This is a genomic window from Providencia sp. PROV150 (assembly GCF_028481025.1).
In the GTDB taxonomy this organism is placed as follows: domain Bacteria; phylum Pseudomonadota; class Gammaproteobacteria; order Enterobacterales; family Enterobacteriaceae; genus Providencia; species Providencia hangzhouensis.
On record NZ_JAMPPJ010000030.1, the window covers coordinates 1 to 111,150 of the forward strand.

Below are 111,150 nucleotides of genomic sequence, written 5' to 3' on the forward strand. Positions count from 1 at the left end.
GAATATCACGAGAGTACTGTGGATTGGATGTTTGCCCATCACGGTGATGAATGACATCGCTTGAGCCAAAGTAGTCAGTAACAACTCACTTGTTGAAGGAGACGATGGCTGTTGGTGAGGGTGGGATAACAGGGGTTAGGAGAAGTAATGGAGGGGGAGCGGTTGTATTGGTGCGCTGAATGGATATTGTGAATGCAAAGTAGTGAGTAACAGCTCACAGATTATTTAGGGGAGCGGAATTTTAATAAAATCAAATAAATATTGTGGATTGGATGTTTGCCCATCACGGTGATGAATGATACCGCTTAGGTGGGGTGCCTAACATACTTATCATTTCAAAGGGAAAAGTAAAAGAAGGTATGGAGCATTACTCCTTAATAGATAGCGCTAATGAAAAACTTAAAGACCCTAGGGTTAAGATGGCAGTTACATTAAATTTGATAAGCTATAACACCTCAAATTTGATATACTACCCACAGTAACTAATCAAAAAGTGTAAGATTTTCATTATTTTTCTGTGATATAGGGACTTCAAATTTGGCGAAAAGAACCTATTCTGTTCGGTATATTGCAGGTGAGCCCGCTAAACGTATTCAGCCCATGCCTGTACATATGTTAGGAGAATCACTTCCAATAGGTTTACCGCTATTTGCTGCGGGTGAAACTCTTGATGTGGTTATATGGAACATTTATAAGCAGCAGCGTCCAAATTGGAAATATACACTTAATGAGTTAGTGAAAGATAGAAAACTTATTTTGTTGCAAGAAGCTCAAATGTCACCTGAGCTAATATCTTTTGCTGCATCACACAAATTAATTGCTGACCAAGTACCTGCATTACCTTTTTCTCCTCATCCCGCTGGTGTGATGACGCTTGCAGCTTCACACCCAATATATTGCTGTCCTTTAAGAGAAAAAGAACCACTTTTACGGTTAGCTAAATCTGCGTTGATTACGGTATATCCCCTACCAAATGGAAAACATTTGATGGTAGCGAATGTTCATGCAATTAATTTCAGTTTTGGAGTAGATGTTTATACTCGGCAACTAAGTAAATTAGGTGTTCATATTGCTAAACATGTAGGGCCAGTAATCCTAGCAGGTGATTTTAATGCATGGAGTAGACAGCGTGTGAATGCGTTGAAACGATTTATTCGCAGTGTAGGCTTGAAAGAAATTGTATTTAGTGATGATTACCGTACTAAGGCTTTTGGTCGTCCTTTGGATTACGTGTTTTATCGTGGATTGAACGTTAAAGATAGCACTGTACTACCGACAGATGCTTCTGATCATAACCCTATTATGACCAAATTTACGCTTTCTAAGTAATTAAGATTATCTCCCTTATTTTCCCTCGTATTTAATTGTAGATTCGATGAACTACTTTTATGGGGAATATCAGATTGAAATCATCGTTTTTATACATTCTTTTCTTTTTTGCACAAATAGCTAATGGGTCTAGCTTATTGTTGGCAAAACATGCTGAACAGTTGCCTCGTTTAGTTATTTATGACTCATCTTATCGACAAATTTCTTATCCAAATGGTGATGTGCCCGAACAATATGGTGTCTGTTCTGATGTAGTTATACGAAGCTACCGAAAAATTGGTATTGATTTACAAAAATTAGTACATGAAGACATGAAAGCAAACTTTAGTCAATATCCCAGCCAACGTATATGGGGATTACGTAAGCCAGATACAAATATTGATCATCGTCGTGTACCTAATTTAGAGGCTTTTTTCTCGCGAAAAGGGAAAAAAAAGCCTATATCAAAGAATGCCAGTGATTATATTCCCGGCGATATTGTCTCTTGGCGTTTAGATAATGGTCGGCCACATATCGGTGTTGTAACTTCGATAAAGTCACCAAGTACACAAAGTTATTTAGTTATGCACAATATTGGATATGGCCAAGTTGCTGAAGATGTTTTATTTCGTTGGGATATTGTTGGACATTATTCTTATTAAGTGAAATGGTTTTTATATAATATAATTTCCTAGATTATAATTTTAAAAATTAACTTACTCAAGAGGTTTTATATATGTAAGTGATTAGTTTTAATTGTTGTTTTTAAAATTATATTCTAATTATTGTATTAGCATTAATTCACTATGAACTATATTTATAACAGGTAGGTGGTATGTCGTATAGAATTTAATTATATATAAATGGTGGTTAATGTTATGAAAAATATAGTTATTGTTGGCGGTGGAACGGGTGGGACGATGCTAGCAAATACACTTGCTAGAAAATTGAGTAGAGAAATTTTTTCGAAGAAAATAAAAATAACATTAATTACTGATAATCCAATCCATTATTATAAACCTGCATTTATGTATGTTGCTTTTAATTTATTTTTTAAGGATGAACTGAGTCGCCCTGAAAGAGAATTGCTAAGACCTGAAATAGAGTTAGCCATTGATAAAATAGAGCATTTTGATTTTAAAAATAAAGCGCTAAACTCTAAGCATGGAAAAAAATATAACTATGATTTTCTTGTGATTGCAACAGGTTGCGTACCTAAACCTGAGCGAATTGAAGGTTTAAAAGATATCGGTAACCACTTTTATGCATATGAAGCATCGAGAAAGCTAGCAGATCAACTTGCTAAGATTGAAAAAGGTCGAATTTTTATTACGGTATCATTCCCTGAAACGCCAAATGTACCCCATCAGTGTGGCATCGCGCCGATGGAAACAACATTAATGATTGATGAATTTTTACGTAAACGTCGAGTTAGGGATAGTATTGAAATCGTTTATACCTATCCAACAGTTTCACAATTATTGCGTAACTGTTTATTCATGCAACAACCTGTTTGTGAAGTTATTCCTGAAGTATTTACTGCTAAAAATATTAAAGCTCAGAGAGGGTTTACTTTAGATAAAGTTGATCCAGATAAAAAAATAGCTTATTCGAAAGAAGGTGATGAGCAAAATTTCGACTTATTGATTAGCACTCCGCCAATTACCGCGGTTGAGGCAGTTATTAATACCGGATTAAGTGAGCATAATAATGGTGAAGGTTGGTTACCTACCGACCATGAAACTATGCAAGTTTATGGTGTTGATGGCGTTTATGTTATAGGTGATACGGTTGATTTACCGATCAGTAAAGCAGGTGGAAGCTGTCATAATCAGGCCGCAATTATAGCTGATAATATTTGCGGAGAATTAATTTATGGTTATCCCGCAGCTATCTATGATGGGCGAGTTCAAGCTGTTGCCCAAATGGGATTAACTGCAGGGATGCCTTTACAATACGATTATAAACACGATGTTATTCCTACGCCTCCGACTAAATTAGGGGGATTACTAAGAAATGGCTTTAATAGAGGTATTTATTGGGCTGCTATTCGTGGCTTAGTTTAAGGAGGAAATCAAAATGTCTAATAATGAAAATCAAAGTAAACTAATTGAACTTCTTAATTCTGAGTCGGGTGATCATTTCGCAGACAAATTAGCACCGCTATTACAATTGAATCGTTTAGATAATATTGTTGATTTACTTTCTCTAATTTCTGACCTTATTGACATTACTGATAATAGCACGGTAGAAAAACTGGCAAACTCATTTGAGGATACTCTAGCGCCAGTCTGGGAATTCGGCACTGCATATAATATGGCTAAAATGGAGGAAATATATAATAGTAAAAATCCAAATTTTCGTTCGGTGTATGCTTTATTAAAAGATCCAAATACATTACGTGGAATTAGTACCGTTTTACGAACCTTGCAAATAATGGGTTCTCGATTGTCTTCCCCCCAAGAGGGATAATATTTCGGAGGTGGTATGATATTAGATAGACTGTATTCTTTTGATACGCGTGTGATACATAATTACTATGATGCAGCCGAAAATTTAGGATCACTAGCTTCTCCTATTTATCAAACGTCAACTTACGTATTTGATAGTGTTGAAGAAGGTGCCGCTTGTTTTAGCGGTGAATCGGATGGGTATATTTATACACGAATAAATAACCCAACATTAAGTTTGTTGGAAAAGCGGCTTGCTGATTTAGAAGAGGGGGATGCCGCAATTGTATTTTCTTCAGGGATGGGGGCAATAACATCGACTCTTTGGACCTTACTAAGCCCAGGAGATGAGCTGTTAGTTGATATGACGGTTTATGGCTGTACATATGCATTCTTTCATCATGGGTTAGCTCGATTTGGTGTCAAAGTTCGTCACATTGATATGAGTGACCCAAATAATGTGGCACAGGAACTCACTGAAAAAACAAAGATGATATTTTTCGAATCACCTGCAAACCCAAATATGCGCTTAGTTGATATTAATGCTGTGAGTAATATCGTTCATCAATATAACCTTGCAAATAACCAAGAAATATTGGTGACAGTAGATAATACCTATTGTACTCCTTACATTCAAAAACCACTTGAGCTTGGAGCGGATATCGTTGTTCATTCATTAACGAAATATATGAATGGGCATGGTGATGTGATGGCTGGCGCTGTTATAACAACTGAGGAATTAGCGAAGCAAATCAGATTGGTTGGGCTGAAGGATATGACTGGAGCATGTTTATCCCCTCATGATGCAAACCTGATATTGCGAGGAATGAAAACACTGCCAATCAGAATGGAAAGAGTGGTTGAGAATGCACAGAAAGTTGCGGAATATTTGGCCTCACTATCTGAAGTTTCTCAAGTGATGTATCCGGGTTTACCGAGTTTTCTTCAATACACATTAGCTCAAAGGCAAATGAAGCTGCCTGGAGGGATGATTGCTTTTGAACTTGGAGGGGGACTTGAGGCGGGTAAGCAGTTTCTGAACCGTTTACAGCTATTTTCTTGTGCGGTTAGCTTAGGTGATTGTGAGTCATTGGCCCAGCACCCTGCAAGTATGACCCATTCTACTTACACTGCTGAGGAACGAAAACAGTATGGGATTAGTGATGGGCTTATTCGTTTGTCAGTTGGGTTAGAAAGCGCTAATGATTTGATTGCCGATATTAAGCAAGCGCTCATTTGATACCAAAATAGGTAACAAAGGGCCCTATATCATATAAATATAGGGCCTAAATTTACTTTACGAATGCTTTAGTCGATTAAGGTTTTTGAAATTTACGCATGACAAAGAAGGTGACGCTCAATATAGCGACCCATGCAAACCCGACGAGAAGGGCAACTTGTGTATCTTTAAAGAAGCCAAGTAGTGCAATAACAAAGACCATAAATGCGATAGTAATTGCAGGGCCAATTGGCCAGAACGGTACTGGGAATTTGAGTTTTTTAATCTCTTCAGGGCTCATTTGGCGACGCATTGCGACATGAGAAAGTAGTATCATTAACCAGACCCAAACGGTCGCAAAGGTTGCGATTGACGCAATAATCACAAAGATTTTTTCTGGAAGTAGGTAGTTTAAATAAACGCCCAGTAACATGACAACAGACATCACCAGTACAGTGACCCAAGGCACCCCACTTTTAGTCAACTTGGTAAAGACTTTTGGTGCTTGTTTGTCTTGTGCCATACCATACATCATGCGACCAGCACCGAAAATATCACTATTGATAGCTGAAATTGCCGCGGTTATCACCACGATATTTAAGATATTTGCCGCTGATTGAATGCCTAAGCTATCAAAAATTTGGACGAATGGACTGCCATTTTGACCAATTTGATTCCACGGGTAGATACACATCAGAATAAAAAGTGTTAACCCATAGAATAATAAAATACGAATGGGTACCGCATTGATTGCTTTAGGAATGGTTTTCTCCGGGTTTTGCGCTTCACTGGCGGTAATACCGATCACTTCGATACCCCCAAAGGCGAACATTACGATAGCTAAGGACGCGATAACGCCTTCAATGCCGTTTGGCATAAAACCACCGTGTTCCCATAGATTTTGGATACCCACCGCATGGTCAGTTTCTTGGCCGAAGCCGTAGAACATTAAGAAGGCTCCACCAACAATCATTGCGATGATTGCAGAGACTTTTACGATAGACAGCCAAAATTCCATTTCACCAAAAATTTTAACGTGGCATAAATTGAGTGCGCTAATAAATAGCACGATACTTAATACCCACACCCATTGGTCGACATGAGGGAACCAAAACCCCATGTACATCCCAAAGGCGGTAATATCAGCCAAGCAAACGACCAACATTTCAAATACGTAGTTCCAGCCAGTTAAAAAACCAGCTAAGGGACCCATGTAATGGCTAGCGTAGTGAGAGAATGAACCGGGTACTGGGTGATGCACAGCCATCTCGCCTAAGGCTCGCATGACCATAAATACAGCGGCACCACCGACCATATAAGCGAGTAGCACAGCAGGCCCTGCCGCTTGAATTGCGGAAGCAGACCCATAAAATAAGCCGGTACCAATCGCTGACCCTAAAGCCATAAAGCGAATGTGCCGAACACTCAGTCCCTTTCTGAGTTGATTTTGTTCACTACTTTGCATGTCTTTTCCTGTCTTTTTCTTCGTTCGATATATTGTTCCGAATAGGCTTTCGGTATTGTTTATTAAGTCGGACGTACTTTATTGAACCTTAAGGTGGCTACATTATCACAAACTTCCTTGTTCGTGAGATAGATATCTGCAATATAATGCGTGCTCAGCTAACTATTTTAGGAGTGATATGAAATACCCAATTAATGAAATCTTCCAAACCATTCAAGGAGAGGGGGTTTTTACTGGTGTTCCAGCCGTATTTATTCGTTTGCAGGGCTGCCCAGTTGGATGTAGCTGGTGTGATACCAAACAAACATGGGAAAAAGAACAAGATAAAGAATCTACCCTAGGGGATATCGCACTTAAAACGATTGATTCAGATGCATGGGCTATGGCAGATAGTGAGGCATTGGTTCAATTAATGAAAGAAAAACACTTCAGCGCACAGCATATTGTTATTACAGGCGGTGAGCCCTGTATTTATGATTTACAGCCACTGACTGGGATATTAGAACAACATGGATATCAATGCCAAATTGAAACTAGCGGCACATACCCTATTCAATGCACTGATAACACATGGGTTACTGTATCACCAAAAGTCGGTATGAAAGGAGGACTGCAGGTGATCAGCCAAGCAGTAAATCGTGCCAATGAAATTAAACATCCTGTTGCTCGCGAGAAAGATATTGAAGCACTTGAGAAAATTTTAGCATTGCGTACTGTCGAAACGCCTCCAGTAGTGGCATTACAGCCAATCAGCCAAAAAGCGGCAGCAACAAAATTGTGTATTGAAACCTGTATTCAACGCAACTGGCGTTTATCAATTCAAACACATAAGTATTTGGATATTCAATAATAAAAAATAGCGATGGTTTTTAGTAACCCCCAAGAGTTGGAAAATACTCATTGGGGGCCTTTAAATTACCTAAATGGTTGGTTTAATGGTACTTCAGGATCTGGCTCATGAGTAATACGGTTACGCAAGTCACGGCGAATAATTTCAATAGACCAAAACCAAATTAAATGGCCAAATATTTCTGAAACATTCTCATACCATGGTAGGTCGAAGAGTGGAGGGGTGAGCCCCATAAGAGGGAAAGAAATCATATGGACAAATAATTGCGCCAGTGCACCCGCTAACAACCCTTGCCATAGCTTAATTTTAGGGAATACTTCAGCAACAATACAATATCCGACAGCAAATACGATAGAAAATATGATGTGAGTAACACCCACAGAGTTAAAAACGTGCCCAGCAAAGGTGTAAACTGCAGAGTTAGGGTCGGCAATTCCTAACCAATCCCTTAAGAAAATATAAGGTGGGTTGAGGAAGTTACGTGAGCAGTCAATTTGTTCTGCTGCACGGATCAGCGTTTCTGGCGAACAAGCTGCGTTGAACATATCCGTTGGGCTTCTTGGTGGTAATGGGACTTCAGCCCCCCATTTGACAAACGAAGAGACGATACCAGCGATTAGACCAATAAATGCGGCCAGTCCATAACGCCTTCTGGATTTTGGTGTTTGTTGAAATAAATGCATTTTCCCTGCCTTATTAAGAGTAAATAATGGTAAATAATAGATCAGGTTATAATTTAATGCACTATGTCAAATTAAAGTTTTTATATCCTTAATTTCAAGGGGGGAATGTCAGCCACTGATTGCTTTTTGCCCCTCATTTATTTTCAAAATCTATTAGGCTTGCCGCCTGAGGTGCTTGTGTCCCTATATTATATTTCTATATTTATGAATGTTATTTTGCCCAGCTATCAAAATGGCTGCGTAAAATAACATTACATTATATTTGTAGCACTTGTACTTTTAAGCTTCTCCGCGATAGACGCAACCTGCATTGCAGGTTTCTTTTACGGTAACCGCACTTAATAAGGGTAGTAAAGGCTTAGTTTGTTGCCAAATCCACTGCGCTAATACCTCACTGGTTGGGTTTTCTAACCCTTCGATATCATTTAAATAATGATGGTCTAAGCGTTCCCAAATAGGTTTAAACGCGGCTTTTACGTCGGAAAAATCAATAATCCAACCACTATGGGAGTCGACTTCACCAGTAATTTCTAAACGCACCATGAAAGAATGCCCATGGAGGCGGCCACACTTATGACCCTCTGGGACATGAGGTAATTTGTGGGCAGCTTCGAAAGTGAAATCTTTATAGATTGTTGTGCTCATATGTGGCTCCTTGTTGTGAATAAACAGCGTATTGTACTGCATTTTTAGGTGAAAATATCTTTAATTACTAAAATAGCGTTAACCGCTTTTATCAATATGATCCATCAGTTAATTGCTTTAGGCTTTTTAGTTATTAATTATGGCTATCGTTTCTTATCCCATTATCTAGGGTTGTTATAACCTAACTGCATACCCTATATGTTTCAGGTACTGCGGTATTTTTTGCTTTATTACCTTAATTATTTGGGGGGAATGAGCAAGTGTTAGGTTGTCGGTCTTTTCTGGGGTAATGACATGGCGTCGTTTTTAAAATCAAAGATGAATAACACTGGGGTTACAAGATAATGACAAAAAAACAGCCGCCATTAGCGGCGCTGCCAATATCTGTTGAGCAATTAGCACGTTTACAGACGGCCGTTGATGATTTTTCATCCCATCAACTCGCATGGCTTTCTGGTTATTTGTGGGGAATAGTAAATCAGAATACGCAAGTTGATGCATCTGTCAGTGCGCCTGTGGTTACCCAAGATACGGTCACAATCATCTCTGCATCACAGACAGGAAATGCACGCCGCCTATCAGAGCAGCTTAGAGAGCGTTTAGTCGGTGAAAAAATTAGTGTGAATTTAGTGAATGCAGGGGATTATAAATTCAAACAAATTAACCAAGAGAAAGTGTTAGTTGTTGTAGCCTCAACGCAGGGTGAAGGGGAGCCAGCTGAAGAAGCGGTTGCATTATACAAATATCTTCATTCTAAAAAAGCGCCAAATTTATCACAAACCAGTTATGCGGTTTTTGCGCTGGGGGATTCATCTTACGAAAAATTCTGTCAAGCAGGTAAAGATTTCGATTCACAGCTTGCATCATTAGGGGCGACGTCATTAACCGAGCGAATTGATGCGGATGTTGAATACCAAGGGATTGCGGATGAGTGGGTTGAAAGCCTCACTCAGATTTTAAAAGCTCGCGTTCCTGCTCAAAGTGATAGCCAATTATTGGTGACTCAAGCAGGAAGTGTGAATGAAATTCATTCATCACCTTATAGTAAAACTGCGCCATTAACTGCGTCACTCCTGAGCAATCAAAAGATCACCAGTCGGGACTCACAAAAAGATGTTCGCCATATTGAAATTGATCTCGGTGACTCTGGTTTACGTTATCAACCTGGTGATGCACTAGGTGTTTGGTTCGATAATGACCCTGCTTTAGTTGATGAGTTGGTGGCTCTGTTGTGGCTGCAAGGTGATGAAGAAGTCTTTATTGGTTCGCAGCGCCACTCATTACGTGATGCGCTGATTTATCAATTAGAACTGACACAAAATACTCCAGTGATTGTCGAAAAATATGCTCAGTTATCAAAAGACGATGCTCTATTGTCATTAATTAGCGATAAAGCCGCTATTTTGCACTACGCACAAAATACGCCAATCGTCGATATGGTACGCCAAGCGGCATCTCAGCCTACTGCCCAAGAATTTGTTGACCTACTGCGTCCGCTAACCCCTCGTTTGTACTCGATTTCTTCTTCCCAATCTGAAGTAGAAAATGAAGTTCATGCAACGGTTGGCGTTGTCCGCTATGAGATTGATGGTAAGGCGCGTACTGGTGGTGCGTCAGGTTTCTTAGCCGATCGCTTAAATGAGGATGATGAACTTCGTATATTCATTGAGCACAATGATAATTTTCGACTGCCACAAGACCCAAATACGCCTGTGATCATGATTGGCCCAGGTACAGGGATAGCGCCATTTCGTGCTTTCTTACAGCAGCGTGACAATGACGGTGCGACAGGAAAAAATTGGTTATTTTTTGGTAATCCACATTTTGTTGATGACTTTCTCTACCAAGTGGAATGGCAGCGTTATGTCAAAGACGGTTTACTAACCCATATTTCATTAGCGTGGTCTCGCGACCAGCAAGAAAAAATTTACGTACAAGATAAACTTCGCGAACAAGGTGAAGAAGTTTGGCAATGGTTACAAGAAGGTGCGCACATCTATGTGTGTGGTGATGCAAACCGCATGGCCAAAGATGTTGAACAGGCATTATTAGATATCGTCAGTCAATATGGGAACATGGACAGTGAAGAAGCTGATGAATTTTTAAGTGAGCTGCGCGTAATGCGCCGTTATCAGAGGGATGTTTATTAATGAGCAATGAACAACAACAAAAGCCCTTAATTGTCGAAGGTAAACTCGCAGACAGTGAACGCATGAAGCAAGACAGTAATTACTTGCGTGGAACCATTAAGGATGACTTAAAAAATGGGTTAACGGGGGGATTTGAGGGTGATAATTTCCTGTTGATTCGCTTTCACGGTATGTACCAACAAGATGACCGTGATATTCGTGCCGAGCGAGCGGAACAAAAACTCGAGCCTCGCCATGCAATGATGCTACGTTGTCGTTTGCCGGGCGGCATTATTACACCCAAGCAATGGCTTGATATTGATAAGTTTGCCACAGAGCACACGCTGTATGGCAGTGTGCGCATTACGAATCGGCAAACATTTCAGTTCCATGGCATTTTAAAAGGGGATGTAAAGCCTGCCCATCAAATGTTAAGTCACGTTGGTTTAGATGCCCTTGCAACGGCGAATGACGTTAACCGTAACGTGTTATGTACCTCTAACCCCGTGCAATCTGAATTGCACCAACAAGCTTATGAATGGGCAAAGAAAATATCTGAACATTTATTACCGCGCACTAGTGCTTACGCGGAAATTTGGTTAGATAAAGAAAAAATAGTGACAACGGATGAAGAGCCAATTTTAGGGCAAACTTATTTGCCAAGAAAATTTAAAACCTCTGTCGTGATCCCGCCATTAAACGATGTGGATTTGCATGCAAATGATATGAACTTTGTTGCGATAGCCCAAAATGGTGAGTTGATCGGTTTTAACGTGCTGGTGGGCGGTGGCCTTGCTATGACTCATGGTGATACGGCGACATTTCCTCGCTTAGCCAGTGAGTTTGGGTTTATTCCATTAGAGAAAACGTTAGCCATTGCAGAAGCGATAGTGACTACCCAACGGGATTGGGGAAATCGTACTGAACGTAAAAATGCGAAAACCAAATATACCCTTGAGCGAGTGGGAGTTGATACTTTCAAAGCTGAAGTCGAAAGGCGCTCAGGCGTAGTTTTCGAACCTATTCGCCCATATGAATTTACTGAACGCGGTGACAAGATTGGCTGGCTTAAAGGCATTGATAACCGTTGGCACCTAACATTGTTTATTGAAAATGGTCGATTAATTGATTTAGAAAATAAACCATTAAAAACCGGCGTGGCTGAAATTGCACGTATTCACCAAGGGGACTTTCGTTTAACGGCAAACCAAAACTTAATTGTTGCGGGTGTGCCCGAAAGTGAAAAAGCGGCAATTGAAGCAATTGCCAGATCTCATGGGTTAATGAGTGATGACATTACGGCACAACGTGAAAATTCCATGGCTTGTGTATCATTTCCAACTTGCCCGCTCGCGATGGCCGAAGCAGAACGTTTTTTACCTGAATTTATTAGTCAAGTGGAAAGTATCATGGCCGCCCATCAAGTTGCCAATGAACATATCGTTTTGCGGGTAACGGGTTGTCCTAATGGCTGTGGGCGAGCCATGCTGGCGGAAGTAGGGCTGGTCGGTAAAGCGATGGATAGATATAACTTACATTTAGGTGGAAATCGCATTGGCACCCGTATTCCACGCATGTACCGTGAAAACATCACTAGTACAGAGATTTTAGCTATTTTGGATGAGTTAATCGGTGATTGGGCGAAAAACCGTCTACCTAATGAAGGATTTGGCGATTTTGTTATTCGCACCAATGTTGTTAAGCCCGTATTGAATTCTGCTGTTGATTTTTATGAGGTTAAGGAGGCAGTATGAGCCGACTTGAACTAGCAACACTCATCGAACTCGATAAGCCCCAACAAATCGCTTATCTCGCTGAGTCTAATTCCCGGTTAGAAGCAATGAATGCATTGCAGCGGGTTGAGTGGGCGGTTGAATACTTACCGACTGAGTTTGTGTTGTCTTCCAGCTTTGGTATTCAAGCGGCACTGACATTGCATATGGTGACGCAAATTGTGCCTAATATCCCAGTTATTTTAACGGATACCGGTTATTTGTTCCCAGAAACCTATCAGTTTATTGAAGTATTAACAGATAAGCTGAATTTAAATTTGCAGGTGTATCGAGCCAAACAGTCACCAGCTTGGCAAGAAGCGCTGTATGGTCAACTTTGGACACAAGGGCTTGATGGTATTGAGCGTTATAACCAATTGAATAAAGTTGAGCCGATGGAGCGCGCGTTACATGAATTACAAGCACAAACCTGGTTTTCTGGTTTACGGCGAGAACAATCAGCAAGCCGTGCAAATTTGTCTGTACTAGGTATCGGGAAAGGGATTTTTAAAGTTTTACCAGTGATTGATTGGAATAATAAGCAAGTTTATGAATATCTAACAAAATATGATTTACCCTACCATCCGTTGTGGGAACAAGGGTATTTATCGGTTGGCGATACCCATACAACTCGCAAATGGGAAGAGGGTATGAATGAAGAAGATACGCGTTTTTTTGGTTTAAAGCGTGAGTGCGGGCTTCATGAAAACTAAATATTCGTCATAATTCAATCTGCAGCGTTGTTGGCTACGTGCACTCGCACTAGTCACATACTGGTGTATGCTCCTAGCGACTCATTTACTTACCGCCTAGCTGCAATTTGAATTATTTAGAATATTGATTAGGTCATAATTCAATCTGCAGCGTTGTTGGCTACGTGCACTCGCACTAGTCACATACTGGTGTATGCTCCTAGCTTTATACTCGTCATACTTCAATCTGCAGCGTTGTTGGCTACGCGCATTCGCACTAGTCGCATACTGGTGTATGCTCCTAGCGACTCATTTACTTGCCGCCTAGCTGCAACTTGAATTATTTAGAGTATTGATTGGTTATACTTCAAATGGCAACTCGAATTATTTAGGGTATTAAATATAAGTAAATAATAACTGAATAAATAAAATATTTGTTTAATTACAAAGGAATGCCTTTTGTTAAAAATAAGTATTTCTTATTTTTTGTTTTTCTCATAATTATTAGAAGTTTGCGTTAAGTCTTGTATTTTTGTTCGGTATTGGCTGGTTTTTAGTGTTTTTGTGCAAGAGCTCAGGCTTATGCTTTTAAGTTACAAGAAAGAGCTTTTTGTCATTTCAAACCTGTTGATTGAAGCCATATAGTCAATTGTCTATTTCTTATAATAAGTTTATATAACGATGGGTGAGCAAGATGGATTATTTACCATTATTTGTCGATGTCCGCACGCGAAAGGTCGTGTTAATTGGCGGCGGTGTGGTCGCAGCACGAAAAGCAGAATTGCTAATAAAAGCACAAGCTGACTTAGTGGTCATCTCACCGACGTTATGTACACAGTTACAAGCTGAACACCAACAAAATAAATTTGTTTGGTTAGCTGAAGATTACCAATCCATTCATTTAGATGATGCTTTTTTAGTTATCGCAGCAACAGATGATGCATTACTGAATGAAACGGTTTTCTATGACGCCAATGAACGAAAAATATTTGTTAACGTGGTTGATGACCAACCATTATGTTCATTTATTGTGCCTTCTATTATCGATCGCTCGCCAGTGATTGTGGCGATCTCTTCAGGGGGGACTGCGCCTGTATTAGCACGTTTACTCAGAGAAAAATTGGAAACGATGTTGCCAACTTCTTTGGGGGAAATGGCGGAAATAGCCGGCCGCTGGCGTCATAAAGTCAAAGAAACACTTACTAATATGCGTGAAAGAAAACGTTTTTGGGAAAAAAGTTTTAGTGGGCGTTTTGCTTCGCTAGTCGAAAAAGGGCAATTCAGTGAAGCGGAACAACAATTGGAACGTCAATTGTATGAGCCTGATAACCATGGCGAGTTAATCTTAGTCGGTGCTGGGCCGGGTGATGCGGGGCTACTCACGTTAAAAGGGTTGCGAGTTTTACAAAGTGCAGAAGTGGTTTTGTATGACCATCTGGTGAGTGAGGAAATCCTCGAGTTAGTTCGCCGCGACGCTGACAAGATTTGTGTTGGGAAACGCGCAGGAAATCACAGTGTTTCCCAAGAAGAAACCAATGCTTTAATCGTGAAATTTGCTCAACAAGGTAAAAAAGTGGTGCGCCTTAAAGGTGGTGATCCTTTTGTTTTCGGGCGAGGAGGGGAAGAGCTACAAGTGGCGGCGCAAGCGGGGATCCCATTTCAAGTGGTTCCGGGTGTGACTGCAGCAATTGGTGCAGCCGCTTACGCAGGAGTTCCGCTGACTCACCGCGAACATTCACAAAGCATTACGTTTATTACGGGTCATTGCCGTGAAAATGGGATGGAACTTGATTGGCAGGCACTTGCTCGAGGAAACCAAACCTTAGCTATCTATATGGGGACCGTGAAAGCTGCGAAAATCAGCGAACAATTGATTCAATTTGGCCGTGCTGAAAATACCCCTGTAGCGGTTATCGGCTGTGGTACAAGGCGTGAACAAAAAGTAGTAACCGGAAAACTCGATGAACTTGAAGTATTAGCACAGCAGGCACCTGCTCCTGCTTTGATAGTGGTTGGTGAAGTCGCTGCATTACACCAACAACTCGCATGGTTTGGTTCTCAAACTGAAGATATAAGATGGCGCAGTGCCGTATTGGAACTGGCTTAAGTAAGGGGCTATCGTGAACGACAAAAAATTGACTCATTTACAGCAGTTAGAGGCAGAAAGTATTCATATCATTCGTGAAGTTGCCGCCGAATTTGCTAACCCAGTCATGCTGTACTCTATTGGTAAAGATTCTTCCGTGATGCTGCATTTAGCACGCAAGGCATTTTATCCGGGAAAACTACCATTTCCTCTTTTACATGTTGATACAGGCTGGAAATTTCGTGAAATGTACGAGTTTCGCGATGCAACTGCAGAAAAATACGGCTTTGAGTTACTTGTTTATCGTAATCCTGAAGGGGAAAAATTAGGGATTAACCCGTTTGTGCACGGCAGCGCTAAGCACACAGATATTATGAAAACCGAGGGCTTAAAGCAGGCTTTAGATAAGTACGGTTTTGATGCTGCATTTGGTGGTGCTCGTCGTGATGAAGAGAAATCACGTGCCAAAGAACGGATCTACTCTTTCCGTGACCGATCTCATCGTTGGGATCCTAAAAACCAACGGCCTGAGTTGTGGCATAACTATAATGGACAGATCAATAAAGGGGAAAGTATTCGAGTTTTCCCGTTATCAAATTGGACTGAGCTCGATATCTGGCAATATATCTATTTGGAAAATATCGATATTGTTCCCCTGTATTTTGCAAAAGAGCGGCCGGTTATTCAGCGGGACGGCACTTTGTTAATGGTGGATGATAACCGTATTGACTTACAAGCTGGTGAAGTCATTAGTCAGCAAAAAGTGCGTTTTAGAACATTAGGTTGTTGGCCACTGACCGGAGCTGTGCCATCAGAAGCACAAACGCTGCCTGAGATTATAGAAGAAATGTTGATTTCCACAACGAGTGAGCGGCAGGGGCGGCTGATTGATAGCGACCAATCCGCTTCTATGGAGTTGAAAAAGCGCCAAGGTTATTTTTAGTGGGCAAGGTGAATACGCAAAGTCAGGAGAAAAATCATGGCACAAGCCGTTTATAATGAATCAATCGCTCATCAAATCGAACAGCAAGGTGGGGTAGAACCTTACTTATTGGCGCAGCAACAAAAAGGATTATTGCGTTTTTTAACCTGTGGGAATGTGGATGATGGTAAAAGTACCTTAATCGGCCGTTTACTGCATGATACCCGCCAAATATACCAAGATCAGCTGTCAACTTTGCAAAGTGACAGTAAGCGGATAGGGACTCAAGGGGAAAAGCTTGACCTTGCTTTGCTGGTGGATGGCCTTGCTGCTGAACGTGAGCAGGGGATCACAATCGATGTGGCTTATCGTTATTTTTCAACAGAAAAACGCAAATTTATTATTGCGGACACCCCCGGTCATGAACAATATACGCGCAATATGGCGACAGGGGCATCAACTTGCTCACTTTCTATTTTGTTGATCGATGCTCGAAAAGGGGTACAGGAGCAAACACGTCGACATAGTTTTATTAGTACATTGCTTGGGATTCGCCATCTTATTGTCGCCGTCAATAAAATGGATCTGGTGGATTACAGTGAAGCCATTTTTGAAAAAATAAAACAAGATTACCAAAAGTTTGCGATGGAATTGCCTGTGGATTTAAAGGTATGGTTTGTACCTATCTCTGCTCTAGATGGCGATAACATTGTAAATTCAAGTGATAATTTTAAATGGTATCAAGGCGATACGCTATTATCGATATTGGAAAATGTTCAAGTGGAACAAAAAGCCTCGGAGCAAGCTTTGCGTTTCCCTGTGCAATATGTGAACCGCCCAAATTTGGACTTTCGCGGATACAGCGGGACATTATCATCAGGTGTCGTGGAAGTGGGGCAAAAGATTAAAGTGTTGCCCTCTGGCGCCATCTCAGCAATCAAAGAAATTGTGACATTTTCAGGGTTACAAGATTTCGCTGTGCCGGGGGAAGCAATTACATTAGTGCTTGAGGATGAAATTGATATCAGTCGTGGCGACTTAATTGTTGCACAAGATGAAACCTTACAAAGCACACAGCATGCATCTGTTGATGTCGTGTGGATGTCTGAGCAGCCGTTAGTTCAAGGCCAACAACTTGATATTAAAATTGCGGGAAAACGCAGTCGGGCAAAAGTAGAAAATATTCAATATCAAGTAGATATCAATAATTTAACGCAGAAAGTGGCGACAGAGCTACCATTGAATGGTATTGGTTTAGTCGAATTTTCCTTTGATGAACCATTGTTACTGGAAAACTATCAACGCAATGCAGACACTGGCGGAATGATTTTTATTGATAGATTAACAAATGTGACCGTCGGAGCGGGTTTAGTCCGCGAAACACAAGCCCCTGTCTTTGAAAAAAATAGTAATTTTAGTGAATTTGAAATAGAGCTAAACAAATTAGTCCGCCGCCATTTCCCACATTGGGGTGCACGTGATGTTTTAGGTGGGAAATAATACGGATGACAAAAGAAAACCATATTGTTTGGCACCAACACGCGGTAACTCGCCAATTACGCGAAAGTAATAATGGCCATAAAGGTGCTGTGTTGTGGTTCACCGGGTTATCAGGTTCTGGGAAATCAACATTAGCGGGGGCAATAGAGAACCAACTTACGTCCATGGGAATGAAAACCTACTTGTTGGATGGCGATAATATTCGCCATGGTTTATGCCGTGATTTAGGATTTAGTGAGGCTGATAGACAAGAAAATATCCGTCGAGTGGGAGAGGTGGCGAAGTTAATGGTCGATGCGGGGTTAATTGTTGCGACTGCCTTTATCTCACCTTTCCAATCGGATAGACAGAAAGTTCGTGACTTGTTTGAACCCGAGCAATTTTTTGAGTTGTATGTGGATACCCCCGTAAATGTTTGTGAACAGAGAGACCCTAAGGGGTTATATCAACAAGCACGAGAAGGGAAAATAAAACAATTTACTGGGATTGATTCCCCTTATGAAGTACCACAACATCCTGAGCTGCATCTGGATGGTCAACAACCTATTTCGGATTCTCTTTCCCAAATCATTGCGCTTTTATTGCGCAATCATGTCATTCAGCTAGATTATTAATACAGCTAAAATACCTCCTTTATTTTATTCGATGGTAAAATAAGGCGGTATTTTGCGTATTCAAACCCGACTTAATCTGACTTTTTATCACAATTTCAGTATCACAGTAGCGTCAATCGTTGAGTTATGGGATGATTAGCAAATCATTTCAGGGGGCAAGATGGGTAAATTAACGCTACTATTAATTGCGATATTAGCTTGGTTACAGTATTCCTTATGGTTAGGCAAAAATGGCATACACGACTACGTACAAGTCAAAGATGATGTCGCCGCTCAGGAAATTGTAAATTCGCGTTTAAAAATGCGTAATGAACAGCTATTCGCTGAAATCAACGACTTAAATGATGGCCAAGATGCGATTGAAGAACGAGCTCGAACTGAGCTTGGGATGATCAAACCAGGGGAATCATTTTATCGGATGGTTAAAGAAAGTAATAACCAGAAATAGACATAATAAAATGATGTCAAAATAGTATACCCATTAGCCTGATAATTTCTGATGTAAGAATTCAACAATGACAAATCCAAATCATGCCCCAGAAAACAATCTCCCTCAAATTGTTGCACTGATTCCTGCTGCTGGGGTAGGTAGCCGTATGAATGCCGAGTGCCCAAAACAATATTTGCAGGTTGCAGGTAAAACGATCATTGAACATACCATAAGCGCATTGCTCGAAAATGATAAAGTGCAAGAGATTGTGGTTGCTTTGAGTGCAGAAGACGATTATTTTCAGCAGCTTGCAATTTCTAATGACCCACGAGTAACGACGGTTATTGGTGGCAAAGAACGTGCTGATTCAGTATTAGCAGGTCTGGATTTTTTAATCACTAACCCCAATTTTTCAGATTGCTGGGTATTAGTGCATGATGCGGCGCGTCCCTGCCTCCATCAATCAGATTTAAATGAAATTATTCAATTAGCAGCGGAAAAAAATTGTTGTGGTGGGATCCTCGCAGCCCCCGTACGCGACACCATGAAACGCAGCTCAATAGCGAGTCAATTAATTGACCACACTGTTGAACGTGAAGCGTTATGGCATGCGCTCACACCACAATTTTTTCCGTTAACATTATTACGGGACTGTCTAAGTAAGGCCTTGAAAGAAAACGCTGTGATCACAGATGAAGCTTCTGCGCTAGAGTATTGCGGCCACCAACCAGTGTTAGTTGCTGGCCGCGCTGATAATTTAAAAGTGACGCGCCCAGAAGACCTCACTTTAGCGGAATTTTATCTTTCAAGAATGAACAATTAAGGAAAAAAAATGAGAATCGGACACGGTTTTGACGTACACAAATTTGGTGGCGAAGGCCCTATTATCATTGGTGGTGTGCGTATCCCTTATGAACAAGGTTTGCTCGCGCACTCTGACGGTGATGTGGTATTGCATGCGTTAACTGATGCAATTCTCGGCGCTGCTGCATTAGGGGATATTGGTAAATTATTCCCTGATACTGACCCAGCATATAAAGGGGCGGATAGCCGAGTCTTATTGAGAGACGCGTTTTGCCATGTGCGTGCCAAAGGGTATCGCATTGGTAACATTGATATTACCATCATGGCACAGGCACCAAAAATGTTGCCACATATCGCGCAAATGCGTGTGAATATTGCCGAAGACCTTGAGTGCCACATGGATGATGTCAATGCGAAAGCGACCACAACCGAGCAATTAGGTTTTGTGGGGCGTAAAGAAGGCATTGCCTGTGCTGCAGTTGTTCTTTTAATAAAAGATAATAGTAATGAAAGTAATGAATGTTCAGTACCTGCATGGTAAGCCATTGTCTTCTGGCACATTAAAAAGTGTCCCAGAAGATTTTATCGTCAAAGAAGATTTAGGCTTTGAGCTAGATGGCGAAGGCGAACATGTTATGGTTCGTGTGGAAAAAACAGGCTGCAATACGGTGTTTGTTGCTGAACAACTAGCAAAATTTGCTAAAATTTCAGCGAGAGCGGTCAGTTACGCAGGTTTAAAAGATAGGCATGCAGTAACGGAGCAGTGGTTTTGCCTGCAAATGCCAGGTAAAGAAACACCTGTTTTTTCGACTTGGCAACTCGAATGCTGCCGAATACTGGCTGTCACTCGGCAAAAACGCAAATTACGTATTGGTTCCTTGAAAGGAAACCAGTTCGAAATAACCTTGCGTGATATTTCAGATGCAAAAGACGTTGAGCAACGTTTACAGAAAGTTGCATTATCAGGGGTGCCTAATTACTTCGGTGAACAACGTTTTGGGCGCGATGGGCAAAATTTAACGCAAGCGTTGCGTTGGGCAAACCAAGAAATCAACGTACGTGAACGCAACAAGCGTAGTTTTTATCTTTCTGCTGCACGTAGTGCAATGTTTAATCATGTGGCAAGTGAACGTATTGCAAATAATACCGCTCAACACGTAATGTTGGGTGATGCGCTGCAATTAACCGGCAGAGGAAGTTGGTTTGTCGCGACACAAGATGAATTTGCTACATTGCAACCTCGCTTGGAGTCCAATGAATTAAGTATTACTGCGCCATTACCAGGTGATGGGGAATTGGGTACTCAGGATGAAGCACTGGCATTTGAAACCCAGTGTTTAGAGGATTATCAACCCTTTATCTCTTTAATGCAGCGCGAACGAGTTTCTTCAGCTAGACGGGCGGTAGTTGTTAAACCACAAAATTTACAGTGGGAATGGTTGGATGACTCGACGGTAAAACTGAATTTTTTCTTAAACTCGGGTTGTTTTGCAACCAGTGTTGTGAGAGAAATTATTAATCAAAATGGGCAGGATAATGTCGATGCTAAAGATTTTATTGAGTAATGACGATGGGGTAAATGCGCCGGGGATTCAAACCCTTGCGGCTGCGCTACGCCAATATTATCATGTTCAAGTGATTGCGCCTGACCGCAATCGGAGTGGGGCTTCGAACGCATTAACATTAGATAAACCACTTAAAATTCAGACGCTAAGTAATGGTGACCTTGCTGTACAAGAAGGCACACCGACAGATTGCGTCTATATTGGGGTGAATAAAGTGGTACGTCCACGCCCTGATATTGTTGTATCTGGTATCAACTGTGGCCCTAATTTAGGGGATGATGTTATTTACTCAGGCACGGTTGCAGCGGCAACGGAAGGCCGCCACTTAGGTTTACCTTCAATTGCGGTATCGCTAGATGGCGAAACGCATTACGAAAGTGCCGCTAAAGTGACATGCGATATTTTAGCGCTCTTACAGAAGAACCCATTGCGAGCAGGCAATATTTTAAATATAAATGTACCTGATATCCCGTACGAAGAGATTAAAGGAATCAAAGTCACTCGTTGTGGCAGCCGTCACGCCGCCTCTGAGGTGTATAGTTTAGAAGACCCGAAAGGGAATACACTGTATTGGTTAGGGCCTGTTGGTGAAATTCGTGATGCCAGCCCTGGAACGGATTTTGAAGCTGTGCAAAATGGCTATGTTTCCATCACCCCATTACAAGTTGATCTAACCGCTTATAAAGCACATTCATTAGTAGAAGAGTGGCTCGAAAAATCAGGAGTGTCAGTAAAATGAAAACAGGGCTCATGAAAGAACTTTTGGCTCAATTACGCCAACAGGGAATTCACGATGAGCGCCTATTAGATGCCATTTCACTCGTTCCTCGGGAACGGTTTGTGGATGAAGCGCTCTCCCATAAAGCCTATGACAATATCCCATTACCTATTGGGCATGGGCAAACTATTTCTCAGCCGTATATTGTTGCTAAAATGACGGCGCTATTGGCTTTAGCTCCGAATGATCACGTTCTTGAGATAGGGACAGGCTCAGGGTATCAAACAGCAGTATTGGCACACTTAGTTAAACATGTTTTTTCTGTTGAGCGGGTGAAGAGCTTGCAATGGGCTGCAAAACGGCGTTTGAAACAGCTTGATTTACATAATGTTTCAACGCGTCATGGAGATGGCTGGGAAGGTTGGCAATCTAAAGGGCCTTTTGATGCTATTATCGTTACTGCGGCACCAACAGAAATACCGGCTCTATTATTAGGGCAATTAAAAGATGGCGGGCGAATGGTTTTACCTGTCGGTGATAAAGAACAAGCATTGAAGCTAATTACTCGACGTGGTAATGATTACCATACTAATGTTATTGAAAAAGTCCGTTTTGTCCCATTGGTTGCCGGTGACCTCCTTTAACCTATTTGTAATGGTATTTAATCAAAGTCTGATTATTTTTATAATTGATTTAAATAAAATATCATTGCAAAGGTTCTATTAACCCAAATAGCAGTAAAACTATTCCAAATATGATATTTTACCCAGCTGAATTTGGGTGAATAGCTTAAAGCGTTAGGTCATACTCTCAAATTGTTATATTTTTAATATATTTAACTTGTTCACTATTTTGTATTTCTGCTTTAATAAGTGAAATATTTTATGATAACTCTATTGCTGACATTGTTTTGAATTGTCGCGTCAGATTTTTCTTCACGGGAGAAGAAGCATGAAAATTGTTAGCCCTATAAGCAGAATTCGATGGGCCGTCATCTTTTCATTTAGCGGAGCGCTATTGGCAGGTTGTTCTACACCGTATCATACAGCGGCACCTATTTCGAGTGTGAATGATAGCCAGTCTAGCCAACAGACGGTGCAAAGGACGACACCGGCCTCGTCATCAAATACGGGTATGAGCACGGCAATGCCGTCGTCTCGTCCAAATTTATCAAGTAATACTAACACTCAGCCTGTAAGCCGTAGTTCAGCGCCAGTAACAACTAATGGTGAAGGGCGCATTGTATACAACCGTGACTATGGCAGTATTCCAAAAGGCAGTTATAGCGGTAATAGTTATACGGTGCAGCGTGGTGACACATTATTCTATATTGCATACTTAACCGGTAATGATTTCCGTGAGTTAGCATCGAGAAACAATATTCCAGAACCTTACAGCCTAAATGTAGGGCAGGTTATTAATATTGGTAACACAAATGTGAACTCGAACACTCAATTAGCGGCAAATTCATCAAATAGTCATCAGCAAGCGGTTGATCTTCGAACAACTAATGAGTATCCTGCAAACAGTGGTGGTCAAACTTCAGGTAAGATGTTGCCTAATAATAAGAAACCTGCAACGCAAGTTTCAACGACAACAACAACCTCGACAGCAACCGCTTCTACCGCAGTCAGCAGTACGAATAATTCGTCAATAAAATGGCGTTGGCCAGCTGAAGGGAAAATGATTGAAGGTTTCTCTGATGCTCAAGGCGGGAACAAAGGGGTAGACATAGCCGGTTCTCGTGGTCAAGCTGTGCTTGCTGCTGCGCCAGGAAAAGTCGTTTACGCAGGTAATGCTTTGCGTGGATACGGAAATCTAATAATTATAAAACATAACGATGACTATCTAAGTGCTTATGCTCACAATGATACGTTACTTGTGCGTGATCAGCAGGATGTCACTGCGGGTCAAAAAATAGCCACTATGGGTAGTACTGGAACTAGTTCGGTTAGACTACACTTTGAAATTCGTTACAAGGGAAAATCAGTAAACCCGTTGCGCTATTTGCCGCAACGATAAACTGGGCAGAGTGCTTTGACATTCTGTCCGCATTATCTAGGGTAGGAGTCACTGATGAGCCAAAGTTCGCTGAAAGTTAACGAGTTATATAATGACCTCGATGAAAGTAATTTAAATGACACTTTTGACGAGAGTCAGTTTAAAGAAGAGGATCTGGTTACTGAGCTAGATGACGAAATGGATTTACTCCAGAACACAAATCAACGTGTTCTGGATGCCACTCAAATTTATCTTAGTGAGATTGGGTTCTCACCACTCCTTACAGCAGAAGAAGAAGTTTTCTATGCAAGACGTGCATTGCGTGGAGATATTGCATCACGACAGCGCATGATAGAAAGCAACCTTCGTCTCGTTGTAAAAATATCACGTCGTTATAATAATCGAGGTCTCGCATTACTCGATTTGATAGAAGAAGGAAATCTTGGGTTGATTCGTGCTGTTGAAAAGTTTGATCCTGAAAAAGGGTTTCGCTTCTCGACGTATGCAACGTGGTGGATCCGTCAAACGATCGAGCGCGCGATTATGAACCAAACTCGAACCATTCGTCTTCCTATTCATATCGTTAAAGAACTCAATATTTACCTTCGTACTGCACGTGAATTAGCCCAGAAGTTGGACCATGAGCCAAGTCCTGAAGAGATCGCTGAGCAGCTAGATAAACCTGTCGAAGATGTCAGTAGGATGTTACGTTTAAATGAACGTATCACATCTGTTGATACGCCAATTGCAGGGGACTCAGAGAAATCTTTGCTTGAGGTATTGTCTGATGATAATGATTCAGGTCCAGAAAATACAATTCAAGATAATGACTTAAAAGAGAATATTGTTAAGTGGTTATATGAATTGAACCCAAAACAAAGGGAGGTTTTAGCACGACGTTTTGGGCTTTTAGGCTATGAAGCTGAAACTCTGGAAGAAGTTGGCCGTGAAATAGGGTTAACAAGAGAACGTGTTCGCCAGATCCAAGTAGAAGGTTTAAAGCGATTAAAAGATATTTTACATGGAGAAGAGCTGACTCTGGAGTCGCTATTTAATATGTAGGGTGTTGATTAGATAGTTAAAGTCCCTATAAGCTAAGGTTTATAGGGACTTTTTATATGTAAATAATAGAGAACAAGCTTAGTTAATGGGGACACCACTATGAAATTTAAAATCATCATCAGGTGTTGAAATTAATTCAGCTTCAATAATACCAAAATAATTAACTCGCTCAGTAATATCTTGTTTGCTAATTAATTGTGCTAAGTGCAAATAATCTTGATAGTGGCGAGCTTCTGAGCGTAATAATGAAATATAAAAATTTGCCAGCTGCTCATCAAGAAATGGGGCGAGTTTAGCAAAACGCTCACAAGAACGTGCTTCGATATAAGCTCCAATAATTAGCTTATCAACTAAGGTTTTTGGATCATGGGGGTCGACATGGCTCAACAACCCTTTAGCATAACGGCCTGCAGTGATGCCATCGTATGGAATATTACGTTCATGCATAATCTCTAGAACTTGGTAAAAATGATGAAGTTCCTCTTTGATTAGCAGGACCATTTTATCAATTAAATCTTGGCTATAAGTTGATTGTTTTTTTGCCAATATCTGTTTAGAAACCTGATTTTTGTTTCTTAATGTATGGATGTCACCAATTCTGTCATAAGCAAATGATTCATAAGGTTTAAACCATTCAAGTAGTACTGCAGCACTGTCTTTATCGACGGCATACTTGCGAATTAAAAACATCGCACTTTGCGCGGCTTTTAATTCGCATAATAAATGGTCTTTTAAGATAATGGGCAAGTTTTCAGGCAAACTCGCTTTTTTTACCCACGCATCAGGCGTTTCACATTGCAGAAACTGCCTGATTGGTGTGAGTAATTGCGCATACTCATCCATGTTAGTTATCCATATCCTTTAACCGATAAATCCAATCTAGGGCTTGGCGCGGAGTGAGTTTATCGGGATCAATTTCAGCGAGAGCAGTTAATACTGGTGATGGTTCGACATCTTCTGTGGTTAAAAAGCTAAGCTGAGCGCTATCCACATGGCTCGCATTGGCATTGTTTGAGATCACTTCGAGTTCTTTAAGCTTTTGTTTCGCTCGTTTAATCACATCTTTTGGCACGCCTGCAAGAGAAGCGACAGCAAGGCCATAGCTTTTGCTGGCGGCGCCGTCTTGAACATTGTGCATAAAGGCAATGGTATCACCGTGCTCAATAGCATCGAGGTGAATATTGACCGCACCTTCGAGTTTTTCAGGTAGTGTTGTTAATTCAAAATAATGCGTAGCAAATAAGGTCATTGCCTTGATTTTATTAACTAAATTTTCAGCGCAAGCCCAAGCAAGGGAAAGACCATCATAGGTTGAAGTCCCGCGACCAATTTCATCCATTAGCACTAAGCTATGTTCTGTCGCATTGTGAAGGATATTGGCGGTTTCTGTCATTTCAACCATAAAGGTGGAACGGCCAGAAGCAAGGTCGTCAGAGGCTCCAACACGAGTAAAAATACGGTCGATTGGCCCTATTACTGCCTTGCTGGCAGGAACAAAACTGCCGATATACGCTAATAAGGTAATCAATGCAGTTTGGCGCATATAGGTACTTTTACCGCCCATATTTGGACCAGTAATAATTAATAGGCGACGTTGTGGTGATAGTGATAATGGGTTAGAAATAAACGGCTCGCTAAGCACTTGTTCTACAACAGGGTGGCGACCCTCGGTTATTTGGATACCCGGTTTTTCAGTCAGTTGTGGGCAAGCATAGCCTAGAGTTTGTGCTCTCTCCGCAAGGTTGGCTAGGACATCTAACTCAGCGAGTGCTTCAGCACTAGTTTGCAGCGCAGCAAGATGAGGCAATAGCATATCAAACAGCTCATCATACAGCGCTTTTTCAATAGCTAATGCTTTTCCTTTTGATGTCAATACCTTATCTTCATATTCTTTGAGTTCAGGAATAATATAGCGTTCGGCATTTTTTAACGTTTGGCGACGGACGTAATGGATAGGCGTTAAATGGCTTTGACCGCGGCTAACTTGAATATAGTAGCCATGAACCGCGTTATAACCGACTTTTAGGGTATCGATCCCCAGTTTTTCCCTTTCACGAATTTCGAGTCTATCGAGGTAGTCGGTTGCCCCATCAGCAAGGGCGCGCCATTCATCGAGTTCACTGTTATAACCCGGGGCAATAACTCCGCCATCACGTACCAATACAGGTGGCGCATCAATAATGGCTTTTTCAAGTAAGTCTTGTAACTCATCAAATTGGCCAATACGATTTTGAAGATCTTGTAAATACGAACAACTTGATTGGCTCAGTATTTGATGAATATCTTGGTATTGCTGGAATGCGTAACGCATACGGGTTAAGTCACGTGGACGAGCGGAACGCAGTGCTAAGCGTGCTAATACCCGTTCTAAATCGCCGATCTGACGCAAAAATGGTTGTAATCCAAAGCCGCATTCTTGCAATGCACTAATAGCTTGTTGGCGGTTATTTAATACTTGAATATTACGCAATGGGGTATGTAGCCAACGTTTTAGCATACGGCTGCCCATTGGGGTTACACACATATCCAAAATGGCGGCAAGTGTGTTTTCTGTACCACCTGCAAGGTTTTGTGTGATTTCTAAATTGCGACGAGTTGCTGCATCCAAAATGACATTATCATTTTGTTTTTCCATCACAATACTGCGAATATGGGGCAGTGAAGTACGTTGTGTGTCTTTTACATATTGTAATAAGCAGCCCGCGGCTCTGAGCGCTTTATGGGCATCTTCAACCCCAAAACCGATTAAATCTTTCGTACCAAACTGTAAACCGAGCTGTTGTTTTGCAGTATCAAGCTCATATTCCCATAATGGGCGGCGACGTAAGCCTTTATTGTGTTCAATTAATGCCATACTGGCGAAGTCTTCAGGGTATAGAAGTTCGGCAGGGCGAGTGCGTTGAAGCTCAGCTTGTAATGCTTCTTCGTCGGCAATTTCACTGATAATAAAACGACCAGAAGTGATATCTAATGTGGCAAACCCGAAGCCTTGTTGGTCTTGCCATACCGCAGCTAATAGGTTGTCTTGCCTTTCATTTAATAGCGCTTCATCGGTGATAGTACCCGGCGTGACAATACGTACTACTTGGCGCTCAACCGGCCCTTTACTGGTAGCAGGGTCGCCAATTTGTTCACAAATGGCGACGGATTCACCCATTTGTACTAATTTGGCTAAGTAGCCCTCGGCAGCATGGTGGGGAACGCCGGCCATAGGGATCGGCTGCCCTGCAGATTGTCCCCGTTTGGTGAGGGAAATATCCAACAATTGAGACGCTTTTTTAGCATCATCAAAAAACAGTTCGTAGAAGTCACCCATGCGATAAAACAGCAGTATGTCTGAATGTTGTGCTTTTAGTTTTAGATACTGCTGCATCATAGGGGTGTGAGATTCGAAACTTTGCTTATCAGTCATAATGTTGTCTGTTTAACGTATTGAGTTAACTAAATTCTGTGAGTGTATTCGACGATTATTTTCAGAGACTAAAATACCACAAATCGCAAGAAATGAGAGTAGGCAAACGTGTTAGCCATGCAATTCTCTATAGTATGACGTGATTATCACAGGGACAATGCATGTTTGGTGATAAATGGTCTGAATTATGTATTAGTGATACAAAGGAAAATCGATGACTAAAAATGAAATTTATGTCGGAATGTTGTTCTGGATTTTACCTCATATTAGGAATATGCAAATTCAAGATAAAAATTTAGACTGCAAGATAAATCTTATTACTATGAGTCTGAACTCGTGCGAGAAATTGATAGTCTAGGCGCTAAGGCTAAAGCGGGCATGTATTATGTGAACTGTCAGCGGCCTATGAGTTTGCAATCGGTCTAGAATATTTCGATGATAGTTTTGCTAACCCTGTATTATTGGCGAAATCTAGCTTGCAGCAAGCCAAGTTTAAACTAGTCAGTACCCGCCATTTAGACGATAACGAACTTAAGAGATTTTTAGCGTAGTTGCCAAGTTCTGCCTATGATTTTGTATCAGAAATGCTGGAACATTGGAAATTAAAAACAATAGAGCTACGCGAAAGCATAAATCAACTCATTGACAAGTATCTAAAAATAGGAAAGAAAAATGGGTATGGGCTTTCTGTCGTGAATGCGGTTGGGCAGCCATTCAATACCACAAAGAGAAAAACAAAAAATGAGGAGTGGAAGGCGTGGCGTCGTGATGTGACGTAAATTACTTGCCCATATGATTCAAGGCTTACAGAGCAGAGCAGTTTATGATTATGTAAGCTCGCATAGCGGTGTTTGTGCGCTAGAACACGATGGATTTGTGAGCTTGCATAAGCTGTCTGATGGTGATTGGCAGTATCCATACTTGGAGATAGTACTGAAGCATGGTTGTTAGTAGTGAATTAAAATTAAAATAGTTTTTTATAGATGAAATAGTAAATCTATCTAATAATAATCTACCTTACAGTTTGATTATTATTTTTATGGGAGTTATTATTTAATTAAATTAATCTAATGTGAGTTAATTTAAACTAAAAATATCAATAAATCAGTTGATAATACATCTAAAAGCTAATGGTTTTTTACTTAAATATCACTATATTATGGAAAATATATGGATGCTAAAATTTTCTCGTTAGAGTCTCAGAAAAACAAAATTTATGATAAAAGAATCAGAAAATATTTTGAAGAAGTTTATAAAAGTTATGCTAACGATTGTTATAGATCAGCAACGGTAATGCTTTGGTCTGTAGTTGTATGCGATATAATATTCAAGCTTCAAGAGCTACAAGATGTTCATAATGATAAAGTTGCAGAGAAAATATTATTAGAAATTAAAGTATTACAGGAAGATGATCCATACTCACCAAAGTGGGAAAAAGAACTTATTAAAAAAGTTTTTGAAAGAACTCAGTTACTAGATACGGCTTCTAACCATAAAATTTTATTGATACAAGAACATAGGCATTTATCAGCTCATCCAGTAATTAGCGATGAAGATACCTTGTTCGAGCCAACACAGGAAATGATAAAGAGTGATATACGAAATGGTATTGAAGTAATATTAAGTAAACCTCCATTTATGTCTCAAAAAATACTCTCTACATTTGTGTCAGATCTTGAAAGGGTAAAAGATTTATTTCCATCTGATATGGCCCTTAAAAAATATTTAGACGCTAAATATTTTAAATCTATGAATAAAAATGTTTTTGTTAAAATATTTAAAGGGTTATGGAAGTTCTCATTTAGATCTGAAGATGCAAAACCTGTAGAGAATAGAGAAATAAATACCAGAGCACTACAACTAATATTTGAAAAGGAAAGGAAAATTATACTGGATTCTATTAAATCAGAACCAATTTATTATTCTAGTCTTTCAACAAATGATGATGCAGTGAAATCACTCATTGAATTTATTTCTATGGAAAAAGAAATATATGATGCTTTAGATGATTCAGCTAAGGAAATCATAAAGCCAGTATTAAAAAATAATTTATCTTATTTTGGTATTGCTTTTTTTATTTCTGATTCACCAGAGGAACATGTAAAACTAGTAACGAAAGTAATTATTGAGAAATATCATAAAGAGTATGGGGATAAAGGTAATTTTCTCAATCCAAAGCACTTTGAAATTTTTAAACGTGTTTGTAATGAACTAGGTTTGGCATCAGAGTTTTTAGATTATGGTATTGCGTGTTTTATAAGTAGTTCTGATTTCGAACGAGCAGACATCTATTTTGATAGAGATATTAATAATAATTTAGAAAAATACTCAGTAGCGCAAATGAAAGTACTTCTGGATGGCACAAATAAGAATAATCAATGTTATTGGCGAAATCGTTCTAGAAATGGAAGTGATTCCATAAAAATATTACAAACAGCTAAAAAAATTATGCCTGATGGATATGATTTTTCTATTTATAGCAACCTTCCTTTTGAAAAAATAGATGATAAGTTAGAAGAGGACTCTGGAGAAAAATAACGATTTGACTTTTTGATGCATACCCTCGGCTCTTATAGCGGGGGAATATAACCCTCAGAGATTCCAGATTATTTAACTTTATTTTGTAAGTTGTTAATATGTTTACGTTGTTAAGTTAAGTCAATCCCACTTGGTCTTATTAACTTATTACTAGTTGGAATAAAACAACGATGACAGAATGCACTACCACCCGTTTGATGTGAGACTACCATGAAAAAGAACGAATTAATTCAAGCAACAAGACCAACTCGTACTCAACTCACTCGTTCGGTAGCAACCTCTACAGCGATTGAAACAGGGCAGGAGTCTCGTCGCTTTGAAGAAGAGATGAAAGCAAAGCGTGAGAAATTTGGGCATTTGAAACTGGCGATTTAGCTTTCTTTTAAGGCTCCATTAATCCAATATTTCATGGGGTCATAGTTAAGGTTTAACCCTGCGTGGATTGCTGCAATGTACTGCTCGGGGTGTTGGATCCAACTTTCATAGTCTAACGGCTGAAACCCTGCTTGTACTGCCATCACATCAGCGAGTAGCCGCGATAAGCGCCCATTTCCTTCCCTAAACGGATGTATCAGAATTAACTCCACATGTACTGTTGCAATCGCTTCTATGACGCGCTTTCTGCTTATATTAGTGCAGGGTGCGTACTTCGCTAGATATTCTTTCTCGAATTGAGCAAGCAACTTTGCAACATGACCCGCAAGGGCAAACATAAAGCCACCCTTGCTAATATTCACCGTACGTAACTGACCAGCCCACTCGTAAACATTCCCTAGCCATTGACGGTGCCAACGCTGAATAAGTGATATGGTAAATTATGTAATATCTCCTCTTTGAACTAATATAAGTCGCCGAGGAGTATTTTAGTTACTGCGCTAATTTTTTCAGTTTTTCAACTTGTTCGGCGGTGACGGGTTTACCTTGTCCTCCCCACTCAGCGCGCGCCCATGAAATTAAATCTGCCATTTCTTGTGGTGTTAAATCATCGGCAAAACTTGGCATTGCATACATACGCTGCCCGTTCGGGAAGGTGGTGGTTGGAATACCGGTTAATACCACACTGATAAAGGTTTCAGGGCTGTCCATGGCTAGGATGGCATTACCTTTTAACGCTGGAATGCCATTTGGTACACCTTCTCCGGTGATCCCGTGGCAACCTGCACACGTAGACATATACATCAAGCGACCAGTTTCCATTATTTGACTGACATCACCCACTTCTGGTGAGCTTGCCTCCGGTAATGGCGCTGGTGGGGCTTTGGCTCCGAGTATTTTTCCTTGTTTATCGGTCATCAAATAAATCGCCATGTCATCAACATCGCTTTTTTTCATCTGACTAGTAGAAAAATGAGTCACTGTGCTCATGTCTGCAAATGCAGAGCCTTGTGGGGCATTGCCCGTCAGTAAAAATTGGCTCAAAGAGGCGGTATCGTAGCCATGTTTGGAAAGCGCTTCTGCTGTGATATCAGGGATCGCTAAGCCCGCTTCTTCACCCCCTTGAAGTGACCGTGAAAACTCGACACCCATCATTAAGTTACGCGGTGAGTGGCAAGCACCGCAGTGTGCCAAACCTTCGACAATATATGCACCACGGTTCCATTCTGCAGAGCGTTGCGGGTCATGGGGTGCATTTTGTTTAGGAAAATTAAGCAAAGTCCAGAAGTTCATAAATGGGCGAACGGGTAGGACAAAGACACCTGTATTTTCTTTGTTTGGCACGGCTATTGGTGGAAGCGACATCACATAAGCATATAGTGCATCAATATCTTCCGATGTGGTCATATGGGTAAATACAAACGGCATCGCAGGGTAGAGATTACCTCTTTCTTTGCCAATTCCGTCTTTCAACGCACGATGGAAATCAGCGCGGGTATAGTTACCAATACCAAATTGTTTATCAGGCGTTATATTCGTGGAGTAAATGGTACCAAAAGGGGTTCCGATAGCACGCCCCCCCGCAGCCAATGGCCCTTCAGGTAATGAGTGGCAACCAAAGCAATCCCCAGCGGTTGCCAGTTCTTGCCCTCTTGGCAATAATTTGGCGACTTCTTCTGAGGTTAGCGGTTTATCTAAATCAGGGCCGATACTGGAGGTACGAAAAGCGCCAAACAGGATCGCAAGCATTAATATTATGAATAATAAGATAATAATATAAATGCTTTTACGTAGAGAGCTGGATTTAGCCATGATGTTTCTCCCTAGTCGATCACGCAGCCAGGAGTGTCGAGAGCGACTTTCCTCACAGCTTCATAATAGCGTACATAACCTGTACAACGGCAGATATGCTCATTGAGAGCCTCTTCAATCGCATGTTCGAGTTGGTCTCGTTTCACTGGATTTTTCTTCAGTTTATCAAGAAACACCGTTGCACCTGTGACAAAACCGGGAGCACAATAACCACATTGGAACGAAAAGTTTTCGATAAAAGCTTGTTGAATTGGCGTTAATTCAACAACTTTGCCTTGTTCATCCAGTTTGGCTTGCCCTTCGATGGTAACAATATTTTTATTGTTGAAATAATGGGCACCAAAGATACAAGTCCGGCTTTCAACCGTTGTGCCATCGGGCTGGATTTCCATAATGGTACAAGCATGGCAAATCCCTTGTCCGCAACCAAAGTGGGTGCCAGTGAGGTCTAGGTATTCATGTAGAAACTCAATCATTGGCATCCCAACAGGGACATCAATAGGACCAATTTTTTGGCCGTTAATGGTCAGTGTTAGTGGCTTGCGCTCAATAATCGGAACGGCATTGTTGATTTTCATGAGAGTGCCTTTTTAATTTTATCTACCGTAATAGGGAATTCATAGAAACGCTTGCCTGTTGCATGGGTTAATGCATTGCTCGTCGCAGGTAAGATTGGGATCATCCCCAGTTCTGCCATGCCTTTGGGTGGCGAAGTTTCTGAAAGTGGTGGTAAGTAATCAATGGTTTGCTGCCAAACGGCAACATCTTTAGCGCGTGGCAGAACATAGCGGTTAAAGTTCCATGTTCCGTTACCTGGACCATCTTCATAGAGTGGTAACTCTTCCATCAAGGCATGGCCGATACCCATTGCTGTACCCCCTTGAATTTGCCCTGAAACCAGTTCAGGAACAATCATTGTGCCCGGGTCCATAATCATATGGTGGCGCATGATATCGACCTCACCCGTCATGGTGTTGACGTTGAGCTCGACTAAACAAGACGCAGGCGTGACCGTTGTTGGGTCCGCTTTGGCGCGTTGTGTTGGTGGGTAGTAGGCAATTTTACGTTTAATAAAATGGTAACCGCCAGTTGTCATTTGTTTTTTCAATTCTTGTGGTGCACCCTCGCCATAACGAACGGATATTGCATCGAGAGGGAGATTTTTCAAACCCACAGTTGGGATATCGAATTCTGCGCGAGCCCACTGCCAGCTGGAATAACCGTGAACAGCAACCCCAGTGATGAGCCCCATCTCATGGGCTCTTCTGGCTAAAATGTCAAAAGGAATGGGCTTCATTCCGCCACCGCCAATACCATCTGGGCCAACGCGAATATCGGCAAATTCAACATTTAAGCCGTTGAACGCACCGCCGCCGGGGCCTTCACTCCAAATGCTTTTAGCCGCAGGCCAGAGGGTATTTTCCAATAAAAAATGGCCAGCTTGGCGCGTACCGAACCCAATGTAGTAAACACCACTTGATGAGCTCATGTCAGGTATTAGAGCGGGTGTCCAATAGGGATCAGTTTTGGATAATTCATCTTGTTTTTTCTGGTCGGCCCAACTGGTTTTAAGCGGTAGTTCTTCAAACTCAGTCACCCCAAACTCAACGACATCAGGGGCTTTGCTGAGTGCTTGCCATACCATCACTTGCTGTGCGGTTGTGCCACCGGTGCCAATCTCTTGCATACAATGGCGCATTGTTAGCTTGCCATTGGCATCAAATTCAAGAGAAAGAATCGTTGGAACACCGCTAGACCCATAAACTTGCTGCACCTGTGCAAAGCCAACGCCGTATAACTTACCGGGGTTTTTCGCTTCATAATCGGCTTTATTTTTCTCACGATCGACCCAAATCGGGTGTTTTTCCGCAAGATTTAACATTTCAACGTTGCGCGGGTCACCGGCTATTACACCACCTTGTGTATTTGGATAACCTTCTAAAATGGCATTACGGCGGCGCAGTTCAATCGGGTCAATATTAAGATTATGAGCGATTTCATCCACCATCAATTCAGTGATTGCCATCGACTGCAAGGAACCAAAACCACGCATTGACCCCGCTTCGACAGCCGGAGTGGCCATGGCGAGAGCAGTGAGGTCAGATTTAGGGAAGTAATAAATAGACTGAGCACCGCGCACTGCTACGTGAGATACGGCAACGGAGAGGTTTTCACGACCGCCGCCATTACAGTTATAAGTGCCTTTTAATACATCAAACTTACCCGTTTTTTTATCACCAATAATGGTGACATCCATCTCAATGGAGTGGCGTTTCATTCCCATTTGGAATTGTTCATAGCGGTCATTTGCCATGCGAACAGGTAAGCCATCAGCATAGAAACTAGCGACCATCGAATAAAAAGGAAAAACCGAATAGTCTTTTGAGCCGTAACCAACAGTAGAACCGGTTAATAACACAATGTTTTCGACGGAAAAATGTTTGTTGTGTTTAGATAGCTCAGCAGCAGCATTAACTACACCAGCAGGAGACTGTGTCGCGGTTAAGATATGCAGTGTTTTGGTTTGCGCGTCATACCAAGTATTACAGTTATCTGGCTCCATCGCGCAAGGGTCAATGGATTGTGAAAAACCATGGCGCTCAATCACAAACTTATCAGGGTTTTCGCGAGCCGCTGCGATTTCTTGCTCAATTTGCCGCGCGTAATCCATCGCTTTTTCTTGTTTATCAGGGCTTTTTTCTGCCTGATGAAGGGCTTGAATAAAGCCACCGCCACGATCTTTACGGATCACTGGGGGAATAGAAATGGCGTGCTTGGGGTCATAAGGTGGCCAAATAGGCGTATTGCCATCGAACCCGCCTTTAATACCTGAATCTTGATAAGGGGAAAAAATAGAAGGCGAAAGTGGTGTGTCACCACCGATACGCACGTACCGTGCTGCACCGTAGTTAGCGGGCGGTTTTGGCCCTGTCACCGTTCCGTATTTTACGGTGTTTGTGGCAAAGCGTAACATCCGCTGTGCTGCACTATATTTATCGAAATCATGATAAATCAAGATAGCAACTGGGTGGCCAATAATCGGCGGTGTGTCCCCTAAAGGAACTAAAATATTGGTGCCATAGAAGCCTTTCCCCATACTGGTATCTTGGGGAATATTTAAGCCATCACGGATAAGGTCTTCTTGTAAAACAACTTTATCAGGTTGTAGATTTGGCCCTAACATTGAAATATCAATGCCTTCAAAGGTTTTATCTGCCTCTGTCGCTTTTAACATAAAGGCATAACTTTGTTTTTTTGGCCAGCCGGGGATGTCTTTAGCGCGGTAATCACGAGCAAAATTTTTACGGCCAGTGACTTTTTCAACGCCATCCCAACGAAAACGTGCTTTACCGTTTTGACCAATCCAATCCGTTGATGGGGCGTCAGAATCGAGCTCCATTGCTATTGCAAAAGGGAGTTTGCCGACCATAACAGCAATGCCCGCAATAGTGCCTAGTTTGATGAAATTGCGTCTAGAAATATGTCCCGACATGTTGTGCTCCCTGATTATATTTTTAGGGTTTTTATTATGAGCAATGGAAGTAAATAATATTTTTTAGTCATTCATTATAAGATCGTTTTATTTCGCTTAAATTTGCTCACAATTTGATGACTAATATCAGATAGCTCAGTAAGTTACATAAATAGTATGGGTATCTGTAATGATATATCAAGAACGAGTAAAGGGATTTAGACAAGAAAGTGAATAATACTGTTGAAGTCATCTTAATATGACAGTATTGAATAAAATAACTGAGCTTTATTAGAATACAATTTATTTAAATGATACTAATTCTTATTAATAAATGATTAAATCAATATGCATTTAATTATGTAAAGTATATTTGTATTCGGTTATTAAATAGAAAACTATTGGGCTCGTTAAATACGAACAAGCCCGATAGTTCATTTTTTGTCATTATTGACGTAAGGATTTAACATGCTCCGGGGTGACATCAGCTGGTTGTCCTCCCCACTGAACACGAAGGAAGTTCACTAAGTCACTAATTTGTTGGTCATTTAGCTTATTGGCAAACCCTGGCATGCTTTGCATATATTGGTTATTTGGGAACGCTTGCTCAGGCAAACCATCTAGAATCGCATTAATTAGGTTAGTGCTATCCACATCACGCAATGTTGAATTTCCTTTCATTGCCACCGCCACATTCGGTTTACCGCTACCGTCATAGGAGTGGCAACCTGAGCAGGTTTCTAAATAAATTTGGCGGCCTTGTGTATTACCTTCCCCCACCCTTAATGGCGAAGTTGCTAGCGGGTTATCGCCCATTAAATAGGTGGCTATGGCACTATTATCTTCTGGCGTTAAATGTTGTGAACTCAGATAAATTACAGGGTGCATATCACTGTAGGCGGAACCTTGTGGTGTGAGTCCAGTCATGAAAAACTGCTGTAAATCTTCTTTTGTCCATCCTCGTTCTGCAAGCGCTTGCGGGGTAATATCTGGAGCAACAAAACGACCTAAAGCACCCCCTTTCATAAAGTTATCTAAATCCATTTCTCCCAGTTTTCCTCTTGGCGTATGGCATTCAGCACAGTGCTCTAATACGTTAACTAAATACTTACCACGTAGCCATTCAGGGGAGCTACCTTGTGAGCTATCGGGGAGTGGTTTATCGTTAAAAAACAATAAATTCCAGCCAATCATTGCCATGCGTTGGTTCAGTGGGAATGGCAATGAATTTTCAGGTGGCGCGACATCAATAGCTGGCTGGCTCATCAAATAACTGTAAATAGCGTCAGAATCTTCCCGAGTGATCCCTTTATAGGATGTATAAGGCATTGCCGGATAAAGATTTTTACTCGGTGGAGAGATACCTTGGGTCAGTGCTTTATAAAAATCATCTTTTGTCCAGCGGCCGATACCAAAATCGGCTGAGGGCGTTAAGTTACTGCTGTAGATGGTACCAAATGGGGTATCGAGTGGAAAACCACCGGCTAATGGTGCACCATCAGCACTGGTGTGACACGCAGCGCAGTCACCGGCAAGAGTGAGGTAACGGCCTCGCTCAATTTCTTGAGGCGTCGCAGTTACTTTTTGTACTGGACCATCTAAGGTACGGCTTTCATACCAATACAGTACCGCCCAAACGATGATAGCGATGGCTATCAACCATAAAATAATTCGTTTGATCATTTTACTGCCTCCTTGATAAGACCAGGAGTCGCAAGAACCACATCGCGTACTGCTTCATAATAGCGTACATAACCAGTACAACGGCAAATATGGTTATTTAGAGCTTGTTTGATAGCCTCTTCTAAGTCTGCTTCTGCAATCGGGTTTCGCTGAAGTTCTTCAATAAATACAGTCGCTGCATTTACAAAACCTGGGGTACAGTAGCCACACTGAAAACTGAAATTTTCAACAAAAGCTTGTTGAACCGGAGATAGTTTTACCTCCCCGTTTTCTTCTTTGGTGGCAGCCCCTTCGATAGTTCGGATGCTTTTATTATTGAAAAAATGTGCACCAGTAATACAGGTGCGGATTTCTTCGCTGGTACCAGATGGATTATCTAATATAACAACGCAAGCATGGCAAATGCCTTGGCCACAACCTAGGCGAGAACCTGTTAGGTCAACATATTCATGAAGAAAGTCTATCATCATGAGGCCTTCAGGCACGTCCATTGGTCCATACTGTTGGCCATTAATGGTTAAGGTGAGGGGAAGGAAATTTAGGCTCATGATATTACCTCTAAAATGTCTTTTGCGCGTACAGGCAAATGCAAGAAATGATGACCAGTTGCATCTGCAATGGCATTGACGATGGATGAAACTACCGGGATCATAACAACCTCAGCAACGCCTTTCGGCGGGTCAGTATCTGAAAGTCCTGGTAGGACTTCATTGGTTTGTTGCCAAACTGCAACATCACTGGCAAGCGGGAGATGATAACGGTTGAAGTTCCACGTCCCATTACCGGGACCATCTTCGTAGAGAGGTAAATATTCATGGAGTGCATGGCCGATACCCATTGCTAATCCACCTTGAATTTGTCCTGAAACCAGTTGTGGGACGATAAGATTACCGCATTCCACCACACTATGGTGATTCAGCAATTCGACTTGCCCAGTCGCTTTATCAATGGATAGCTCGCTAACGGTAGCGACGGCACTGTAGTAAGTGACTCCGGCATTATTTCTTTGTGTATCAGGGTAATAAGCTTTTTCGCGGTGGCAAACTTGGTATTCTTTATCGGCAAATCGTAGTGATAGCCCATCAATCGGTAAACGGCGAGTTTCACCCTGAATAGGGAAATCGGCTTCAGCCCATTGCCAGCGGTTAAATACGTGGCACACTGCGCCAGTTACCCCGCCCATTGCAAAAGTGCGTTCAATTAAGCGCGGCAAGCTAAGCACCTCAAGCCCATCAGCAGTTAAGCCTTCAGCAACCCAACGAGCATCTTCACGGCGAACAACTAGAGGGGCCGCTTGTCCGCCGCCAATCCCTTCTTGCCAAATTGACATGGCAGCTGGCCATAACCCATGTTCGAATATAAGGCGTGCGGCTGCTTCTGTGCTGTGGGTGAAATAATAGGCTGAATTACTCGCACTCGCAGGTGAGCAGTAGTTCGGTGTCCATAATGGGTTTTGTGCTAAGTGGTTTTGCTCATCTTGTGACATAGCAAATGGGTTACCTGTTGAGATCATCGGTAAAATTGACCAATCAACAACAGAAAAATGAGCTTGTTCCGCAGGCTTTCCTAACCATTTAGCGCAAACCACCGATTGGGACGTTGACATACCTGTACCAATTTCTGCGCCACTATGATAAATGGCTATTTTACCCTCGGGGGTAAGTTCTACGCGAGCAAAGGAGGATTCCGCACCTGTCCCAAAGTCTTTTTGCACACAAGAAATCCCTGTACCGAATAGTTTACCGCTATGTTTCGCTTCAAAGTCGGCTTTACGTTTGGCTCTGTCAGTCCACATTGGGTGAGCAGCACAGCGGGTTAACACTTCATCGGCACGAATTGCGCCGCCAGGAATTGCCCCTTGGGTATTTTTCATCCCAGATTTGATGATATTTTTAAGACGGAACTCGATGGGGTCTACTTTTAGGAGTTTTGCGGCTTCTTCCATTAACATATCGGTTGCTGCCATGGCTTGTAAAGTACCATAACCGCGAGCTGAACCCGCATCGACAGCTCTTGATGCAATACCGATCGCAGATAAATCACTACGGGGAATATAATAGATAGCTTGGGCCCCAGTAGCCCCGACCATGACAACGGAAGGCGTAAAATTACAGCGACCACCGCCGTCACCGATAAAAGAAGCTGAAAGGGCTTCAATTTTATGCGTTTTTTTATTAACCGCTAAGGTGTAATCCATATCGAAAGCATGGCGTTTGATGGTAGATTGAAATTGTTCATAACGGTCATTAGCTAGACGAATAGGGACTCCGTCTCCATATAATGTTGCCATCGCACCATAATAGGGGAATGGAGTGTGGTCTTTAGAACCATAACCAACGGTAAAACAAGGGTGTAGGAAAATTTGTTTAATTGGAAAATGCGATTTTGCCAACATCTCTGGTAATGATTCCGCAACTTCCTGAGGGGACTGTGTCGGAATAACAAGATGGAATGACTGTGTTTTGGCGTCGTACCAACCGTTAGCATTATCAGGCTCTAAGGCAGCAGTATCAATGGATTGAGAAAAGTATTTTCGCTTGAGCACTAACCAGTCTTCCGGTGGGTTTTCCAGTTGTTTAGCGAGCTCATCAGCATATAGCATGCCTTGTTGATCTAATTTTCCGCCTTCGCGACCTTCAGGCCAAACGGGTAAGTGCTTTTTCATGCCAATAGGGGAGATTGGCATATCTTTTAGGCTTGAATAAATATCTGGCTCATAAGGATTTTCATTGCCAATTCGCACGCCACGGTAGGTTCCCCATGGGTCTCGTTCTAATGGGCCAGTTACTGCGCCGTATTGGATAACATCGTCACGGAATTTTAAGGTTTCTTTGGCAAAACGGAATTTAGCAAAATCATGATAAATCAATAATGCGACGGCTTGGCCAAGGTAAGCGGGAGTTTTCCCTTCTGGAAGCAATAAATCATCACCATAAAATTCAGGGAAAGCAACGCCATCTTTTTCTAAGTCACTTGCAGTTACGATGCGGTCAGGCATCAGGCCATCTTTTAGCAGATCAAGGTTAAAGCCTTGGTAAATTTTATCGGCTTGAGTCACGCGGAGTAAAAATGCATGACCTTGCTGTTTTGGCCAGTGAGGGATATCACGTGCACGAATGTCTCTGGCGAAGACTTTTTCCCCTTGGACTTTGGCAAACCCATCAATACGAAATTTGATTTGTTTGTCGACCGGGTTCCAGTCAGGAGATTGAAGGATTTTTTCTTCGAATAGCACATCAAAAGCACGGCTATACAAAGGGGCTAAATAAACAGATATTCCCGCTATAACGGCACATTTTAGAAAGTGTCTGCGGGAGAGTTCGACATTGCTTTTGCTCATAATACACCCTTACACTTATTATTATTACATCGGTATTTTTATTTTTATAGTCACATCGAAAAAATTACTTGTATCACATTTATATTATACTTCTCTTAATAAATTTCAAATTAATGATAAGTAGTTCTTGTGATCTTACTGAATATACTTTATTTATGAGATACGCAATCAGTATATCGATTTAAAATAAAAACTATGAATATTGGTATTTTAATATTGGCAGCAGGAAAAAGTGAACGTTTTCAAAATGCTGGAGGTAAAGGAAGTAAATTAAATTTTATGCTTGAAAAAAATACAGTTTTTGAAAAAACACTATTAAATTCAATCGATAGTGAGCTTCCTGTACATGTAGTGACACGGCCTGAGAATGAAGGTGTTATTAATAATTGTTTACAATTTAATATTCCATACTCGTTGATAAACAGTAATGGGTTAGGTGAATCAATCGCATTTGGTGTTAAAAATACGTCTAATTTAGATGGGTGGATAATTCATTTAGCGGATATGCCATACATCAATAGTCATTTATTTATCCGTGTAGCGAATAAATTAAAACACCATACATTAGTCAGGCCAGTATATAATGGTTTACCAGGCCATCCGGTAGGAATATCTGCGAAGTATTATACGGAATTAATTAATCTAGTAGGTGATGATGGTGCGAAATCAATATTACGTCGCAATCTTGTTTATCAATTAAACATAAATGACGAAAATGTTGTAAAAGATATTGATTATCCGAGTGTTGATAACGATTAAGGAACGAATATGTTGCGTGAAGATGTTTTTGTTATCTCTCAAGCCCTTTCTTGGATAAAAAAAGAGCCTATATGGTTGTGTACGGTGCTAAGTACATATGGTTCTTCCCCTCGTAGCCCGGGTTCACTTCTTGTTGCAAAGGCAGATGGTCAGTATGTTGGTTCTTTATCAGGCGGTTGTATTGAAGAAGATTTTATTCAACGAATACAGCATGCTGAATACATTAAGAGCAGCCAAATTGTTCGCTATGGTCGCGGTGGTTTAGAAGCGAAAGTGAATTTACCTTGTGATGGTAGTTTAGATGTTTTAATTGAATATTTACCGAATAGTCAGGAAAGTGTTAGTTACCTTACGGAGATACATCAAGCGTTACTGGGATATACTGCAATCAGTAAAAAAATCACGTTGCCACAAAGAGGTGAGGTAAGCACGGTTAATAATCAACAAACCCCAACCCAAATAGAGCGGGAAGGGGAGAACATTCAATTATATATTGCCGCGCCGCCACGGTTAATTATTGCTGGGATCTCAAATGTAGGTATTTACTGTGCTAGTTTTGCAGCAACATTAGGGTTTGAGGTTATAATTTGTGAACACCGTGAAGATGAGCTATCGCGTTTTTCTGGGCAACTTTCTAGTCAATTTGAAGTCATTAAATTATTTCCAGCTCGCTATTTGGAATCCCAAAGCTGTACACCGAATACCGCTATTGTTTCTTTAACCCATGATCCTCGTATTGATGACCTGACACTAATGGAAGCAGTGAATACCCCAGCGTTTTATATTGGTGCAATGGGCTCAGTAAGAACGAGTGCTCGTCGTCGTGAACGTCTTATAGCATCTGGTGGGATGACGGAGGCGGAAATAGAACGCATCCATGCTCCCATTGGTATTCCTATCGGTAGCAAAACACCACCCGAAATAGCATTAGCGATAATGGCGGATATTGTAGCTCATAAAAATGGCGTAGTTTCATCTAGTTATGTTAGTGAAACGAAAAAAGTAATGGTTACAAATTCAATGTATTGTGATGTTTAAAGTTAAATTCCCACGCCTTATAAAGTTAAATGACCTTTATAAGGCGAAAGGACCTAAAACTAGTTTAGTTGGTATAAATAGAAGAAATAATTTCTCTCATTTTTATTAAATATTTTGAAGCATCATATCGGTCAGTGACTATTTCTATATAAGCTGCAGTGTCGAGTGTTTCGATAGCCTGTAAAGCCTCATCTAATTCATCGCAGGTTGTCACTTTTTTGCAATACCAATCGTCACATCCCAGTGCTAAAGGAAGTTGTGCGTAATTCCATTGCGCAACATCATTATAATAATATTCAGGTTCTTTACAGAATAGTCGTTCAATAAGATAGCCATCATTATTTAATATAAAGATAATGGGTTTTAATCCAAATCGTGCAAATTGACTAATTTCTTGCATAGTTAATTGATGAGCGCCTTCCCCTGTCGCTAAGATGACTCGACGTGACGGGGATGCTAAAGCGGCGCCCAGTGCAGCAGGTGTTGCCCAGCCAATAGATCCCCATAATGATTGGGAATGAAAAGATGCACCTTTAGGTAATAGTGAAAATGCTAAGCCCATTGAAAAGGTTCCAGTATCTGTAAATATTATATCATTAGGTCTAAACATTTTTTCTAAGCGAGGATATAGGTATGATTCAGTTATTTCGTTTGTTTCTACGGCTATCGGTTGACCTAGTGATTGGGCCTTAGGACTTTTGTGTTGATTAAAAGAAGAGGTTGGCAGTGATAGCAATCTATTCTGCAAGGCTAAAACAACGTCTTTCATGGAAATATTATTGTAGCATTGGCCATCAATAATGACTTTATCTTCCATAATATGGATTATATTTTCGATTTTAATATTAGAGGTATAACAACCTGAATTAAAGTCAGACAGAATAGTGCCTATATTTATAACACAATCACTGCTTTCGACAAATGAAGTGACTTGAGGAGTTAATATTTGCCCTGTATACATTCCGATATATTGCGTATTAGTTTCATCTAATACACTTTTATCCATAAATAACGTGGTATAAGGAATTTTGGTTTTTTCAATGATTGTTTGTAAGGTATTTGCTACGCCTAAGCGCAAAGACATTGAGCCTGCTAATATGCAGGGTTGTTGGCTATTTATTAATTTATTTAAGATTAAAGGAATAATATTTTTTAGTGTTTCTGAGCAACTGTTTGGTATTAATGGAACAACATGATGAAATGGTTTAATTACAGTCTTTACAGCATAATCAGCAGGTAAGCCAAAATAAACTGGACGGCGTTCATGTAAGGCGCATGCGATTAACCGCTCAGTCTCTTCAATACAGTTTTCAGGGGTAATAATGGCATGAGCACAGACAATATGTTGGCTCATTTTATAAAAAACGTCATAGCTTCCATCCCCTAATGTGTGATGAGAAATACGTTGTTTCTTTTGTGTTAGGCTAGGAGGCATTCCAACAAGGTGAAATATAGGGACTCTTTCAGCATAAGAACCTGCTATTGCATTGAGAGCGCTTAATTCGCCAACGCCAAAGGTTGTTGATAATGCAGCAACACCTTTAATTCTTGCATATCCGTCTGCAGCATACGCTGCGTTTAATTCGTTGCAATTGCCAACCCAACGTTGATGGGAGTTTGCACAAACACTATCATTTACAGGAAATGAATAATCACCAGGAACACCAAATATATCTTCAATGCCTAATTGATAGAGCTTAGATAAAATATATTCAACAACAGTTTCTTTCATTTAACTTCTCCAGTTAATAATTGTTTTTTACTTGATTTGTAATTATTTATATTAGCTATTTATTCTTATTGAAATCAATTCCATGATAGCTAATAAGGGAAGTAGTGAAAGTGTTATATTTTATAATGAGATTAATGGGGGTTATTAAATATATTATTTAATAAATTAATATAAATTAGTAGAGTAATAAAAAACAGTAGATCTTTTTAGACCTCACTGTTTTTTAGATTTAGAATATAGTTAAATAGGGTCAAGCCTGAGCGGCAATCACCATAATTTCTACTAGTACTTGTTCCCGAGCCATATTGGCTTCAACAGCTGCACGGGCAGGGCTATTTTCTATAGGCATCCAACTTTCCCATACCGCATTAAAGTCAGCAAAATCCCGTTTGATATCTTTAATCCAAACTTGGGCGGATAAAATACGTGTTTTATCACTGTTGCTTGCAGCAAGTAATGAATCAATCTTGGCAAAAACGTCTTTGGTTTGTTGTGTGATATCACCCGTTAGATCATTAGGTACTTGCCCTGATAAGTAAACTAAACCTGAATATTCAACGCTATCAGCTAAGCGTGGTTTTGGGTTGTTACGTTTTATGGACATGATTACCTCGTTAATCCAGTTAAAGAAATAGGGGGTTTTTGTTCAGTTATTAATTGGCTCAGTATTTCCGCGCTGCCTGCGGCAAGTGTAAACCCTAAACTGCCATGCCCAATATTAAGCCATAAATTTTTATAGGCAGTTTTTCCTAGTATCGGTGGGCCTTTCGGTGTTGAAGGGCGTAACCCAAACCAACTTTCAGCATCGTCAATTTTAGGTAATTCAGGGAAGGTATTTTTAATAATATTCTTGAGTGCTTGTATTCTATTTTCACGCAAGCCTTGCTTGTCATAACCAATATCAACCATCGCAGCAATGCGTAATTGATCATTAAGTTTGGCATAGACAATTTTATTGCCGTAATCAGTCACGTTAATTTTCGGAACAATATGTTCTACCTGCGGGTATTCTACGCTTAAGCTATAGCCTTTTAACCCTAAAATTGGGACATTAATATTTAGTGGTTTTAACAATTCGCGGCTACCATTGCCGGCACAAACAATAAAATCATCAGCTTGGATAGTTCCCTGGTGAGTGGCTACTCCTGTAATGCAGTCATCTTGTTTAATGAAAGATTGAACATTATGTTGTAAGCAAAGATTAAATTGAGGCTGCGTGAGTAAATATTGCAGTAGGTTCTTACAGAATAAATAGCAATCTGCACTCTCATCATCAGGGGCATATATTGCACCTACCAGCTGAGACTGTATGTCTTTTAAAGAAGGCTCTAGCTCAACAATTTCAGTGGGTGTTAATATTTTTTGAAATTGTTTATCAACCGTTTCACTGGCTTTTTGAAAACTTTTATTATCACGGTGGATAATTAATTTCCCTGATTTTTCCCAAGCAAAATCAGAAATATCACCATTGTTACGCCATTTATTCATTATTTCTTGGCTAAAAAGTGATAAACGTAAAAGATGGGCACCATTAATTTTATTCGTTTTACGGTTACAAGCTAATGTAAATTGTGCAAGCCAAGACCATTGTTGTATTGAAGGCGTTATTTTTAGATTTAAAGGAGAATCATTTTTCCCCATCCAACGTAGGCCTTGCAAAGGAACACCGGCGTCTGCAAGAGGAGATACATAGCGATAGCTGAGTTGCCCACCGTTAGCAAAACTGGTCTGCATGCCAACATCGGTATCTGATTCAACTAATGTTACGGTTTGGCCTGCTTTAATTAATGCATAGGCGGTGCTTAAACCAATTACACCAGCTCCAATAACCACCACATGTTTAGTCATAATAATCCGTAACCCATAATAACCAAGATGTTATTATTTAACGGTGAATAAGCTAACTAAACAATTGAGTTTTCATTACTAGAGTATAACTTTTGGTTAACTACTTTATTTCTTTTTTCAAGTGTGGATGCCAAAGTATTAACATAATTTTGTGCAGCTTTGGTTAATGGTTTGTCTGCGCGATGAAAAACAGATACGGCAAGATGTAAACCTTCTTTTAGTGGGTAAATCATCGACTCAGGTAGCGTATGTTCGGCTGAAAAAATATCCGTAATACTACAGCCTAAACCCGCTTGAACAAATTCTGCTGCCATATGGTAGGTATGAACACTAATATTTGATTCTGCAAACTCATGGCGCTTTTGTAATAGCTGAGATAAGGAGTCAGACCCAGGATGGATCCAACGCTCTTGGTCTATATCGGTGAGTGATACAGGGGAGTGCAATGGTAATTTGCTATCCACATAGACTAATGGGATATCAGCAATGGGAAGAACAGTAATGCCCCCTTCAATTTCAAGATTAAAGCCAATACCAATGTCGAGATCTTGTTGGGTTAATAACTGCAGAATATCCGTTGTATGATGTGTACCGATCGTGAGTTTGATATTGGGGTGTTTTTTAATAAATTGCGCGGTCACTTCAGGTACTAAGTTTAGCCCTAAGCTAGGTAGACAACCAATGGCTAGTTTACCTTGCGGATCACGTGATAAATTTTGCGCTAAAATTCTTAGTTTATCTAGATTTTGATAAACTTCTTTGGCTTCTTCAAATAGCAGGTTTGCCTCAGCCGTGGGAATTAACTTTCCTCTTATTCGCTGGAACAAGACTAAGCCAAGTTGTTGTTCTGCATGTTTTAAGGACTTACTTGCCGCGGGTTGTGAGATATGTAAAACCTCCGCTGCACGAGTTAAAGAGCCACATGTCATGACTGCATAAAAAATATCGAGATGCCTTAATTTCATTTTCAGAAACCTACTATTTGCTTTGACTCACCGAAACCGACTATTTGTATTAATTCGCATATTCTACCGAATTAATACAAATTAATCTGAACAACTATTTATTTGGTACTGAAAATGATGAAAGGTAATTAGGCGGTTTAAATTCAATGGTGATAAAAAAGAGAAGGCCAGATGATATACATAGGTTATAGCCTGGCCTTTATGATTGCGTACTAGGTAAAATATGTGCCTATTTCAATAAAGATTTTAATTAAGATACTATTTGAAATATCGACAATAAATGCCCCTACCATTGGCACCACTAAAAATGCTTTATGAGAAGGACTGAATGCTTTAGTGACGGTCTGCATGTTAGCGATAGCGGTTGGTGTAGCCCCCATTCCAAAGCCACAGTGCCCAGCACTAATAACAACTGCGTCATAGTCTTTGCCCATCATTTTAAAGGTAACAAATGTTGCAAATAGAACCATAACTACCGTTTGGACAGCAATAATTATCAGAACAGGGCCTGCCATACTGGCGAGTTGACCGAATTTTAAGGACATTAGCGCCATTGCTAAGAATAATGACAAGGCAACACTACCTAAAACATCAACAGTTGGTTCAAAAACTTCATGCTTAAATACATGGGTTAAGACGTTACGAATAATAATACCGACAAATAAGCACCAAACAAAGGTTGGTAATTGCATGACAGTATCTTTAAAAAACTCACTAATATAGCCACCGACAACAATACAGATAATCAGCATTGAGATGGTTTCAATAACATTATTAGCATTAATTTTTCGTTTGACACTAGGTTGTTCGAAGGCTTCAACGATCGTTTCTTTCTCGAGTTCAGTGCTTTTAGGGATTGAAACTTTTTTCAATAAATGGCGAGCAACAGGGCCGCCAATTAACCCACCTAATACTAAACCTAGGGTTGCACATGCCATAGCTAATTCAACAGCACCAGTCACGCCATACTTATCAGCCAGTATTGGTCCCCAAGCTCCTGCGTTGCCGTGGCCACCCGTAAGTGTGATTGAGCCTGCAATTAAGCCAATAAATGGACTTTCATTAAGCATGACAGCCATTCCCATACCAACGGTATTTTGAATAGCAATTAAGATAGTCACTGCGATAGTTAATAAAATAAGCGGCTTACCACCTTTTATTAAACGCGAAAAATCTGAGCTCAATCCAATTGATGAAAAGAACGTAATCATTAAAATGCTTTGTAGTGAAGCATCAAAAGTAAATGAGTATCCAGCTGTTTTATCGACAATTAATAGAATGATAGCAACAATAAAACCGCCAACAACGGCTTCAGGAATATGGTTTTTTTGTAGAAAAGGAGTGTATTTTACAACAAACATACCAATCAATAGCGCCAAACAAGCGACTAATAAAGTGTAGCTGGCATCTAGGATCATTATTTTACCTCAAGTTAGTTTACCAGAACTTTCACCGTTGTTATTTAACATTAGCGATAAATTAACTTACTTTGCGTAACTTTTGTTTAACAATGAGTTTTGTTTGGGTATCTATAACTTTTAGTTAACTGCGACATTCTTATTTTTTCATTTGTCGAATCATCAAATCCCGTAGTAAATTATTTATTTTCAACTTAACTAGTTGTTAATTATGGTTTTTTATGTTTTGTGTGTATTTGGGTATCATTTATGTGGTGATTAATATTTGCACTGATTTTATCGCGTGGTTATAAAGCCGTATTCAATATGAATGATGAGAAGTGTGATGTACCGCATGTAAGATGCTTAGCAAATGTAGGAGAAGAGGGGGAATGCTACATGATGTCGAATGCGCTTAATAATTCAAATGAAAATTGATGTCTTGGACATGTCATTTGGGCTCAGTATCTGAACGATTAATTGCTTTTAACCTCAGTGAAATGAATGCGAATATTATTCATTAAAATAATAGTGTAATTCTATTTAAATATTATAGCTTAGTTTTTAACCATTTCATTTATGTCATAAAAATAAGCCAGTGATTTAGTTATTGATTTTATTAAAGTTATTATTTTAATTACTATTTATAATAGTATTAGTATCATTAAATATGATAGGAGCGATATGATGGTGACTCCCCCCCAAGCAGAACAAGCATTGGTTATTCTACGAAAACATTTTTCTGATTCATTAATTGCAGTTTATCTACACGGTTCCTCTGTTTCTAGTGGGTTACGGCCAATGAGTGATATTGATTTACTTGTGGTGATTGATAGCCCCGTGACTGATATTTGCCGTGAACAACTTGTACGAGATTTAATGGATATTTCTGGCTTATATCCGGTTGATCCAAAAGGCCGGCGACCACTGGAAATTGTTGTATTCTTAACAAGTGAATTAAACATGCTTTCTTATCCTGCAAAATGTGAATTAATTTATGGAGAGTGGTTACGTACAGAGTACGAGCAAGGGGTATTTGAAGGACAAACTCAAGACCCTGAATTCACACTAATGTTAGCCCAAGCGTCACAAGAAGCAGTAAGTTTATGGCACAAGGAAATATACGGCTTACCTATTGTTGGCCTGCACGATATTCGCCGAGCTATGTTAGATTCACTCCCTAATTTAGAGTTATCTCTAAAAGGTGATGAGCGTAATGTTTTACTGACATTATCACGCATGTGGTACACCATGGAAACGGGACTATTTATATCAAAGGATGAGGCTGCCATTTGGGCAATAGAACTCATGCCAGTGGAATTGGCCTCGGTGCTACTGGTAGCGAAAAAGGCCTATTTAACTGGTGTTTCTGTTGATTGGGAAAATCAACAGGTGGGAGTCACCTTGTGTGCGAGCTATTTAGCTGAGCGTATTCGTGCTTATTCTTAGATGCACATAAGCCAGTGTGTCTTTTGATGCTTTTTTAATACAAATCAAATAACGTTTGCTTGATATTTAATGAATTGAAAAGTAAAAGTCTTATACTGCCTTACTGTTTTATTAACGATGGAACAAAAATGGCTAAAAAATCGATAAATCCAGCGTCTGTCTTTAATTCTTTGCAGTATGGCTTTAGCCAAGCCGTAGAAACAACGGGAACCCGACAATTATTTTTATCGGGTCAGGTTGGTGTGAATGCTGCGGAAGAAACTGTTGCTGGGGGAATTTACGAACAAACCGTGCAATCATTAATTAATATTGAACATGTATTGCATGAGGCCGGTGGCGATTTATCTCATGTGGCTATGCTACGTATTTATATTAAAGAGGGCTTTAATAGCCATGAGGAACAAGCTGATATTGCGCGAGCATTAAAAGAAAAATTTCCAAATATGCCACCTGCATCTTCTTGGGTTATTGTTTCAGGGCTTTCCTTACCGGAATGGTTAATAGAAATAGAAGCTCATGCAGTTTTGAACTAAATTTATTAGAATAGAAAAGCCGACAGTGGAAAAATCGGCTTTTCTGGCACTCGTGGTATTAGTGTTTTACTAATGTTGAGAAATAATAAACAAGAGGTACTGCAAGGATCCACAAGCTAATTGGAATTTCTCTCCACTTGCCAGCAACGGCTTTAATTAAGATATAGAATAGCAACCCACCGGCGATACCCGTACCAAAGCTATTAGCGATTAGCGTAATCATCACCATCATTAATACTGGTAAGCCATCAGTAAAATTGCCTAAGTCCACTTTTCGTAAACCGCTGAACATATTTAGTCCAATTAAAATTAGAGCTGGAGCTGTGGCTTGGGCTGGGATCATCAATGCGATAGGCGTAAATAACAGCATTAATAAAAACATAAAGGCAGCAGCAAGGGCGGTCATACCTGTTTTACCCCCAGCTTCTGCGGCAGCGGAGGACTCAATGAGTGCGGTTGCCGCTGGAATACCTACCCACGGGCCTAATGCAGCAGCAATTGAGTCAACGATAAAGGGGCGGTTAATATTTGGCATATTACCTTCTTTATCTAATAAGCCAGCCTCTCCGCCAACGGCTAAAGTTGTTCCCATGGTTGAGAAAAACTCAGCAGCAAAAAAGACAAATAAGAAAGGTAGGAAAGCGATATTTAATGCGCCAATTAAGTCTACATGCCCTAGTACAGGTGCCACAGAATGTGGAATACCAATAAAACTTTCAGGCAATTTTGTGACGCCAAAAGGAATGCCTAAGAGGGTTGCAAATAAAATTGCCCATAAAATTCCGCCTGGTATTTTGCGAGCTTGTAGTGCAATCGCAACGAAAAAGCCTGCGAGTGCAACTAATGCACCAGGAGAAAGGAAATCCCCAAGCATTAGTGCATTTGTTTTTGGGTTAGCAAGTACTAGCCCTGCATTTCGAAAACCTAAAACGGCCACGAACAGACCAATTGATGCAGTTAATCCGAGTTTAATTGATTGGGGAACAGAGCGTGTAACAACCTCACGCAAGCCAAATTTAGTTAATAGGAAAAATAAAATTCCAGACCAACAAGCAATGCCGAGCCCTATTTGCCAGTCAATACCTTCACTACCTGCGAGAGTAATACCGACAAGAACAGAGCCTCCGATACCGGGGCCAACAATAAATGGTAAATTCGCATAGAATGCCATTAATAAACTGGCAATGACGAAGACAATAATTGTTCCAGTGGTTGCTGCGCCTTTATCCATTCCTCCTGCGGCAAGTAAACCGGGGATCACGACTAGCAGGTAAGCTGCGGCTAAAAAACCAGTAACTCCGGCTAAACACTCTGTTTTCACTGAACTCCCACGTTCACGTAAAGCAAAGCGTTTTTCCAGCCAACTCCCTGATGTTGGCGTATTTATTGAACTGTCAGCCATTAATAGGCTCTCCTATCATTATTTTTGATATTTTTAATTTTCTAAGCGTGCTTAACCGTATGGATAACAGCGTCAACGATTTGACGTGTTGTTCCATCCGTTAATCCTAAATCGGTTAAATGTGGCCCTGCATTGCAGGCAAGACAAGTTCCCTCAATGGCTTTAAATACGCGGTAAGGTGGTTCCCAATCTGCAATTTCACTGCTTAATTCACGTAATTGACGAAACTGAGCGGCTAATTCAGGCGCAGGTAAATCAGATAACATCCCCGCTATTGGCATCGCAACATGGGCTAAAATTTGGCCATTTTGCACTAACGCCATACCTCCACCACTCTCGATTAATAAATTAGCAGCGATAGCCATATCATCGGGGTCACGTCCAAGAACAACGAGGTTATGTGAATCGTGTGAATAGCTTGTCGCAATGGCTCCGCGTAATTCACCCCAGCCCTCAAGTAAGGCTATTTGAGGTAAAGCATCGTGACGGCCGTGACGGTGTTGAACTCGAATAAGACTGAAATTATTCGGCAGTTGTACCACGCTATTTTTGATTTGTACGTCAACTTCTCCCCATTGGGTAAAGCGCGCCCCACGAATATGACGTAAACGCGCACTACCATTATTTATTTCATCAATTTTTAATGTGCAATCATTTGGGGTAATAGGTGAAAGTCGCATGGTATCGCGTGGAGGTAAAATGTCATTAGGCACATTTAATGCATTGATAAGCTGATTATTTTCAGCAATTTTTCGTCCAGACACATACACAGCTTTCGCTTTCAAAACTTCCAATGAATCGAAGATAACTAAATTTGCTTTTCTACCTGCGGCAATCAGGCCAAGGTCATGGCGTTGCAAGCGTATTGCAGCATTAAATGTAGCAAAGCGTAGTACGTCCGTTGCCGGCATTCCATGCTCAATTAAAAGGTTAAGTAACGCAATAATGCCACCTTTTTCAATTAACATATCGGGCGGAACATCATCCGTACATACTGTAATTTGCGATGATAAATGTGGTAAGGATTTTAATGCGGCAACAATATCGGGAAGAAGGTAAGGATGAGAGCCACGAATTTGTAATGTAAGGCCCGCACGCAGTTTTTCAAGGGCATCTTCAGCCGAGGTTAATTCGTGATCAGATGTGACTCCGGCAGCCAGATAAGCTTGGAGATCAGCCCCATTTAAGCCTCTTGCATGGCCTTCTATAAGTTTACCTGATGTAATTCCTGCATTTAGAATTTCTTCCATTCTATCACTGCCATGGAGCACGCCAAACATATCCATAACTTCAGCCACACCACGAACTTCCGGCCAACTCAGCATGGTTGACATTTCATCCCCAGCAAAGTCTGCACCAGACATTTCTAGGCCAGGTGTTGATGGTACAGATGAAGGGGCTGCAACCATAATATCTAGCGGCAAATTTCGGCTAGAATCAATGGCATAACGTACACCTTCTAGGCCTAGCACATTGGCGAGTTCATGGGGGTCCCAAAATACAGCTGTTGTTCCTTGAGCTAGAACTATCTCGGCATAGCGAACAGGAGGTAAGTGTGAGCTTTCTAAATGAACGTGAGTGTCTATTAAGCCGGGTGAAATGAAATAGCCTGATAAATCATGGGTTTCATTTGCATCAGTACGGGTTCCAGTAGGGTGAACGCTAGCAATTAGGTTGCCGGTGATCCCGATATCTGCAAGGCGAACTTCACCTGTGACCATATCGACAATATTGGCATTAGCGAGTAAAAGGTCAAAAGGCTTTTCACCTTTAGCGGATTGAATGACATGACGCCTGTTTTGTTCTGTTATGCTCATAAAAATACCATTCCTTCAATTTAATGACTGTTACTTTATGAGCAACGCAAACGTTTGCCAAGATGATAAAATTTATCATGCGATAAGAAATGGTTATAATGAACAGATATATTGGCTAACCCAATAAAAATAAAAGTACATTATTATGATAGAACCTTGGCAGAGACTGCCAGCACTTACGCTCAAACAACTACAGTATTTTGTGACATTAGCAAAACTGCGCCATTTTACCGAGACAGCAAATCGTCTAGCGGTGAGCCAACCTGCTTTGAGTAGTGCTTTGCGGCAAATAGAAACGGTTATTGGAGGAAAACTAATTAATCGTACCGCTTCATCCGTAACATTAACGGAGCTAGGCGCAGCAATTTTGCCACATGCACAGCAAATACTGAGTGTTTCTCACCGTGCATTTAGTGAAATTCAAAAAATAATCGTGGAAGGTGGGGATGGAACATTACGTATTGGGCTAGTTCCTTCCGTAAGTTCTTTGTTATTTCCTGCTGTACCTGAATTATTAACTCAATATTTTCCGAGGCTTAATATTGAGTTTTATGACCAAACGAATGACGCTTTGATTGATAAACTTATCAATCATGAAATTGATTTTGGCATTGGTGTGTTAGATAGCTCAGTGCCTCAAAATTTAAATATCTTTCCCTTGCAGGATGACCCTTTTGTTGCTGTTATTCATCATGATGATACCGTGTCTACCAATGAATTTCACTTGCCGTGGAAATTGCTAAATAATCGTGATATTGCCGTATTTTCGAAAGGTAATATTCAACGTTTAGTTGCTGCTACGGTGGAAAGTCACCGACTAAAATTAAATATTCGTTATCAAGTAGATTATATTGAAACCTTATATGGCTTAGTTCGTTCAAAATTAGCGATTGCTATTTTACCACTGCTTTATACTGTACATTTACGAGACCCGGAATTGAAAGTTTTGCAATTACAACAACCGGAGTTAACGCGCACAGTCGCTTTAATTCGTAATAGCGAGCAAGCGACGCCACTAATGGACGAGGTTTTTCAGGTATTGTTAAAAGTATTGCGTGATAACAACGTATGAGATTTATCAACTAAGACAGATTACTACCGCATTTATCGTAAAGTTATTTTATTTGAATAACTGAATAATGGTTTCAATATCGATAATAATATCTTAAAGAGCGTTACAGATAGCGCTCACTTTTTATTTAATAAATTGATTTTAAAAAGCTTTGGAATAACTTTATGAATACTATACTAAAATATAGCTGTTTTATCGCCGCGGTTATATTACTTTCCGCTTGTGATGATATGGAGCTTTTAAGTGGTAAAGGTAAATTTTATTATAGTAACCCAAGCGCAAACACGATTAGGTTTAAGCTAGATGGTAAAGATTATGATGTTTTACCAGAAGATAAAGGTGTTGTTTTACTTTCTAGCGGGTTACACCAGTTAGAAAGCGATGAGGGTAACGTGACGGATTTTTTTGTCTTTGAAAATAACTCTGGCGGTATTATTAACCCAAATCATTTTGTTTATTACACATTGTCTGAAGTTTATGCCGTTGATGGCAAAGAAGAGAGGTTTAAACCTGCGAGTTACCCCATTACGATTAATGGGCACGAGCTTGAACTGCCAGTTCGCAGTTCTAATGCAACGCTTATTGATGGAAATATATTTAGGTGTAGCTACCCGGTTGGTGAAAATTTTCCAGATTCAATCACACTTTATGATGATAAGTTAGATGGAAATATTAAATCCAAGTGCTTTGATAAACATGAATTAATTGCCTATTTAGATAATGAATACGGACAAAATTTATTACCGGATCCTGCTAATCATGAAGCTGCGGATTCTATCAATGTGGTATTTATGTATGGAGTCCCAACTGTTACTTTTGATAATGAGGATGTACAGGCAAAGGCCGAAAAATTAATTCAGTTAGTTACGCGGTTAAAAAGTACCGATGATGTGAATATCCATGAAGAATTAAACCAAGAATTTCATCAGGCTATCACAGAATTAGTCCAGGAGCAGGCTCGAAGTGCTTCATCAAATTCTGTTGCGGAAAATATTAAATATAATCATTTCATTCAAGAAATTAATGTAGTAAGAGAAAATGGTATTTGGTTAAAATAGTAATCATTTAAGTAGATTTACTCTTTACATATTTACTCAAAAAACTATTTCGAGTAATAATTTTTTTGAAATTAATTAAGAAAATGCTTATTAATTATACAGAGTAATCTTATTTGAAATAATTGGCGAAAAAGCGAGATTGGGGTAGTTATATTTTTATTAACCTCACCAAGGAACTCGGCGATGAATTTATCCATACAATCTGTTTTCACCGTCATATCAGCTGTATTTTTGTTTTTATTTTCTTCTGTCGCTAGCAGTACAACTATTATTGATACCAAAAAGGAACCCGATGTTTTAGATTTAGTATTCATTCTTGATAAAAGTGGCTCTATGTCAGGTTTCGAGACTGATACAATTGGTGGATATAATAGTGTATTAACTGAAAATAAAGGAAAAAAAGCAAAAACCTACATTACAACTATTTTATTTAATGACAAAACAAGTTTACTCCATAATAGAGAACCCATTGCAAAAGTTTCTAATCTAACACTTGATGATTATCCTGTTGGTGGCTATACCGCATTGTTAGACGCAATAGGAGAAGGCATTGAAAAAATGCAAGAAAATAGAAAGGTTACTAAAAATAATAATGTCCTTTTTGTAATAATTACAGATGGGCAAGAAAATAGTAGCCGTAAATATTCCCAGGCGAAAATTAAAGCTATGATTAAGTCTGCTGAAACAGAAGATAAATGGGATTTTATTTTCTTAGGAGCCAATATTGATGCCATTTCTGAAGCGGAAAATATTGGGATTAAAAGTTCAAATGCCACTGGTTATGTGCAAGATGGGACAGGTTACGATAAAGCTTATCGTGCTGTAAATAAAGCGGTGGAAGCTAAACAAATGTCTGCGCCAATATCAGAGGACTGGAAACAGGAAGTCGAAGCGGATGTGAAGGAACGTAAAAAATAATAATGTGTTCAATTAAAAAGAGATGATATCGCTTCGAATAAAGCCCTTACGGCAAATGTAATAAGGGCTTTCATTTTATAAATATAATTAGCTAGTTTGTTTTAAGGCTGTAAACATTTTTTCAGCAAGTGTGTCTTGTGCCGATTGGACTCCAGGTAATACAAAATAGTACCCTCCACCAAAAGGCTTGATATAACGTTCAAGTGGTTCACCATTGAGCCGTTTTTGAGTGTCAATAAAGCCTGTCTTTAAATTTTGTTGAAAAGAGACAAAAACTAAGCCCATATCGAGAGTTCCTGTTTCTGTTAACCCCAGTGAATAGCTATAACTTCTTCGCCTTAGTTTTGCGGTATAACGTTCAGGGTTACGAGGCTCTGCACGGCGCATATGGGAATCAAATAAAATACGGTCACCATGAGGATCTTTTTCAAACTCAGGATCATCATGCTCATTTTTCATGCCGATTGGTGCTCCTGAGTCTTTATGTCGGCCAAAATCATTTTCTTGATCTTCTAATGGTGTTCTATCCCAAAACTCTAAATTAAAACGAATGAGACGTACTGCTTGGTATGTCCCTCCGTCGCACCAAGACGGTTCTTGGCTGCCTTTTGTTATCCATATTAATTCGTTCATTAACGAATTGTCATCGGCAGGCGCATTTCCTGTTCCATCCTTAAAACCAAAAAGGTTGATAGGCGTTGAGTGGTTATCAATATCTCTTGCAGGTAAGAAACCATCTATTTTCCAGAGAGGAAAACTGTATGGCGAAATATGACGTAGGATGTCACGTAATGCATAGATAACGCTTTCTTGGCTATTCGCACATATTTGCAGAAGAAGATCACCACCACACCATTTTTGTTCTAGTCGATCGTTAGGAAAACTGGTCATTTCACTAAGATGTTTAGGCTTAATTTTATTTAAGCCGAACCGATTATCAAAAAGAGAATTTCCTAAAGCAACGGTGATAGTTAGTGAGTCGGGTTGTTGTTGTGTCCCAAGAATACCTGATTCTGCCGGAGGCATCTTATCGTTATTGATTGACGGCTCTATTTGGGGTTGAGTTAAGTGAGCAATACGCTGAGTCAGTAAAGTAAAAACAGTTTGTAATTGTTCGACAGAATTCGCTGTAGTATTAAATGCAATAAAAGTGGCATTTTTGGGTTCAGGCGTTAAAACACCGGCTTGGTGTAGCCCAAGATAATTGATTGCTTTGTTATAGGTGAGCTGGCAATTAGCAATTTTCCCTTGCGCTTTTAATGTTGGAGCCGCTAAAACTGCGCTACTAACTGCGAGCATTTTTAGGGCATTACGCCGAGACATTCCGTTGGTTTGCAATATACTACTAAGTTTAGCTTGCATAAATATATGCCTTAATATTTATAGTAAACATCGACATCAAGCTCAGCACGTAATTTGGCTAAGGTTTCAGCTTGCTGAGTGAGTAATGAATAAAGTGCCATTTTGTCTTTTAATTGTAATTGGCTATAGGGTTGATATGTGGTATTTGACAGTTGATATGTCTGCATTATTTGGTTAATCAGCTGTTCATTTTGCTGTATTTTATCCAGTGTTTCTGGCTTGATAAAAGGTTTAAGAACCCCAATTATTTTTTGTGCTCCCTTTAAATTAGCGGCAATATCAGTTAAATCAGACAAACTGTAGATATTTTCTTTACCCCCCAATTTCGTTTCTAAGATCATTTCAATAAAATCAGCCGAGGCTTGCACGAGCTTGGGTATTTCGATGGTTTCAGTTGCTACTCGTTTATGCAAATCACGCCCTTTGAGTAATAGCTCTTGGTTTGCCGCTAACGCAAGTTTGGCATCCTTTTGCATAAATAGCTGGTACTCAACAAGATGAAACCCCGTAAAGCGGTAATCTGTTTCTTTATCGAGGAAATAATCGGCTCTTGGGTTAATTGTCCTATCCGTATTACCAAATAAAATAATAATCGGGCGCACTGTTTCATAGTACTGGTGAGCTTGAATATATGCTGTTTGAGCTTGTTGCAGCTTCCCTTGCTGTAAATTCTGTTGCAACAATTCCAATTGTGTGACCATTTCTGCCAATTGATTAGTGGCAAAGGTTAAATAGGTTTGGATTGCATGTTGATATTTTTCTGGAGTGGGTATATCACCTTTAGCAATAATGATGTTGTCCCCTGTTTGCACAGGGGATCTTAGTGCTTTACTTTGAACCAAAGTAGGAATGGCAACACTGAGTATTAAGCTAAAAGACATCCATTTGATATTCCGCCTCAGTGAGCTAGACATTTTTTTTGCTCCGAGCAAACAATGGGATCACAATAGCCCAATAAAGGACAAAGGTAATGACGCTGAGCCAAATCGGTTGTGAACGGTAGGCAAAGAAAGAAGAGATAAAATTGCCAGCAATACCAGAATCATCGAGAAATGCAGTTGTATCCCAAGCGGGGTAAATTAAAAATTCAGGGATAGCGAAATCATATTCAATCAATAAGTTAGCACTTTCTTCTACACCTTTAAGTAAGAGAGATAATGCGAGGAATAATAAAATAACCCCAGTAACTTTAAAGAAGATAGACCACGAAATTAAGCGATTTGTTAGTAGGAAAACATAAAGTGTAAGACCTGCAATCGCAATTCCACCACCGACCTCGATAAAGAAAGTCGAGGCATTAGATGTGGTTAGCGACATAATAAAGCTAGATAGGAAGACGACGATTTCACTCCCTTCGCGGGCAATGGCAATAGCAATAATCAATGCGGCTCCCCACCAGTTATGGTGGGCGGCATTACGGCTTATTCCTGACTCAATTTCGGATTTCATTGAACTTCCATGTTTGTTCATCCAATACACCATTTGGACAATCAGGACACAGGCGAGTAACTCCATAAAAATCATAAATAGTGATTGCCCAGTGTCATTGAGGACATTGAATACACCATAAATGAGAAGAGCCAATAAGATTGAGGTTATAACCCCGATAGCGACACCAGCCCAAAGGTATTTCATACCATTATGTGCGTCAGGATGACGTTTAATCCACGCATAAATAATGCCAATGACAAGTAGCGCTTCAAAGCTTTCACGCCAAACAACAAACAGAACTTGTCCCATGCTAAATCCTTTTATTTCGCAATGATCTCGCCTTTGGGGTGAGAAAGGTGGAAGTCATCAAAAAAAGTGTACGTGCCAGGTTTCAGTGGTGCGATTACCACTACTGAGCTTGCACCCGGCGCTAAAACTTTTTCTTTTCTTAATTGAATGCTTTCAAACTCTGCGGGTTCAGTACCTGTGTTGGTAATTTTAATGCGGATAATCGTTTTTGCAGGAACTTCAAGAACTCGCGGGATGAGATCACCATTTTTCATTTCTAATTCGACAGTATATTTTTCTGCAGCAAATGAAGATAAGGGAACTATTGTACAAGTGATAACCAGTAAAAAACTCAGTAATGTTTTCATTTTGGCTTGGTTTATCCTTTAATAACGACAAACAAAAAAGGGCTTACGCAAGATAACTCCCTTGGTTAAGCCCTTAACTAATTTTAATAAAAAAATTAGTAACTACCTTTACGGCCAACACCTGCGTAGTCAAAGTCCCAAGAGACTTCGAACGGTTGGAACCAAGGGGCTACACCTGTTTCTTTATCAATATGTCGGCCAAAGGCAACTTCTTTATTGTGTGATGGCGGGTAAATTTTATAGGTGACGCGGTATTTACCATTGCCATCTAATTTTATGTTTTCCCCATAATGAGGGCCATCACTCGCCACCATAGGCATAAATGTGCCTGTTTGAGTTTGTGGTTTATCACCGAGTTTAGTAACTGAATACTCAATGGTCAGGTAAGGGATCCAATCGCCTTCTGCAAAGCCATTTGGGTTATCTTCAACAGCGTGAATATCTGCTTCTAAGTGGACATCTGCTTTATCTGCAGCTAAGTGAGACATCGCATGATGGCCTTCTTCGGTATCCATTGTAATGGGCTGTAAATAAACACCTTGGATTTCCATTCCGTTTTTGATCACAGGGTGACCGAGAGGGTACTCTTGAGCGAATGCTGAGATTGAAAACAACGCGAGACCTGAAACAGCAGCTTTATAGGCGAGTTTCATTATTTTTGTCCTTACCATAAGTGATATAGAGTAGTAATGATAATCATTACTATTAATAAAAAACAAGTGATAATTTCTGATAAGTTGACAACGCGTTGCTGAGAATGATTATTTTTATATAAAAATCTATGTGTTAGAAAAAGTTATTATTCTTCAAAAAATAACTTGCTAATAGTGTGCTCTATTAGGCAGTTTATTATTATCTACGTGATATATTTTGAATGTAGATATTCATGACAAATGAGTTTTTCATCAATTTTGTTGAAACTAAAGGTATAGCCATGCAACGACGTTATCTTGATTGTTCAGCTTCAGAAATCGTAAAATTCAATAAAAAGAATCTATTAGAATCAATTAAAGCCAGTGAAGGGCGAATATTGGTTTCTGAAACCATTGGTACAATTCAGCCTGTATTAATGACGGTAACGAATGCTGAATTAGCTGCAAGCCAAGGTGCCGATATCCTGTTGCTGAATGTTTTTGATGTTAATCAACCGATTATGCAAGGTCTGCCCGAAGGGACTGAACCCGAAGAAATCATTCGAACGCTTAAGCGTTTAACGGGGAGAGCAATAGGCGTTAATTTAGAGCCCGTACCTGAGGGATTTAATAATCCAACACAGGATGCGCAGTGGAAAATGTCAGAAGGGCGGTTAGCAACAGTAAAAAATGCCCTTAAATTAAAAGAAATGGGTGCTGACATTATTGTTTTAACGGGAAACCCTGGAAATGGAGTCACTAATCAGGAAATTAACCAGAGTCTTAAAGAGCTTAAAGCTGTTGTTGGCGAAGATATTGTGCTTATTACAGGGAAAATGCATGCCGCAGGGGTTTTGAATGCCTCGGCTGAGCAACTCATAACAGAAGATGATATTCGTACCTTTATTAACAGTGGCGCAGATATCATTTTGCTTCCGGCTCCAGGAACGGTTCCCGGGATCTCGTTAGAATTTGTGCAAAAAATGGTGGGTTATTGCCATTCCCAAGGTGTGATGACAATGACAGCGATTGGGACTTCTCAAGAAGGCGCAGATTTACAAACTATTCGGCAAATAGCATTAATGTGTAAAATGGCCGGGACAGATTTACATCATATTGGTGATTCAGGGTATAACGGAATTGCATTACCTGAGAATATTTTAAATTATAGTATTGTGATCCGAGGGGTTAGGCACACTTACTCACGTATTGCTCGTTCAATTAATCGCTGATTGGTATTCTTAGGTGGTTTTTACAAAATAATTTGTGAAAATCACCGACTAAAAGCAAGATTTGTTTCTATCTATTCTAGTTTTAAATTCATATTATTTTCGATAAAAATTTATACAATTCCCTCAATTCTTCAGGTAAAATTTTGCCCATTTTTCTAAAACAATATTTATAACACAATAAAAGAAGTGAGTTATGTCGCAAAATACTAATCCGGTACCAAAAATTGGTTTCGTTTCTCTCGGCTGCCCGAAAAACCTAGTTGATTCAGAACGTATTTTAACTGAATTACGCACTGATGGTTATCAAGTGGTTCCAAGCTATGATAATGCTGATTTAGTCATTGTGAATACTTGTGGATTTATCGACAGTGCAGTGCAGGAATCATTAGAAGCGATTGGGGAAGCACTGAATGAAAATGGTAAAGTGATTGTGACAGGATGCCTTGGTGCGAAAGAAAACCAAATTCGTGAAGTACATCCAAAAGTTTTAGAAATCACTGGCCCACATAGCTATGAGCAGGTACTTAACCATGTTCACCACTATGTTCCGAAGCCTGAACATGACCCTTTCTTGAGTTTAGTCCCTGAACAAGGGGTAAAACTGACACCAAAGCATTATGCGTATTTAAAAATTTCCGAAGGGTGTAATCATCGTTGTACTTTCTGCATTATTCCTTCAATGCGAGGGGACTTAGATAGCCGTCCAATCGGGGATGTGTTAAATGAAGCTAAGCGTCTGGTCGCTTCAGGAGTCAAAGAGTTACTGGTTATTTCCCAAGATACTTCTGCATATGGTGTTGATGTTAAAAATAAAACGGGTTTTTGGGATGGTCAGCCTGTAAAAACTAGCATGGTGGGGTTATGCGAACAACTTGCTTCAATGGGCGTATGGGTGCGTTTACATTATGTTTACCCTTATCCACATGTTGATGATGTTATCCCGTTGATGGCAGAAGGTAAAATTTTACCTTACTTAGATATTCCATTACAGCATGCAAGTCCGAAAATTTTAAAATTAATGAAACGCCCCGGTGCCGTTGAAAGAACACTTGAGCGGATTAAACGTTGGCGTGAAATTTGCCCTGAACTCACCTTACGTTCAACATTTATTGTTGGATTTCCCGGTGAGACAGAAGAAGATTTCCAAATGCTATTAGATTTCTTATTGGAAGCTAAGTTGGACCGAGTCGGCTGTTTTAAATATAGCCCTGTCGAGGGAGCGAAAGCGAATGAACTAGCAGATCAAGTTCCTGAGGAAATAAAAGAAGATCGTTATCATCGTTTTATGCAATTACAACAGCAAATTTCTACACAGCGATTACAAGATAAAATTGGTAAAGAAATTTTAGTCATTATTGATGAAGTTGATGATGAAGGTGCTATTGGTCGTAGTATGGCTGATGCACCAGAAATTGATGGTATGGTTTATCTCAATGGTGAATTTGAGGTTAGCGTTGGGGATATAGTGAAAGTATTAGTTGAGCATGCAGATGAATATGATCTGTGGGGAAATATTGTTACTGCTTAATTTAATAAAAGCGTTCTAGAAGTGTATATGGCTAACTTAGATAGATTCAGTTAGCCATTTTCTTTTTTACCACATTGATTTACTACTTTTAATTATAAAAAATTGATGTTGATCAATGGTTGTAAACCTATCAATTAATAACTTGATCTAGAATATAATAATTAAATGGCAAATTGACATAATCAGATAACTCTTATCGAAGAATAAGGATAACTATGTCAACTCATTTAATATTTCCAACTACAACACCTGTAAAAGAAAGTATTTATAATTCAGGTAATTATGAATATATCGTAGAGCTTGCTCATACAACCATTGAGAGCGGATTAGCCTCATTACATGATAATAATATTCGCAGTTCTCTACTGAGCACTGATGGGAAAACGCTGTGGCTCAGTCATGAGCTTGATGGTAATTTTGAGATAGCAAATTTACTATCTGATAATTTAACTTATGGGGCACAGCTTAGGTTGTATGCAGAGCCAATTGAATTACATGGAATTTTTTATTACTTAGCACCAGTGTATTCACATACTGGTGAGCCTGTACTCGTTGTTGTTTTATCTACAACTAAGAATAGTTGCAATATTTTGTTTGCACTTACGCAATCCTTAGCAAGGGAAGTGAGTGAAAAATTGAAATTTCACTATTACGAACAAGGTATTTTTAAGGTAGATAAGGACGAACAACGGTTCGCTAACTTAGATATTCATTCAGTTGAGAAAGCTTTGATTATTGAAGTTGCACAAGCTTGCAAAGGTAAAATTCAAAAAATGCATAAAGTCCTTGATATGGGACGGACAACATTATGGCGCAAGCTAAAGCAGTACGAAATTAACATTAAGGACTACAAATAGCTTTCCTATATGCTCTGAATGGTAAAAAATAGCGCTTTCGCGTGTTTTTTGAACAACTACAAAGCATAAAAACAGCGAAGCGCGAAATATTTACCAACATTTTGAACGATAGCCGATAGATAAATAAAGCGTAATCTATCTACTTGTATCGTTACTTGATGTATCGAGAAAAGAAAATGAAAACGATGCTTATTATGCTTGGATACGGTAAGGAGGTATGTCGTTTGTAGCCTTATTTTTTTAGTTTTATGAGAGAGAAAGTTCGTTGATAAAGGTTATTGTTTTACTAAAAAAGTAGTGAGATATGGGGAGGGTAAATAATACTTTAATAACTAAAAAAAATGTAATTTTATTTTGTGATTATTAGTGGTTATTATTACCATCTGAATTATTAATTTACTTAGGTTTTTAATCCATAACAGAGTGGTGTTGTTTTGATCACTTATAAAAATAAGTTATTATTTCAAAATTAACAGAATATTAATCTATATTTATCTAAATTATAGTACCTTTAGGTATTTTTCATATAGTTAATTTCTGATGGCTTAGAATCAAGCCATCAGAAATAATAACGCTATAAGAAGGTAAACATAGCATATAGATTAAATATATCTAGGATAGGTATTAATATATTCGTATTCTTGAATAAGTTGTGGTAGTGATTTTATTCCTAATTTTGTATAAATATTAGAGCGATGTACCTCTACAGTTCTTGGTGATAATGACAGTTTTTCTGCGGTTTCTTTACTGGTATTACCTTCTAATATCATATCCATAATTTCTCTTTCTCTAACCGAAAGACGATTAAATTTATCAGAGAGATGAGTATATTTTTTATGCTTCTCATGCATACTTAAAAATAATTCCATCGCGTTACTAATGGAATTTGATATTTCGATATCCTTGAAAGGAAAGGGAAAAAAATCAAAAGCTCCAGATTTAAAGCTTTCTCGACATAGACTGATAGAAGGCTCTTCGGCAAGCACAATGAATGGAACAATACCAAATGAATTATTTATATTGTTTAATCGATTAATACGATTTTCATCATTGTTTAAGAATAATAAAATACATTCCTTTACATTACCCTCATTAGGATAAGTATAATTACTCATAAACACTTCTTCGTTATTATAAAATCTAAAGATAAAACCAAAAGATTCCATCATTAATTTCAGTTTATTCTTAAAGACATTATCACTTTCTACGATTACGTGAATGGTGTTATTCATCACCATACTCCTGTTGAACTGATTTGATATTCATACTAATCTGATAAAATACGTAGATAAATAAAGTGAAATTTAAATTCCACAATAATATTTTCTACTGATCGTTGTTTTTTTTATTAATGTAATACTGACCTTAATTTATATTAAAAACATCATCTAGTTAAATTTAATATAAAAATAGAAACAATAGTTAAAGTTTGTGTCATTGGGTAATATTCGATTAATGACGTGTAACATTTTAGGTGATTTTACTTATTAAATGTGTTTTTATCATAAAGTGATAGACAGAAATATTGCTAAAGCTAATCAATAATATCTTAAATCATTAGTCATAAAAAGTCTTAGATGTACACTTATGTTGTTTTTTGAGGTGATAGCTCTTAACTTGTGAATTGACGAAGATTAAGTACTTTTTATATCTAACATGTTAAAATTAATACTTACCTAGTTTTGATGAGTGAATATACTTAATGGCTTCTTTAAAAGACGTAGCTCGACTTGCAAATGTTTCATTGATGACTGTATCAAGGGCAATTAATAGCCCTGAATTACTAAAGCCTGAAACCTTGAAACAAGTCCAACAAGCTATTGAGTCACTCAATTATGTCCCTGATTTTTCAGCGCGAAAGATCAGAGGGAAAAGCTCTAGGGTTTCGACAGTTGGTGTTTTGGCCCTCGATACAGCAACTACCCCTTTTTCTGTAGAAATCATTCTTTCAATAGAACAAACTGCGAGACAATTCGGCTGGAGTAGCTTTGTAGTTAATATTACATCTAGCGAAGATAGTGAAAGAGCTGTCCGACAATTATTATCTCAGCGGCCTGATGGTATTATTTATACTACGATGGGGCTTCGAGAAGTAGCGATTCCAGAAACATTACATAATAATCGTTTGGTTCTTGCTAATTGCATAGATAAAAATGGGCAGTTCCCTGCTTATGTGCCAGATGATTTTAATGGTCAATTTAATGCAGTAAAACGCTTAATAGAGAAAGGGTATCGAAATCCTCTTTGTCTTTATATTCCGCAAGAGACACTTGCTGGAAAAATGCGCCGTGAAGCAGTGGAGTCTGCGTGGGCAAGTGCTGACTTACCGCTAGCATCACTTCAGCAACACCATTTAGAGTTAGGCGATGAGCATTATTTAGATGTTATAGCTTTAATTAATAGTCATTTTAAGAATAAAAAACCGAATTTTGATGTCATTATTTGTGGAAATGACCGTATAGCATTTTTAGCTTACCAAGTACTACTTAGCCGTGGCTTACGTATTCCACAAGATATCGCAGTACTTGGCTATGATAATATGATAGGTGTCGGGGAACTATTTTATCCTCCATTAAGTACGGTTGTGTTACCGCACTATCAATTAGGCCAACAAGCCGCTTTACACATCATAGAAGAACGGCAGCAAAATAGTGTTGAATATGTTGCTTGCGACTTGTTAGAACGTAATTCTTTTTAACCTTGCAGAGAAAAGCAAATCTAGTAGCTTGCTATTCAATGGATTTTTTGATCTCCCAATAAATCGCTTTTTCGAGCTTTGCTTGCTGATTTATTGCAAATAATCTTAAGTCCCGCTCACTTTGATGGGGGTAGATTCGACAACTAAAGTTGAGTTCACCATCATTAATAAATACTTCCAAGCTAGAGTGATCGATAAAAGCATTTATTTTAAGTTGATGACCTTCAGGTATTGGCGCACAACGACTATCACTAATTGTATATTCAGGGTAATGACGCATTAAGGTTAATTGCTGACTTTGGTTATCAATGTAAAACTGTACGCCGTATCCTACCCAAAAGCCGAATTTTTCAGCAGGGCTTTGCTGTAAGTCCCAGATAAGTTCTATTTCACAACTTGTCGCATTCTCATTCAGTATGATTGTGCTGTTTTTAGCTAGTGTTGTTGCGGGAAAATGGCTTGCGGACTGACGTAATGTTTTCAATTCCTCTATAGGTTTAGCGATAATTTTACCTTGTTCATTCAGTGTTAGCTCTCTAGGTAAAGTAAAACATCCTGACCACCCATGTTTTTGTGTGGGCATATGGCTTTCCCACATATCCATCCAAGCGATAGCGATACGGCGGCCATCTTTAGCTAAAAAGGTTTGAGGTGCGTAAAAGTCTTGGCCGAAATCAAGTTCTGTAAATGCATGTGAAATTTTATAAGATGAATTAGGAGACCAATTACCAACCAAATAACCATTTTGAAATAGATTTCGATACTGATAATTTTTTGCCTTTTTTCCTTGAGGTGAAAAGAGGGCAACAAATTGTTCACCTAATGGAAAGAAATCAGGACATTCCCACATATAAACATTATCGTCGTCAGTTTTTGCCAGAACTTGGTAGTTTTGATCCCAATTTAATAAGTCTGTACTCTTAAATAAAAGTATTTGTCCTTGATCTTGGGAGTCTCTTGCGCCGACGACCATCCACCATTTTCCATCTTGTCGCCAAACTTTAGGATCTCGAAAGTGCATATAACCATCGGGTGCAGACAGCACAACACCTTTCTTTTCGAAATGAATACCATCTTCACTGATTGCAACACATTGTGATTGGATGATTTGACTATCATCACCTGGATTTGCTAACCAGATGTGGCCCGTGTAGAACAGATATAATTTATTATCGTAACTAATTGCAGATCCTGAGAAACAACCATCTCGGTCATAGTCTTCACTAGGTGCTAATGCAATTGCCTGATGTTCCCAATGTACCATATCTGTACTTGTTGCATGCCCCCAATGCATGGGGCCCCAAATCGCACTAAATGGATGATGTTGATAAAATGCATGGTATTGGCCTTGATGATAGATCAAACCATTAGGGTCATTCATCCAGCCTGCATAAGGGGCAAGGTGGTATTGTGGGTAAAACTGCAAGTCCATATTTTTCCTTGCTGTTTTGATGGCTTCGTTGGCTAGTTCAAGTTGTTTTTTCATTATGGCTTCCTGAATGTTTTTCGATCGCAATAACAAAATAAGCACATGAAATTCAATAATAGGTGCGTTTATTTGCTGGTTTCTTTATACTCAATGTTAACGTTAACAGTTTGCGTTTACTAGTTTTATTTTTATGAGCTGGTAATGTGCTAGCTATGAATAAGAATGAAGGTTAAAAATATAAAACTCGCAAAGGAGACATAATGAAAGTTTGGGCATTAGGGGATGCTGTCATTGATTTAATCCCCCTTCAAAACATGCAATATGAAGCTTGTGCTGGTGGAGCACCTGTGAATGTTGCCGCGGGTGTTGCACGCTTAGGGCAAAACAGTGGTTTTATTGGGCGAGTCGGCGAAGAAGCTTTTGGGCATTTTATGCAGAAAACCCTATTTGATATAGGGGTTGATACTAGTGCGATGGAGTTTGATGAAAAGTATAAAACAAGTACTGTTCTCGTCTCGTTACACGAAAATGGAGAACGTGAATTTTCTTTTTTAGTTTCTCCTTCGGCCGACCAATTTTTAACGATAAATAATTTACCGCAATTTGGTAATGATATTTTGCATTTTTGCTCATTAGCTCTGGTGCACCATCAATGCAGAGCATCACTATCGACAGCTATCGAACAACTCAAGCTCGCTGGCGGGTTACTGAGCTTTGATATTAACATTCGTCCGCAAATGTGGTCAGATCCCGACAAAATGCACCAAATTGTTGATAATTTTGCAAAACAAGCAGATATTTTAAAACTTTCGGATGATGAATTGCTGTGGTTAACGCAAGAAAGTCGTTTTGAGAATGCCATAGCTAAATTGCAAAATTACCCTGCTCAATTAAAAATTGTGACTCAAGGTGCTAAAGGTTGTCAGGTGTTCACCCCCTCAGTTCAAATAGCCGTAAGTGCTTATTTAGTTGAAAGTATTGATACTACTGGTGCAGGTGACGCATTTATGGCAGGGTTATTGGCGGCCATCTCACAATATGGGCTAGTCAACGAAAAAGAGGGATTGATGAAGGTCATCTCGCAAGCTACGGCTTGTGGTGCATTAGCGACAACTAAAAAAGGCGCTATCGCTGCGGCTCCGACACAACAGGAATTATTTGTATTTATGCAGCAGCAACCGCCATTACATCAACGCGATGTTTTTTGATGAGAATATATGTGTATTGAGCAACTAAAAGGTAGCGATATAGTTACCTTTTAGTTTAAGAATACTTGATATAATTCAAATTATATTATGGTGGTGGCAAGTTTTATTTTTTGCATTTTGGCGTATGATAAGTAGCTAATATTATTTAATCAGATTTTATTGTGGATAAATCATGTTGCTTCGCTCGGGAGTAGCTCTTGCTATTTTTTCCTATATCCTATGGGGAATAACACCATTATTTTATCGTTTACTTCCCGGTGCGGAACCTTTAGAGCTACTTGCAGAACGTCTTATCTGGTCTGTGCCTATACTTTTTCTTGTTCGCTTAATTATCAAAAATAAATCTTTATGGCGTGAGGTATGGTCTGACAAACAGTCGATAATCCTGTGTTTATTTAGTTCGTCGGTTATGGCGATATCTTGGACTACATTTACTTATGCATTAACCCACGGGCAGGTGTTAGCTGCTAGTCTTGGCTATTTTATTAACCCATTATTTTCTATTTTACTTGGTGTTTTGTTCCTTCGCGAACGGCTTGTTTTTGCAGAAAAAATGGCTGTTATTTTTATTTGTGCGGGGGTCGGTTACCAAATTTGGCAGTATGGTGAATTACCTATTTTAGCGTTAGTAATGGGGAGTGCTTTTGCAGTCTATGGGTTAATCCGTAAATTTATTCGATTTGATGTGATTACGTCTTTATTTCTAGAAGCACTTTGGCTGCTTCCCATTGCAATAGCGATCACTTGGTGGTTAGCATCTCATGGTCTAAGTGCCGTGACGCAAGGGGATTGGCAAATTAAAGTTCTTTATATGTTAGCGGCGCCTGTCACGATAATTCCTTTGCTTTTTTTTACCGCAGCGATTAAACGGACATCATTAACGGTGATTGGTTTAGCGCAATATATAGAACCAACAATTCAATTTTTATTGGCCGTATTTTTATTTAATGAGCTCTTTGATTGGGTCAAAGGTATTAGTTTTTCACTTATTTGGATTGGTTTAATGTTTTGTGTATTAGCTATTTTACGCAAACAGTATATTAAATTTTCTCACAAAGAACCCTTTATTACTGGGCGCGATAAAACACCATTAGATTAAATAATAATTATTATTATCAATCGATTATGAAATTTTTTTTTATAGTGTTTTTTCCTTGATAGTAAAAGCAAACGATTGCGTATATAATTGGTATCAACTTTTTGTCGGTAAGGTCATCAATCATGAATCAATTAGGTACTGCGCTGTGTAAATCTGCAACAAAAGTCATGCTGTTAGGTGCTGGAGAGTTAGGCAAAGAAGTTGCGATTGAATGTCAACGATTGGGCATCGAAGTTATTGCGGTTGATCGCTATGATAATGCGCCAGCGATGCATATTGCACACCGCAGTTATACGATAAACATGCTTGATGGCGAAGCGCTGAAACAAATAGTCTCACGGGAAAAACCTGATATTATCGTGCCTGAAATTGAAGCAATTGCGACACAGGTATTGATGGAGCTTGAACAGCAAGGACAAAAAGTGGTTCCGTCTGCGAAAGCCATTGTACTTACTATGGATAGAGAAGGGATCCGTCGTTTAGCGGCAGAAGAGTTGAAATTGCCAACATCAGAGTATCAATTTGTAGACAGTAACCCCGATTTTATTGCAGCGGCAGAAAAAATTGGGTTTCCCTGTATTGTTAAGCCTGTGATGAGTTCATCAGGAAAGGGACAAAGTGTGATCCGCTCTCGAGCAGAATTAGATCAGGCTTGGGATTATTCCCAGCAAGGTGGGCGAGCAGGGCAGGGGCGTGTAATTGTTGAAAAAATGGTTAATTTTGATTTTGAAATTACATTGTTAACAGTCAGTGCAGTGGATGGTATTCACTTTTGTGCGCCTATAGGTCACCGACAAGAAAAAGGGGATTACCGTGAGTCTTGGCAGCCGCAGTACATGAGTGAGGCTGCGTTGAAAAAAGCGCAAGACATTGCCAAGAAAATTGTAACCTCTCTAGGAGGTTATGGAATATTTGGTGTTGAATTATTCGTATGTGGTGACGATATCATTTTTAATGAGGTTTCGCCTCGTCCCCATGATACGGGGATGGTGACGCTTATTTCGCAGAGTTTATCTGAATTTGCATTACATGTTCGTGCATTTCTTGGTTTCCCAATTGGCGTGATCCGTCAATATGGGCCGAGTGCTTCAGCGGTTATTTTACCTAATTTACAAAGCCAAAATGTGGTTTTTTCAAATATTGGTGCTGCTTTGGGGTCTGACACCCAATTACGGTTATTTGGTAAACCTGAAATTGCAGGAACTCGTCGGTTAGGTGTGGCTTTGGCGATTGCGGATTCTATTGAAAATGCATTAGATATGGCTAAGAAAACCGCGAATACAGTGTGTGTTTCTGGTTGATCTTGATGAATTTTGCGCTCAATGACTCTAAGTGAGTGAGCGCTTGTATACTTTAATTTTAACTTTGAGATTATCTTCATATAAGACTTTATTTACCTTTATTCCTAGTTTCACTGAAATAGATATCCGCTATCTTTAATTAAGCGAGTATTTAATAGAGCAAAGTTGATGAGCTTAGCGTCTTATCACTTAGTAGGCATAAAAGTAGAATAAGGAAAGTTATGATGATTCATTATGTAGTTGGTTTAATGTCATTAGGATTAATATCTTTTTTATCAACAGCGCAAAATCTTGAACAACAATTCAGTTTATGGGTAGAGAACGAAAAAGATAAAATCGAGTGTTTTGAGCAACAATCTTCATTTAAGTATTGCTTAGGTAAATCATCGAATAAAGGCTTAGCTGTTTTTGACCAAAAAGGACAAGAGATTTATCAACTTTACTATTTTGATAATTGGCCTGATGAAGCGCAAGACGGGGTATATCGAATTCGCAAAGAAAATAAAATTGGTTTTGCAGACGCAATTACTGGGGAAATCGTGGTTGATGCAATTTATGATTGCGCGTATCCCTTTGAAGCAGGGAAAGCGAAAGTCGGTATCGGATGTGAAACGCAAACAGATGGTGAACACAGTTGGTGGGTTGGTGGTAAATGGACAACAATTACACGCCAATAGCACATAGATATTATAAAGCTTTAGATAACCTAACTTTGAGATTTCACGTTATTAGTGAAATTTGTTTACAATAAACTTCATTTTATTCATATGAGTTGCATTTTTTAACTTATTGAAAACAAATCAGAATCGTTATGTGGATCACATTTTTGACCTCATATTCCCTTCCTAAAAACCATTTAAAGTAAAAAACAAACCGCTTAATTCTATATGGCACCACTTAGCATAACTTTAGTCATTTGCTGAGTGTAATTTCATACCATATACACCATGGCAGAGCTCAATTTTTTAATTCAATACAGTTCAACCACTGCCAATTAAAAAACCATCAACGATAAATGATAAGCAACGAAAACACAGCGATATCGTTTTTTAAGATGGTTAATACAAAATCAATGGCATGTTCGTTTTACCTCAGAAGGGTGTTCTATGAACAAAAATGGTATTTTAAAGCACATTCCGTGGATGATCCTCGGGATAATCGGTGCAGTCTGTTTAGGGGTTGTTGCACTCAGACGCGGTGAGCACATTAGTGCGCTGTGGATTGTCGTCGCTTCTGTGGCGGTGTATCTCATCGCATATCGTTATTACAGCTTATATATTGCTAAGAAAGTGATGAAGCTGGACGAAACACGTGCGACCCCAGCCGTCATTAATAATGATGGTTTAAACTATGTTCCGACAAATAAAAATGTTCTATTTGGTCACCACTTTGCCGCTATTGCAGGGGCTGGGCCATTAGTCGGACCTGTTCTTGCGGCGCAAGTAGGCTATTTACCCGGTACCTTATGGTTACTAGCTGGGGTTGTGTTAGCCGGTGCGGTGCAAGATTTCATGGTGTTATTTATTTCATCACGCCGTAATGGTGCATCATTAGGGGAAATTGTTAAAGAGGAGCTTGGCCCGATTCCGGGAACGCTGGCGCTCTTTGGGTGCTTCCTAATCATGATCATTATCCTTGCTGTATTAGCATTGATTGTGGTGAAAGCCTTGGCAGAAAGCCCATGGGGTGTCTTTACCGTTGTTTCAACAGTGCCTATCGCATTGTTTATGGGGATATATATGCGATATATCCGGCCGGGGCGCGTAGGTGAAGTTTCTGTTATCGGTATTGTTCTGTTAGTTGCTTCCATTTGGTTTGGTGGTGTGATTGCTCATGACCCATACTGGGGCCCAGCACTGACATTCAAAGACACGACGATCACTTATGCGTTAGTCGGTTATGCGTTTGTTTCAGCATTATTACCTGTATGGTTAATTTTAGCGCCTCGTGACTATTTAGCGACCTTCCTGAAAATTGGGGTTATTGTTGGTTTAGCGATTGGTATCGTTATTCTAAACCCTGAATTAAAAATGCCAGCTGTCACCCAATTTGTTGATGGCTCCGGTCCTGTTTGGAAAGGTACTCTATTCCCATTCTTATTTATTACCATCGCTTGTGGTGCGGTATCCGGCTTCCATGCGCTTATTTCTTCAGGGACAACACCTAAGTTATTAGCAAACGAAAAAGATGCGCGTTACATCGGTTATGGTGCAATGTTAATGGAGTCATTTGTTGCGATTATGGCACTGGTAGCGGCTTCTATTATCGAACCAGGCTTGTATTTTGCAATGAATACACCACCTGCGGCGTTAGGTATTACTATGCCTAACTTACATGAACTGGGTGGTCCAGATGGCGCAGCTATCATGGCTCAGCTCAAAGATGTGTCTGTTCATGCAGCCGCTACAGTGAGTTCATGGGGCTTTGTGATTTCACCTGAACAAATCATGCAAACAGCGAAAGATATTGGTGAGCCGTCGGTGTTAAACCGTGCAGGTGGTGCGCCAACATTAGCGGTAGGTATTGCGTATGTTTTCCATGAAATCATGCCTGCGGCAAATATGGGCTTCTGGTATCACTTTGGTATTCTGTTTGAAGCGCTGTTTATCTTAACCGCATTGGATGCAGGAACCCGTTCTGGCCGCTTTATGCTGCAAGATTTATTAGGTAACTTTGTTCCGTTCTTGAAGAAAACCGATTCACTGGTTGCGGGTATCATCGGTACAGCAGGCTGTGTTGGGTTATGGGGTTACTTATTGTATCAAGGAGTTGTTGACCCACTGGGCGGTGTTAAGAGCTTATGGCCTCTGTTCGGTATCTCGAACCAAATGTTAGCAGCGGTTGCTTTAGTCTTAAGTACAGTTGTATTGATTAAGATGAAACGCAGTAAATACATTATGGTGACTGTCTTACCTGCAGTATGGCTATTAATATGTACAACTTGGGCATTAGGACTGAAATTATTCAGTGATAACCCACAACTGGAAGGGTTCCTATACTTAGCGAAATCTTATAAAGATAAGATTGCGGCAGGTGGTGCAGAGTTAACTGCACAAGAAATTACTAATATGAATCACATTATTATTAATAACTACACCAACGCTGGGCTGAGTATTCTATTCTTAGTGGTTGTTTACGGTATCATTTTCTACGGTATCCGCGTTGGGATGAAAGCACACAAAAACCCAGAGCGTACAGACAAAGAAACACCTTATGTTCCTGTACCTAAAGAGGGCGTGAAAGTTTCATCTTCACATTAAGTCACCCTTCAACGGATTTGAACATCGAAAGGTGTTCAATAAATGAAAGGTCGCCCTACATTATGTGCTCATGATGTAGGGCATTTGTATTGGAGAGGCTGATGTTTGGAAATCTCGGCAAAACAGGAAAATACCTCGGGCAAGCCGCACGTATGTTAATTGGTATTCCTGATTATGATACTTATGTGCAGCATATGAGTGATAACCATCCAGACAAACCTGTGATGACATATAAAGAATTTTTTCGCGAAAGACAAGATGCACGGTATGGTGGTAGTGGTAAAGGCGGATTTCGCTGCTGTTAATCAATGAAGTGTGAGGGCAATAATGAAACCTATTAGCGTAACAATTTTAACCGGTTTTCTCGGTGCAGGTAAAACGACTCTCCTTAGCCATATTCTTCATGCTGAGCATGGTCATAAAATCGCAGTGATTGAAAATGAGTTCGGTGAAGTCCCCATTGATAACGCAATAATTGGTGATCGTGCGACACAAATTACTACATTAAGTAATGGGTGTATTTGTTGTAGCCGTTCGAATGAATTAGAAAATGCCTTATTAGATCTATTAGATGGCCTTGATAGTGGAAAATTAGACTTTGACCGTCTGCTCATTGAATGCACTGGCATGGCAGATCCCGGGCCGATCACTCAAACCTTTTTTTCCCATGAAGTCCTCTGCGAACGTTATGTATTAGATGGGATTATTACCTTAGTGGATGCTGTTCACGCTGATAAACAATTAAATGATTTCGCCATTGCTCAAGCGCAAATTGGCTATGCAGACCGTATTTTATTGACCAAAACCGATATTGAGCCAAATAATGAAGCTTTAATTGAACGTTTACAACGAATTAATGCAAGGGCGCCGATTTACCCCGTCATTCACGGTGATATTGACCTGAGTATGTTATTAGATATCGACGGTTTTTTATTGGATTCACAATTAAATGTTAAACAACCGACATTCCGTTTCGCCCCTAAACAACAAAATGAAGTAGGCTCGATTGTTCTCGAATTTAATTACCCTGTTGAACTGATGGCGGTTTCTCAGGTAATGGAAGAATTATTACTTGGCTTTGCAGATAATTTACTGCGCTATAAAGGGATCCTTTCCATTGTGAATGAGCCAAAACGCTTATTATTCCAAGGTGTTCAGCGCCTTTATAGTGCGGATTGGGATAGAGACTGGGAAGTTGATGAACAACGCCGCAGTGTATTAGTGTTTATTGGTATTGACCTACCAGAAGAGATGATCCGCGAAAAATTCGCAGCCCTAGAAGTTAATTCAAAATAGAACAATTCAAAAAAAAGAATTTCAAAAAAAAGAATTTCAAGAAAAGAAATTCAAAGTCATTAGCGGCGTAGCAAGGCGGCAAAAGAGCCAATCCCTAGGAGCATACACAAGTATGTGACTAGGGTTGGCGAATGCAGCCAACAACGCTACGGCGTTAAGGGCGTGCTTTAGCGGCCATAATTTCAATAATCTGCACGTCAGTATGTCTCATAGAACCCGCAGCTAAAGAACATAAATTGGCAATGGACTGGTCGACATCATCAGAAACAATACCATCCGACCCTCTGACACAGCTATTATCTAATGCCATTAGCACGGCTTTATAAGCGGCACTCGCACTGGTTGACACCTTCATTGCACAACTGTTTGATGCACCATCACAAATCATACCACTAACATCACCAATCATACTGGAAATTGCCATTGCGACGACTTCATAGCGGGATTCTAGTAACCAAGCGATGCCTGCAGCAGCCCCCATAGCTGCTGTTGTCGCAGCACATAGTGCCGATAACGCAGGAAGCTGGTTGTGAATATAAATAGCCATTAAGTGTGACAACATTAAGGCTCGAGCCAGTTGCTCTTCAGAAGATTGCAAATAATCTGCAGTGACAACCACCGGCATGGTTGCTGCAATACCTTGGTTACCTGACCCTGAATTACTCATTGCGGGCAACACAGCCCCTCCCATGCGTGCATCAGAAGCCGCGGAGGTACGGATCATAATTTCTGACATTAAGTCTTTTGAAAGCAAACCACGGTCTCGCTGGGTTTGTAATGTTTTGCCGATATGTAAGCCATAAACATTGCGTAAACCTTCTTGAGATAAGGCTTCGTTTAAATGCGCGGCTTCAAGAATAAAACGAATATCCTCTAAAGGCGCTTCGGTGGCAAATTGATAAACAGATTTAGCAGTGACTGGCGGTAGTGGGATGTCAGCTGCACAGTCAACTGGAGATTCATGGTGAGGTTGAGCCGTTGTGGCATCAAATACGGTGTGATTGTTATGAATAATTTTAACAATATTCGTATGTGACCCCGCAATGATGACGGTTGCGGATTCTGTTTGGGTATATACCGTGGCTTCGGAGTAGATAACATCGTCGCAAGGGTGCTTAATATCAACGGTAATAGCCCCTTGTGCTAACATGGTTTTACTTAATGCAATGGCATCCTCAGATGCTGATTTTAATACTTCTAAACCTGCTTCAGCATCACCGCCAACTGCACCAAGGGCTGCAGCAATGGGTAGACCAACCATTCCTGTTCCGGGTACGGTTACGCCCATACCATTTTTCATGAGGTTAGGGGAAACGAAAGCACAGACTCGGGTCACTTTGCCATTAAGAAATGAAGCCGCTTTGGCGGCAGCATATGCCAATGAAATTGGCTCAGTACAACCTAAGGCAGGCTTTACTTCTTGCTTTACTGCGTTGATAAAATATTGCCAAAGTAGTGGTTGTGATTGAGCATGCATGGCAAGTCCCCTTAATAAAATCTTTTTTGATTTTATTATTTTAAACAACAGTCTGGAGAAAAACTTCACTAAGTTAGGGGATTTAAAGAGAGTGGAGAGAAATATTATCTCTAATTTGAATTATAAAAATGAAAAATTTCTAACTTTGAGCTTAGTCACAAAAGTCCTGCCTATAATATTCGGCAGGACTGAGTGATAACTGAACAGATTAGCTTTCTACATCAAGACGCTTACTTTGCCACTTACGTGAACGCCAGCGCCATGCATTGGTTAAGCCGCGCAACCATTCATCAGCAAAGAAACCTAACCAAATACCTAAGAGGCCCATCTCCATTTTTATGCCTAAGAAGTAGCCTAATGGGATAGCGACGCCCCACATAAAAATAATAGCGGTACACAGAGGAAAGCGAGCATCGCCAGAGGCACGCAAGGCATTTACCATCACGATATTAATTGTTCTGCCGGGCTCTAAGAACACCGAAAGTAAAAATAATGGCAGCAGTACCTTAATAATACCTTGGTCATCAGTAATATTATTTAAGATAGGATCACGGAATAACCAAAAGGCAATAACGACACCAATTGTTACGTAAAAACCCATTTTAAGGCTTTTTACACCGCGCCTAAAGGCATCTTCAAAGCGTTTTGCCCCAACAAGGTGGCCAACCATAATTTCATTACCAATACTGATAGAGATCCCGAACAGCATGATAAACAATGATAATTGGAAATAGAGCGTTTGTGCCGCAAGAGACGTTTCCCCCATGAGGCCGATAAACGCAGATGCGGTCATAAAATGGAGGATCCACACAAGATTTTCCCCCGCAGAGGGTAATCCAATATGTAAAATCTTACCCAACATTTTCCGTGACCAGTGTATTAACATCATTGGGATAAATTTAATTCTCAGCCCATAAAACAGTAGGCAGAAAAGTAAAATAACGGCAACAATACGCCCAACGACTGTTGACCAAGCAACGCCTTCAAGACCGTATTGTGGTAAGCCGAAGAAACCATAAAGCACGATGATATTACCAAATACTGTAATCACATTAGCGATTAGTGTGACCCACATTGCGGGTTGTGCTTTACCATAAACCCGCAAGCATGCCGCTAAAATAATTGAAATTGCTTCAGGGATTAAACAAATCCCTAGAATACGTAAATAAGTATAACCATCAGCCATTAAATGCGATGGCATATTCATAATAGTTAAAATGCTATAGCCAAAAAATAACGCAACTAATGCGCTGGAAAAACCAAGAATAAAGTTAAACGCGATTGAAATATGAATCGCTTGGCTGGCTTTTTCTCGGCGGCCTGCCCCTAGGTATTGGGCTATAACAACGCTACACCCCACACTGATAAAGTTAAAAATAGTGATAAATAGGTCAAACACTTGGTTTCCCACCCCCATAGCAGCAAGGTAGGCTGTAGACACGTGACTAACCATGTAGGTATTAATTAATAATGTGGCCAAATGAAGAAAAATATCGATAAAAATTGGCCAGCTGAGCGAAAAGAGTGACCGCTCAGTCACATCGGATTGATGCATTGAGAACCTTTATATATTCATGAATGATAGGGAAAGCTTTCTGATGGGCTAATTCTACATGGATTTCAACAATGAAAATAGGGTTAAAATGCGTCTGATTTAATTAGGCTAATGTTTTGTTTACTTTTAATTATTCTGTTAAATTCAATTTCGCTATAAATAATTTAATAAGCAACATCAGAACTGTATAGGAGCAAAAATGACAAAAATTAAAGCAGCAATAGTGGGCTACGGTAACATTGGTCGCTATGCACTAGAAGCTGTTCTGGCCGCTGAGGATTTTGAGTTAGTCGGGGTAGTTCGTCGCAATACGCAAGATATTCCTGCTGAGCTTTCTGGATATAAAGTGGTTGATGATATTGAAAAACTTGGGAAAGTTGATGTTGCACTCTTGTGTTCACCAACGCGTGCTATCGGCCCATTAGCAGCTAAAGTTTTGAGCCTCGGTATTAATACGGTTGATAGTTTTGACGTGCATTCAGATATTGTGGCGCTAAAACACAGCTTAGATGACGTTGCGAAACAGCATAATAGCGTGGCGGTTGTTTCTGCCGGATGGGATCCTGGCTCGGATTCGATTATGCGTACATTGATGCTAGCAATGGCACCAAAAGGGGTAACTTATACGAATTTTGGTCCAGGGATGAGTATGGGACACAGTGTGGCCGCTAAAGCTATCAATGGCGTAAAAGATGCCCTTTCTGTCACAATTCCATTAGGAACAGGGGTTCATCGTCGTATGGTTTATGTTGAATTAGACGGTGGCGCTAAGTTCGATGAGGTGGCTCAAGCGATTAAAGCAGACAGCTACTTTTCTTCTGATGAAACACATATTCGTCAGGTGGATAGCATTGATGCATTAAAAGATGTTGGGCACGGTGTGCACATGACTCATAAAGGGGTTTCAGGGGCAACACATAACCAGTTGTTCGAATATTCAATGCGCATTAATAACCCTGCACTGACTTCTCAATTTATGGTTTCTGCCGCACGAGCGACGATGAAACAAGCAGCAGGCGCATATACAGTGATTGAAATTCCACCAGTGAATTTCTTACAAGGTGATTTAGATACGCTGATCGCCAAACTGGTTTAATTAAATTTAATCTATCTGTGGCATGACATTTATTCGTTCATGCCATCTTGTCGATATTTCTTACACTTTACCTCGCTTTGAACCTGCCATTCAGACTTTAGCCACTGTTTATTTTTTGTGTGATCAAGTAGCTTATTAATAAAGTGATATTGGTGAGATGGAGTGAGCTAATGGTAAAACCACCAAGGAATGGGAAAGATAAAAACCAAGGTTTTTTCCCAGAACAATCTTCAGTAAAAAGTGTGAAGGAGAACCCGCATTCTTTCAGTATTATTCGTGCTTTTTCTAAAATAATAAACTACGGTTTTTCATTGTTTTATGTTGGTTTTATTCTATCTGTATGGTTTTTTCCTGAATACTATACGGTAGAAATTATTTATAACCTGACGTTGATCCTGATTTTTGAATTTATTTTAGTTCACTCGGGCGTCTTTATGGCGGTATTTCGTGATTGGCGAGTATTAACGTTATTTGCTCTTTTCTATGGTCTTTTTGCACTGGCCATCAATATGTCAGTATTAGGTGATTCCCCATTAATTTTATATTTATACAGTGCCACTGTTGCCAATCGAATGCTTTTTGGTTTAACCAGCCGAACAGAGCAAGAACGTTCAGAAAATATGGGCTATTCAGCATTAATGGCACTCAATTTTATGTTCTGTATTTTCTCGGTGTTAATTTTATCTTTCCTCGTGCCTTATGGCGGATTAACGCCTGAATATTTAAGATCGATTGACTATTATTCGAGTATTTCTAGCGGTGGTGAATTCCCGGAGAAACCCCATGTGGCTTTTGCCTTTGGCGTGCTCTACTTTGGTATGCCTATATTTATGGCTTGTCTAACACATTTCTTATGCAAAGGGCATTCTATTTACCAGAAAAAGGGAAGTAACTTTCGTGGCTAGAAAGATAAAAAAACGCCTACCGAAGTAGGCGCCTGGTGTTGGCAAAATATAAAGTAAAAAAACTAACGTGTAATTGATTTAAATTTTTGTGTGGTGGCGGTTAATGCCACTTCTGTTGGTAAACGTTCCATTGAGCTGGCACCATAGAAACCATGGCAATCAGGGCAGTTGGCTAAAATATATTCAGCATCTTCAGGGGTGGCTATTGGGCCACCGTGGCACAGAACAATCACACCTTCGCGTACTGATTTTGCCGCTTTTGCCCATTCATTGATTAGTGGAACGCAATCTTTGAGCGTCAGGGCGGTTTCTGCTCCAATATTCCCCCCAGTCGTTAGCCCCATATGTGGCACAATAATGTCGGCACCAGCTTTAGTCATCGCAATGGCATCTTCAGCGCTAAAAACGTAAGGCGTAGTGAGCAAATCTTTCTCATGAGCGAGACGGATCATCTCAACTTCTAACCCATAGCCCATTCCTGTTTCTTCTAAATTGGCGCGGAAATTGCCATCAATTAAGCCGACGGTAGGGAAATTTTGTACTCCTGCAAAACCTGTTGCTTTGATATCATCAAGGAATTTATCGAATTGGCAGAATGGGTCTGTTCCATTCACACCCGCAAGGACAGGAGTATGTTTTACTACGGGTAAAACCTCTTTTGCCATATCCATAACGATTTCATTCGCATTGCCATAGGCTAATAAGCCTGCAAGTGAACCTCTACCTGCCATGCGGTAACGGCCTGAGTTATAGATAACGATTAAATCGATACCGCCCGCTTCTTCACATTTAGCAGATAGCCCTGTTCCTGCGCCACCACCGATGATTGGTTCTCCCCGAGCAATCATGTCTCTAAATTTTTTTAATAAATCTGCGCGGTTATGTTTCATAGTTAACCTCTATTATTTGTTCAAAATTTCCTGGTGAAGCTGAATAACCTGGTCACAAAACTCTGTGGAGTTAATATGATAAGGACTCAAAATAAGTTGTCTTTTCTCTGTTATTATTAAATTTGCTGTTAAAGCATCAATGAAGGCTTGATCTGCGATAGGATCCCAAAATGGAGCACCATCAACATCTAATGCTGAAAAGCCTGCTGTTGGGATGATAAAGCGCACTTCACCATTACAACGATTTAATTTTTCTGCAATCCAACGACCCATTTGCTGATTTTCTTCTTTGGTCGTTCTCATTAAAGTGACTTGAGCGTTGTGATGATAAAATAAGCGATTTTGGTAGTGTTCGGGCACAGTCGAAGGGCGGCCGAAATTCACCATATCGAGAGCTCCACAAGACATCACGCAAGGGGTTTGAGTGCGTTCAATGGCACCAAAACGGTCTTCATCACAAGCTAATACCCCACCAAATAAATAATCACATACTTCGGTGGTTGTAATATCTAAAACAGAATGTAATAACTGGCTATCAATTAGTTTTTCCATGGCTTTGCCACCACTGCCTGTCGCATGGAAGACTAGACAGTCATATTGCGCCTCTAACTCTGTTGTGAGCTGCTGTACGCATGGGGTCGTTACTCCGAACATGGTTAGTGCAATTGCTGGTTTTAAGTCATGCGGTTGTTCTTCGTCGTCAAACCAAACAGCTCCTGCTATTTGATTAGCAGCATTTTTTAATACTTTGCGGGAAATGATATTCAAACCTGATACATCAGTGACGGAGTACATCATCGAAATATCACTCGCGCCGATATAACCAGAAATATCCCCTGATGCCATTGTGGAAACCATTAATTTTGGAATACCTACGGGCAATACTTGCATGGCGGGTGTAATGAGTGCGGTTCCACCCGAACCACCTAAACCAAGAATAGCGGCAACATCTGTTTGTGCGGCAAGATAAAGGCTGAAAGCCTGTGCCATAGCTTCAATGGCTTTACCGCGGTCACCACAGAAAACGGCCTCAGTACCAAGTGGATGAAAACTTGCGACAGTGTGTGCGCTGATATCTGCGTTTTTTTCTAATTGCGTTGGTTGTGTTGTCAGGTCAACAGTACGTACCGCCAATCCGGCGTTTTTGATTAATTCACTAACATAAAATAGTTCAGCACTTTTAGTGTCAAGCGTCGTTACAATATAAATAAAACCCGGATGTTTTTTCATATACAAACCCTTTCAGAGTAAAACGAGCGTTGAATTTTTCATCATAATGAGACTATAGTATCATTATGATTGACTGTAAAATGAGATTGTAGTCTCATTTCTGGTTTATTATGACGTTATTGACTGATAATGTTTTTATCCTATTGATAAAATAGTATAAATTATTATTTATAGGCCTGAGCTATTTTGAGTATATTTGGATATTTAAAAGATATAATTGTGATTGTTATGATTTTTGCTATTACTTTTAAATCACCTTTATGAATAATTTCTTTAAATCATCAACCAAGTGCATTTACCTATTCACACTTATATGTTTTCATGAGCTCTAACTCATTTTATAGTAAGTGGCAGTATTTTAAGGATAAATTAATGTCTAAAACTAATTCACATTCAGAATACAAAGGGACACGAAAACGAACCTATGTATTGTTGATTAAGACGGCTTTAGATTTATTTGAAAAAGGGGCGATGCCTTCTGTTTCTGAGTTGGCACTTGAGGCGGGAGTTTCTCGTGCGACAGCTTATCGTTATTTTCCGACACAAGCCGATTTAATTACCGCAACGGTTAATGAAAGTTTAGGTCCTATTTTAACTTGGCGCCCGCAAAGTGAGCAAACCGAAGAGCGTATTGACGAGTTATTAACCTATGCTTTTCCACGTATGTTTGAACATGAAGGTGTTTTACGAGCCGCGCTGCAAGTATCATTACAGCAGTGGGCACAGGGGCGAGCAGCTCCACAAAGCATTAAAGATAAGCGTCTAGAACGCGGTAATCGTAAAGAAATTCTTGCAATGGTCACATCGCCAATGAAATCAGAATATCCGCAAGAAATTATTGATAAAGTGATTCGTGCTTTTTCTGTTATTTATGGTTCCGAAATATTTTTAGTACTAAAAGATATTTGGAAAATGGATGATGCTCAAGTAACACAATTAGCACAATGGATGTCCAAAGCGGTTATGAACCAAGCTCATGCTGATAACATAAAGAGAAGGAAATAAATTTTTCACTGTACCGTGTCAATCTAAGTTAAAAAGATTTTTTCAGACCAAGTTAAAATAATAAGATCAAAACCTAATAAATAGATAAATGTTGGTGGATATCACTAGGGTGATAAATAAATAAAAACTAAAGCTATATGGCTTAAATAATATGATATAAATTAGGGATATAAAAAGACTTAATGGTTAATACCATATGAAGAAATTATTAAAAATGATAGGTGGGATTTCCATCTGTGCTTTAATCGGTGGCGGGCTTACTTACCTAGGAGTTCCCCTTGCATTGATGTTTGGCCCGATCATTGCCATTATCATTTTTCATCGTTTTGGTATTTCCTTCGCAATTCCTAAACACACCATTAGTTTTGTTCAAGTCACGTTGGGAACCTCTGTGGGCTTGATGTTCAATCAAGTATCTCTTAATGAAGCGGACAATTTATTTCTTTTATTATTGATGTTGGTTGTTTGTTTGGCTGTGCAATTTTCGTTTAGTTTTTTTTGGTTTTACCGGAAAGTCGGTTGGACAAAACAAGAGGCAATGCTTGGCTCTGTACCCGGTGCTATGGCGGCAATCCTCGCATTAACAGACCACACCCATACACCGCCTCAGAAAATTGTTATTTCCCATACAATTCGCTTAATTATTCTTATCTTATTAGCAGGAATTGTTGTTGGCAGCGACGGTGACCCGCAACCGATAATAGAATTGCCAGAATTGACATTAGTTTCAACGGCATGGCTACTGCTTATTATTGCTGTTGGGGTGATTTCAGGGGCCATTTTACAGCGTTTAAAAGTTCCTGCGCCTTTTATGTTGACGTCATTAGCGGCGGCAACACTCATTCAAGGTTGGGCTGATATCCCATTGAATTTTCCACTGATGTTGACTGAACTTAGTATGGTATTGATTGGGATGAACATTGGTAACCATTTCATTGTGTTCCCACTTTCCTCGTTGATTAAAAATATATACTCTTCAGCTCAAGTCGTGGTGGTTAATATCGTGCTGACTTTTCTTATCACGGTATTTGCATCTTGGATTACAGGCTATGATATTTCGGTGTTACTGTTAGCTTGGGCCCCGGGAAGTATGGAAGCGATGACATTCGCAGCAATTACCATGAATTTAGATGCAGGCTTTGTTATGTCAAACCATATTATCAGGATGGTAATTATTCAAAGTATTCCATCGATAGCTTTGTTTTGGCAAGAAAGAAGGCAGAAAAGAAAGAATAATTTAGAGTAAAGAAAGAAAACATGCAGGCGATATTTTGGCATGTTTTCTTGATGGGCTTTCTTATCAGCTTACTTGACGTAAGCAAAGAGGCCAAGAGAATCCCGTGCAAGGGACTGGCATTTAAACTCAGTGGTGAGTGGTATCCCTTTTAGGTCACTATAACTTTCTTTGTTAAGGGCGGTCATTTTTTCCGCATTATAGTTGCTAAGGTCCCATTTGTTACTTTTAGCAAAGTAAACAATGGCACGTTCAATTTCTCTATCTGGGATTTGTGAATACCCGCAATCATATTTTAGATAAATAAAAACAGCCGTGAGATCAGCAAGATCTTCAGCTTCGTTGTTGGAAAGAGCTCTGACAGAATTGGTTATCCCCAACAGAGTCATTAAGCATGACATCAATATAAATTTGCGCATTCGTTATTCTATCTGTTTTCTATGTCAAGTTACGTTAGCATAAGAATAGAATTGTTAGTCAACTATATTTTTCTTAAATCCATGTAATAAACCCACATTTTTAGAGTGGCTTTATTGACCTTCCTGTAAGGGGAAGCTTTATCATACCTCCATTAAACCATGTTTTGCTTCGAAAGTGTAATTTGTCATAAATTACACCACTGATGATTATCGATTTGATAAATAAAAGGAAGGTTATCAATGCTACGTCGCGATTTTCTTAAGTTAAGTGCTATCACATATGCTGCAAGTGCGCTGCCTATTTGGAGCCGCATCGCGGTAGCAGCAGGAAATTATCCAACATTAGCGATTCCACCCTTATTGGAGCCTGATGCGCAAGGCAACATTCAGGTCGTTATTCAGCAGGGCGTTTCGCAATTTGTTCCAGGAAAGCAAACGACGACATGGGGTTATAACGGTAATTTATTAGGCCCTGCAATTAGTTTGAAAAATGGACAAAATGTTAATATCAATATTATTAACAAACTGGCAGAAGACACCACGGTTCATTGGCACGGTTTAGAGATTTCAGGTGAGCAAGATGGCGGCCCTCAAGCGATAATCCAACCAGATACAAGCCGTAAAGTGAATTTTACGGTAAATCAAAGCGAAGCGACATGTTGGTTCCATCCTCATACTCATGGAAAAACCGGCTACCAAGTGGCGATGGGGTTAGCTGGTCTTGTATTAATTAAAGATGATGACAGCACAAAACACGGCTTACCAAGCGATTGGGGTGTTGATGATATTCCTGTCATTTTGCAAGACAAACGCTTAAAAGATGATGGGCAAATTGATTACCAGCTTGATGTGATGAGTGCGGCTGTGGGGTGGTTCGGTGACATCATGCTAACGAATGGTGCTGTTTATCCTAAACATGTTGCCCCGAAAGGTTGGCTGCGCTTAAGGTTATTGAATGGCTGTAATGCTAGAAGTTTAAATATTTCCACCAGTGATGGACGTAAAATGTATGTCGTTGCGAGTGATGGTGGTTTATTAGCCGAGCCGATTGCGGTAACAGAATTACCTATCTTGATGGGAGAGCGTTTTGAAGTATTAATTGATGCCTCCGATGGTCGTGCATTCGATTTGGTAACTTTACCTGTCGGGCAAATGGGTATGACGATCGCACCATTTGACCAGCCTTTGCCAGTACTGCGTATTGAAACAACGTTGACGAAGGGAGAAGGTGACTTACCATCAACACTTGCAGCAATGTCTGCTATTCCTTCTCTTGCTGGCTTAAATCGCCGTCGTTTCCACTTAATGATGGATATGCGTTTGGACATGCAAGGCATGATGATGTTACGTGAAAAATATGGCGACCAAGCCATGGGTAACATGGGCGGTCATGGTGCAATGATGGGGAATATGAACCACGGTAACATGAATGCAGGTAATATGAACCATGGAAATATGAATCATGGAAATATGAATGGCAAAATGGGAAGTGGCGGCCACTGTGGTACAGGTTCTGATGGTTTGGATATTCATAATGCGAATACTATTAATGGGCAAGTTTTCTCAATGACGCATCCTGCATTCAATGCCCCTATGAATCAGCAAGAAATTTGGGTCGTTTCAGGGCGTGGCGATATGATGTTGCACCCATTCCACGTCCATGGCACACGTTTTCGTATCCTAAAAGAAAACGGCCAAGCCGTAGCGCCTCATCGCCAAGGGTGGAAAGATATTGTTAAAGTGGAAGGGCAGGTGAGTGAAATTTTAGTCGAGTTTAAACACCCTGCAACTCAACAGCATCCTTATATGGCCCATTGCCATCTTTTGGAGCATGAAGATACAGGAATGATGTTGGGCTTCACTGTTAGTTAACAGCATTATTTATTTTCAGAGAAAATGCAGTGTGAAATTTTAGCACTGTATTTTCCTTTATTAGTATATGCGTGCTGCCTATGTTAAAATTACGTGCTTTCCATTCCCATAGATGCGTAATAGAAGATGAAACATACCCTTGAAGTGATGATCTCTGAAGAAGAGATTGCTCAACGAATTAGTGAATTAGCTGATAAAATTAGTGCTCATTATCAAAAGCTTGATGGTGAATTAGTCCTTGTTGGCTTGCTGAAAGGTTCATTTATTTTTATGGCTGATTTATGCCGTAAGATTGATGTTCCTCATGAAGTCGATTTTATGACTGTTTCAAGTTATGGCAATGCGATGACATCGAGCCGTGATGTTAAAATTGTCAAAGATTTGGACGAAGATATCCGTGATAAACACGTATTAATCGTCGAAGATATTATCGACTCTGGTAATACTTTAAATAAAGTTCGTGAAATTTTCGAATTACGTGGCCCTAAATCTGTCGCTATTTGTACATTACTGGATAAACCTTCACGTCGCGAAGTGCAGGTTCCTGTTGAGTGGATTGGTTATTCTATTGAAGACAAATTTGTGGTGGGTTACGGTATCGACTACGCTCAACAATATCGTCATCTGCCTTATATTGGTCATGTAACGTTACTTGAAGAATAATATTTGGTGACCTTATAAAGAAGAGCCGCGTTTAGCGGTCCTTCTTGTTGTCACCACACATAATAGGTTTAGCAGTGTGCTGAGCGCCACAGTAGGGCGTTTTTCTATTATTCGTAAGTCACTTCTACGTCCATAGTCGCATTGGCTTTACCTGGAAGAATCGTTTTTTCCATTTGTATATAATACGAGTTAAAGTATATCGATAGTTTTCCGTCAACATTTGACGGGGAAACCAAAGTACCACGGCCACCTATTCCCATCCTATACCACAGCGTTCGGTCATTACTGTATTCTATTCTTATTCCAACACCTCTGGCTCTATCAGAAGAGTTATCTATATCTAGAACTGTGTTAGAACCTGAATATTGACGTCCTTGAAGAGCAATATTAATTTTAGTGTCTTTATCGCAATCAAAATCAATCTGCCATCTCACATCTTTGCTTTGCGTGTTGACACCACTACCAAAGCCAGACTGGCCAATAGTATAATCACCAAGATGAACATTTTGTATTCTTGATGATTGGACGGAGCAAGTATTAGAAGATACTCGTCCTGTAATATTAAAAACGGCATCATAACCGAATGATTTAAAAGAAAATAATGATGTCATTATTACAAAGCAATGAATTGCATATTGAGTTTTTTTATTCATTGCTTCCCCTTAATTATTTCGTACAACGAATGTAATAGAGGCATTTGCCGTACCTGGTGTTGCGCTATTTGCTAATTGCTTATAGCGCGCACGCAATTGAACTGTATTAGTTCCTGAAATTGTTCCTGCCGCACTAATTAAGGTGCTGACTTCATTTGCATTTTTTGCTTCCCAACGTTTGCGCTCGGGTGAATAAGCTTCAACTTGAATTGCCATTCCGCTCGCTGAACCTTCAGTCTGATCCAACTCAAATAGCTTTCTATCTAGTGCAGCAGGAGTTCCTTCTAAGGCGCCACTCACTTGTCGATTTACTGTTGAACAATTAAAAACCAAATCAAATTCCACCCAATCCGTCACTGAGTTACGAGGGAAATTGCTTCCATCCCCCTCAAGAAACCACATTCCTAAATCAACACCTTGTGCAGCAGAAGAGATGCTACACGTTTCACCTTTAATCGAACCTGTAAAATTCACCTTGATATAGGCATCCACAGCCATCACATTCATTGGCATTAGAGATATAAAAAACAGTACAAATAGATTTAAATTATGTTTCATAAATAATGACCCTTGATCATTTATACACAAGGGTAACCGTAACCTGTGCATTACCATGAGTTGCCTTCACTTCATTCGATGTTTTGACATATCTGAATTCAAATGTTTTTGTGACAATGGGGCTCAGACTTGCTTTATCCAGCAAGGAATAGACATAATTGTTGGATAAGGTACGGTCTCCTCCTAATTTCAATGGGGAAGATTGACCCGCTTCGTATACTCGCACCGCAAACCCAGGGTTTTCGCTTTCATTTTCTAAATAAATAATATCTGTATTTATATTACTTGGATGCAAGTTATCAGCTACGGTGTAGGCTACAGACATGATGGCAGGGCAGTTAATCGTAATCGACTGTTGAGCATGGCCAAAGGTATCTCCTATATTTAACGAGCGAACTTTAGCGATGTCATGGACGCCGAGGTCGACCGATTGTCGAACTGATGAAGCTGCACAAGTGCGTTGTGCCCATGAAATCAATGTTGATGCAGGCAATATTTCCCCTACTGATGAGACCCAATTCATATCACCACTGCATTGCACTTTGACTGGATTAAAATGTGTAACAGCTTTATCCGTTCCTTCAATATCTCCTTGAACGGTTTTGACATACATCATTCGTGTTTCAAGTTGTAGCGATGATGAGCCATCAATGGCACTAATTTCGCTATTATTTCCTGTTAATGGATACCATTGGCTCGTTCCTTTTTGCCTTAATGCCATGACATAACCCACGCCATTAATGCCAGTGCTAAAAACGGGGTAACTCCCTGATCCATCATTAATCACCATTCCTACGGGTTGGCTATTTACTTGAGGAGTAAAATTAAAGTTTCCCGGCCCTTCAGCAACACATAATTCTTGATTCCCTGTAGATTCAAATTGCTTCCAGCCATTACCCAATATCGCTTCACGGGGAAGTTTATGAGCTGCCGTATCAATTTCTAAATCCCCTAAATTGATACGAAACTGCCCGACACTGAGCGCGTTAAATGAAAACAAGGTAATACCAACCAAAGCAATAATTTGTTTTATATTCATATTCAAAACCTATTTTATTGGCAGTTGACGGGCAATATGGGTAAATGATGCTTCAAGTGTTCAGCGGTTAATTTATATTCGGCAACACACTGATCTTCTTGGTTTTTACCCCATTTAATTTGTAGCCGCCCTTGCTCTGGCATCCCACTGAGATACACATCACCATTATCACCGACAATACCTGAGCTCATATTTTGGTCATCACTTTGAGCGAATTGGGCCATTGCACCGAAAGGCACTGGTTTTCCATTATGAGTAACATTAAATAATAATCGGTAACCGACATGAGTTTGGTAGCTTGCCAAAATTGCGGCGCCTTTTGTTGGTACCGCATTAACTGTATTGGTTTTTAATTCAACATTTTCAGGTAAAGAGTCAATGTTGAGGGATATTTCATTTTTAGTATAAGGATTGAGATAAGGCACAATGGCGTAACCTCGAGAATCGGTTGAAATATTAGCTCGATTTAAAACTTGCACATTTTCCGCACCCGGAGCTCGAATAATCGCGAAAGAATCATAGATAGGCTGAGCTAAAGTGATGCCATATGGATGAGCAACAACCGCCCCTGTTAAACCGTAGTTTGCTCGCTGTGAATATCTATCATAGCCATAGGCCGCATTAGCAACACCGTAACTTCCTCGATAAGATGCCGAGGCATTTCCACTACCACGAGTTTCTTTATTTCCATATGACTGCTGAACAGCGTAATTAATATTATTTTTTTCGCCAAGAGTACCACTTACTCCCATCATTGCGTCTGCATTGCCGCTGTTATCCGCTGTAATACTACTATTTATCGATGTGTAATTGCCGGATGTATTATTAAGTGGAATAGAAACTGAAAAAGAGAAGTAATTATCAGCTTTACGTTGATAAGCACTATCAGAATAACTGTAATTAAAGTTATAAGTGATCCCATCAAAGCTTTTGTTATAACCTGCATTTAATGAGCGTTCTTTACCCGAACGGTTCCAATAATCTTGCTGATAACTAGAAAAATAAATATTACCGAATTCATTTAGTGACTGATTTAGTGAGATTTGAAAGCGATTTTTTTTATTATCGCGATATATTTTAGGTTGATTACTGTTAGCTTCACTGAATGAATAAAAACCTTCCGTTGAGTAACGATAGTTAGCTAAAGTTACAGATGTACCAGTCGAGGTCACGTTTTTGGAGTATTGAAAACGATATGACTGCCCACTGTCGGTATCTTCTTTCCCTAATAAATTTTGGCTATTTGCTTGTGTAACATCAGCCGATAGTGCTCCCAAACTACCTAAATTAATTCCCATTCCTATCGCATAAGATTGGTAATTTTTTGATAGTAAAGTTCCAACGTACCCAGTAATACCTTTTGGTAACCCATAAATAAAAGTACTTTGCAGGAAATCAGGTTCTACTTCACCGGAGGCATTAGATTTATATTTTCCCCCCGTTAATGAATACTTGAGTTGCCCTTCTCGCTGCATAATAGCAATTGATGAGAACGGAACAGTAAATGAGCGTTCAGTACCATCCGCTTCTTTAATTATAACGGTTAAGTCACCGCTAGTCCCTGTTGGGTATAAATCATCAATTTCAAATGCACCTGGAGAGACATAGGATTGATAAATAACATAGTTATTTTGTTTAATCGTAACTTCTGCGTTACTTTGAGCTATTCCCCTAATAATGGGAGCAAAACCTCTCATTGAACTAGGTAGCATGGATTCATCACTTTGTAATTGAATGCCACGGAATTGAAAACCATCAAAAATCTCACTTGGTGTCGCTGTGTCACCAATCACTAATTGAGATTTTAAAAAGTTAATCCCTCTTTCTAAGCTAGTCTCAATGTTTTTCCATTCGCGTTCTCCACTATTATCCGTATAAGTCGAATAGTTTTTTAAACGCCATGGGCCTAGATTTCCAGTGCTACGAAGGTTGAAATAATGAGAGTTTGTATCTTTGGCGTTATTACGACTCCAATTGTTTGAACCACTATAATAATAATTTAAGATTAAAGCAGGAACACCATTTTCCCATTGACTAGCGGGAACAGTACCTAATGCTTGTTTATTCATAGCAATTTGAGGTATTGAGATATTCAGCTTCTGTTGATTCAATTCAAGCGTAGATTTTGCCTCGGGTATATATTCGCCTATTGGGCCTATATATTGCCCAGCAGAAAGTGCAGCCAATGCTGGAATAGAATTAACTTTAACTCCCCAAAGTGCTAATTCTTCTTTTGTTATGCGTGGAATTAATTGGCTTGATTTATCATCCTTAACAAATTCGATAACCTTAGAATCCATTAAAATACCATTTACGATAATATCGACATGATATTCTCCCGCTAACTGGCCTCCAGGGTTAGCAAACTGGTCTAAATTAGGTAGATCTGCAATATTTTGGCCATCAATGACGCTGAGTGAGCTAGGACTAAAATAATCTTCCGCAGATACATGACTAATGCTTATTCCAGCCAAAATTATTGCAGTTACTACCTGACATATTTTTTTTAATCTAAAATAAGTTACCCCATTATGCAAATCGGTTATCGCGTCATAATGACGATTTAATGGATGTTGCTTTCTTGAAATGCAGCGCATAATGAATGTTCTTCCAACTGATTATTTTAATGTCTGAGTTTTCGCTTTCGTTATCGTTCCATGGTCATTAATTGCACTCCAAGTAACTTGGTTTGCTTGAGTTCCCGAAATATTCCATGACGCTTCGCCCAGAGGAGGGACCATGCCTGGTTCTGCAATTTCTTTATTACCAACCTTCAACTCCCCGAATGAAACATAATAAGGCGTTGGATTATTTGCTTTTAAATAGTTTCCTTGTTTTTTAAAGGTTAATTTTTCATACGCAATTAATGCTTCTGCTGTTGGTAAATCTGCAGGGCGATAAAATAATTTAATCTTGTTATTAATTGAAATCGTTAAATTATTTGTTGCATTTGGGTCTGATGGTGGAATTGATTTAACATTTAGCCAATAAACTGATTCTTTATCAGAGGGTAACTGAGAATCTGTTAAAACAATTCGAATAGCATTGGCTGATTCAGGTTCAATGCGAAAAAGTGGAGGAGTTACAGTAAACGGTACTTTTTGCTTATCATTATTATTAAAATTATTGACCCAAGATTGTACAAGATAAGGTGTTTTGTCATCATTTCTCACTGAAATTGAAGCTTCTTTCTTATTGCCTTCATAAATAACACGAGTGCCACCTAAAATAACACTGGCGTTTGCATTAAGAGTCGTCATAAATAAAAGCGCTAATGAAATGAGATGCTTTTTCAAAATTTTCCCCTATAAAAAGAGGGAACGGATGTTCCCTTAATTCAGTGAACTATTGGTTATATTGAATAGTGACAGTAACGTCAGCGTTTGCTTTACCAGCAGTAACTTCATTTGCGGTTGTAACGTAACGCGCATAATATGTTTTTTCGCCACTATTACCTTTCAAATCAATACCATCAGCTTCTGTGTCTGGAGTATAGAAATTTGTTCCGTTAACATCACCAGAAATACCAATACCAACACCTTCAGCCTCATTGACAGCATATAATTGGTTGTTATCTGGGTGTGCGGTTCCTCCGAAGGTGACGCGAGCACGTGCTAATGTTGCAGGGCAGCCACTCAAGCCTATTGTTAAAGGAACTGCATCAGTTAATTCACCGACTTTATCGAAGGTGTTAGTCATCCAAGTGCCAAGTTGCACTACACCTTCATTTTTGTTTGTATTATTAACTTCAATAGTACAAGTCGTATCAATAAATTGACCTTTGAAGTTTATGGTGCCTTTAGCATTACCGCTATCAATTGCAGCATATGCCACACTTGATAATGAAACCATAATAATTGATGCCATTAATACTGACTTTTTAAAAATCATAGGAACCTCTTATCTATCTAGTAAAGAATCATTAATTATATTCAGGTTAGATGACTAAGTTATTTTTTAATAACTATTATCCCATATATTTCACACATCAAAATTATATTAGTGTTTTTAAAGTAAATCCATTAAACGAGTAATTTTAAGTATTTTACTTAGATTGCGATGTTTAACCTTGAGATAACACTTTTAAGTTAATAATATAGATGAATAATCCAATAAATTGACATTTTCTTAATTGTTAACGATAACAACCATATTAAAATTAAATTTAAATATTATTTAAGTAACTGTAACATTGTATTTCGTTTGAAATATAATTTAACGGATATATGCAGGCTAATATTCTTATTATACGGGGTGAGTGGTATTAAAAATTTCCAAAGTTGGTATTTAAGGTGTTTAAAGCTTATTTGCTGTAGGGGAGATGTAAGAACTCATAAGATATGATCTGGCAGTGCTATAAAATCACCTTTTTATTTTTACCTTTTCCAGGTAAATAAAATGAATGATAAGACCATGAATTTTAATTTTTTCAATAAGAAACTATTTATGGTTTAAATTAAAGGGGTAGTAAACTCTCTTTAATATATAATTTTTTATTAAATTTACTTTAGTTTTGATTTTTTATCGAGAATATTCTTTGCTTGATTAAGTGATTTTACTTAAAAATAAAAGGCCATATCTAATTAGCTGAATGACAACGATAGATATGACCTTTTTATTATTTATAATCTAGGCTAAATTAACTGCGTAACCCTCTACCTTGTTCAATCAAATACCAAGTTAGTAAATAAAAAACTATCAAGAAAATCATCAGTACACCAAGAGTAATTGCGATTGATACATCTGCAATACCTAGGAATCCATATCTAAATCCACTAATCATATACACGATAGGGTTTAATTTAGATATAGCCTGCCAAACTGGCGGTAATAAGGATAGCGAATAAAAGACACCACCTAAATAAGTTAACGGTGTTAGGACAAAAGTAGGAACGATACTGATATCATCAAACGTCTTAGCAAAAATTGCATTTAATAGCCCAGCAAGTGAAAATACAATAGCGGTTAGCAACAAGGTTACTACAACCATAACCCATGAATGGACTTGTAGTGGAATAAAAAATAGTGACACTAACGTGACTAAAAAACCAACTAGGATCCCACGAGCAACACCTCCACCAACAAAACCAGCAATAATTATGTGTGTTGGAACAGGTGCAACCAGCAACTCTTCAATATTCTTTTGAAATTTAGAACCAAAAAATGAAGAGCAGACATTAGAGTAAGAGTTAGTGATAACTGCCATCATGATTAACCCCGGAACTATAAATTGCATATAGTCCACACCACCCATATCACCAATTCTTGAGCCAATTAAATTACCAAAAATGACAAAGTATAGTGACATTGTAATGACTGGTGGTAATAAGGTTTGTACCCAGATACGACCAAATCGAGTGACTTCTTTTATCCAAATAGTTTTTAATGCTACCCAGTACAATGAGATCATTTTACAATCTCCTTCTCGGCCGCATGGCTTTCTTTTTTGACTAAATTAACAAATAACTCTTCCAAACGGTTCGCTTTATTACGCATACTTAAAATTTGTACACCTTGCTCGCTGAATTGGCTAAAAACACTATTTAGGCCTTGCTCTCTTTTTACGTCCACTTCAAGTGTTGATGTGTCTATCAAACGAGATTCATACCCTAATAATTGAGGAACAGGACTTTTTGGCATTAGATCAAAAATAAAAGTTTCTGACTCTAGTTGGCTAAGTAGTTGTTTCATACTTGTATTTTCAACTAGCTCACCATGTTGAATAATACCAATATTACGGCACAGCATTTCAGCTTCTTCTAAATAGTGAGTTGTTAAAATGATTGTCGTCCCTTGAGCGTTTAGATTCTTCAAAAATGTCCACATAGAACGACGTAACTCGATATCCACTCCTGCTGTTGGCTCATCGAGTATTAATAATTTTGGTTGGTGCATTAAAGCACGAGCAATCATTAAACGGCGTTTCATTCCACCTGATAGATTGCGGGCACGCTCATTGCGTTTTTCCCATAAATCAAGTTGAGTCAGATACTGTTCGGCACGTTCTACAGCAACTGAACGAGTGACTCCATAGTAACCCGCTTGGTTAAGGACGATTTGTAGTACTGTCTCAAAAGGGTTGAAATTGAATTCTTGAGGCACTAAACCAAGTTGTTGTTTTGCTTGTACAACTTGCTTTTCTAAATCATAACCAAAAACTTTTACACTCCCACTCGTTTTATTCACTAATGAGCTGATAATCCCGATTGTAGTTGATTTACCTGCACCATTTGGTCCTAGCAAAGCATAAAAATCGCCATCTTCAACGCTTAAGTCGATTCCTCGCAAGGCTCTTACACCACCGGGGTAGGTTTTGGTTAACTGCGATAATTCAAGTGCATATGTCATATGTAAAAAAAACCTTTATTCTTAAGATAGTTTGGCGGCAATATATCCTAATGATGCCACTTTTTTCTGTCCTATGTTATGCAGAAAAGAGATAATTAATTTATCTAAGATAATTCAATATGTTACTAATTTAGGGTTGTTTTGTCTAAAGGAGAGGTTCATCATAAGGGCATTAAAATTAGTATAACTAATTATTAATTAATCAATAAATGCTGTATAAGATTTTATCGCAAAGTAACACAATTAGGCTATAAGTCATGATGAGAAAAATAGAAGAACTGTTTGCTAACAATGAAGCATGGTCAGCATCAGTAAAAGAGCAAGATCCTGAATTCTTCAAAGAATTATCAAAAGCGCAAAAGCCAAGATTCTTATGGATAGGCTGCTCAGACAGTCGAGTACCTGCAGAAAAGCTAATTAACGCAGCACCTGGCGATCTTTTTGTTCACCGTAATGTTGCTAATTTAGTTATCCACACGGATCTTAATTGTTTATCTGTTATTCAATATGCCGTTGATGTCTTACAAGTTGAGCACATCATTATTTGTGGTCACTATGGTTGTGGTGGTATTGAAGCGGCTGTTGATAATACCGAACTCGGCTTAATCAATAATTGGTTATTACACATACGTGATATTTGGTACAGACACAGCTCTATGTTAGGTGAATTAAAACCTTGCGAGCGACTTAACCGTTTATGTGAACTAAATGTTGTGGAACAAGTTTATAATTTAGGCCACTCTACCATTATGCAATCAGCGTGGAAACGCGGTCAAAAAGTCATGATCCACGGCTGGGTCTACGGTATTAACAATGGCCGATTGCAAGACCTTCATATTACGGCGGATAGCAGAGAAAAACTTGAACTTTGTTACCGTGAAGCAATTGCGACATTAACGCAAAAAAATAATTTAAGTAAAAAGGATTGCTAAATTGCCCTCTGATTGCTGGTAAACCTATTATGTCATCAGCAATTAGAGCAAGTTTTAAAGTAAACCCCAAAAAACCAACTTATTGATTTTGGGCTGATAAAACAAAGCGGGAAAAATAGGTATTTATCCCGCTTTATCAACAATCTCAAGCGCTATAGAATGGTGCTTTCTTATATTAAGCGACTTGTACAGGCACCGCTTTAGCCACCCTGCTCATGACATTGTTTTCATCAAAATAAGCAACCTTCGGTTTATGCGTGCGCGCATCTTCATCGTCAATTTGTACATATGAACAAATGATGAGTTTATCGCCTACCGCGGCACGGCGTGCAGCAGCACCATTAACTGAGATAATTTTTGAACCGCGCTCACCAGAAATCGCGTAGGTTGAAAAACGCTCACCATTATCGACGTTATAGATATCAATGGCTTCATATTCAAGGATCCCAGCAGCATCCATGAAGTTCTGATCAATCGCACATGACCCTTCGTAGTGTAGGTCTGCCTGTGTGACTGTGACGCGATGGAGTTTGCCTTGTAACATTCTTCTTAACATTTCTTCTTCGTCCTTCAAATTGCAGCGTTGTTGACTACGTGCGTTCGCCCTAGTCACATACTTATGTATGCTCCTAGGGACTCACTTACTTGCCGACTAGCTGCAATCTGAATGACTTTGAATAAAATCATAATGCCTTCAAAACTGCAGCGTTGTTGACTACGTGTATATAAGTCGCAACAGGCTTAGCAACGCAGCAAGATGGTTGCTGTGATAGTGTTATAAGTCTTATTGTTTTATGCAATATCGCGTTGCAGGTCAACTTGTAAATTGTCAATAAGACGCGTTTGACCTAACCATGCCGCCATTAAAATAACCGCACGTTTACTGGAATCACCAAGTGGTAACAACGTCTCTGCATCGCGAATAAATAGCTCATCAGGAGTAAAACTGGCTTCACGTAAGCTATTATTCATCTCTTCAATAATAACCTCAGATGCGCTAGGTTCAGCCACTAATTTTTCACCCGCTTGTTGCATAATTTGATACAGCTTAGGCGCTATTTTTAGCTCTTCTGCTGACAAATTATTGTTACGTGAACTCAGTGCTAGGCCATTTTTAGCTCTAACCGTTGGGACACTAACAATTTGAGTATCAAATGATAAGTCAGAAACTAATTTGCGAATTAATTGCAACTGTTGGTAATCTTTTTCACCAAACAAGGCAATATCTGGCTGAACTAAGTTGAATAGCTTAGTGATAACCGTTGCGACACCTCTAAAATGACCGGGACGGCTTGCGCCTTCTAACATGGTCGATAACTCAGGAACTTCAACAAAAGTCTGTTTTTCCATCCCTTCTGGGTAGAATTCTTGCGGGGAAGGGGCAAAAACTAAATTGATATCACGACGCTTTAATTTTTCGCAATCTTCTTGCAAAGTTCGTGGGTAATTGGCTAAATCAGATTGCCTATCAAATTGCATAGGGTTCACGAATACACTGGCAATCACAATATCAGCCTGTTTTTTCGCTTGGTCAATGAGTGTTAAGTGACCATCGTGTAAATTACCCATCGTTGGGACAAGTGCAATACGTTTACCTTCTTGTTTCCAACGACGAATTTCACGGCGTAAGATAAGTGCCGTTTCAACGATAAGCATACGTGTGTTCCTTATAATTACTGGCATCAATTAAGAAAAAGAATGTGCTTCACTTGGGTAAATGCCATCTTCTACTTCTTGGATATACATACGAATAGCATCATGAAGGTTGCCTGCTTGAGCTAAAAAGTTTTTAGCAAATTTAGGCGCTCGTGCGGTAATACCCAGTGCATCATGCATAACAAGGATTTGTCCATCAGTTCCATTTCCTGCGCCAATACCAATCACCGGTAATAGCAGTTCTTCAGAAACATGACTTGCTAAGGCAGTTGGAACACATTCGAGAACTAATAATTGGATACCTGCATTTTCTAATGCAATCGCATCTTTGAGTAATTGATTTGCCGTGACCTCATCGCGTCCTTGGACTTTATAACCGCCAAGAACGTTTACTGCTTGAGGTGTTAAACCGAGATGACCACACACAGGAACAGAGCGTTCTCCTAGCATTTTTACGGTATCACATAACCAGCTGCCACCCTCAATTTTCACCATGTTTGCACCCGCTTGCATCAAAATTGCTGCATTAGAACAAGCTTGTTCTGGTGTGGCGTAACTCATGAATGGCATATCTGCAATAATGAAGGCGTTTGGTGCACCTTTGCGAACGCATCGGGTGTGGTAAGCAATTTGCTCGACAGTCACAGGTAAAGTAGATGATTCACCTTGGATCGTCATTCCCAGTGAGTCTCCAACGAGCATCACCTGAATACCTTGCTCATAAAATAATTGAGCAAAGCTTGAGTCATAGGCTGTCATGGTTGCAAATTTGTGTTTGTCTTTTTTAAACTGACATAAATCAGCCAGAGAAATTGGTTTCATTATAATAACCTCCGGAAATGATCTCCCTGCACCATACCTCATAAGAGGTTGAACATTTTAGGCTGGAATATCCCAAAACGTTAGGCCATTTCGAGGGACTTGTGTGAGTCTTTCTGAAAGCTTTTCGCCATCAGGAAAAACAAGGGAAGGGGCGATTTCGCTAAGCGGATACAACATAAACTCACGCTCTTTTAGCCCATAATGTGGAACGATTAACCGTTCAGTATTGATGATACGGTTACCAAAAAGCATGATATCGAGGTCAAGCGTTCGTGGCCCCCAACGTTCCTCTTTGCGTACACGGCCAAGCTCAAGTTCGATTTTTTGTGTATGGTTAAGAAGAACTTCAGGCTCAAGGCTTGTTTCTAGTAGCACAGCCAGATTCAAAAAATCTGGCTGGTCCTGTGGGCCTAATGGTTTGGTTCGATAAACAGAAGAGGTAGAAACAACGCGGCTATTAGGAATAGCATCTAATGCTGCAATAGCTTGCTGTGCCTGTAGCAGCGGCTCACCAAGGTTACTTCCTACAGCAATATAGACTTGTTCCATTGTATTCTCTCTATCTATTATGACTTATTCGGCCGGCGCGCGCCGGTTCCACCTTGTGATGAACGTGGGCGATGGCGGCGGCGAGTAGGGGCACTACCTAATTCCGAAATCATTTCACGCTGTTTGATATTATTCGCTTGTTGAAAATCAGTCCACCATAACGCTAACTCTTGTAACTCGTTGCGGTGCTCAACATTGGCTCTTAATTCTAATAAATCAAACGCTGCACGGAATTTTGGGTGCTCCATGAGTTTATTTGCGCGACGACCTTGGCGGCGAGGTAAGCGTAATTGCAATAACCAAATATCACGCATAGTGGTTGTAATGCGTTTTGGGATCGCAATTGAGCGGCACTGTTCATCTAAAATATCATTCATTGCCAGCGCAAAGGCGTCGTAATAGGCCAACCCGCCTTCTTGAGATAGCTTCTCAGCATGCTCAGTAACTGGGTACCATAACATAACAGCAAATAAAAAAGCAGGGTTAACACGCTTATCATTTTTTAGTCTGAAGTCAGTATTTTTAAGGACTTGCTCAATGATTTTTTCCATTGGCGAATCACTGTTATCAGTAAATCGGCTTGCGACAACAGGGAAAAGTTGCTCAAACAAACCATATTTTTTGAGCATTTTATAAGTCGCGTAACCTTGGCCTGCTTGGAGTAATTTGAGAGATTCTTCAAATAACCGAGCAGATGGAATTTCTCTCAATAAATGAGCGAGTTGGTAAATTGGCTCTGCGGTTTTCGGCTCGATGCTCATATTTAATTTGCAGGCAAAACGTACCGCTCTTAGCATTCTGACTGGGTCTTCACGATAGCGCGTTTCAGGGTCACCAATTAAACGAATAACGCCAGCTTTGAGGTCTTTCAAACCATTAACGTAGTCACGTAATGTGAAGTCTTCAATATTGTAATATAGGCTATTAACGGTGAAGTCCCGACGAATCGCATCTTCCTCAATAGAACCAAAGATGTTGTCGCGTAACAACATACCGTTTTGCGCTTGTGCAGATAAGTTTTTGTCATCTGACACATTTTGGTCATGGTGACCACGGAAAGTTGCAACTTCAATAATTTCGGGGCCAAACATAATATGGGCTAGACGGAAACGACGACCAACTAGACGGCAATTACGAAATAATTTGCGGATCTGCTCAGGTGTTGCGTTCGTAGTTATATCGAAGTCTTTAGGCTTTTGGCCTAAAAGCAAATCACGCACACCACCCCCCACTAAGTAGGCTTCAAAGCCACTTTTATTTAAGCGATACAGTACTTTTAATGCATTGTCACTAATATCACTACGCGAAATAGGGTGTTCGGAACGCGGGATAACAGTAATGTTTTCGTCGTTTACGGTTGTCATTGTAGGGCGCTTCTCAGGTGTTGAATCGGCACGTTGAGATTGACGAACCGTTTTTTTAATATGGGTTGTTTTATGGGGTTGAGCGGTGTTCTGCTCTTTAGATGCGGTTTGCGCATGAGCAGAATGAGTGACTGGCCTTTTACCGGCTGCCTGTATATCTCGCGAAGTATCACGATGTTGTTCTACATCTTCAGGGGATGCGTCTGTATTGCGAGATAAAATATTACGGCAGAAATTTGCTACTCGGTTAAAAATAGTACACCTCGATGTCATTACCAATATTCATTAAACAAAAATAAGCGGCTAATCATAGCTCACAGAAGTTTCTTTGAGAATGGTTAAACGAATAAAAGTCATCTCTAATTATAAACGTTACCAATAAAATTTACGCAAAATAATAGCTCAAAAAGCGATCTCACTATAGAAGTATAGGTTTAGAAGCCTTATTTTAAGCGCTTTTTTGTTGTTAGAGGATTATTCAACTTCAAACTATGGGGTTAAATAACAGCCTAATCTATCTCCGTAAAAATTACGTGAAAGTAAATGTTTATCTTACTTAAAAGAGCACGATAGGACGTTATCGCCAACTAATTGGCAAAAAGATGCGGGAAGGATAGATTTTATGTGATAGCTAACGCAAGGAATAAGCTCTGAGCTGAACATAACAGGATGTAGAGTTCCCTTGTAACGGCGCAGTAATATGCGCCGTTCAGGACTCCATATAGACACTAGCCAGCCATTTGCTTTTCGCGAATTTCAGCTAATGTTTTACAGTCGATACATAAATCAGCGGTAGGACGGGCTTCCAAACGGCGGATACCAATTTCTACACCACATGATTCACAATAGCCAAAGTCGTCATCTTCAACTTTTTTCAGCGTTTTTTCGATTTTCTTAATCAGTTTACGTTCACGGTCCCGGTTACGTAATTCAAGGCTGAATTCTTCTTCCTGAGCGGCTCTATCAACGGGGTCTGGAAAGTTAGCTGCCTCATCTTGCATATGAGTAACAGTCCGGTCCACTTCATCTCTGAGTTGATTGCGCCATGCTTCGAGAATGAGCTTAAAATGCGCCAACTGGGCCTCGTTCATGTACTCTTCGCCAGCTTTTTCATGATAGGGTTCAACCCCAGCAATGGCGAGAATGCTTAAGGACGATGTCTTACGTTTTTGCCCTTCTTGCATAATGCTTCTCCTACACACGCAAATTTTACAAAAACCCCAAGGGGGAAAAATTAAGGTCGCTATAAATAGCAGAAGACTGCGCTCTTGGCAATCGTTCCTGCAATGAGTTTTGTAATGCTGTGAGGGCGAGCGTGTTTATTCCCTTTTTAGCGCCCAGAACTCTGCGGCCTCGTATAAAAAACGGTTAAAAAAACTTTATTTAATAGAGTTAAAGTGAATCTGCTTACTTAACACCATTTGTTGAACAGTTATATCAGCTTGATAACAAAGTACTTCAACACCACTTTGTCTCGCTTCCTCCAATAAGAGCGCATATTGTTTATCAATATGTGCCGCTGCAGATGCTACGTGAATACCTGTGTGTAAAGCAACAAACAATAGTATGGCTCTTTTTCCTTCTTTCGCAATATGCATGAGCTCTCTTAAATGTTTTTGGCCTCTAAGTGTCACTGCATCAGGAAAGAACCCCTGATTATTTTCTAGTAAAGTTACTGATTTTACTTCGATAAAGCAATCTGGTAATCCATTTTGCGTGAGATAGAAATCGATTCGGCTATTTTCTGTGCCATATTTAACTTCAGGCTTTATTACGCTGTATTCGGATAATTCTGGAATGTGTTTTTCGGCTAAGGCTTGTGCAACTAATTGGTTCGCACGAAGGGTATTAATGCAAATAAAGTGGCCATTTGTGGTTTGGGTTAACTCCCAACTATACGGATACTTGCGTTTTGTATTATTGGACGTCGAATACCAAATGGTATCACCAGGGGTAGCACAACCTGTCATAGCGCCTGTATTCGCACAGTGAATTGTAATTTCTTCGCCGCTCGGTAAAGTAACATCAGCCAAAAAGCGCTTGTAACGTTTAATTAAAGTAGCTGGTTGTAAGGCGGGTTCAAATTCCATGGGATCTCCGCTATCGTTGTCGGTAATATGCTTACTGGCAAAAGAGGCTAATGCTACAATGTCTGACAGTAAAAGTTAAATACATGGAGTGATAACCTCAGTGTTACCGATATTCGAAGTTTGTGAGGACATACTTACCGCGTTAGTCGCTTCACCTCAAGTTTTGCTTCATGCACCTACAGGTGCAGGTAAATCAACGGTTTTACCGTTAGAAATATTAAAAAGTGGGGTTATTGATGGGCGGGTTATTATGTTGGAACCCCGTCGCTTAGCGGCACGTTCAGTAGCGGCTCGCCTCGCACAGCAACTTGGTGAAGATATCGGTCATACCATTGGTTTACGCATGCGATCTGAAACTAGAGTTAGTCGCCACACGCGTCTTGAAGTCGTGACAGAAGGCGTACTGACCCGCTTACTGCAAAATGACCCAATGCTTGAAGGGGTTGGCTTAGTCATTTTAGATGAGTTTCATGAACGAAATTTACAGGCAGACTTAGGTCTCGCTTTGTTAATTGATTCACAGCAAGCCTTACGTGAAGATTTACGTATTTTATTAATGTCAGCGACATTGGATAATCAAGGGCTGAATCAGTTGTTTCCTGATGCTCCAGTTATCACTTCACAAGGGCGCACGTTCCCCGTAATACGTGAATATCATCCTATTAACCCAAATAAACTCTTTCATAAAGAAGTAGCACTAGCGGCTTGGCAGTTATTGCAACAAGAGCACGGGTCTTTATTATTATTTCTTCCAGGTATGGGGGAAATCGAGAAAGTAAGAGTAGAACTCGCTTCGATGGTAAGTGAGGACATACTTTTATGTCCTTTATACGGAGCATTATCTCTACAGGCTCAGCAACAGGCGATACAGCTGGCACCAGAAAGAATGCGAAAGGTCGTATTAGCCACCAATATTGCGGAAACCAGTTTAACGATTGAAGGGATCCGCCTTGTGATGGACAGTGGTTTTGAACGTGTGGGTCAGTTCAACCCACGAACAGGACTGACAAAGCTCATTAAACAGCGAATCAGCCAAGCATCGATGGCGCAGCGAGCCGGTCGAGCAGGCCGTTTAGAAGCAGGTGTTTGTTGGCACTTATTTAGTGAAGAGCAAGCTGAACGTGCGGCTCAATTTAGCGAGGCTGAAATTGCACAAAGTGACCTAAGCAACTTATGGTTATCTTTATTACAGTGGGGTTGTCACGACGTGGCACAGCTGAATTGGCTGACTTTACCCCCGAAACCTGCGATATCTGCGGCAAAAAATTTACTTAATCAATTAGGTGCCATTGATGTGGCTGGTAAGTTAACGCCTTTTGGGCAGCAGATGGCGGTGTTAGGCAGTTCAGTGCGAACAGCGGCAATACTATGTAAGGCACAACAAACCCAAAATCAGCATGTTATTCAATTAGCTGCGTTGCTGGTGGCGATTATCGAGGAACCTCCTCGTCAACAAGATGCGGATCTTCGTTATTATATAGAAAGGCCAACTGAGGGGTGGTGCAAGAGAGCATCAGCGCTTTGCGAACAAAAAGTGTTGAGTACCATTGGTCAGCAAGATGCGCTAATTAGTGAGTGGTTACCAACGTTGTTAGCTGTGGGTTATCCCGATCGCATTGCGAAATCTCGAGATAACCAACATCGCTATCAATTAGCGAGTGGTTTGGGGGCAATATTGGGTGAATCGGATAGGCTAATGGGAGAGTCGTGGTTAATGGTGGTGTCTTTATGGCAACCCGAAAATATGGCGGATGCGCGTATTTCCTTGGCTTATCCTATTGAAATTGACAGATTACAAGCAGATTGCCCATCTTTATTTAACACTCAAGAAACGGTCGAATGGGATGAACAAAAAGGGACCTTATTAGCTTGGAAACGCTTGCAATGTGGCCAATTAGTAGTGAAATCAGAACGTTTGAGCAACCCTGATAAGGCTGAGATTTGCCAAGCGCTGGTTTATTGGTTGAAGCAAAATGGCTTGCAGCAGTTAAATTGGCAGGAAGATGCTTTGCAATTGTGTATTCGCTGCATGCTAGCTAAGCGGCATTTTCCTGATATTGCTTTTCCTGATTTTGATGATATAGCGCTATTAGATTCGTTAGATGAATGGCTTGAACCTTATCTTGATGGCATAACAAATAAGCAAAAACTACAGCAGATTGATTTAGCCTCTTTATTAATCAATCGATTAGATTGGCAGCAGCAACAGTGGTTAGAAAGTATGTTTCCGAAGACCTATCGAGCGCCATCTTTACATGATGTAAGTATTCACTATTCGTTAGATAAGCCACCAGTGATAGCTATTCGTATGCAAGAGATGTACGGGGAAAAAGCGAACCCGACAGTAGCACAAGGGAAAATTCCTATTACGCTCTCTTTGCTTTCTCCTGCGATGCGGCCATTGCAGATTACACAAGACCTTGGCGTATTTTGGCAGGGCAGCTATAAAGAGATACAAAAAGAGATGAAAGGGCGTTATCCAAAGCATTTATGGCCGGATGACCCTGCAAATACTGCGCCAACGAGACAAACAAAAAAAGCGATGATGGGTGCGAAATAACCTATTTTTGTGCTCTAATAGCGGGTTTCCTCATTCAGGCTATCGATGCGTTAACCTGAGTAAGGAAATGTAATTAAGAGCTTTCTTTGGTGAAATCTCTGAGGTTATGAGCCAAAATTAACCACTAAACTGGCGTAACTAGTGAGTTATTAAGTTATTTTGTCATGTGATATGGAGTGACCATGTCAGGTAAAGATTTTGAACCGATCGGCAGACGTAATAAAAAAACTGCTGGGAAAAAACAGTCTTCATCTCGCCGCCGTAGAGACCGCGATGACTATGACGATGAAGATTTATTTGAAGATGATGATATTGATGAACAATATCTCGATGATGAAGATGAAGAAGAGCAAATGGCTAAAAAAGGCTCAAAAAAGAACAAGCCTCGGAAGGTAAAAAGTAAATGGCGTTGGTTTTGGCTGCTAGTCAAACTGATGATCGTATTTGCTGTTTTACTCGCGGCATATGGTTTTTATTTAAACCAACAAATTAAAGAACGTCTCGATGGTAAGGTTTGGGATTTACCCGCCGCAGTATACGGCCGGATGGTTAATCTTGAACCGGGCATGGACTACAGCCAGGCTGAAATGGTTCGCCTGCTTGAAGGTATGCAATACCGTAAAGTGAGTAAAATAACGACATCGGGCGAATTTGTAGTACGCGGTAATAGTATCGAAATCTTACGCCGACCGTTCAATTTCCCTGATCAAAAAGAAGGGCAAATACTCGCGCGTATGGTGTTTGATAATAACGCGTTGAGCAAAATTGAAAATATGGAAAACGGCCGCTCATTTGGCTTTTTCCGCTTGGACCCGAAACTGATCACGATGATGCAGTCGGCGAATAATGAGCAACGGTTAGTTTTACCGATATCTGATTTCCCTGAGTCCTTAGTTAAAATCTTACTAGAAACCGAAGATCGAAACTTTTATGAGCACGATGGTGTCAGTTTGTACTCTATTGGCCGTGCTGTTGTTGCTAACTTAAGTGCAGGACGCTCTGTTCAAGGGGGAAGTACCTTAACTCAGCAGTTAGTCAAAAATCTCTTTTTGACCAATGAACGGACATTAAAACGTAAAGCCAATGAAGCGTACATGGCGGTTTTACTGGACTACAACTACAGCAAAGAGCGCATTTTAGAGCTGTATTTAAACGAAGTCTTTTTAGGCCAAAATGGTAATGATGAAATTCGTGGTTTCCCATTAGCGAGCTTGTATTACTTTGGTCGTCCAATCAATGAACTAAGTTTTGATCAACAGGCGTTATTAGTCGGCATGGTGCAAGGGGCATCAACGTATAACCCTTGGACTAAGCCACAAAATGCGATTAAACGCCGTAATATCGTACTGAAAATCTTGGAAACACGCGGTGTGATTGACCAAGAAATGTATCAGGTACTGAGCGCAAGGCCTCTCGGTGTGAAAAATAAAGAAGGGCTAGTGGCTTCTCAACCTGCCTTTATGCAAATGGTTCGTTCAGAACTCAATGAAAAATTGGGCGATAAAGTTAAAGAACTCTCTGGTGCGAAAATTTTTACCACTCTAGATCCTGTGGCTCAAACTGCGGCTGAAAATGCAGTTGAGAATGGTGTCGCTGATTTACGTAAATCTCGTAAATTAGATGACATAGAAGGTGCAATGGTGGTAGTTGACCGCATTAATGGCGAAGTACGCGCTATGGTTGGTGGTTCTCAGCCCCAATATTCAGGGTTTAATCGTGCGTTAAATGCACGGCGCAGCATTGGTTCTCTGGCAAAACCTCCGGTATACCTCGCTGCACTAAGTGAACCGGACCGTTTTCGTTTAAATACATGGTTAAAAGATGAGCCACTAACAGTAAAAGTCGGGAATCAAAACTGGAGCCCAAGAAACTACAGCCGTAATTTCAACGGCCGTATGATGTTAGTTGACGCTTTGGCAAAATCACAAAATATCCCAACGGTAAACTTAGGGCTAGAGGTTGGTTTAGACCAAGTGTTTAATACTTTTGTACGCTTAGGAGCTCCTGCGGCTGCCATGGAAAAAGTTCCTGCGATGTTATTAGGTGCAGTTAACCTAACACCAGCGGAAGTTGCTCAAGTTTATCAAACCATTGGTGGTGACGGTAATCGTGCGAAATTATCTGCATTGCGTTCTGTTATTGATGGAGATGGCAATGAAATTTACCAAAGCTACCCATCTGCAGAGCGAGCAGTACCTTCCCAAGCGGCATACCTCACATTGTATGGCATGCAGCAAGTGGTTAAACAAGGTACGGGCAGAGTCTTATTGACCAAATACGCCAAGTATAATTTAGCCGGTAAAACAGGGACAACTAACGATCTACGCGATAGCTGGTATGCAGGTATTGATGGCAAAGAAGTGGCGATTGTGTGGGTTGGCCGTGATAATAACGGTCCAACACAATTAACAGGGGCGACAGGCGCACTGAAAGTGTACCAACGCTACTTAGATAACCAAGCGCCATTAGCACTTATCAACCGTGCACCAGAGGGCATTGTTGATATGCAAGTCACTGCTGACGGCCAATTAAGTTGCTCAAACTTCGGCGGCGGTAGAATGTTGCCGATTTGGACAGATAACCCAGAAGGGTTATGCCAAGCGTCAGAAGAGCAAGCCCCGGTCTGGGACTTAAATGGTAATAATGGCGAGCAACAAGATGATGCGCCGGATTGGGTTAAGGATATGTTTGGCAATAACCCCTAAATTC

At 39.9% G+C, this 111,150-nt stretch carries 96 protein-coding genes and 1 pseudogene; 51 read left to right on the forward strand and 46 right to left on the reverse strand.

Translation table 11 applies throughout. The features are described 5' to 3' along the window. Nucleotides 1–537 precede the first annotated feature (537 nt). The 5 genes from PSE83_RS18190 to PSE83_RS18210 all read left to right on the forward strand — a co-directional run bounded on the left by PSE83_RS18190 (nucleotide 538) and on the right by PSE83_RS18210 (nucleotide 4,998). The gene (locus tag PSE83_RS18190) at nucleotides 538–1,329 is read left to right on the forward strand and encodes an endonuclease/exonuclease/phosphatase family protein (RefSeq protein ID WP_164564691.1); all 792 of its coding nucleotides are present in this window, start codon (nucleotides 538–540) and stop codon (nucleotides 1,327–1,329) included. 59 nt (nucleotides 1,330–1,388) lie between these two features. Next, the gene (locus tag PSE83_RS18195; RefSeq protein ID WP_172766844.1) at nucleotides 1,389–1,970 is read left to right on the forward strand and encodes a DUF1287 domain-containing protein; all 582 of its coding nucleotides are present in this window, start codon (nucleotides 1,389–1,391) and stop codon (nucleotides 1,968–1,970) included. 216 nt (nucleotides 1,971–2,186) lie between these two features. Further along, nucleotides 2,187–3,374: an NAD(P)/FAD-dependent oxidoreductase gene (locus PSE83_RS18200; RefSeq protein WP_164564693.1), complete on the forward strand. Its 1,188-nt coding sequence runs from the start codon at nucleotides 2,187–2,189 to the stop codon at nucleotides 3,372–3,374. Nucleotides 3,375–3,387: 13 nt separating this feature from the next. Next, nucleotides 3,388–3,780 (forward strand): hypothetical protein, encoded by a 393-nt coding sequence (locus PSE83_RS18205; protein WP_094960905.1) that lies wholly within the window; start codon nucleotides 3,388–3,390, stop codon nucleotides 3,778–3,780. A gap of 15 nt (nucleotides 3,781–3,795) precedes the next feature. Then, on the forward strand, nucleotides 3,796–4,998 hold the full coding sequence (locus PSE83_RS18210) for an aminotransferase class I/II-fold pyridoxal phosphate-dependent enzyme (RefSeq protein ID WP_164564695.1): 1,203 nt from the start codon (nucleotides 3,796–3,798) through the stop codon (nucleotides 4,996–4,998). 76 nt (nucleotides 4,999–5,074) lie between these two features. Here PSE83_RS18210 and PSE83_RS18215 read toward each other — a convergent pair whose 3' ends face one another. Next, nucleotides 5,075–6,442 (reverse strand): amino acid permease, encoded by a 1,368-nt coding sequence (locus PSE83_RS18215; protein WP_164564697.1) that lies wholly within the window; start codon nucleotides 6,440–6,442, stop codon nucleotides 5,075–5,077. 178 nt (nucleotides 6,443–6,620) lie between these two features. On the opposite strand from PSE83_RS18215, the gene queE reads away from it, so the two are divergent. Beyond that, nucleotides 6,621–7,292 carry a 7-carboxy-7-deazaguanine synthase QueE gene (gene queE / locus PSE83_RS18220; protein WP_110592300.1) on the forward strand — a complete coding sequence of 224 codons (672 nt, stop codon included), beginning with the start codon at nucleotides 6,621–6,623 and terminating at the stop codon, nucleotides 7,290–7,292. Between the two features lie 65 nt (nucleotides 7,293–7,357). Here queE and PSE83_RS18225 read toward each other — a convergent pair whose 3' ends face one another. Together PSE83_RS18225 and queD are read right to left on the reverse strand one after the other, a co-directional pair. Continuing rightward, a complete protein-coding gene (locus PSE83_RS18225) occupies nucleotides 7,358–7,975 on the reverse strand; it encodes a YagU family protein (RefSeq protein ID WP_004260761.1) in 618 nt (205 codons plus the stop codon). A gap of 279 nt (nucleotides 7,976–8,254) precedes the next feature. Further along, nucleotides 8,255–8,620, reverse strand: coding sequence for a 6-carboxytetrahydropterin synthase QueD (gene queD / locus PSE83_RS18230; RefSeq protein WP_004913900.1), 366 nt, complete (start codon nucleotides 8,618–8,620; stop codon nucleotides 8,255–8,257). A gap of 344 nt (nucleotides 8,621–8,964) precedes the next feature. On the opposite strand from queD, the gene cysJ reads away from it, so the two are divergent. From cysJ to rpoS, 15 genes are all read left to right on the forward strand, one after another. Next, on the forward strand, nucleotides 8,965–10,770 hold the full coding sequence (cysJ, locus tag PSE83_RS18235) for an NADPH-dependent assimilatory sulfite reductase flavoprotein subunit (RefSeq protein ID WP_004260754.1): 1,806 nt from the start codon (nucleotides 8,965–8,967) through the stop codon (nucleotides 10,768–10,770). Beyond that, a complete protein-coding gene (cysI, locus tag PSE83_RS18240; protein ID WP_004260751.1) occupies nucleotides 10,770–12,503 on the forward strand; it encodes an assimilatory sulfite reductase (NADPH) hemoprotein subunit in 1,734 nt (577 codons plus the stop codon). The genes cysJ and cysI overlap by 1 nt, the downstream gene beginning before the upstream one ends. Further along, nucleotides 12,500–13,234 carry a phosphoadenosine phosphosulfate reductase gene (gene cysH, locus PSE83_RS18245; protein ID WP_164564703.1) on the forward strand — a complete coding sequence of 245 codons (735 nt, stop codon included), beginning with the start codon at nucleotides 12,500–12,502 and terminating at the stop codon, nucleotides 13,232–13,234. Before cysI ends, cysH begins: the two co-directional genes overlap by 4 nt. A 673-nt stretch (nucleotides 13,235–13,907) precedes the next feature. Continuing rightward, nucleotides 13,908–15,320 (forward strand): siroheme synthase CysG, encoded by a 1,413-nt coding sequence (cysG, locus tag PSE83_RS18250; protein ID WP_164564706.1) that lies wholly within the window; start codon nucleotides 13,908–13,910, stop codon nucleotides 15,318–15,320. A gap of 13 nt (nucleotides 15,321–15,333) precedes the next feature. Then, nucleotides 15,334–16,242, forward strand: a complete 909-nt coding sequence (gene cysD / locus PSE83_RS18255) for a sulfate adenylyltransferase subunit CysD (protein WP_110592298.1) — start codon at nucleotides 15,334–15,336, stop codon at nucleotides 16,240–16,242. Between the two features lie 36 nt (nucleotides 16,243–16,278). Further along, entirely contained in the window at nucleotides 16,279–17,721 is a 1,443-nt protein-coding gene (gene cysN / locus PSE83_RS18260) for a sulfate adenylyltransferase subunit CysN (RefSeq protein WP_112307812.1), read from the forward strand. Between the two features lie 5 nt (nucleotides 17,722–17,726). Beyond that, nucleotides 17,727–18,335, forward strand: coding sequence for an adenylyl-sulfate kinase (gene cysC / locus PSE83_RS18265; RefSeq protein WP_004260739.1), 609 nt, complete (start codon nucleotides 17,727–17,729; stop codon nucleotides 18,333–18,335). 160 nt (nucleotides 18,336–18,495) lie between these two features. Beyond that, a complete protein-coding gene (gene ftsB / locus PSE83_RS18270) occupies nucleotides 18,496–18,783 on the forward strand; it encodes a cell division protein FtsB (protein WP_004260736.1) in 288 nt (95 codons plus the stop codon). A gap of 67 nt (nucleotides 18,784–18,850) precedes the next feature. Next, the gene (gene ispD, locus PSE83_RS18275) at nucleotides 18,851–19,588 is read left to right on the forward strand and encodes a 2-C-methyl-D-erythritol 4-phosphate cytidylyltransferase (RefSeq protein ID WP_004260733.1); all 738 of its coding nucleotides are present in this window, start codon (nucleotides 18,851–18,853) and stop codon (nucleotides 19,586–19,588) included. 9 nt (nucleotides 19,589–19,597) lie between these two features. Next, nucleotides 19,598–20,110, forward strand: a complete 513-nt coding sequence (gene ispF, locus PSE83_RS18280; protein ID WP_004260732.1) for a 2-C-methyl-D-erythritol 2,4-cyclodiphosphate synthase — start codon at nucleotides 19,598–19,600, stop codon at nucleotides 20,108–20,110. Then, nucleotides 20,076–21,134 carry a tRNA pseudouridine(13) synthase TruD gene (gene truD / locus PSE83_RS18285; RefSeq protein WP_164564707.1) on the forward strand — a complete coding sequence of 353 codons (1,059 nt, stop codon included), beginning with the start codon at nucleotides 20,076–20,078 and terminating at the stop codon, nucleotides 21,132–21,134. The genes ispF and truD overlap by 35 nt, the downstream gene beginning before the upstream one ends. After that, on the forward strand, nucleotides 21,112–21,873 hold the full coding sequence (surE, locus tag PSE83_RS18290; RefSeq protein ID WP_004260729.1) for a 5'/3'-nucleotidase SurE: 762 nt from the start codon (nucleotides 21,112–21,114) through the stop codon (nucleotides 21,871–21,873). Before truD ends, surE begins: the two co-directional genes overlap by 23 nt. Then, entirely contained in the window at nucleotides 21,870–22,496 is a 627-nt protein-coding gene (locus PSE83_RS18295; protein ID WP_004260727.1) for a protein-L-isoaspartate(D-aspartate) O-methyltransferase, read from the forward strand. Before surE ends, PSE83_RS18295 begins: the two co-directional genes overlap by 4 nt. Before the next feature lie 307 nt (nucleotides 22,497–22,803). Beyond that, nucleotides 22,804–23,874 carry a murein hydrolase activator NlpD gene (gene nlpD / locus PSE83_RS18300; protein WP_004260725.1) on the forward strand — a complete coding sequence of 357 codons (1,071 nt, stop codon included), beginning with the start codon at nucleotides 22,804–22,806 and terminating at the stop codon, nucleotides 23,872–23,874. Nucleotides 23,875–23,928: 54 nt separating this feature from the next. Further along, nucleotides 23,929–24,915 carry an RNA polymerase sigma factor RpoS gene (gene rpoS, locus PSE83_RS18305; RefSeq protein WP_004260723.1) on the forward strand — a complete coding sequence of 329 codons (987 nt, stop codon included), beginning with the start codon at nucleotides 23,929–23,931 and terminating at the stop codon, nucleotides 24,913–24,915. A 78-nt stretch (nucleotides 24,916–24,993) separates the two neighbouring features. On the opposite strand, the gene miaE is transcribed toward rpoS, so the two are convergent. Together miaE and mutS are read right to left on the reverse strand one after the other, a co-directional pair. Then, a complete protein-coding gene (miaE, locus tag PSE83_RS18310) occupies nucleotides 24,994–25,758 on the reverse strand; it encodes a tRNA isopentenyl-2-thiomethyl-A-37 hydroxylase MiaE (RefSeq protein ID WP_164564709.1) in 765 nt (254 codons plus the stop codon). 1 nt (nucleotide 25,759) lies between these two features. Beyond that, nucleotides 25,760–28,327, reverse strand: a complete 2,568-nt coding sequence (gene mutS / locus PSE83_RS18315) for a DNA mismatch repair protein MutS (RefSeq protein ID WP_164564711.1) — start codon at nucleotides 28,325–28,327, stop codon at nucleotides 25,760–25,762. Nucleotides 28,328–28,911: 584 nt separating this feature from the next. Here mutS and PSE83_RS18320 point away from each other — a divergent pair. From PSE83_RS18320 to PSE83_RS18330, 3 genes are all read left to right on the forward strand, one after another. Further along, nucleotides 28,912–29,106, forward strand: coding sequence for a hypothetical protein (locus tag PSE83_RS18320; protein ID WP_172766846.1), 195 nt, complete (start codon nucleotides 28,912–28,914; stop codon nucleotides 29,104–29,106). Between the two features lie 391 nt (nucleotides 29,107–29,497). Continuing rightward, nucleotides 29,498–30,865 (forward strand): hypothetical protein, encoded by a 1,368-nt coding sequence (locus tag PSE83_RS18325; RefSeq protein WP_272661014.1) that lies wholly within the window; start codon nucleotides 29,498–29,500, stop codon nucleotides 30,863–30,865. A gap of 210 nt (nucleotides 30,866–31,075) precedes the next feature. Then, nucleotides 31,076–31,240 (forward strand): hypothetical protein, encoded by a 165-nt coding sequence (locus PSE83_RS18330; protein WP_172766848.1) that lies wholly within the window; start codon nucleotides 31,076–31,078, stop codon nucleotides 31,238–31,240. On the opposite strand, the pseudogene PSE83_RS18335 reads toward PSE83_RS18330, so the two are convergent. The 7 genes and pseudogenes from PSE83_RS18335 to PSE83_RS18365 all read right to left on the reverse strand — a co-directional run. After that, nucleotides 31,237–31,677, reverse strand: a pseudogene (locus PSE83_RS18335) (Fic/DOC family protein); the annotation flags it as partial. The gene PSE83_RS18330 and the pseudogene PSE83_RS18335 overlap by 4 nt on opposite strands. A gap of 55 nt (nucleotides 31,678–31,732) precedes the next feature. After that, a complete protein-coding gene (locus tag PSE83_RS18340; RefSeq protein WP_272661015.1) occupies nucleotides 31,733–33,052 on the reverse strand; it encodes a cytochrome c in 1,320 nt (439 codons plus the stop codon). Between the two features lie 11 nt (nucleotides 33,053–33,063). Beyond that, nucleotides 33,064–33,630, reverse strand: coding sequence for a (2Fe-2S)-binding protein (locus PSE83_RS18345; RefSeq protein WP_004260707.1), 567 nt, complete (start codon nucleotides 33,628–33,630; stop codon nucleotides 33,064–33,066). Beyond that, complete coding sequence (locus PSE83_RS18350; protein ID WP_110592290.1) at nucleotides 33,627–36,545, reverse strand: xanthine dehydrogenase family protein molybdopterin-binding subunit; 2,919 nt, start codon at nucleotides 36,543–36,545, stop codon at nucleotides 33,627–33,629. The genes PSE83_RS18345 and PSE83_RS18350 overlap by 4 nt, the downstream gene beginning before the upstream one ends. A 426-nt stretch (nucleotides 36,546–36,971) precedes the next feature. Next, entirely contained in the window at nucleotides 36,972–38,207 is a 1,236-nt protein-coding gene (locus tag PSE83_RS18355; protein WP_004260701.1) for a c-type cytochrome, read from the reverse strand. Continuing rightward, nucleotides 38,204–38,755, reverse strand: coding sequence for a (2Fe-2S)-binding protein (locus tag PSE83_RS18360; RefSeq protein WP_004260697.1), 552 nt, complete (start codon nucleotides 38,753–38,755; stop codon nucleotides 38,204–38,206). Before PSE83_RS18360 ends, PSE83_RS18355 begins: the two co-directional genes overlap by 4 nt. After that, a complete protein-coding gene (locus tag PSE83_RS18365) occupies nucleotides 38,752–41,547 on the reverse strand; it encodes a xanthine dehydrogenase family protein molybdopterin-binding subunit (protein WP_272661016.1) in 2,796 nt (931 codons plus the stop codon). The genes PSE83_RS18360 and PSE83_RS18365 overlap by 4 nt, the downstream gene beginning before the upstream one ends. A gap of 195 nt (nucleotides 41,548–41,742) precedes the next feature. Here PSE83_RS18365 and PSE83_RS18370 point away from each other — a divergent pair, with 195 nt between their 5' ends. Then, a complete protein-coding gene (locus PSE83_RS18370; protein WP_004260690.1) occupies nucleotides 41,743–42,306 on the forward strand; it encodes a nucleotidyltransferase family protein in 564 nt (187 codons plus the stop codon). Nucleotides 42,307–42,315: 9 nt separating this feature from the next. Beyond that, nucleotides 42,316–43,344, forward strand: a complete 1,029-nt coding sequence (locus tag PSE83_RS18375) for an XdhC family protein (RefSeq protein WP_094960926.1) — start codon at nucleotides 42,316–42,318, stop codon at nucleotides 43,342–43,344. Nucleotides 43,345–43,408: 64 nt separating this feature from the next. Here PSE83_RS18375 and PSE83_RS18380 read toward each other — a convergent pair whose 3' ends face one another. From PSE83_RS18380 to gltS, 5 genes are all read right to left on the reverse strand, one after another. Continuing rightward, the gene (locus tag PSE83_RS18380) at nucleotides 43,409–45,076 is read right to left on the reverse strand and encodes an alpha-keto acid decarboxylase family protein (RefSeq protein WP_272661017.1); all 1,668 of its coding nucleotides are present in this window, start codon (nucleotides 45,074–45,076) and stop codon (nucleotides 43,409–43,411) included. A gap of 250 nt (nucleotides 45,077–45,326) precedes the next feature. Beyond that, nucleotides 45,327–45,680, reverse strand: coding sequence for a RidA family protein (locus tag PSE83_RS18385; RefSeq protein ID WP_004260681.1), 354 nt, complete (start codon nucleotides 45,678–45,680; stop codon nucleotides 45,327–45,329). Nucleotides 45,681–45,682: 2 nt separating this feature from the next. Then, nucleotides 45,683–46,924, reverse strand: a complete 1,242-nt coding sequence (locus PSE83_RS18390; protein WP_096863302.1) for a D-amino acid dehydrogenase — start codon at nucleotides 46,922–46,924, stop codon at nucleotides 45,683–45,685. 56 nt (nucleotides 46,925–46,980) lie between these two features. After that, nucleotides 46,981–47,889, reverse strand: a complete 909-nt coding sequence (locus tag PSE83_RS18395) for a LysR family transcriptional regulator (RefSeq protein WP_096863301.1) — start codon at nucleotides 47,887–47,889, stop codon at nucleotides 46,981–46,983. A gap of 212 nt (nucleotides 47,890–48,101) precedes the next feature. After that, nucleotides 48,102–49,307: a sodium/glutamate symporter gene (gltS, locus tag PSE83_RS18400; RefSeq protein WP_094960930.1), complete on the reverse strand. Its 1,206-nt coding sequence runs from the start codon at nucleotides 49,305–49,307 to the stop codon at nucleotides 48,102–48,104. A 663-nt stretch (nucleotides 49,308–49,970) separates the two neighbouring features. On the opposite strand from gltS, the gene PSE83_RS18405 reads away from it, so the two are divergent. Continuing rightward, nucleotides 49,971–50,735: an aminoglycoside adenylyltransferase domain-containing protein gene (locus tag PSE83_RS18405; protein WP_272661018.1), complete on the forward strand. Its 765-nt coding sequence runs from the start codon at nucleotides 49,971–49,973 to the stop codon at nucleotides 50,733–50,735. Nucleotides 50,736–50,863: 128 nt separating this feature from the next. Further along, nucleotides 50,864–51,268: a RidA family protein gene (locus PSE83_RS18410; protein ID WP_164564725.1), complete on the forward strand. Its 405-nt coding sequence runs from the start codon at nucleotides 50,864–50,866 to the stop codon at nucleotides 51,266–51,268. A gap of 58 nt (nucleotides 51,269–51,326) precedes the next feature. Here the strand turns inward: PSE83_RS18410 and PSE83_RS18415 are convergent, their stop codons facing one another. Then, entirely contained in the window at nucleotides 51,327–52,670 is a 1,344-nt protein-coding gene (locus PSE83_RS18415) for an NCS2 family permease (RefSeq protein ID WP_096863298.1), read from the reverse strand. Nucleotides 52,671–52,711: 41 nt separating this feature from the next. Next, on the reverse strand, nucleotides 52,712–54,487 hold the full coding sequence (locus tag PSE83_RS18420) for an adenine deaminase (RefSeq protein WP_094960932.1): 1,776 nt from the start codon (nucleotides 54,485–54,487) through the stop codon (nucleotides 52,712–52,714). A gap of 145 nt (nucleotides 54,488–54,632) precedes the next feature. On the opposite strand from PSE83_RS18420, the gene PSE83_RS18425 reads away from it, so the two are divergent. From PSE83_RS18425 to PSE83_RS18435, 3 genes are all read left to right on the forward strand, one after another. Next, nucleotides 54,633–55,559: a LysR family transcriptional regulator gene (locus PSE83_RS18425; RefSeq protein ID WP_153673130.1), complete on the forward strand. Its 927-nt coding sequence runs from the start codon at nucleotides 54,633–54,635 to the stop codon at nucleotides 55,557–55,559. 164 nt (nucleotides 55,560–55,723) lie between these two features. Further along, complete coding sequence (locus PSE83_RS18430) at nucleotides 55,724–56,617, forward strand: hypothetical protein (RefSeq protein ID WP_112307189.1); 894 nt, start codon at nucleotides 55,724–55,726, stop codon at nucleotides 56,615–56,617. A 183-nt stretch (nucleotides 56,618–56,800) separates the two neighbouring features. Next, complete coding sequence (locus PSE83_RS18435) at nucleotides 56,801–57,535, forward strand: vWA domain-containing protein (protein WP_050763767.1); 735 nt, start codon at nucleotides 56,801–56,803, stop codon at nucleotides 57,533–57,535. 87 nt (nucleotides 57,536–57,622) lie between these two features. On the opposite strand, the gene efeB is transcribed toward PSE83_RS18435, so the two are convergent. The 5 genes from efeB to PSE83_RS18460 form a co-directional block, all read right to left on the reverse strand. Next, entirely contained in the window at nucleotides 57,623–58,897 is a 1,275-nt protein-coding gene (gene efeB / locus PSE83_RS18440; RefSeq protein ID WP_004260629.1) for an iron uptake transporter deferrochelatase/peroxidase subunit, read from the reverse strand. Between the two features lie 11 nt (nucleotides 58,898–58,908). Then, on the reverse strand, nucleotides 58,909–59,811 hold the full coding sequence (locus PSE83_RS18445) for an EfeM/EfeO family lipoprotein (protein WP_094960935.1): 903 nt from the start codon (nucleotides 59,809–59,811) through the stop codon (nucleotides 58,909–58,911). Further along, nucleotides 59,804–60,637 (reverse strand): FTR1 family iron permease, encoded by an 834-nt coding sequence (locus PSE83_RS18450; RefSeq protein ID WP_272661019.1) that lies wholly within the window; start codon nucleotides 60,635–60,637, stop codon nucleotides 59,804–59,806. The genes PSE83_RS18445 and PSE83_RS18450 overlap by 8 nt, the downstream gene beginning before the upstream one ends. Before the next feature lie 11 nt (nucleotides 60,638–60,648). After that, on the reverse strand, nucleotides 60,649–60,984 hold the full coding sequence (locus PSE83_RS18455) for a cupredoxin domain-containing protein (protein WP_004260622.1): 336 nt from the start codon (nucleotides 60,982–60,984) through the stop codon (nucleotides 60,649–60,651). 95 nt (nucleotides 60,985–61,079) lie between these two features. Then, the gene (locus tag PSE83_RS18460) at nucleotides 61,080–61,637 is read right to left on the reverse strand and encodes an iron transporter (protein ID WP_036958299.1); all 558 of its coding nucleotides are present in this window, start codon (nucleotides 61,635–61,637) and stop codon (nucleotides 61,080–61,082) included. A 281-nt stretch (nucleotides 61,638–61,918) separates the two neighbouring features. On the opposite strand from PSE83_RS18460, the gene PSE83_RS18465 reads away from it, so the two are divergent. The 3 genes from PSE83_RS18465 (at nucleotide 61,919) to PSE83_RS18475 (ending at nucleotide 65,233) form a co-directional block, all read left to right on the forward strand. Next, complete coding sequence (locus PSE83_RS18465) at nucleotides 61,919–62,848, forward strand: DUF7916 family protein (protein WP_164564738.1); 930 nt, start codon at nucleotides 61,919–61,921, stop codon at nucleotides 62,846–62,848. A 193-nt stretch (nucleotides 62,849–63,041) separates the two neighbouring features. Continuing rightward, nucleotides 63,042–64,376: a 30S ribosomal protein S12 methylthiotransferase RimO gene (rimO, locus tag PSE83_RS18470; protein WP_004260618.1), complete on the forward strand. Its 1,335-nt coding sequence runs from the start codon at nucleotides 63,042–63,044 to the stop codon at nucleotides 64,374–64,376. Between the two features lie 215 nt (nucleotides 64,377–64,591). Beyond that, a complete protein-coding gene (locus PSE83_RS18475; RefSeq protein ID WP_004260616.1) occupies nucleotides 64,592–65,233 on the forward strand; it encodes a helix-turn-helix domain-containing protein in 642 nt (213 codons plus the stop codon). A 602-nt stretch (nucleotides 65,234–65,835) separates the two neighbouring features. On the opposite strand, the gene PSE83_RS18480 is transcribed toward PSE83_RS18475, so the two are convergent. Beyond that, a complete protein-coding gene (locus PSE83_RS18480; protein WP_196725291.1) occupies nucleotides 65,836–66,465 on the reverse strand; it encodes a response regulator transcription factor in 630 nt (209 codons plus the stop codon). 470 nt (nucleotides 66,466–66,935) lie between these two features. Here PSE83_RS18480 and PSE83_RS18485 point away from each other — a divergent pair, with 470 nt between their 5' ends. Beyond that, on the forward strand, nucleotides 66,936–67,931 hold the full coding sequence (locus tag PSE83_RS18485; RefSeq protein WP_004260608.1) for a LacI family DNA-binding transcriptional regulator: 996 nt from the start codon (nucleotides 66,936–66,938) through the stop codon (nucleotides 67,929–67,931). A 31-nt stretch (nucleotides 67,932–67,962) separates the two neighbouring features. Here PSE83_RS18485 and PSE83_RS18490 read toward each other — a convergent pair whose 3' ends face one another. Continuing rightward, the gene (locus tag PSE83_RS18490) at nucleotides 67,963–69,417 is read right to left on the reverse strand and encodes a glycoside hydrolase family 32 protein (RefSeq protein ID WP_164565684.1); all 1,455 of its coding nucleotides are present in this window, start codon (nucleotides 69,415–69,417) and stop codon (nucleotides 67,963–67,965) included. Between the two features lie 203 nt (nucleotides 69,418–69,620). Between PSE83_RS18490 and PSE83_RS18495 the strand changes: the two genes are divergently transcribed. From PSE83_RS18495 to yjiA, 7 genes are all read left to right on the forward strand, one after another. Further along, a complete protein-coding gene (locus PSE83_RS18495) occupies nucleotides 69,621–70,568 on the forward strand; it encodes an aminoimidazole riboside kinase (protein ID WP_172766858.1) in 948 nt (315 codons plus the stop codon). A 172-nt stretch (nucleotides 70,569–70,740) separates the two neighbouring features. Next, entirely contained in the window at nucleotides 70,741–71,667 is a 927-nt protein-coding gene (gene rarD / locus PSE83_RS18500) for an EamA family transporter RarD (RefSeq protein ID WP_004260597.1), read from the forward strand. Between the two features lie 122 nt (nucleotides 71,668–71,789). Continuing rightward, on the forward strand, nucleotides 71,790–72,968 hold the full coding sequence (gene purT, locus PSE83_RS18505) for a formate-dependent phosphoribosylglycinamide formyltransferase (RefSeq protein WP_004260593.1): 1,179 nt from the start codon (nucleotides 71,790–71,792) through the stop codon (nucleotides 72,966–72,968). Between the two features lie 221 nt (nucleotides 72,969–73,189). Further along, entirely contained in the window at nucleotides 73,190–73,645 is a 456-nt protein-coding gene (locus tag PSE83_RS18510; protein WP_004260591.1) for a hypothetical protein, read from the forward strand. A 429-nt stretch (nucleotides 73,646–74,074) separates the two neighbouring features. Then, the gene (locus PSE83_RS18515; RefSeq protein ID WP_004260588.1) at nucleotides 74,075–76,228 is read left to right on the forward strand and encodes a carbon starvation CstA family protein; all 2,154 of its coding nucleotides are present in this window, start codon (nucleotides 74,075–74,077) and stop codon (nucleotides 76,226–76,228) included. Between the two features lie 101 nt (nucleotides 76,229–76,329). Beyond that, nucleotides 76,330–76,533 (forward strand): YbdD/YjiX family protein, encoded by a 204-nt coding sequence (locus PSE83_RS18520; protein ID WP_004260586.1) that lies wholly within the window; start codon nucleotides 76,330–76,332, stop codon nucleotides 76,531–76,533. 22 nt (nucleotides 76,534–76,555) lie between these two features. Beyond that, the gene (gene yjiA, locus PSE83_RS18525) at nucleotides 76,556–77,524 is read left to right on the forward strand and encodes a GTPase (RefSeq protein ID WP_094960941.1); all 969 of its coding nucleotides are present in this window, start codon (nucleotides 76,556–76,558) and stop codon (nucleotides 77,522–77,524) included. Between the two features lie 154 nt (nucleotides 77,525–77,678). On the opposite strand, the gene PSE83_RS18530 is transcribed toward yjiA, so the two are convergent. Then, nucleotides 77,679–79,001: an L-cysteine desulfidase family protein gene (locus PSE83_RS18530; RefSeq protein WP_004260581.1), complete on the reverse strand. Its 1,323-nt coding sequence runs from the start codon at nucleotides 78,999–79,001 to the stop codon at nucleotides 77,679–77,681. Between the two features lie 208 nt (nucleotides 79,002–79,209). After that, nucleotides 79,210–80,556, reverse strand: a complete 1,347-nt coding sequence (locus PSE83_RS18535) for an MATE family efflux transporter (protein ID WP_164564746.1) — start codon at nucleotides 80,554–80,556, stop codon at nucleotides 79,210–79,212. Between the two features lie 199 nt (nucleotides 80,557–80,755). On the opposite strand from PSE83_RS18535, the gene PSE83_RS18540 reads away from it, so the two are divergent. Together PSE83_RS18540 and PSE83_RS18545 are read left to right on the forward strand one after the other, a co-directional pair. Then, nucleotides 80,756–81,652: a diaminopimelate dehydrogenase gene (locus PSE83_RS18540; RefSeq protein ID WP_136133972.1), complete on the forward strand. Its 897-nt coding sequence runs from the start codon at nucleotides 80,756–80,758 to the stop codon at nucleotides 81,650–81,652. 170 nt (nucleotides 81,653–81,822) lie between these two features. Further along, a complete protein-coding gene (locus PSE83_RS18545) occupies nucleotides 81,823–82,557 on the forward strand; it encodes a hypothetical protein (RefSeq protein ID WP_004260570.1) in 735 nt (244 codons plus the stop codon). A 62-nt stretch (nucleotides 82,558–82,619) separates the two neighbouring features. On the opposite strand, the gene PSE83_RS18550 is transcribed toward PSE83_RS18545, so the two are convergent. Both PSE83_RS18550 and PSE83_RS18555 read right to left on the reverse strand, forming a co-directional pair. Beyond that, the gene (locus PSE83_RS18550; protein WP_272661020.1) at nucleotides 82,620–83,447 is read right to left on the reverse strand and encodes a phosphoenolpyruvate hydrolase family protein; all 828 of its coding nucleotides are present in this window, start codon (nucleotides 83,445–83,447) and stop codon (nucleotides 82,620–82,622) included. A gap of 12 nt (nucleotides 83,448–83,459) precedes the next feature. Beyond that, nucleotides 83,460–84,677 (reverse strand): Tm-1-like ATP-binding domain-containing protein, encoded by a 1,218-nt coding sequence (locus PSE83_RS18555; RefSeq protein ID WP_110592268.1) that lies wholly within the window; start codon nucleotides 84,675–84,677, stop codon nucleotides 83,460–83,462. 372 nt (nucleotides 84,678–85,049) lie between these two features. On the opposite strand from PSE83_RS18555, the gene PSE83_RS18560 reads away from it, so the two are divergent. After that, nucleotides 85,050–85,682, forward strand: a complete 633-nt coding sequence (locus PSE83_RS18560; RefSeq protein WP_004260563.1) for a TetR/AcrR family transcriptional regulator — start codon at nucleotides 85,050–85,052, stop codon at nucleotides 85,680–85,682. Between the two features lie 196 nt (nucleotides 85,683–85,878). After that, nucleotides 85,879–86,928, forward strand: coding sequence for an AbrB family transcriptional regulator (locus tag PSE83_RS18565; protein ID WP_004260558.1), 1,050 nt, complete (start codon nucleotides 85,879–85,881; stop codon nucleotides 86,926–86,928). Nucleotides 86,929–86,987: 59 nt separating this feature from the next. Here the strand turns inward: PSE83_RS18565 and PSE83_RS18570 are convergent, their stop codons facing one another. Next, nucleotides 86,988–87,335: a YacC family pilotin-like protein gene (locus PSE83_RS18570; RefSeq protein WP_036958296.1), complete on the reverse strand. Its 348-nt coding sequence runs from the start codon at nucleotides 87,333–87,335 to the stop codon at nucleotides 86,988–86,990. A 240-nt stretch (nucleotides 87,336–87,575) separates the two neighbouring features. On the opposite strand from PSE83_RS18570, the gene cueO reads away from it, so the two are divergent. Together cueO and hpt are read left to right on the forward strand one after the other, a co-directional pair. After that, nucleotides 87,576–89,207: a multicopper oxidase CueO gene (gene cueO, locus PSE83_RS18575; protein WP_112307179.1), complete on the forward strand. Its 1,632-nt coding sequence runs from the start codon at nucleotides 87,576–87,578 to the stop codon at nucleotides 89,205–89,207. A gap of 126 nt (nucleotides 89,208–89,333) precedes the next feature. After that, nucleotides 89,334–89,870, forward strand: a complete 537-nt coding sequence (hpt, locus tag PSE83_RS18580) for a hypoxanthine phosphoribosyltransferase (protein WP_004260548.1) — start codon at nucleotides 89,334–89,336, stop codon at nucleotides 89,868–89,870. A gap of 107 nt (nucleotides 89,871–89,977) precedes the next feature. On the opposite strand, the gene PSE83_RS18585 is transcribed toward hpt, so the two are convergent. From PSE83_RS18585 to PSE83_RS18620, 8 genes are all read right to left on the reverse strand, one after another. After that, complete coding sequence (locus PSE83_RS18585) at nucleotides 89,978–90,523, reverse strand: fimbrial protein (protein WP_004260545.1); 546 nt, start codon at nucleotides 90,521–90,523, stop codon at nucleotides 89,978–89,980. 9 nt (nucleotides 90,524–90,532) lie between these two features. Beyond that, entirely contained in the window at nucleotides 90,533–91,081 is a 549-nt protein-coding gene (locus PSE83_RS18590; RefSeq protein ID WP_004260541.1) for a fimbrial protein, read from the reverse strand. Between the two features lie 16 nt (nucleotides 91,082–91,097). Next, nucleotides 91,098–92,120 carry a fimbrial protein gene (locus tag PSE83_RS18595; protein WP_164564751.1) on the reverse strand — a complete coding sequence of 341 codons (1,023 nt, stop codon included), beginning with the start codon at nucleotides 92,118–92,120 and terminating at the stop codon, nucleotides 91,098–91,100. A gap of 14 nt (nucleotides 92,121–92,134) precedes the next feature. Then, complete coding sequence (locus PSE83_RS18600; RefSeq protein WP_136133975.1) at nucleotides 92,135–94,717, reverse strand: fimbria/pilus outer membrane usher protein; 2,583 nt, start codon at nucleotides 94,715–94,717, stop codon at nucleotides 92,135–92,137. A 21-nt stretch (nucleotides 94,718–94,738) separates the two neighbouring features. Further along, nucleotides 94,739–95,416 (reverse strand): fimbrial biogenesis chaperone, encoded by a 678-nt coding sequence (locus PSE83_RS18605; protein ID WP_036958295.1) that lies wholly within the window; start codon nucleotides 95,414–95,416, stop codon nucleotides 94,739–94,741. 49 nt (nucleotides 95,417–95,465) lie between these two features. Continuing rightward, nucleotides 95,466–96,011, reverse strand: a complete 546-nt coding sequence (locus tag PSE83_RS18610) for a fimbrial protein (protein WP_164564753.1) — start codon at nucleotides 96,009–96,011, stop codon at nucleotides 95,466–95,468. 748 nt (nucleotides 96,012–96,759) lie between these two features. Beyond that, nucleotides 96,760–97,530 (reverse strand): ABC transporter permease, encoded by a 771-nt coding sequence (locus tag PSE83_RS18615; protein ID WP_004260522.1) that lies wholly within the window; start codon nucleotides 97,528–97,530, stop codon nucleotides 96,760–96,762. After that, nucleotides 97,527–98,468: an ABC transporter ATP-binding protein gene (locus PSE83_RS18620; RefSeq protein WP_004260518.1), complete on the reverse strand. Its 942-nt coding sequence runs from the start codon at nucleotides 98,466–98,468 to the stop codon at nucleotides 97,527–97,529. The genes PSE83_RS18615 and PSE83_RS18620 overlap by 4 nt, the downstream gene beginning before the upstream one ends. A 257-nt stretch (nucleotides 98,469–98,725) precedes the next feature. On the opposite strand from PSE83_RS18620, the gene can reads away from it, so the two are divergent. Beyond that, nucleotides 98,726–99,400 carry a carbonate dehydratase gene (can, locus tag PSE83_RS18625; RefSeq protein ID WP_004260515.1) on the forward strand — a complete coding sequence of 225 codons (675 nt, stop codon included), beginning with the start codon at nucleotides 98,726–98,728 and terminating at the stop codon, nucleotides 99,398–99,400. A gap of 175 nt (nucleotides 99,401–99,575) precedes the next feature. On the opposite strand, the gene panD is transcribed toward can, so the two are convergent. The 7 genes from panD to sfsA all read right to left on the reverse strand — a co-directional run bounded on the left by panD (nucleotide 99,576) and on the right by sfsA (nucleotide 105,881). Next, nucleotides 99,576–99,956, reverse strand: a complete 381-nt coding sequence (panD, locus tag PSE83_RS18630; RefSeq protein ID WP_036958294.1) for an aspartate 1-decarboxylase — start codon at nucleotides 99,954–99,956, stop codon at nucleotides 99,576–99,578. 236 nt (nucleotides 99,957–100,192) lie between these two features. Then, nucleotides 100,193–101,056: a pantoate--beta-alanine ligase gene (gene panC / locus PSE83_RS18635; protein ID WP_036958293.1), complete on the reverse strand. Its 864-nt coding sequence runs from the start codon at nucleotides 101,054–101,056 to the stop codon at nucleotides 100,193–100,195. 30 nt (nucleotides 101,057–101,086) lie between these two features. Then, nucleotides 101,087–101,878, reverse strand: a complete 792-nt coding sequence (gene panB, locus PSE83_RS18640; RefSeq protein WP_036958292.1) for a 3-methyl-2-oxobutanoate hydroxymethyltransferase — start codon at nucleotides 101,876–101,878, stop codon at nucleotides 101,087–101,089. Nucleotides 101,879–101,935: 57 nt separating this feature from the next. Continuing rightward, nucleotides 101,936–102,427: a 2-amino-4-hydroxy-6-hydroxymethyldihydropteridine diphosphokinase gene (folK, locus tag PSE83_RS18645; RefSeq protein WP_094960949.1), complete on the reverse strand. Its 492-nt coding sequence runs from the start codon at nucleotides 102,425–102,427 to the stop codon at nucleotides 101,936–101,938. Nucleotides 102,428–102,444: 17 nt separating this feature from the next. Continuing rightward, nucleotides 102,445–103,791 carry a polynucleotide adenylyltransferase PcnB gene (gene pcnB / locus PSE83_RS18650; RefSeq protein WP_206077539.1) on the reverse strand — a complete coding sequence of 449 codons (1,347 nt, stop codon included), beginning with the start codon at nucleotides 103,789–103,791 and terminating at the stop codon, nucleotides 102,445–102,447. Between the two features lie 728 nt (nucleotides 103,792–104,519). Next, entirely contained in the window at nucleotides 104,520–104,975 is a 456-nt protein-coding gene (gene dksA / locus PSE83_RS18655) for an RNA polymerase-binding protein DksA (protein WP_004260494.1), read from the reverse strand. Between the two features lie 195 nt (nucleotides 104,976–105,170). After that, nucleotides 105,171–105,881: a DNA/RNA nuclease SfsA gene (sfsA, locus tag PSE83_RS18660; protein ID WP_004260493.1), complete on the reverse strand. Its 711-nt coding sequence runs from the start codon at nucleotides 105,879–105,881 to the stop codon at nucleotides 105,171–105,173. 100 nt (nucleotides 105,882–105,981) lie between these two features. Between sfsA and hrpB the strand changes: the two genes are divergently transcribed. Beyond that, a complete protein-coding gene (gene hrpB / locus PSE83_RS18665; RefSeq protein ID WP_004260490.1) occupies nucleotides 105,982–108,441 on the forward strand; it encodes an ATP-dependent helicase HrpB in 2,460 nt (819 codons plus the stop codon). 182 nt (nucleotides 108,442–108,623) lie between these two features. Then, nucleotides 108,624–111,146, forward strand: a complete 2,523-nt coding sequence (gene mrcB / locus PSE83_RS18670; protein WP_004260488.1) for a bifunctional glycosyl transferase/transpeptidase — start codon at nucleotides 108,624–108,626, stop codon at nucleotides 111,144–111,146. Nucleotides 111,147–111,150 lie beyond the last annotated feature (4 nt).

Coding starts and splice junctions, on each gene's coding strand:
- PSE83_RS18195 (WP_172766844.1), top strand. CDS start 1,389: ATGGGGAATATCAGATTGAAATCATCGTTTTTATACATTCTTTTCTTT.
- PSE83_RS18200 (WP_164564693.1), top strand. CDS start 2,187: ATGAAAAATATAGTTATTGTTGGCGGTGGAACGGGTGGGACGATGCTA.
- PSE83_RS18205 (WP_094960905.1), top strand. CDS start 3,388: ATGTCTAATAATGAAAATCAAAGTAAACTAATTGAACTTCTTAATTCT.
- PSE83_RS18210 (WP_164564695.1), top strand. CDS start 3,796: ATGATATTAGATAGACTGTATTCTTTTGATACGCGTGTGATACATAAT.
- PSE83_RS18215 (WP_164564697.1), bottom strand. CDS start 6,442: ATGCAAAGTAGTGAACAAAATCAACTCAGAAAGGGACTGAGTGTTCGG.
- queE (WP_110592300.1), top strand. CDS start 6,621: ATGAAATACCCAATTAATGAAATCTTCCAAACCATTCAAGGAGAGGGG.
- PSE83_RS18225 (WP_004260761.1), bottom strand. CDS start 7,975: ATGCATTTATTTCAACAAACACCAAAATCCAGAAGGCGTTATGGACTG.
- queD (WP_004913900.1), bottom strand. CDS start 8,620: ATGAGCACAACAATCTATAAAGATTTCACTTTCGAAGCTGCCCACAAA.
- cysJ (WP_004260754.1), top strand. CDS start 8,965: ATGACAAAAAAACAGCCGCCATTAGCGGCGCTGCCAATATCTGTTGAG.
- cysI (WP_004260751.1), top strand. CDS start 10,770: ATGAGCAATGAACAACAACAAAAGCCCTTAATTGTCGAAGGTAAACTC.
- cysH (WP_164564703.1), top strand. CDS start 12,500: ATGAGCCGACTTGAACTAGCAACACTCATCGAACTCGATAAGCCCCAA.
- cysG (WP_164564706.1), top strand. CDS start 13,908: ATGGATTATTTACCATTATTTGTCGATGTCCGCACGCGAAAGGTCGTG.
- cysN (WP_112307812.1), top strand. CDS start 16,279: ATGGCACAAGCCGTTTATAATGAATCAATCGCTCATCAAATCGAACAG.
- cysC (WP_004260739.1), top strand. CDS start 17,727: ATGACAAAAGAAAACCATATTGTTTGGCACCAACACGCGGTAACTCGC.
- ftsB (WP_004260736.1), top strand. CDS start 18,496: ATGGGTAAATTAACGCTACTATTAATTGCGATATTAGCTTGGTTACAG.
- ispD (WP_004260733.1), top strand. CDS start 18,851: ATGACAAATCCAAATCATGCCCCAGAAAACAATCTCCCTCAAATTGTT.
- ispF (WP_004260732.1), top strand. CDS start 19,598: ATGAGAATCGGACACGGTTTTGACGTACACAAATTTGGTGGCGAAGGC.
- truD (WP_164564707.1), top strand. CDS start 20,076: ATGAAAGTAATGAATGTTCAGTACCTGCATGGTAAGCCATTGTCTTCT.
- surE (WP_004260729.1), top strand. CDS start 21,112: ATGCTAAAGATTTTATTGAGTAATGACGATGGGGTAAATGCGCCGGGG.
- PSE83_RS18295 (WP_004260727.1), top strand. CDS start 21,870: ATGAAAACAGGGCTCATGAAAGAACTTTTGGCTCAATTACGCCAACAG.
- nlpD (WP_004260725.1), top strand. CDS start 22,804: ATGAAAATTGTTAGCCCTATAAGCAGAATTCGATGGGCCGTCATCTTT.
- rpoS (WP_004260723.1), top strand. CDS start 23,929: ATGAGCCAAAGTTCGCTGAAAGTTAACGAGTTATATAATGACCTCGAT.
- miaE (WP_164564709.1), bottom strand. CDS start 25,758: ATGGATGAGTATGCGCAATTACTCACACCAATCAGGCAGTTTCTGCAA.
- mutS (WP_164564711.1), bottom strand. CDS start 28,327: ATGACTGATAAGCAAAGTTTCGAATCTCACACCCCTATGATGCAGCAG.
- PSE83_RS18320 (WP_172766846.1), top strand. CDS start 28,912: ATGCTGGAACATTGGAAATTAAAAACAATAGAGCTACGCGAAAGCATA.
- PSE83_RS18325 (WP_272661014.1), top strand. CDS start 29,498: ATGGATGCTAAAATTTTCTCGTTAGAGTCTCAGAAAAACAAAATTTAT.
- PSE83_RS18330 (WP_172766848.1), top strand. CDS start 31,076: ATGAAAAAGAACGAATTAATTCAAGCAACAAGACCAACTCGTACTCAA.
- PSE83_RS18340 (WP_272661015.1), bottom strand. CDS start 33,052: ATGGCTAAATCCAGCTCTCTACGTAAAAGCATTTATATTATTATCTTA.
- PSE83_RS18345 (WP_004260707.1), bottom strand. CDS start 33,630: ATGAAAATCAACAATGCCGTTCCGATTATTGAGCGCAAGCCACTAACA.
- PSE83_RS18350 (WP_110592290.1), bottom strand. CDS start 36,545: ATGTCGGGACATATTTCTAGACGCAATTTCATCAAACTAGGCACTATT.
- PSE83_RS18355 (WP_004260701.1), bottom strand. CDS start 38,207: ATGATCAAACGAATTATTTTATGGTTGATAGCCATCGCTATCATCGTT.
- PSE83_RS18360 (WP_004260697.1), bottom strand. CDS start 38,755: ATGAGCCTAAATTTCCTTCCCCTCACCTTAACCATTAATGGCCAACAG.
- PSE83_RS18365 (WP_272661016.1), bottom strand. CDS start 41,547: ATGAGCAAAAGCAATGTCGAACTCTCCCGCAGACACTTTCTAAAATGT.
- PSE83_RS18370 (WP_004260690.1), top strand. CDS start 41,743: ATGAATATTGGTATTTTAATATTGGCAGCAGGAAAAAGTGAACGTTTT.
- PSE83_RS18375 (WP_094960926.1), top strand. CDS start 42,316: ATGTTGCGTGAAGATGTTTTTGTTATCTCTCAAGCCCTTTCTTGGATA.
- PSE83_RS18380 (WP_272661017.1), bottom strand. CDS start 45,076: ATGAAAGAAACTGTTGTTGAATATATTTTATCTAAGCTCTATCAATTA.
- PSE83_RS18385 (WP_004260681.1), bottom strand. CDS start 45,680: ATGTCCATAAAACGTAACAACCCAAAACCACGCTTAGCTGATAGCGTT.
- PSE83_RS18390 (WP_096863302.1), bottom strand. CDS start 46,924: ATGACTAAACATGTGGTGGTTATTGGAGCTGGTGTAATTGGTTTAAGC.
- PSE83_RS18395 (WP_096863301.1), bottom strand. CDS start 47,889: ATGAAATTAAGGCATCTCGATATTTTTTATGCAGTCATGACATGTGGC.
- gltS (WP_094960930.1), bottom strand. CDS start 49,307: ATGATCCTAGATGCCAGCTACACTTTATTAGTCGCTTGTTTGGCGCTA.
- PSE83_RS18405 (WP_272661018.1), top strand. CDS start 49,971: ATGATGGTGACTCCCCCCCAAGCAGAACAAGCATTGGTTATTCTACGA.
- PSE83_RS18410 (WP_164564725.1), top strand. CDS start 50,864: ATGGCTAAAAAATCGATAAATCCAGCGTCTGTCTTTAATTCTTTGCAG.
- PSE83_RS18415 (WP_096863298.1), bottom strand. CDS start 52,670: ATGGCTGACAGTTCAATAAATACGCCAACATCAGGGAGTTGGCTGGAA.
- PSE83_RS18420 (WP_094960932.1), bottom strand. CDS start 54,487: ATGAGCATAACAGAACAAAACAGGCGTCATGTCATTCAATCCGCTAAA.
- PSE83_RS18425 (WP_153673130.1), top strand. CDS start 54,633: ATGATAGAACCTTGGCAGAGACTGCCAGCACTTACGCTCAAACAACTA.
- PSE83_RS18430 (WP_112307189.1), top strand. CDS start 55,724: ATGAATACTATACTAAAATATAGCTGTTTTATCGCCGCGGTTATATTA.
- PSE83_RS18435 (WP_050763767.1), top strand. CDS start 56,801: ATGAATTTATCCATACAATCTGTTTTCACCGTCATATCAGCTGTATTT.
- efeB (WP_004260629.1), bottom strand. CDS start 58,897: ATGCAAGCTAAACTTAGTAGTATATTGCAAACCAACGGAATGTCTCGG.
- PSE83_RS18445 (WP_094960935.1), bottom strand. CDS start 59,811: ATGTCTAGCTCACTGAGGCGGAATATCAAATGGATGTCTTTTAGCTTA.
- PSE83_RS18450 (WP_272661019.1), bottom strand. CDS start 60,637: ATGGGACAAGTTCTGTTTGTTGTTTGGCGTGAAAGCTTTGAAGCGCTA.
- PSE83_RS18455 (WP_004260622.1), bottom strand. CDS start 60,984: ATGAAAACATTACTGAGTTTTTTACTGGTTATCACTTGTACAATAGTT.
- PSE83_RS18460 (WP_036958299.1), bottom strand. CDS start 61,637: ATGAAACTCGCCTATAAAGCTGCTGTTTCAGGTCTCGCGTTGTTTTCA.
- PSE83_RS18465 (WP_164564738.1), top strand. CDS start 61,919: ATGCAACGACGTTATCTTGATTGTTCAGCTTCAGAAATCGTAAAATTC.
- rimO (WP_004260618.1), top strand. CDS start 63,042: ATGTCGCAAAATACTAATCCGGTACCAAAAATTGGTTTCGTTTCTCTC.
- PSE83_RS18475 (WP_004260616.1), top strand. CDS start 64,592: ATGTCAACTCATTTAATATTTCCAACTACAACACCTGTAAAAGAAAGT.
- PSE83_RS18480 (WP_196725291.1), bottom strand. CDS start 66,465: ATGAATAACACCATTCACGTAATCGTAGAAAGTGATAATGTCTTTAAG.
- PSE83_RS18485 (WP_004260608.1), top strand. CDS start 66,936: ATGGCTTCTTTAAAAGACGTAGCTCGACTTGCAAATGTTTCATTGATG.
- PSE83_RS18490 (WP_164565684.1), bottom strand. CDS start 69,417: ATGAAAAAACAACTTGAACTAGCCAACGAAGCCATCAAAACAGCAAGG.
- PSE83_RS18495 (WP_172766858.1), top strand. CDS start 69,621: ATGAAAGTTTGGGCATTAGGGGATGCTGTCATTGATTTAATCCCCCTT.
- rarD (WP_004260597.1), top strand. CDS start 70,741: ATGTTGCTTCGCTCGGGAGTAGCTCTTGCTATTTTTTCCTATATCCTA.
- purT (WP_004260593.1), top strand. CDS start 71,790: ATGAATCAATTAGGTACTGCGCTGTGTAAATCTGCAACAAAAGTCATG.
- PSE83_RS18510 (WP_004260591.1), top strand. CDS start 73,190: ATGATGATTCATTATGTAGTTGGTTTAATGTCATTAGGATTAATATCT.
- PSE83_RS18515 (WP_004260588.1), top strand. CDS start 74,075: ATGAACAAAAATGGTATTTTAAAGCACATTCCGTGGATGATCCTCGGG.
- PSE83_RS18520 (WP_004260586.1), top strand. CDS start 76,330: ATGTTTGGAAATCTCGGCAAAACAGGAAAATACCTCGGGCAAGCCGCA.
- yjiA (WP_094960941.1), top strand. CDS start 76,556: ATGAAACCTATTAGCGTAACAATTTTAACCGGTTTTCTCGGTGCAGGT.
- PSE83_RS18530 (WP_004260581.1), bottom strand. CDS start 79,001: ATGCATGCTCAATCACAACCACTACTTTGGCAATATTTTATCAACGCA.
- PSE83_RS18535 (WP_164564746.1), bottom strand. CDS start 80,556: ATGCATCAATCCGATGTGACTGAGCGGTCACTCTTTTCGCTCAGCTGG.
- PSE83_RS18540 (WP_136133972.1), top strand. CDS start 80,756: ATGACAAAAATTAAAGCAGCAATAGTGGGCTACGGTAACATTGGTCGC.
- PSE83_RS18545 (WP_004260570.1), top strand. CDS start 81,823: ATGGTAAAACCACCAAGGAATGGGAAAGATAAAAACCAAGGTTTTTTC.
- PSE83_RS18550 (WP_272661020.1), bottom strand. CDS start 83,447: ATGAAACATAACCGCGCAGATTTATTAAAAAAATTTAGAGACATGATT.
- PSE83_RS18555 (WP_110592268.1), bottom strand. CDS start 84,677: ATGAAAAAACATCCGGGTTTTATTTATATTGTAACGACGCTTGACACT.
- PSE83_RS18560 (WP_004260563.1), top strand. CDS start 85,050: ATGTCTAAAACTAATTCACATTCAGAATACAAAGGGACACGAAAACGA.
- PSE83_RS18565 (WP_004260558.1), top strand. CDS start 85,879: ATGAAGAAATTATTAAAAATGATAGGTGGGATTTCCATCTGTGCTTTA.
- PSE83_RS18570 (WP_036958296.1), bottom strand. CDS start 87,335: ATGCGCAAATTTATATTGATGTCATGCTTAATGACTCTGTTGGGGATA.
- cueO (WP_112307179.1), top strand. CDS start 87,576: ATGCTACGTCGCGATTTTCTTAAGTTAAGTGCTATCACATATGCTGCA.
- hpt (WP_004260548.1), top strand. CDS start 89,334: ATGAAACATACCCTTGAAGTGATGATCTCTGAAGAAGAGATTGCTCAA.
- PSE83_RS18585 (WP_004260545.1), bottom strand. CDS start 90,523: ATGAATAAAAAAACTCAATATGCAATTCATTGCTTTGTAATAATGACA.
- PSE83_RS18590 (WP_004260541.1), bottom strand. CDS start 91,081: ATGAAACATAATTTAAATCTATTTGTACTGTTTTTTATATCTCTAATG.
- PSE83_RS18595 (WP_164564751.1), bottom strand. CDS start 92,120: ATGAATATAAAACAAATTATTGCTTTGGTTGGTATTACCTTGTTTTCA.
- PSE83_RS18600 (WP_136133975.1), bottom strand. CDS start 94,717: ATGCGCTGCATTTCAAGAAAGCAACATCCATTAAATCGTCATTATGAC.
- PSE83_RS18610 (WP_164564753.1), bottom strand. CDS start 96,011: ATGATTTTTAAAAAGTCAGTATTAATGGCATCAATTATTATGGTTTCA.
- PSE83_RS18615 (WP_004260522.1), bottom strand. CDS start 97,530: ATGATCTCATTGTACTGGGTAGCATTAAAAACTATTTGGATAAAAGAA.
- PSE83_RS18620 (WP_004260518.1), bottom strand. CDS start 98,468: ATGACATATGCACTTGAATTATCGCAGTTAACCAAAACCTACCCCGGT.
- can (WP_004260515.1), top strand. CDS start 98,726: ATGATGAGAAAAATAGAAGAACTGTTTGCTAACAATGAAGCATGGTCA.
- panD (WP_036958294.1), bottom strand. CDS start 99,956: ATGTTAAGAAGAATGTTACAAGGCAAACTCCATCGCGTCACAGTCACA.
- panC (WP_036958293.1), bottom strand. CDS start 101,056: ATGCTTATCGTTGAAACGGCACTTATCTTACGCCGTGAAATTCGTCGT.
- panB (WP_036958292.1), bottom strand. CDS start 101,878: ATGAAACCAATTTCTCTGGCTGATTTATGTCAGTTTAAAAAAGACAAA.
- folK (WP_094960949.1), bottom strand. CDS start 102,427: ATGGAACAAGTCTATATTGCTGTAGGAAGTAACCTTGGTGAGCCGCTG.
- pcnB (WP_206077539.1), bottom strand. CDS start 103,791: ATGACAACCGTAAACGACGAAAACATTACTGTTATCCCGCGTTCCGAA.
- dksA (WP_004260494.1), bottom strand. CDS start 104,975: ATGCAAGAAGGGCAAAAACGTAAGACATCGTCCTTAAGCATTCTCGCC.
- sfsA (WP_004260493.1), bottom strand. CDS start 105,881: ATGGAATTTGAACCCGCCTTACAACCAGCTACTTTAATTAAACGTTAC.
- mrcB (WP_004260488.1), top strand. CDS start 108,624: ATGTCAGGTAAAGATTTTGAACCGATCGGCAGACGTAATAAAAAAACT.